Genomic DNA, 110513 nt, shown 5'->3' on the forward strand with positions numbered 1-110513 from the left:
GACGATCGGCGAGTTCGGACCGACGTCGTCCATCGCCGGCATCGAGGACGCGGCGCGGGAGGAGGGGTACTCCGTCTCCACGCTCAATCTCCCCGCGACCACGCCGGAGGCGATCGGCAACGCCGTGCGCCAGCTCGAGCGCGAGCAGGTCGACGGCATCGTGGTGCTCGCGCCGCAGGTGCGCGTCTTCCATGTCCTGCGCGGCATGAACGTCACGATGCCGTTCGTGACCCTGCAGACGGCCTCGGGATCGGACGGCGTGAGCCTCTCGGCTGACCAGGTGGCGGGGGCGAAGGCGGCCACGGAGCACCTGATCGCTCTGGGCCACAGCGACATCCTTCATCTCGCCGGCCCGCAGGACTGGATCGAGGCCGAGTCCCGGATGCGCGGGTACCTCGATGCGCTCCGCGACGCCGACCTTTCCACGTTCCCACCGATCCGCGGCGACTGGACGGCCGACTTCGGCTACTTCGCCGGCAAGGAGCTCTCGCTGCGGCGCGACTTCACGGCGGTGTTCGCGGCGAACGACCTCATGGCGATCGGGCTGCTCCACGGCTTCCGCGATGCGGGGCTGCGCGTGCCGCACGACGTGAGCGTGATCGGCTTCGACGACATCCCGGTCGCGGCGCACGTGGCGCCGACGCTCAGCACGGTGCATCAGGACTTCCCCGAGCTCGGCCGACGCGCCGTGCGCATCCTCCTCGCCGAGATCCGCGGTGAGAAGCCCCCCGCGTTCGGCCCTCTGCAGACCCTTCTGCGGGCGCGCGAATCCGCTGCATCACGGTAGCGACACGAAAACACGCCGCGGACTTGACACCGCTCCCGCGGAAGACGACGATATACCGATGTGAACGGTCACATCGAAGGTGACCGCACGTCGCGAGGAAGATCCGTGAGCACCACAGCAACGTTGCCGACCGTGTCAGGCCCGATCCTGGAGATGCGCCGCATCACCAAGGAGTTCCCGGGAGTCAAGGCGCTCGCCGACGTCTCGATCACCGTCCGCGCCGGTGAGATCCATGCGATCTGCGGCGAGAACGGCGCCGGGAAGTCGACGCTGATGAAGGTCCTCTCGGGGGTGTACCCCTACGGGACCTACGACGGCGAGATCCTCCTGTACGGCCAGGAGCAGCGCTTCAAGGACATCGCTGCCAGCGAGCAGGCCGGCATCGTCATCATCCACCAGGAGCTCGCGCTCATCCCGGAGCTCTCGGTCACCGAGAACATCTTCCTCGGCAACGAGATCCGCCGCTTCGGGCGCATCGACTGGCAGGCGCAGAAGGAGCGCACGATCGAGCTCCTCGCCCGCGTGGGGCTGGATGAGGACCCTGACGTCCCGGTCAAGACGCTCGGCGTCGGAAAGCAGCAGCTCATCGAGATCGCCAAGGCGCTGAACAAGGACGTCAAGCTGCTCATCCTCGACGAGCCGACCGCGGCGCTCAACGAGAACGACTCGCAGCACCTCCTCGACCTGATCCTCGGGCTCAAGGCCAAGGGCATCGCGTCGATCATGATCAGTCACAAGCTCAACGAGATCGAGCAGATCGCCGACGAGATCACGATCATCCGCGATGGCCGTACGGTGGAGACGCTCGACATCTCCCGCGGCGAGATCAACGAGGACCGCATCATCCGCGGCATGGTCGGCCGGTCGCTGGAGAGTCGCTACCCGGACCGCACGCCGGAGATCGGCGAGGTGTTCTTCGAGGTCAAGGACTGGTGGGTCCAGCATCCGACCGTGCCGGAGCGCATGGTCGTGAAGGGGTCGAGCATCAACGTCCGTCGTGGCGAGGTCGTCGGCATCGCCGGGCTCATGGGGGCCGGCCGCACCGAGCTGGCGATGAGCATCTTCGGCCGCTCCTACGGCACGTTCCTCTCCGGCACGCTCGTCAAGGACGGCCAGGAGATCGAGCTCCCCGACGTCGCCGCCGCGATCAAGCACGGCCTCGCGTACGTGAGCGAGGACCGCAAGGTGCTCGGGCTCAACCTGCTCGACACCATCAAGCGGTCCATCGTCGCGGCGAAGCTCTCCAAGATCGCGCACAACGGCGTCGTCGACTCCCGCGAGGAGTTCTCGGTGGCGGAGCGCTACCGCAAGACCCTTCGCATCAAGACCCCGTCGGTGGAGGAGGGCGTCGGCAAGCTCTCCGGAGGCAACCAGCAGAAGGTCGTCCTGGCGAAGTGGATGTTCACCGACCCTGACCTGCTGATCCTCGACGAGCCCACCCGCGGCATCGACGTCGGCGCCAAGTACGAGATCTACGCGATCATCAACGAGCTCGCCGCCCAGGGCAAGGGCGTGATCGTGATCTCCAGCGAGCTGCCCGAGCTGCTCGGCATCTCCGACCGCATCTACACCGTGTTCGAAGGCCGGGTCACCGACTGCATCCCGGCCGACCAGGCGACCCCCGAAGACCTCATGCGCAGCATGACCTCCGCGACCCAGAAAGCATCCGCATGACCACCGACTCGACCACCGCGAAGCGCGGCTTCCACTTCAAGGACATCACGAAGATGTTCGGGGGAGGGCAGTCGACCCTCCGTCAGTTCGGCATCCTCGGCAGCCTCGTCGTCATCCTCGTCGTCTTCCAGGTGCTGACGTGGATCTTCAAGGGCACCGGACTGACGCTGTCCTCCGGGAACCTCATCAACGTCGTCAACCAGTACTCGTACATCCTGATCCTGGCGATCGGCATGGTGATGGTCATCATCATGGGGCACATCGACCTCTCGGTCGGATCGGTCGCCGCGTTCACGGGCATCGTCGTGGCGAAGGCCATGCAGGACTGGAACCTCCCCTGGCCGCTGGGCATCCTCCTCGGTCTCGGTGTCGGCGTGCTCGTCGGTGCCTGGCAGGGGTTCTGGGTCGCCTACGTCGGGGTGCCGGCGTTCATCGTGACGCTGGCCGGCATGCTGTTCTTCCGCGGTGCGAACCAGGCGGTGGGTGACTCGCAGTCCGTGCCCGTGCCGGAGGGCTTCAAGATCATCGGTGCCGGCTACCTGCCGGAGATCGCCCTGCCCCTGCCGTTCAACATCCCGACCATGCTGCTGGCGCTCGCCGGTGTCGCATGGATCGTGTTCTGGGAGATCCGCACCCGGCGCATCCAGCGCAAGATGGGCTCCGACATGGCGCCCATCTGGGTGAGCGTGACGAAGGTCGTCCTCATCTCGGCCGTCATCCTCATCGCCGGCTGGCTGTTCGCCACGGGGCGCGAGGGCACGAGCTTCCCGATCTCGGGCGTCATCCTCCTCGCCCTCGTCATCCTCTACTCGTTCATCACGAACAACACCGTTTTCGGCCGCCACATCTACGCGGTCGGCGGCAACCGCCAGGCCGCGCGCCTCTCGGGCGTGAAGGACCGTTGGGTGGACTTCTTCGTGATGATGAACATGTCGGTCCTGGCCTCGCTCGCCGGCATGATCTACGTCGCGAGGGCGACCGCCTCGGGCCCGCAGGACGGCAACGGCTGGGAGCTCGACGCGATCGCCTCCGTCTTCATCGGCGGCGCGGCCGTCTCCGGCGGCATCGGCACGGTGATCGGGTCGATCATCGGTGGTCTGGTGATGGCGTTCCTGAACAACGGCCTCGCGCTGCTCGGCGCCGGTGCTGACGTGGTCTCGATGATCAAGGGCCTCGTGCTGCTGTTCGCCGTCGGCGTCGACGTGTGGAACAAGCAGCAGGGTCGTCCGTCGATCACCGGCTTCCTCACGCGCCGTCTCGGCCGCAAGCAGGACCCGGCCACCGACACGTTCGATCCCACGAAGACCAACTACCCCACCAGTCAGAAGTACGAAGCCCCCGCCGTCGAGGAGACGCGCGGATAGTAAGGGCCACGTCGCGCAACGCAGGCGCGGCGGGACCTGCACACACCAGAGAAAGAGATCACATGAAGAAGATCCTTCTGTCGGCGACAGCGCTTGTCGTCGCGGGCGCATTCGCCCTCACCGGCTGCTCCTCGGAGCGCGGCGGTGGGGACTCGGGTTCGGGGTCGGGCGAGGAGACCGCCTCGGGCTTCGACGCCGGCTCCACGATCGGTGTCGCTCTGCCCGACAAGACCTCGGAGAACTGGGTCCTGGCCGGTCAGCTGTTCACCGACGGCCTGGAGAAGGCCGGTTTCAAGGCGGACGTGCAGTACGCGCCCGCCAGCAACACGGTCGCCGAGCAGCAGAACCAGATCCAGGCGATGGTCACCGGTGGCGCCAAGGTCATCATCATCGGTGCCAAGGACGGCAAGCAGCTCACCACGCAGGTGGAGGCCGCCCGCGACGCGGGTGTCGCGGTCATCGCCTACGACCGTCTCATCGAGAACACCGACGCCGTGGACTACTACGTCGCCTTCGACAACTTCGAGGTCGGCAAGCTCCAGGGCCAGGCGCTGCTCGACGGCCTCGCCGAGCGCGCGGGTCACGAGGCGCCGTACAACATCGAGCTGTTCTCGGGCTCGCCGGACGACGCCAACTCGGCGGTGTTCTTCAACGGGGCGATGGATGTGCTGCAGCCGAAGATCGACGACGGCACGCTGAACGTCGTCTCCGGGCAGACCGAGATCTCCCAGACGGCGACCGAGGGCTGGAAGCCGGAGAACGCGCAGCGTCGCATGGACTCTATCCTCACGTCGAGCTACGGCTCGGAGACGCTCGACGGCGTCCTGTCCCCGAACGACACCCTCGCCCGCGCCATCATCACCTCGGCGCAGCAGGCAGGCAAGCCCGTCCCGGTGGTCACCGGTCAGGACTCCGAGGTCGAGTCGGTGAAGTCGATCATGGAGGGCGTGCAGTACTCCACGATCAACAAGGACACCACGCTGCTCGTGGAGCAGGCCATCAAGATGGTCGGTCAGCTCCAGAAGGGCGACGAGGTCGACGTCAACGACACCGACCAGTACGACAACGGCAAGAAGGTCGTCCCGGCCTACCTGCTCCCGCCGGTCATCGTGACCAAGGAGAACGCGGCCGAGGCGTACGCCAACGTTCCGAGCCTCCTCGAGATCGTGAAGTCGTACGAGTAAGCAGAAGCGAGACCGTCCTCGTTCCCCGCGAACGTCGGGCACGACGAGCCGTCCGGACCTTCGGGTCCGGGCGGCTCGTCGCCGTTGTCAGGGCTCAGCCTCGTGGCGTCAGCTGCCGGAGTGCCTTCTTCGCGTGATCAGGGCAAGAAGGAGGGCGCAGGCCGACAGGGTCACGGCGACCGCGACGGGGGAGAGCGGACCGGCTCCGCTGGCGAGCGCCCAGCCGCCCCAGGCCGGACCGATCACGGCACCGAGGTTCAGGGCGGCGGTCGCGTAGGACCCTCCCATCGTCGGGGCGGCGGAGGCGGCGTACAGGACGCGGGTGATCAAGGTGCTTCCCACGCCGAACGAGGCCATGCCCTGCACGAAGACGAGAACCAGCAGCACGACCGGCTGATCCGCGACCGCCGCCAGGACGATCCAGCCGCCCAGGAGCAGCGGTCCACCGACGGCGAGCGATGCGCCCGAGTGCCGATCAGCGTATCGACCGGCGATGGTCACGCCGAGGAACGAGCCGAGACCGAACAGGACGAGCGCGACGGAGACCGCAGCGTCGGGCAGACCGGCGATCTCGGAGACGATCGGCGCCAGGAACGTGAAGACCGCGAAGGTCCCCGCGTTCACCAGCGCCGCCAGGATCATCGCGAGGGCGAGAGGCGGTGTCACCAGGAGGGCGATTTCCGCGCGCAGGGACGGTGCCTTCCTGGCGGGCTGCGCCGGGGCCGGGGCTGCTCCGGATGTCGACCGAGGCTGCCCATGCGTCGCGCCCCGGATCGTCGTCGGCCCTCCACGGAGGATCCCGAGGAGCGCGGGGAGACAGAGCAGCGCGACGGCGGCGAAGGTGGCCCGCCAGCTCAGAGCGGTGCCGAGGATGGCGCCCGCAGGGACGCCGACGATGGTGGCGACGGTCGTCCCGGAGAGCAGCACCGCGAGCGCTCGTCCGGTGCGCTCGCGGGGGACGAGAAGAGTCGCCGTGCGCAGGGCGACGGCGAGGAACCCCGCGTTCGCGAGGGCGCTGAGCACGCGCATGACGAGGAGGAGCTCGAAGGCAGACGTCACCGCGCCGACGACATGGCACGCGGCGAAGAGCGCCAGGCAGGCGATGAGCGTGCGACGCGGCGGCCACTCGCGCGCGAACGCGGCCATGGCGGGCGCGCCCGCGACCATGCCGACGGCGAAGGCCGAGGTGAGGAGACCGGCCGTGCTGACCGGGACGTGGAGGTCGTCCGCGATCGCGGGGAGGAGTCCAGCGAGCATGAACTCCGAGGTGCCCATGACGAAGACCGCCAGGGCGAGGGCATAGAGGGGGAAAGGCATCGAGTGCTCCGAGGTGAGAGGGAAGAGGAGGGCTTCTCGTCACCACGGTCAGCGCCCGGGTCACCGGCGCGCGCCCGCCGACAGGGCGGACGAAGGGATCAGTGGTTCACGGGGCTGACGGTGTGACCGGCAGCCCCCGACCTGTCTGATTCGGGACTCGACATGCCCTCCACCCTACGGCTGATCGGCGTGCCTGCGTGATCGGTATGCAGGCGTGATCGGTGCGCTCGCCTGTTCAGCCGGAGCCGGGCCGCGCGTCGGCGGCGGACCGCGGGGGATCCTCGGCGAAGGTCACGGTGTGCGGGGGCGGCGGTCGGTCGATGTAGCTCCGGCCGGTGGGGCTCGTCCACTCCAGAACGCCGCCCGGCCCCTGCTCGACGTGCCATGGAGAGTGGTGTTTGAGCATGTGATGTCGTCGACAGAAGGTCGCGAGGTTGTCGTGCACGGTCTCTCCGCCGAGCGCCGCATCGTGATTGTGATCGAGGTCGCACTTCCGCGGCGCGAGGCCGCAGCCGGGGAAGCGGCAGCGTTGATCGCGGGCCCGCAGGTGCCGGCGGAGGTCTTCGCTCGGGCGATACCGGTCGACGGCCAGCAGCGCCCCGCTGATCGGGTGGGTGAGCACCCGGTCCCATCCGCTCGCTCGGCCGGCCAGTCGGCGGGCCGTGGCCGGATCGATCGGGATCACCCCGTCGAGCTCGGCGGCGAGGATCGGAGTGCCGCCCGTGGTCCCTTCCTGCTCGCCGTGCATCAGGGTCAGCACCGGCACGGTGACCTCGACGCGCGCTCGAAGTTCCGAGAGCAGTCCTTCTTCCGAGTCATGTCCCGCCGGAGCGCCCGTCAGGACGAGGTCGGCGAGCAGGTCCGCGCGCAGCTGATCCACGGTCCTGTCGCCGGGGATGCTCTCCTCTGTCTCCCGACACCGAGCCCGCGCGTTCTCCTCCCGCACGGCATGCGCCATCTGGGAGAGCCGGTCGAACATGCCGTGCACGAGGGCCGCAGGGCCGCGCGCACCGAGTTCGGCCATGCCATCCTCGAGGTCGGTCACCCAGACCCGGCGCAGCTCCCTGGCGTCGCGGTGTCGCTCGACGAGCGTCCGCTCCTGGAACCGGTCGGCCAGTCGGCGCACGAGCCGGCGTATCCGGTTCGGAGACTCCGCAGCGGCCACCTCGACCGCCTCCGTCGCGAAACGCGAGCGGTCGTCCGGGTCATCGAGATGAGCGCCCGCCTCCACGATCAGCCGCGCGTGCGCGGCGCTGATCCGCCCGGCGCCTTGGGCCTCCCAGACGGCGGGGAACCGCTCGACCAGCCAGGAGGCCTCGGACATCCGCCGTTCGATCGTGCGGTCGCTGACGCGCTGTGCGGCCCCGATCTCCGCGGCGACCGTGCGGATCGCCATGTCGCCGCCGTCCGGATGACGCGCCTGCCGAGCGATGTCGACCGCAAGCCGCCCCGCCATCGCGAGCAGTCCGTCGCGGGCCGCCTGCATGCTGTTCAGCGTCTTCTCCGCCGCTTCCAGCCCCTCCACCAGATCGGCGAGCATCGCCATCTGGGAGTCGGTCGCGTCGAGCAGTGCGGGCATGACGTCAGTCCATCACCGACCACTGACATTCGAACGAAGGTTCGAAGGAATCTGGCCGAAAGTCGTATCACGAAAGGATAACGACCGTGGTTGACTGGCTCCGTGCTCCTGAACGTCATCGAAGCCGGGGAGGGCGACCGCGTCGCAGTGCTGCTGCACGGCATGATGGGGTCCGCCGAGAGCTGGCACCGCGTGGTCCCGCTGCTCGTGGAACGCGGCTTCCGCGTGCTGGCGCTCGATCTGCCCGGCCACGGCCTCTCGCCGCGTGACCCGGAGCTCACGATCGAGTCGGCGGCCGATGCCGTCGTCGAGACTCTGGCGCAGGTCGCGGCCGGCTGCGATGCCGAGGGCACCCCGGGGGACCGCGCCTGCTCCACCCTCGCCGTCGCCGTGGGGCACTCCTTCGGAGCCACGGTGCTCGCCGCCGCCGCGCCCCGCCTCGACCCGGGCCTCGCGGTCTACGTCGACGCGCCGCTCGCCCTGCAGGGCGGCCAGGATCGTGCCGTCCTCGTGTCGCAGTACGAGCATGACCGCCGCGAGCGGATGTCGCCCGCCGACCTCCGCCGCCTCCGTCCTTTCTACTCCGTCGACGACGCCACGGTCGAGGCGCGGGCGGCCGAGCGGTTCGACCCGCCGACGGCGGCCTCCGTCTCCTGCGGCGAGGACGGCCATTGGACCGCCGCCCCCGGCTCCATCGTCGTGCGCGCGGAACCCAGCGCCTGGGTGACCGATGAGGACGCGCGACGGTTCGAGCACGGCGGGGTGACGGTGCGCAGCATCCCCGGCGCCGCCCACACCGTCTGGTACAGCCACTTCGAGGTCTTCACCGCCGCGCTGCCGGAGCTCTTCGCCCCCTCGCTCGTCTGACCGGGCGACCGCCCGACGCGGCGCGACTACCCTGGAGAGGACATGGCACATCTTCTCGGGGCCGAAGCCCTCCACCTCGAATACCCGACCCGCGTCGTCTTCGACGCCGTGACCCTCGGCATCGAGGAGGGCGACCGCATCGGCATCGTCGGCCGCAACGGCGACGGCAAATCGAGCCTTCTCGCCATGCTCGCCGGCCGGAAGGAACCCGACTCCGGGCGCGTGACCGTGCGCGGCGGCACCCGCATCGGCGTCCTCGACCAGGCCGACACGCTCCCCGACGACATCACGATCGGCGCCGCCGTGGTCGGCGACATGGCCGAGCACGAATGGGCCGGAGACGCCCGCGTCCGCGACGTGATCGAGGGGCTGCTGACGGATCTGCCGTGGGACGCGCAGATCGGCTCCCTCTCCGGCGGGCAGCGCCGCCGTGTGTCCCTCGCGAAACTGCTCACGGGCGACTGGGACGTCATCGCGCTCGATGAGCCGACGAACCACCTCGACGTCGAGGCGATCACGTGGCTCGCCGGGCACCTCAAGAAGCGCTGGCCCGCGAACGCCGGAGCCCTCCTCGTCGTGACCCACGACCGGTGGTTCCTCGACGAGATCTGCACCGAGACGTGGGAGGTGCACGACCGCATCGTCGAGCCCTTCGAGGGCGGCTACGCGGCCTACATCCTGCAGCGGGTCGAGCGCGACCGCATGGCGGCGGCGACAGAGGCGAAGCGGCAGAACCTCGCCCGCAAGGAGCTCGCCTGGCTGCGCCGCGGTGCTCCGGCCCGCACCAGCAAGCCGAAGTTCCGCATCGACGCCGCCAACGAGCTCATCGCCGACGTGCCCGAGATCCGCGACAAGGTCTCGCTGCAGTCGCTCGCCGTCTCGCGGCTGGGCAAGGACGTCGTCGACCTGCTCGATGTGGGGGTGACGTACCCTTCGACAAGCTCAGGGACCCAGGCGGGATCCGGGACCCAGGCGGGCTCAGGGACCCAGGCGGGCTCAGGGACCGGCGGGAAGACCGTGCTCAAGGACGTGGAGTGGCGGATCGCCCCGGGCGAGCGCACGGGCATCCTCGGCGTGAACGGTGCCGGGAAGTCCACCCTCCTCGGGCTCATCTCCGGCACGGTCGAGCCCACCGAGGGGCGGATCAAGCGAGGGAAGACCGTGCAGGTGCGCACGCTCACGCAGCGCCTCGACGAACTCCTGCCGCACTGGAACGACCCCGTGCGCGTGGTCATCTCGGGTCTGCGCACGTCGTACACGCTCGGCGCCGGGTCGAAGGCGCAGGACCTCACGCCCGGACAGCTCCTGGAGCGACTCGGGTTCTCCTCCGCCCAGCTCTCGACGCCGGTGAAGGATCTCTCCGGTGGCCAGCAGCGTCGGTTGCAGCTGCTGCTCGTGCTGCTCGACCAGCCGAACGTGCTCATCCTCGACGAGCCCACGAACGACATGGACACCGACATGCTCGCCGCGATCGAGGACCTCCTCGACTCCTGGTCGGGCACGCTCCTCGTCGTGAGCCACGACCGGTACTTCCTGGAGCGGGTGACGGACCAGCAGTACGCGATCCTCCCGGGGCCGGACGGCGCGGGGCGCCTGCGGCATCTCCCCGGCGGCGTCGACGAGTACCTGCGCCTGCGACAGCACCTCGAGACGGCCCCGGCGACCGCGGCAGCGGCCCCCGCAACCAGCGGTCTCGACGGCGCTGCTCTCCGGGCGGCGCAGAAGGAAGCCGCCGCCCTGGAGCGCCGCATCCAGAAGCTCACGCAGCAGGTCGACGCGGCCAAGCACGCCCTCGCCGACCACGACCAGTCCGACTACGAGGGCCTCGGCGAGCGGATGAAGGCGATCTCGGCGCAGGAGGCCGAGATCGAGGAGCTGGAGCTGCGCTGGTTCGAACTCACGGAGCAGATCGGCTGACGGAGGAATATCCTTCTCCCACGACTGTTGGGAGTAGCGATGGAAGGCCTCGAAGTAACCGTCCTGCTCGGACTCACGATCCTCGTCGGAACCCTGATCGCCCCGCGCGTGCGTCTCGCGCTGCCCCTCGTCCTCGTCATCCTCGGTCTGGCGCTGGGATTCATCCCGCCGCTGCGCGAGGTGCAGCTTCCGCCGGAGACCGTGCTGCTGCTGTTCCTGCCGGTGATGCTGTTCTGGGAGAGCCTGACCACGTCGCTGCGGTCGATCCGCCGCGACTTCCGCTACATCGTGCCGATGAGCACGCTCCTCGTCGTCGCCTCCGCGTTCGCGGTGGCCGGCATCGGGGTGCTGTTCGGCATGCCCTGGGAGATCGCGCTCATCCTGGGTGCTGCGGTCGCACCGCCCGACGCCACGGCCGTCGCGGCCCTCGGTCGGCTGCTGCCGCGTCGGATGTTCATGAAGCTCAAGGCCGAGAGCCTGACCAACGACGGCACCGCGCTCGTGCTCTACGCCATCGCGGTGTCCCTCGCGCTGGGCGGCCAGGTGACGCCGCTCTCGGTCACCTGGGACGTTCTGGTGTCGTATGTGGGCGGGATCGCCGCGGGGATCGTGGTCGCGGCCCTGGCCACGCTGCTGCTGCGCCGCATCTCCTCCACCATCGTCATCAACGTCACGCTGCTGCTCGTGCCGTTCTCCGCGTTCCTCATCGCCGAGCTCGTCCACGCGTCGGGCGTGCTCGCCGTGGTCGTCGCCGGACTGATCGTCGCCTGGGTGTCGCCGCGCGTGACGACGGCGGCCTCGCGCCGACAGGCCGACGCGGCCTGGCCGTTCGGCGTCTTCCTCCTGAACGGGGCGCTGTTCGTGCTCATCGGCCTCGAGGTGCAGTTCGTCGCGCACGAGATCTCCGCCGCCGCCATCGGCCGCCTGGTGCTCGTGACGCTCGCCGTGTGGGCGACGCTCTTCGCCGTCCGGTACGTGTTCCAGCTCCTCAACGTGCTGTTCCAGCGTCGCCCGGCCGAACGCCCGCCGCGCGGCGCCCGCTCCCGCGCCCGACTCGTGTCCACGGTCGCCGGCATGCGCGGAGCGGTGTCGCTGGCGATCGCACTATCGGTGCCGACCGGCGTCTCCGAGGGGAGCGTCGTGGGCGGCCGTGACGAGATCGTCTTCGTCACCGCCGGGGTGATCCTGCTCAGCCTCCTCGTGCAGGCGCCTCTCCTCCCCGCGCTCGTGCGCTGGGCGCGATTCCCGGTCGACCATGCCGAGGACGAGGAGTACGAGCTCGCCGAGCGGGCGATCTCCGGAGCGGCCCTCGCCGCGCTCGACGACCTCGCCGCCGAGCACGGCATCGGCCAGGAGGTGCGCGATCGGGTGCGCGCCGAGGGGTATCAGGCGCTGGAGTTCGCGAACGCCCGAACACTCGCGCGCGAGCAGGCGCTCATCGACGCCGAGGCCGACGCGCTGGACGAGATGCTCGGCGAGCCCGATCCCTACGGCACCGGGGGAGAGGCGCGCCGTCGCGAGGACGAGGACGCAGACGCGGGGGACGTCGCGGTGTCGGCCGGGACCGCCCCGGACCCCGAGGCGACGGACGGCACGACGCTGCAGATGATCGCGACCTCCGCCGACGTCGACCTCGCCCAGCGGTCGCCGCTCGTGCGGCACGAGGAGCACACCCGGCTCAAGCTCGCGCTGCTCGACCGCAAGCGCGAGGTCCTGCTCGGGCTCCGCGGCGCCGGCACCGTGGACGACATGGTCGTCCGCCGGATCTCCGCCCGTCTCGACCTGGAGCAGGTGCGCCTGCAGGGCATCGAAGAGCTCGACTGACCCGCCTCCCGCGCGGCTGTGACGCCGTGTGACATCCCGATTCCGCGACAACGCGGCCTCCTGCCTAACGTAGTCGAGTCCCGCCAGGAAGGAACCCCTCATCATGTCCCGCCGCACCACCTCCGCCCTCGCCGCGCTCGCCGTGGTCCCGCTGTTCGTCGCCCTCGCCGGGTGCGCCACCTCGTCCGACGCGGGCTCCGGCGACGGCGGCTCCGAGAACGAGACCGTCAAGATCGGTGTCGTCGGGAAGGGCGACGCGCAGTGGGCGCCCTTCGTCGAGGCCGCCGCCGACGAGGGCATCACGGTCGAGCTCGTCGACTTCGGGTCCTACGAGCAGCCGAACCCGGCGCTGACCGAGGGGGAGATCGACCTCAACCAGTTCCAGCACATCGTGTACCTCGCGGAGTACAACAACGCCTCGGGCTCCGACCTCACGCCCATCGGCTCGACCGCCATCTACCCGCTCGGCTTGTACTCGACGAAGTACGACGACGTCGACGACATCAAGAAGGGCGACACGGTCGCGGTTCCCGACGACGCCTCGAACCAGGCACGGGCGCTCAACGTCCTGCAGCAGGCGGGTCTGCTCGAGCTCAAGAGCGGCGGCACGCCGTACTCCGACCTCGCCGACATCGACGCGGACAAGTCGAAGGTGAAGGTGACGGCCCTCGAGGGTGCGCTCATCCCGACCTCGCTCCCGGATGTCGCCGCCGCGATCATCAACAACGACTTCGTCGAGGACGCCGGACTGACGTTCGACGACGCGATCGCGCAGGACGACCCGGAGGACCCGAACGCCCTCCCGTACGTCAACATCTTCGCCGCGCGTGCGGAGGACGCGGACAACGAGACGTACCAGAAGCTCGTGGAGATCTTCCAGACGAACGAGGATGTGCAGGCGGGGCTGCTCGAGTCCTCCGGCGACACCGCGGTGGCGCTGCGTACTCCGGTCGAGGACCTCGTGGCCTCGCTGGAGAAGGTTCAGAAGGACGCCGAAGAGAAGTAACCGGACGCCGGGGTGTGATCCGCCCCCTGTTCGATGAGGGAGAATCGGGTGGCGCTTCGTGCGCTGCCCGATTCTCCGTTTCCCGAGAACCAGACCGGAGCACCACATGCCGATCGTCACCCTGACGAACGTCTCCAAGACATACCCCTCCCGCAGCCAGGGCGATCGCGAGATCGTCGCCGTCGACGACGTCACCCTCTCCATCGACAAGGGCGACGTCTTCGGCATCATCGGATACTCCGGTGCGGGGAAGTCGACGCTCGTCCGTCTCATCAACGCGCTCGAGCCGGCCACCCGCGGCACCATCACGGTCGACGGCGTCGACATCACGGCGCTCAAGGAGAGCGAGCTGCGCGCCGTGCGCGGCGGCATCGGGATGATCTTCCAGCAGTTCAACCTGTTCTCGTCGCGCAGCGTCAAGGCCAACATCGCGTATCCGCTCAAGCTCGCCGGCTGGTCGAAGCCGGACATCGAGGCGCGCGTCGCCGAGCTGCTGTCGTTCGTGGGGCTCTCCGACAAGGCGAAGGCCTACCCCGAGCAGCTCTCCGGTGGACAGAAGCAGCGCGTCGGGATCGCCCGCGCGCTCGCCACCAAGCCCGCCATCCTCCTCGCTGACGAAGCGACGAGCGCGCTCGATCCGCAGACCACGCACGAGGTCCTCGACCTGCTCAAGCGCGTCAACGAGGAGCAGGGCGTCACGATCGTCGTCATCACCCACGAGATGGATGTGATCCAGACCATCGCCACCCGCGTCGCCGTCATGGAGAACGGACGGGTCATCGAGCAGGGCGACGTCTTCGATGTCTTCTCCGCCCCGCGGAATCCGGCGTCCCAGCGGTTCGTCGGCACGGTGGTGAAGGGGGTGCCCTCGCCGTCGGAACTCGCGGTGCTGCGGGACCGGCACACCGGACGCCTGGTGACCCTGTCGTTCCGCGACGGCGACTCGTCGCAGGCCCAGGTGTTCCTCGACCTCGCTTCTGCGGGTCTCGACTTCGAGCTCGTCTACGGCGGGATCAACGACATCCGGGGTCGTGCGTTCGGCCACCTCACGCTCGCCATCCGGGGTGACCGCGCGGCGATCGACACGGCACTGGCGCGTATCGCGGAGCGGGTCGAAGTCACCGTCATCGCCGGAGAGGAGGGTCGCTGATGGATCGTCTGAACGAACTGTGGCCGGAGTTCTGGCAGGCCGCACTCGAGACCCTGTACATGACGTCGTTCGCGCTCGTGCTCGGCGGGATCCTCGGCCTTGCCGTGGGCGTCCTGCTGTACGTGACGCGCCCCGGCGGACTGATGCCGAACCGCGTCGTCTCCGGGCTCATCAACTTCGTGGTGAACTTCTTCCGACCGATCCCGTTCGTCATCTTCATGGCGGTGGCGCAGCCGTTCGCGCGCCTGGTCGTCGGCAGCGGCATCGGCACCACCGCCGGAGCGTTCATCATCGGTCTCGCGGCGGCGTTCGCGATCGGCCGTATCGTCGAGCAGCATCTCGTCTCCGTATCGCCGGGCGTGATCGAGGCGGCGCGGGCGATGGGGGCCGGGCCGTGGCGGATCCTCTTCACCGTCGCGATCCCCGAGTCGCTCGGCCCGCTCATCCTCGGTTACACCTTCATCGTCGTCGCGCTCATCGACATGACCGCGATGGCCGGACTCATCGGCGGCGGCGGGCTCGGGGCCTTCGCGCAGATCTACGGCTTCCGGCAGTTCGAGCCGCTCGTGATGTGGGCGGCGATCATCCTCATCGTGGTGTTCGTGCACCTCGTGCAGCTTCTCGGCACCCGGCTCGCGCGGAAGGTCATGCGCCGCTGAGCTCGATCAGCGTGCCGGGGCCTCCTGCAGGCTCCGGCGCGTGGTGAACGTGCGCTCCTGCCCGCTCAGCGGATCGGTGAACCGGAGCTCGCGTGCGAGGAGCTGGAGCGGGCGGGTGAAGTCGTCCGGACGCTCCGGCTGCAGCACGGGGTAGAAGCCGTCGTGGAGGATGCCGAGGCCGAGCGCGGCGAGGTGCACGCGGAGCTGGTGCATCTTCCCGCTGTGCGGACGGAGAAGCGTGTGCACGACGCGGTCGTCGGTGGCGATGACCTCGATGAGCGTCTCGGAGTTCGGCTCGCCGTCCTCATCCACCTGCACGCACACCTGACCGCGGAGCTTCTCGATGCGGTTGCGGTAGACGAGCGGGAACCGCGACGGATCCCAGTCCGCCGGGCGCGCGGAGACGGCCTCGTAGACCTTCTCCACGCGGCGGTCCTCGAAGAGCAGTTGGTAGGCGCCGCGGGTGGCAGGGCGGGCGGAGAACATCAGCAGGCCCGCCGTGGCCCGGTCGAGGCGGTGGATGGGCGTGAGATCCGGGTTGCCGAGACGGTTGCGCAGCCGGACGAGGGCGGAGTTCTGCAGGTACTTGCCGCCCGGCGTGGTGGGGAGGAAGTGCGGCTTGTCCACCACCACCAGGTGCTCGTCCTGGTGCAGGATCTCCTCGGCGAACGGGATCTCCTTCTCGGCCGGAGGCTCCCGGTAGTACCAGACGAACTCCTCGGCGCCGAGAGGCGTGTCCCGGGAGAGCGGCCGGCCGTCGCGCGCGACGATCTCCCCGCGGTCGAAGCGCACGAGCAGCCGCTCCGGATCCAGGTGGAAGAACCGCTCGACCATGTAGGCGGCGACGGTGGGCCATGCACCCGTCATCGGCACGTGCAGCCGGGTCGCGCCGACCCCGTCGCGCACGGGAAGCGGGGAGGGCATGCCCATGTCTCGGCCTTCGGAGCAGGGGTCGCGGGGCCGCGACCGGGTGCTCCCAGCCTAGGCGACCGGCCGGGCAGAGTCCGTGGGCTGCGGCCGCCACTCATCCCGCCTCGGTTGCACGATCCGGTTGCGCCTGCACGACCGTTCCGGGGTTTTCGTCCCACGAGCGGACCCTGGTCGCGCATCCGGAGCGAGGGGACCGGACGGGAGGCCCCGGAACCGGTCGGGGTGTCAGCGGGTTTCGGTGGACAGCCAGTCGTCGAAGGTCGTCGGCGCCATGCGGGCGTCGTCACCGGGAAGCAGCACCTCACCCGCGAACTCGACGCCGAGCGCGGCACCCTTCCACGCGGCGCGCAGCGGAAGCTCACGCCCCCACGCGGCGAGGGTGCGGCGCGCCATGTCGACGGCGTCTTCCGTGCGGGGTCCGGCGATGTCGAACGAGCCGCCGAGGGCCGGCGACTCCGCCGCATCCACGAGCGCGACGGCCACGTCTGCGGGCGCGATGGGCTGCAGCAGCAGAGGGGGCACGATGCCTTCACCGTCCTCGATGCTCCACTCGGCGATCATCGCGGGGAAGTCGTGGAACTGCGTCGCCCGCACGATGGTGAAAGGCACCGCGCCGCGCGTGACCTCACGCTCCTGGGCGCGCTTACCCGCGTAATGCGGATTGCCGCGCACCCGATCGAGCGCCGCGATCGAGAGGGCCACGTGGTGGCCGACCCCCGCCTCGCCCTCGGCGGTGAGCAGCGTGCGGCTGAGCGTGGTGAACACCCGCTCGGCCTCGGCGACGTCGGATACCGGGGGATTCGTCGCATCGACGACCGCATCCACCCCGCGTAGCAAAGCGGCGAGGCCTTCGCCCGTGGTCAGATCGACGCCCTCGCTGCGGCTGAGCGACAGCGGATCGTGCCTCCGACGCCGGGCCTCCTCGACGACCAGCCGCCCGATCCGTCCCGTTCCTCCTGCGACCGCGATGCGCATGCCCGCTCCTTCAATCATGGATATCGTGTGTCCACAATAGGGCGGTCCCGATACGATGGGCAAGTGAAACTCCCCGAGACCTCCGAGTGGGTGCTGCACACCGTCGCGGTGATCGCCCAGCTCCCCGCGGGGTCGACGGTGTCCGGTGCGCAGCTCGCCGAGCACTTCGGTGTGCCGGGGCCGTATCTGTCGAAGCAGCTCGCCAAGCTCGTCCGCGCCGGAATCCTCACAGGCAGCACGGGACCCCGCGGTGGTTTCCGTCTGGCCAGGGAGCCCGAGAGCATCAGCATCCTCGATCTCGTCTCCGCGGTGGACGGCGCCGCCGACCCCTACATCTGCCGCGAACTCCGTCAGCAGGGGAGGGGCGCCGCCCGCCCGGAGGACTGCACCGCGCCGTGCGGACTCGCCGTCGTCATGCGCCGTGCCCACGAGGCGTGGCGGGCTTCGCTGAAGGCAGTGTCGATCGCCGAGGTCGTCGCCACGCTCCCGGACACCGTCCCGGCCAAGAACCGGCGCCTCCTCCTCGGCCCCTGACCTACCCGGTCGCACGATCCGTGCCGGGTCGTGTCCTGCGACGTCTGCACGATCCGGGTCCGGATGCACGACCCGTGTCGGATCGGTCCTGCGACGCCTGCACGACCCGGGTCCGGATGCACGACCAGGTGACCCCTTCTCCCGGGCAGCCGTGCACGGATCGTGCAGGCGAACAGACCGGACGGATCGGACGGAACGGACGGAACAGGCCGAACCGAACCACTCCAGGATCGGGTCAGGTGTCGAAGCTGAGGCTCAGTTTCCGCAGCAGGGCGGCCAGCCGGTCACGGTCGGCGCGGGAGAGGGCGCGCAGCAGGTCGGCTTCGGCGTCCACGAGCCGGGTGATCGCGGCGTCCACGCGGACCCGGCCGTCGTCAGTCAGGGTCACGAGCACGCTGCGGCCATCCGCCGGGTCGGCCTCGCGGCGCACGAAGCGGCGGCCGACGAGGCGGTCGATGCGGTTGGTCATGGTTCCGCTCGACACGAGGGTCTGCTGCAGCAGCTGCTTGGGCGAGAGCTGGAACGGCGAACCCGCCCGGCGCAGCGCCGACAGCACATCCCACTCCCACGGCTCGAGGTCGCTCCGACGGAACACCTCGCGGCGTGCACGGTCGAGGTGCCGCGAGAGGCGATCCATGCGGGACAGCACCTCGAGCGGGGAGAAGTCGAGGTCGGGTCGCTGCGTGTTCCACGCACCGACGATCCGATCGACCTCATCCGCCTCGCTCATCCGTTCATTATCGCGTGCGGCGACGTCGAGGCCGCGGATGACGCGGGGAGCAGCATCGTGAGGAACGCGCTGTGCGGATCGGGCAGGTACGAGCCGAACGGCGCGCCCTCCCGAAACCCGGCGGCGGTATACATGGCTAGGGCGGGAGCGAAGAAGGGGTCCTTGCCGGTCTCCAGCGAGAGGCGACCGATGCCTCGCGCGGCCGCGTCGTCGAGGAGGTGGCCGAGCATCGTGCGCCCGAACCCGCGCCCGCGGAACGCCGGGTCGGTGCGCATCGACTTCAGCTCCTCGTGTCCGTCGGCCACCACGGCCAGCGCACCGGTCGCGGCGATCCGTCCGTCGACGATCCCCGTGAAAAACCGGACGCGCGGAGTGAGGAGCCGGTCGAGCGGGAGTGCATGCTGGCTCTCCGGCGGAGCGGTGCCGTCCATCTCCGCATGGTGAGCGGCGATGAAGGCCGCGATCTCGGGGGTGGCGACGGTGACGCGCTCGATCACGATGGTCATCGCCCCAGCATCGCAGAGCGGTGTTTCGGGCGGATGACGGGCCGGTGCGACGCGGGTCGCACACACAGGAACGGACACCGGGACGTGGCAGACTTATCGGGCGGTGCCCCGGGGGTGCCGCGGTCCGCCGTGGTGTAATGGCAGCACGACAGCCTTTGGAGCTGTGAGGTCTAGGTTCGAGTCCTGGCGGCGGAGCATGACTGAGAACAACCTCGCCGTCGTCGTCCTCGCCGCAGGCCAAGGCACGCGCATGAAGTCGCGCCTGCCGAAGGTGCTGCACCGGATCGGCGGGCGTCCGCTCGTCGGACACGTGCTGACGACCGCGACCCGCCTGCACCCGGCGCACATCGAGGTGGTCGTGCGGCACGAGCGCGATCAGGTCGTCTCCGCGCTGCATGAGGACTACCCGGATGCGGTCTTCGTCGATCAGGACGAGGTTCCCGGCACGGGGCGCGCGGTCCAGGTGGCGGTGGATGCCCTTCCCGCCGACTTCGACGGCGACGTGCTCGTGCTCTCCGGCGACTGCCCGCTGGCCGATGCCGAGACGCTGTCGACGTTCCTCGACGAGCACCGCGCCTCCGGAGCGCCCGCGACCCTCATGACCGCCCTCGTCGATGACCCCACCGGCTACGGGCGGGTCATCCGCGACGCCGACGGCACGGTCGACCGCATCGTCGAGCAGAAGGACGCGACGGAGGAGGAGGCCGCCGTCAGCGAGATCAACGCAGGAATGTACGTCTTCCGTGCCGCCACGCTGCGCAGCTACCTGCCCCGGCTCGGTGTCGACAACGCGCAGGGCGAGATGTACCTCACGGATGTGCCCGGCCTCGTGCGCCGGGACGGCGACCGGGTCGCCGCCTCGATCGTCTCGGACGTCGAGGTCACGTTCGGGGTCAACGACCGCGCCCAGCTCGCCGAGGTCGGTCGGCGCCTGAACGCCCGCATCGTGCGCCGCTGGCAGCTCGAGGGCGTCACGATCGTCGACCCGGCCACGACCTGGATCGACGACGACGCCACGCTCGCCCCGGACGTCACCGTGCTCCCGAACACGCAGATCCTGCGCGCGACGACGATCGCCGCGGGAGCGACGATCGGCCCGGACACCACGCTCGTCGACTGCGAGGTGGGGGAGGACGCGGTCGTCCGCCGCACCGACGCGACCCTGGCCGTGATCGGTGCCGAGGCGACCGTCGGCCCGTTCTCGTACCTCCGCGCCGGTACCGTGCTCGGCCCGAAGGGCAAGATCGGCGCCTACGTCGAGACGAAGAACGCCGAGATCGGCGAGGGCAGCAAGGTCCCGCACCTGTCGTACGTCGGTGATGCGACCATCGGCCGCGGGGTGAACCTCGGGGCGAGCACCATCACCGCCAACTACGACGACGTCAACAAGCACCGCACGGAGATCGGCGACGAGGTGCACACGGGCTCGCACACGGTGCTGGTCGCGCCCGTTAGGCTTGGTCCTGGTGCGAAGACCGGCGCCGGCGCCGTCGTCCGCAAGGACGTCCCGGCCGGTGCTCTGGCCATGAGCGTGGCCCCCCAGCGCAACATCGAGGGGTGGGTCGAGAAGAACAGAGCAGGGACGGGCGCGGCGGATGCCGCGGCCCGGGAGAATTCGGCGGAATAGGCGGAGCATGGCCCGGAAGAAGAAGACGGTCGACCTGGATCGCGACAACGGCGTGGCCCCCGGCCTCGTCGCCAAGACGAAGAAGCGTCTGGTCATCGCGGGTGGTCGATCGCATCCCGAGCTGACCGCGGCCGTCGCCGCCTCGCTCGGCACCGAGATCGCTCCGGTCGAGCACCGCACCTTCGCCTCCGGCGAGATCTACGCCCGCTTCGAGGTCTCGATCCGCGGCTGCGACCTCTTCCTCGTGCAGACGTTCGGCGAGCCGGTCAACGAGTGGCTCATGGAGACGCTCATCATGATCGACGCCGCCAAGCGCGCCTCGGCCAAGCGGATCACCGTCGTCGCCCCCTACTATCCGTATTCGCGTCAGGACAAGAAGGGCCGCGGCCGCGAGCCCATCAGCGCCCGCCTCGTCGCCGATCTGCTCAAGACGGCCGGCGCCGACCGCGTCATGAGCGTCGACCTGCACGCCGCCCAGATCCAGGGCTTCTTCGACGGCCCCGTCGACCACCTCTTCGCCAAGCCGGTGCTCCTGGACCACTTCGAGCGCACACTCACCCCGGAGGACCGCGAGATCCTCACGGTCGTGTCCCCGGACATGGGACGCGTCCGTGTGGCCGACACCTGGTCGGACAGCCTCGGGGCGCCGCTCGCGATCATCCACAAGCGCCGCGACCCGAAGGTCGCCAACCAGGTCTCGGTGCACGAGATCGTCGGCACCGTCGAGGGGCGCACCTGCCTCCTCGTCGACGACATGATCGACACCGGCGGCACGATCGTCAAGGCGGCGCAGGCGCTCAAGGCGAACGGCGCGCACCGCGTGATCGTCGCCGCGACCCACGCGATCTTCAGCGACCCGGCGTCCGAGCGGCTGCAGGACGCGGCCATCGACGAGGTCGTCGTCACGGACACCATCCCGCTCTCGGAATCGCGCCGCTGGGAGACGCTGACCGTGCTGCCGATCGCGCCGCTGCTGGCCCGCGCGATCCACGAGGTCTTCGAGGACGGCTCCGTCACAAGCATGTTCGGCGGGGACGCGTAACGCATCGGGACGGCACAGCCCGTGCATAGCCGGGCTGCTTACGGTCGAGTCATCGACGGAAGAGTCGACCGACGCCGACCACGGAGGACCCCATGATCCGCACGACCGTTCCCACCTCTGTCCGCACCGGCACTGCCCTCCTCGGGGTCGCAGGGCTGTTCGTCCTCGCCGGATGCTCGTCGACCGGCGACGCCGCAGACACCTCGAACGGCACCGACGAGACCGCGGGGTCGAGCTCCTCGTCCTCGTCGAGCGGCGGCGACGCCTCCGGCACCTACACCGACGGCACGTACACGGCCGACGGCTCGTACCAGACCCCGGAGACGGTGGAGGAGATCACCGTCTCGCTCACCCTCGCCGACGGCGTCGTGACGGAGGTCGAGGTGACGGGCGACCCGAAGGCTCCGGAGACCGAGCGGTACCAGGGCGAGTTCATCGACGGGATCGCCGACGAGGTCGTGGGGAAGCCGATCGACGAGCTGAACGTCAGCCGCGTCGCCGGGTCGTCGCTCACGAGCGGCGGCTTCAACGACGCCGTGGCCTCCATCAAGGAGCAGGCCGCCGCCTAGGCGCGAGGCGTCCTCATGGGGGAGTGGCGATTCGAGGCGATCGGCACCGTGTGGGAGATCGAGACCGGCGCCCCGCTCACGGATGACGTCCGCGCGGCCGTGACAGTGGAGATCGAGCGGTTCGATCGCGCCTGGTCCCGGTTCCGCGACGACTCCGATGTGGCCCGGCTCGGACGGTCGGGCGGCTCGCTGTCCTCGCCGGACGCGGGGCCGATGCTCGACGCCTATCGCGATCTCGATGCCGCCACGGCCGGTGCCGTGAACCCCCTGGTCGCCGACAGCCTGGAGGCCCTGGGCTATGACGCCGCGTACTCGCTGCGGGCCGGGGAGCCCCGCCCCGCTCCCGCCTCCTGGACATCCCTGCTGACCTGGTCGGCGGACACGGTCGAGGCGCACGAGCCTGCCCTCCTCGACGTGGGCGCCCTCGGCAAGGGACGTCTCGTCGACCGCGTGATGGCGGTGCTGGCCGACATCCCCGGTGATGTTGTCGTGGATGCCGGTGGGGACATCCGCGTGCGGGGTGCCGGCGTGCGCATCGCGCTCGAGCACCCGTTCGATGCGCGGAAGGCGATCGGCGTCGTCGAGGTCGCTGACGGAGCGTTGTGCGCATCGGCCGTCAACCGAAGGGCCTGGGGCGAGGGCCTCCACCACGTGCTCGATGCGCGGACAGGACAGCCCGTCCGCACCTGGGCGGCGACGTGGGCACTGGCCCCGGAGGCGATGAGGGCAGATGCCGTGGCCACCGCGCTGTTCTTCGACGGCGGCCCGGAGCTGGCCACCCGCTGGGGCGTCGAATGGGTGCGCATGACCACCGACGGCCGTGTGCAGCGCTCGCCGGGCTGCCAGGCCGAGCTCTTCACCGCAGCTCCTGCGCGAGCCGCCGGAACCGTGGGAGACAGGACACCATGACCACTGCCTTCGCCGCCGCCCGCCAGCGCGTCCTCGCCGTCCTCGGCGCGCTGTCGATGTACCGCCTCGTGCTGTTCACGCTGACGGCACTCGCGCTCGTCGCCCTCGTGCTCTCCCTGTTCGGTGTGATCGTCTCCCCGACCCCGGTCGAGCTGCTGGCGTCCTTCGCGGTGCTGGCGGTTGCGATCTCCGCCGTGGACGCGATCGCCCAGCGCCTGCTTCGCCTTCCGTGGCGCGTCGAGTCGTCCCTCGTCACCGCCCTCATCCTCCTGTTCGTACTGCGTCCTGGCATCGAGCCCTCGGCCCTGCTCGGCCTCGCGATCGCCGGCGCGGTGGCGAGCGCGTCCAAGTACCTCATCGCCTGGCGGGGACGGCACATCTTCAATCCGGCCGCGTTCGGCGCCGCGGTGGTGTCGATCCTGGGAGCGTTCGGCGCGTTCAGCTGGCTCGGCACCTCGTCGTCGTGGTGGGTCGGCACACCGGTTCTCGTGATCCCTGTCGTCCTCCTCGGGCTGGCCGTGCTGTGGCGCACGGAGAAGGTCGGCGTCGTCCTCCTGTTCCTCGTCGTCGCCGTGGCCACCTCGATCGTGCGGCAGGCGATGCAGGCCGGGCAGTTCGACGTCTCCTTCGATCTCACGACGGCACTGTCGTTCGCGGTGCTCCAGTCGCCGTTCCTCTTCCTCGGAGCGTTCATGCTGTCGGAGCCGTTGACGCTGCCACCGCGGCGTCGTCAGCAGCTCGTCGTCGCCGTCGTGGTCGGGCTCCTCGCGGGGTGGCCGATCTCGGTGGCGGGCCTCTTCACGCTTGGGCAGGAGCGTGCCCTGCTCATCGGCAACCTCGTGGCCTTCGCGTTCGCGCTCCGGGGGTCCGTGCGCCTCGTCCTCGAGCGCCGCGCCCTCGTGACGCCCACCGCCCAGGAGCTCACGTTCCGGGCGAAGGGCCGCGTGCGGTTCCTTCCCGGGCAGTACCTCGAGCTCGATGTCCCGCATCGGCGCCCTGACGCGCGGGGGACGCGCCGCGAGTTCAGCATCGTGTCCGCCCCCGCCGACCTCCCGACACTCCGCATCGCCTACAAGAACGGCGACCAGCAGCATCCGTCGAGCTACAAGCGCGCTCTCGCGGCGGCCGCGCCCGGCGCGACCTTCGCGGTGACGGGCACCTGGGGCGATTTCATCCTGCCGCGTGGCGAGCAACCGGTACTCATGGTGGCGGCCGGCATCGGTGTGACACCGTTCGTCTCGCAGCTTCGGCAGCTCCAGGCGACGGGGCAGCGGCGTGACATCGTTCTCGTCTATGTGGCGTCCTCGGCGGAGGAGCTCGCCTTCCGGGACGAGCTGGCCGCGACGGGTGTGCGCACGGTCGTGTTCACCCGCGACGAGCCGGCCGACCTTCCTCCGCACTGGACGTGGGGGCAGGGGGCACGCCTGGACGCGGAGACCCTGGAGAGCGCGGTGGACGACCTCTCGGCGCGGCACGCGTTCATCTCCGGCCCGCCGCGACTCATCGCCGACCTCGCGCCGGCGCTGCAGAAGGCCCGTTCCCTCACCACGGACGCCTTCGCCGGCTACTGACCCGGATCGTCTTCCCTTCCCTTTTGCCGGGGATTTGCGACGCCTGCACGACCCCGCGACACCCGCACGACGGAATCCCCGGTCTCGTCGTGCATCCCGCCCCCGGATCGTGCAGGCGGCCCGGCCACGACAGAACCGGGATGGGCGGATCGGTCGAGCGGACGGGACAGGGTCGTGCGGGTGAGCACGGGCTCGGCTCGACCTCGGACACCGGCCGGGGGACGCCCGCAGGACCTGACCACGGGTGCACGACGGGACGGACGGATCGGTCGTGCGGGCGGGCTCCGGTCGTGCAGGTGTGCGCGACAGCCCGGACGATGACCCGGGTCAGTCGGGCGGGGTCTCGCCGGGGGGAGTCATCGGGATACGGACCGTGAAGGTCGTGTCCCCGGGCTCGCTCTCGACCGAGATCCGGCCGTGATGACCCTCCACGATGGCCTTCACGATCGCGAGACCGAGCCCGGTGCCGCCGGTCTGCCGGGCGCGGGAGCTGTCCCCGCGGGCGAACCGGGCGAAGAGCTCGTCGCGGAGGGCGGGATCGATCCCCGGGCCGTCGTCGTGCACGCGCAGCACGGCCTCGTCGCCCTCCCGAGCCACGCTCAACGTCACCGTGGTCCCCGCGGGGGTGTGCGTCCGGGCGTTGGCGAGCAGGTTCGCGACGACCTGATGCAGGCGCCCTGCATCACCGACGACGGTCACCGGCTCGTCCGGCACCTCGATGTTCCAGTGGTGGTCGGCCGCCGTCGGCCGCGCATCCGAGAGGCCTTCGAGGGCGAGCTGGGTGAGGTCGACCGTGCCGTACACGAGTTCGCGTCCCTCGTCGAGGCGGGCGAGGAGCAGGAGGTCCTCCACGAGTCGCGTCATCCGCAGCGACTGCGCCTGGATGCGCTCCAAGGAGGAGGTCGTGCCCTCGATGACCGCGTCTTCCTTCGTCGCCTCCGGTGCCTGACGCAGTGCCCGCAGCGAGAGCTCCGAGTAGCCGCGGATCGAGGCCAGAGGCGTACGCAGCTCGTGGCTCGCGTCGGCGACGAACCGGCGCATCTGCTCCTCGTTCTTCTGCCGCGCCGAGAGGGACGTGTCCACGTGGTCGAGCAGCTTGTTGAGCGCGGCGCCGACGAGCCCGGTCTCCGTCCGCGGATCGGCCTCGCTCGCCGGCACGCGCTCGGTGATGCTGACCTCGCCACGGTCGAGCTGCTGATTGGCGACCCTCGTCGCGGTCGCCGCGACCGCGCGCAGCGGCCGCAGCCCCACGCGGATCGTGACCGCCGTGGTGAGGGCGAGGAGGATCAGGCCGCCCGCCGTGGCGAGCAGGATCACGGTGAGGAGCTGCGTGAGCTGATTCTGGACGTCGTCGCGGGGGAGGCCCGTGACGACGACGACGCCGTTGCTCGCGGTGGTCGCGACGACCCGATACGAGCCGAGGCTGTCGAAGGAGACCGTGGCAGGGGTGCCGAGCGCGACCGTGCCGTAGAGCTGCTGCAGCTGATCGGGGGTGAGCGGCTGCGGCGCGCTGTTCAGCGCCCCGCGGCTGTCCTCGAAGGCGACGCCGCTCGGTCCCGCGATGGGGCTGCCGAGCGACAGCAGCAGCCCGGGCATGGGGTCCAGGCGATACAGGATGTTGTCGACAGTGGCCTCGGACGGCGCGATCCCCTCCACGATCCGATCCCTGATCGTCGCGGCGTAGCTCTTCACCTTGTTGTCGAGCTGGTCCTCCAGCGTGCTGCCGAGGGTGGCGCTGGTGATGACGGCGACGATGACGAGGATCAGCGACACGAACCCGATCACCGCGGTCATCAGCCGCGTCTGCAGGCTCATGGGCCGTCGCGTCACCGTCGCTCCGCTCACTGCGGGGCCTTGATCATGTAGCCGACGCCGCGCACGGTGTGCAGGAGGGGCGTGCGGCCGGCGTCGATCTTCTTCCGGAGGTAGGAGATGTAGAGCTCCACGACCGAGGACTTGCCGCCGAAGTCGTAGCTCCAGACGCGGTCCAGGATCTGCGCCTTGGACAGCACCCGGCGCTCGTTGCGCATGAGGTACCGCAGCAGCTCGAACTCGGTCGCGGTCAGCTCGATCTCCACGCCGTCCCGGACGACCTCGTGGCTGTCCTCGTTGAGCGTGAGATCGGCGACCCGGAGGATCGACTGCCCGTCGTCGGCGCTGGCGTGTCCGGTGCGCCGGATGATCGCGCGGAGGCGGGCGATCACCTCCTCCAGGCTGAACGGTTTGGTCACATAGTCGTCGCCCCCGGCGGTGAGCCCGGCGACGCGGTCGCCCACGGCGTCCTTCGCCGTCAGGAAGAGGACGGGGACAAGGTTGCCCGCTTCGCGGAGCCGCTTGAGCACGGCCATCCCGTCGAGGTCGGGCATCATGATGTCGAGCACGAGGGCGTCCGGCTCGAACTCCTTCGCGACCTGGAGCGCCTCGAGCCCGGAGGACGCGGTGCGCACCTCCCAGCCCTCCATGCGCAGGGCCATGGCGAGCAGATCGGTGAGCATCTGCTCGTCGTCCACGGCGAGGATGCGCAGAGGGGAGCCGTCGGGGCGGCGCAGTTCGGGCAGGTCGCTGGTCATGCCTCTATTCTGCGGAACTTCCTATGTGATTTCTATGGAACGGGCTATGGGTTCTCTGGGAGATGTCCGCCTCATAGAACCCTCATCATCCGTCCCTCGGATCCGCACAACGGTCGTCCCTAGCGTCGGTTCCGCGCCGCGATCGTCGCGGCGGGAGGAGAGACATGTACGGACGATATCTGCGGCGCGAACTCGCGGGCCGCAAGAAGCAGACGGCGATCGTGGCCATCGGGCTCGCGATCGCGATCGGACTGGTGATCGTGGTGAACGCCCTGACGACCGGTGTGCGCGACGCCCAGACCCAGTCGCTGGCAGCGGTCTACGGAGTAGGGACGGATCTCACCGTCACCGGCGCCGTCGCGGAACCGAGCGACGGGACGGGACCGCGGTTCGAGTTCGACGAGGACGCGGGGGAGAGCGACGGCGAGACCACGACCCTGGAGCAGTCGACCCTGCGCACGGACTTCGGCCGGACGACGCTCGAGGCCTCGGTGCTGGACACGGTGGCCGGTACCGACGGCGTCGCCGCCGCGACCGGTGCGCTGAGCCTGACGAACTCGACCTTCTCCGGTGAGCTGCCGAGCGGCGGCTTCGGCGGGCAGGACGGTGCGGAGGGCCAGGCTCCTCCGCAGGGTGGCGGCGGGGGTGGAGGCGGTGCTTTCGGCATCGACTCGTTCACCGTCCTCGGCATCGACCCGTCCGCGTCGGAGGTCGGCCCGCTGGCCTCCGCCGAGATCGGCGAGGGGCGTGGGCTGGACGCCGATGACAGCGGAGCGCTCGTCGCGCTGGTGGACAGCACCTACGCCGCGAGCGAGGACATCGCCGTCGGCGACACCCTGGACGTCGCGGGCTCCGACGTCGAGGTCGTCGGCCTCCTCACGTCGGCGTCGGATGCCGCAGACACCGCGGCGGACGTCTACCTCCCGCTCGACACCGCGCAGGAGCTGGCCGGGGTGGAGGACGTGATCTCCACGGTGTACGTGCAGGCGGATTCGGCGGCGTCCCTCGACGAGGTGCAGACGGCCCTGGCGGAGGAGCTTCCCGACGCCACCGTCTCCTCGCAGTCCGAGCTCGCCGCGACCGTGTCCGGCTCGCTCTCGAACGCGACGGCGCTCGTCACGAACCTCGGCACCTGGCTGTCGATCATCGTCCTCGCCGTCGCCGTGCTGCTCTCGGTGCTCCTCACCCTCTCCGGCGTCGGCCGCCGCACCCGCGAGTTCGGCACCCTGAAGGCGATGGGGTGGTCGAACGGCCGCGTCGTGCGCCAGGTCGCCGGGGAGTCGATGGTGCAGGGCCTCCTCGGAGGAGCAGCAGGTCTCGTGCTCGGCCTCGCCGGGATCCTGATCATCACCGTCGCGCAGCCGAGCGTAGCCGCCGGCTCCGCGGCCGTCGGCGGAGGCCCGGAGGGAGGAGGCGGCTTCGGTGGCCCCGGCGGCATGGCCCCGGGCGCGGAGACCGCCACCGACATCGTGCTGCAGGCACCGCTGACCCCCTGGGTGCTCGTCGCCGCCGTGGGCCTCGCGGTGCTGGGCGGGCTCGTCGCCGGCGCCTTCGGAGGCTGGCGGGCCGCGCGACTGAGCCCGGCAGAGGCCCTGCGGTCCGTCGCATGAGCGGCGTCGCGAACCACACAGGAGAGAAGGAGACCGAGATGACCACGATGACGGATTCCGAGGCCCGCGTTCCGGCCCCGTCGGCGGCGACCCCGCTGTACCGGGCGACGGGCGTCACCCGCACCTATACGCGGAGGGGACGGACGGTGACGGCACTCACCGGCGTCGACCTGGAGATCATGCCCGGCGCCTTCGTCACGATCCAGGGACCGACCGGAGGGGGCAAGTCAACGCTGCTGCAGCTGCTGGGGGCGCTCGACACACCGACCTCCGGGACGCTGCAGCTGGACGGCCGTGAACTGTCGTCGGCCTCGCCGTCGGAGCTGGGACGGATCCGCGCGCAGGAGATCGGATTCGTCTTCCAGGGGTTCAACCTGATCCCCACGCTGACGGCGGCGGAGAACGTCGACATGGCCCTGGAGCCGCTCGGTATCGACCCGGCGGAACGACGCACCCGGGTCGCCGCCGCTCTCGCGCACGTCGGCCTGGCGGACCGCGGAGACCATCGTCCGGCGGAGCTGTCCGGCGGGCAGCAGCAGCGTGTCGCGATCGCGCGGGCGATCGTCAAACGCCCCCGGGTGCTGCTCGCGGACGAGCCGACGGGCAACCTCGACGAGAGGATGCGCGACGAGATCCTCGACCTGCTGGAACGCCTCTGCGCGGAGGGCATCACGATGGTCGTCGTCACGCACGACTCCGCGGTGGCGCGGCGGGCGACGAAACGGCTGCGTCTGACGCAGGGGACGGTGAGGGACATCACCCGATAGCGGGCGGCGCAAGGGAGGGGCGGACGGTGGGCCGCCCCTCTTCCGCGATGTCCGACCCCGGGTCTACCGTGTGCTCATGGTCGACCACGTCGAATCCGCACAGCCCACCGTCCACCGTCCCTCCACCGTCTCCGAGGTCGCCGCGCTCGTCCGCGCCGCCGCGCAGGAGGCTGTCCCCCTGACCGTCGTCTCCGGCGGACACGGGCCCTGGTCCCACGCCTCCGCTCCCGGTCTGCGGCTCGAACTCGGGGAGCTCTCCTCGATCGAGGTTGACGGCACCGCCGTGCGCATCGGTGGCGGTGCGGTCTGGGGCGATGTCGCGGCAGCCCTCGCCGGCCACGGCCTCGCCCTGAGCTCCGGCGACACGGCCAGCGTCGGTGTCGGCGGCCTCACGCTCGGCGGCGGCATCGGCTGGATGGTGCGCGCCTGGGGCCTCGCCGTCGATCAGCTCGTCGGCGCCCAGGTCGTCACCGCGAGCGGAGACGTGGTGGAGGTCTCGGCCACGCAGCATCCCGACCTGTTCTGGGCGCTGCGCGGCGGTGGCGGCAACTTCGGCATCGTCACCCGTTTCGACTTCGAAGCGCATCGCCTGCCGGGGATCGCGCTGGCCGAGTCCGTCGTCGACGGCGACGCGACCGCCGTGCTCCGGGCCGCGCGCGAACTCCTCCGCGATGCCCCGCGCGAGCTCACCGTCACGTACATGGACGTGCCGCCCATGGACCCGAGTGCGCCGGCCGGTGCCCGGCTGACCGCCGTATGGGCGGGGCCCGACCCGGAAGCGCTGCGCGTGGAACTCGCGCCGATCACCGCGCTCGACGGTGTCACGACGGAGATCACCGAACCCGCCTACCGGGACATCCTGATGGAGATGCCGCAGCCCGAGGGCGGCGAGGCTCCCGCCCCTCCCGGGTTCCTCGGCGGGAACGGTCTCGTCGCCGACCTCGACGACGAGACGATCGATCGGCTGGTGGCCTATCGACGGGAGTACCCCGCCTCGGTCGTCTTCCTCCGGTCCCTCGGCGGGGCGTTCGGCGACGTGCCGCAGGAGGAGACGGCCTTCCCGGCGCGCACCGCGAGCTGGTTCGTCATGGCCGGTGCCTTCGACGTCCCCGGGCTGCTCGACGAGCAGGGGCGCGAGAAGGCCGCCGCCGACGCGCAGCGGATCGTCGGGGGCCGCCTCGCCGAGTACAGCAACTTCGTCGACCGCGAGCGCCCGGACGCGGTGTCCGGGATGTACGACGGCGACGCCTACGAGCGTCTGCGGGCGGTGAAGGCGCAGTGGGACCCGCAGAACGTGTTCCGCCGCAACCACAACATCCTCGTCTGACGCACGAAGGGCCGGGCACCCTGCGGTGCCCGGCCCTTCGTAGACCCGAGGTCAGTGCGTGTCTTCGGCCTCGATCTCGGAGCGGTCGCCCGACCACAGCGTGTGGAAGGTGCCCTCCTTGTCGATGCGCTTGTAGGTGTGCGCACCGAAGAAGTCGCGCTGACCCTGCACGAGAGCAGCCGGGAGGCGGTCGGCGCGGATGCCGTCGTAGTACGACAGCGACGAGGAGAACGCGGGCGCGGGGATGCCGGACTGCGCCGCCGTGACCACCACGCGGCGCCATGCCGCCTGGCCGCGGGTGAGCGCCTCGGCGAAGTACGGAGCCGTCATCAGCACCGGCAGGTCGGGGGTCTCGGCATAGGCGTCCGCGATCCGGTTCAGGAACTGCGCACGGATGATGCAGCCGCCGCGCCAGATCTTGGAGATCGCACCGAGGTCGATGTTCCAGCCGTACTCGGCGGCGCCGGCACGGATCTCGTCGAAGCCCTGCGAGTACGCGACGATCTTGGAGGCATAGAGCGCCAGGCGGACGTCCTCGACGAAGGCGTCGACCTCGTCGGCCGGGACCGTGAACTCCTCGTCCGGACCGGGAAGCGCCGCGGCGACCGCGCGCTGCTCGGGGTGGGAGGAGAGGGACCGGGCGAACGTCGCCTCGGCGATGCCCGAGACCGGGACGCCGAGCGAGAGCGCGGTCTGCACCGTCCAGGCGCCGGTGCCCTTCGCGCCGGCCTGGTCCAGGATGACGTCGACCAGCGGCTTACCGGTCGCCGCGTCGACCTGGCGCAGCACCTCGGCCGTGATCTCGATGAGGTACGACTCCAGCTCTCCGCGGTTCCACTCGGCGAAGATCTCGGCGATCTCTGCGGGGGTCTTGCCGGTGCCGCGACGGATGAGGTCGTAGGCCTCGGCGATGAGCTGCATGTCCGCGTACTCGATGCCGTTGTGCACCATCTTGACGAAGTGGCCGGCGCCGTCGTGGCCGACGTGCGTCACGCAGGGCTCGCCTTCGGCGACTGCGGCGATGGACTTCAGGATCGGCCCGAGCGTGATCCAGGACTCGTCCGAGCCGCCCGGCATGATCGAGGGGCCGGTGAGGGCGCCCTCCTCGCCGCCGGAGATACCCGCGCCGACGAAGTTGATGCCGGTCTCGCGGACCGCCTTCTCGCGGCGGATGGTGTCGGGGAAGTAGGCGTTGCCGCCGTCGACGATGATGTCGCCCGGCTCGAAGACCTCCACGAGGGAGTCGATCACGGCGTCGGTCGGCGCTCCGGCCTTGACCATGATGATCGCGGTGCGCGGCTTCTGCAGCGAGTCGGCGAACTCCTGGTACGTCTTCGCGGGGATGAAGCCCGCCTCGGGATGCTCGTCGAGGAGGGTCTGGGTCTTCTCGTAGCTGCGGTTGAAGATCGCCACGGTGTTGCCCTCGCGGCTCGCGAGGTTGCGGGCGAGGTTCGACCCCATGACGGCGAGTCCGACGACTCCGATGTTCGCTGATGCTTCGGGCACGGAAGGCTCCTCGATCGTGAAGAAGGGTTGTCTTCAGCGTATCGCTGTGCGCCGGATCGAGGCGCACCCGATGACGCATCACCGTCATCGTCCGCGACGTCGGGCGGCCCGGGGGCTCCGGACCTCTACGCTGAAGGGAGCACGGGAGCTGGAGGGAGTCGGTCGTGACGGAGTCCGAGAAGAAGGTCCGCGCCGTCGTCGCGGTGCCGTTGGCGGAGGAGCTGTGCGGGCTCATCGAGGAGCTCGAGCCGCGGCTCGAGGTCATCCACGACGCGGCACTGGTGCCTCCCATGCGCGGTCCGGCCGACTGGTCGGGCGCCCCTGACTTCACCCGCACGCCGGAGCAGCAGCGCGCGTTCGAGGCCCTCGTCGACTCCGCCGACGTGCTCTTCGGCATCCCCGACGTCGACCCCGACGCACTGGCTCGGACGGTCTCTGCGAACCCGCGGCTGCGGTGGGTCATGACCACGGCGGCGGGCGGCGGAAGCACGGTCAAGGCCGCGGAACTCGACCGCGCCGATCTCGACCGCATCGTCTTCACCACCAGCGCCGGCGTCCACGGTGGCACGCTCGCCGAGTTCGCCCTCTTCGCGGTGCTCGCCGGGGCGAAGGACCTTCCGCGCCTGCGGACCGATCAGGATCAGCGCATCTGGCCCGAGCGGTGGGAGATGCGCCAGGTCGACGAGATGACCGTGCTCGTGGTGGGACTCGGCGGCATCGGCGCGGAGTGCGCCCGCCGTTTCCACGCTCTCGGCGCCCGCGTGTGGGGGACCACTCGCTCCGGTCGTCCGGTCGAGGGCGTCGATCGCCTCATCGCGCTGGACGACCTCGTGGACGCGGTGGGGGAGGTCGACGCGATCGTCGTCACGCTTCCGGGCACGGAGCAGACCAGACACCTCATCGGCGAGGAGGTTCTGCGGGCAGTGAAGCCCGGGGTCATCCTCACCAACGTCGGGCGCGGGAGCGTGGTCGATGAGGCGGCGCTGCTCTCCGCCCTCGACGACGGCCGCGTCGGCTTCGCCGGGCTGGATGTCTTCGAGCAGGAGCCGCTGCCCGCCGAGTCCCCGCTGTGGGCGCACCCGCGCGTACTCGTCAGCCCGCACACCGCGGCGCTCAGCTCGAAGGAGGAGGAGCGCATCGCGCGGCGGTTCGCCGAGAACGCCACCCGCCTGCTCGACGGTCGGGAGCTGCGCGCAGTGGTCGACACGGTCGAGTTCTACTGAATCGGGATGCAGCAGGCATGAGCGTGCGCATCGTCGTGATGGGGCCGAGCGGATCCGGGAAATCGACGGTCGGTGCGGCGCTGGCGGAGAGCCTCGAGGCGCGCTTCGTGGACGGTGACGATCTGCATCCGCTGACCAACGTCGAGAAGATGGCAGCGGGGATCGCCCTCGATGACGAGGACCGGATGCCCTGGCTGCGGGTGGTCGGACGGACGCTCGCCGCCGAGACGCACATCGTCGTCGCCTGTTCCGCGCTGCGGCGGCGCTACCGGGATGCCATCAGGGCGGAGGCGCCGGACGCCTTCTTCGTCGAGCTCGGCGTGGCACGGGAGACGCTCGCCCGGCGACTGGGTGGACGGCCCGACCACTTCATGCCGGCCTCGCTGCTCGATTCCCAGCTCGACGCGTGGGAACCGCTGACGGGTGACGAGCCCGGCGTCCGGGTCGATGCCGCGCTCCCGCTGGTGCAGGAGGTGGCGGCGATCCGGAAGGCGCTCGCCGCGGAGACGGGAACGCCGGGGGAGCCTCAGTCCTTGCGGTAGCCCGAGCGGCCGAGCGAGAAGAGAGCCGCACCCGTGGCGACGGCCGCGCACACCGACATGGCGCCGATCAGCCAGAGGAGGACGTGGGAGAGGAAGGCGCCGTCGAGCATGGGGGTACTCCGAATTTCTGCAGTGGGGACCGGTGTCCTCAGCCTATCGGGTCATCCGGTACCATGGAGGCGTACCTCGGCGAGGGACGCTTCTGCGCGTGCGCGGGCGTCCGTGATCGACGCGGCGAAGCAAGCCCGGTGGCTTTCCTCACGCGTCCGCGTTCGAGTCCACAATTCCAAGACCACCGCGCGGCGCCTTCGCTGCGTGCCCCGAAGGAGAACCTCATGTCTGAAGACACCACGGTCCACGCCGAGCTGCGCAGCAGCTTCGGCAAGGGCTTCGCCCGCCGTCTGCGCGCCGCCGGCAAGATCCCCGCGGTCATCTACGGCCACGGCACCGAGCCCGTGCACGTCGCGCTGCCCGGCCACCAGGTCTCCCTGATCATCCGTCGCGCCAACGCGCTGCTCGACCTCGACATCGAGGGCACCTCGCAGCTCGCGCTCGTCAAGGACGTGCAGAAGGACCCGGTACACCAGATCATCGAGCACATCGACCTCCTGGTCGTGAAGAAGGGCGAGAAGGTCGCCATCGACGTCCCCGTCGTCGTCACCGGTGAGTCGGCCCCCGGCACCATCGTCAACCTCGATGCCACGACCATCCAGGTCGAGGCGGAGGCCACCCACATCCCCGAGAACATCGAGGTCTCGGTCGAGGGTCTCGAGGAGGGCGCGCACATCACCGCCGCCGACGTCACCCTCCCGAAGGGCTCGACGCTCCTCACCGACGCCGAGGTCCTCGTGGTCGCGATCTCCGTCCCGGCCGCTCCGGTCGAGGACGAGGAGACCGAGGGCGAGTCCGCCGAGGGTGCCGCCGAGGCGTCCGAGGAGGCCGCCGCGGAGTGATCTCCGCCTGCTTCATCACGGAGGGGACGCGATCGGATCGCGTCCCCTCCGTCGTATCCTGACCGGGGTGACGGCTCCGGCGAGAGAGGACGAGGAATGGCAGCCACCTGGCTCGTGGTCGGTCTCGGCAATCCGGGACCCCGCTATGAGGCGACCCGCCACAACATCGGCCAGATGGTCGTCGATGAGCTCTCGGCCCGCCGCGGAGAGAGCTTCCGGGAGCACAAGGGGGGCGCGCGCGTCGTCGAGACCTGGCTCCGGCCCGGTGCCGACAAGCTCGTGCTCGCCAAGCCGAACACGTTCATGAACGTCTCGGGAACCCCTGTCGCAGCGCTCGCCCGGTTCTACTCCGTCCCTCTCGACCACGTGGTCGTCGTGCACGACGAGCTCGACATCCCGTTCGACACGGTCAAGCTCAAGACCGGAGGAGGGCACGGCGGGCACAACGGCGTGCGTGACATCGCGCGGGCCCTCACGAGCCCGGACTTCCCGCGCGTGCGGGTCGGCATCGGCCGACCGGCGGGGCGCCAGGATCCTGCCGACTGGGTGCTCTCCCCGTTCGGCAAGGACGAGCGTGCGAACCTTCCCCTGCTCGTGGGTGACGCCGCGGACGCCGTCGAGCTCCTCGTCGGGGAAGGCCTGCTCGCCGCGCAGCAGAAGCATCACGCACCGCGCTGACCGGCGCCCCGCGGGGTCAGGTGGTGAAGGTGGCGTATCCCGCGGCGCCGCCGACGGCGAAGGCTGTGAACACGGCGACGAAGAAGATGACCGCCCCGAGGACGGCGACGATGAGCGCGGCGATGCCCGCTCCACGTCCCCGCTTTCGGCGGATCGCGATGATGCCCAGCACGATCGCGGCGATGCCGAGAACCGTGCCGGCCCAGAACGACAGCTCCGTCCACAGCACCTGATCACGCGCGGGGGACAGGAACCCGAGATCTCCCGAGGAGCCGCTGATGCCCTGCGGGATGCGGCGGCCCACCTCGAACGCGCTGACGCCGCCGATGATCGGCATGACGACGGCCGCGAGGATCGAGAGGCCGAGGGCGAGCAGGCCGAGGAACCCCGAGGGCTTCGGCGCGGCATCCGGCGCGGTGTACGTGCCGGACGGTGCTGCATAGCCGCCCACGGGCACCAGATACGCCCCCGGAGGCGCAGCCGGGGGTGCCGGCTGGCCGTATCCGCCGGCGGGCGGGTACGGTGCCGGAGCCCTCGGCGGTACGGACGCGTACGCGGGCGGCGGGATCGCACCGGAGACCGAGTCCTGCGGGACCGAGGCCGCCGGAGGGGCGGGCGGAACGGCGCCGGACGGAGGGGGCAGCTGCGGATCGGTCACGATGTCATCCTAGGGTGGCGCGCGGCTCAGACCCGGCGCAGCAGTCCGACGCGGTCGTACACGTCGGACAGCGTCCGATCGGCCACGGCATCGGCACGGGCGGCGTTCTCGGCGAGGATCCGGTCGAGCTCGGCCGGGTCGTCGAGGAGTTCGAGAGCACGGTCGCGCACCGGAGCGAACTCCTCCACGACGACCTCGGCGAGGCCCTTCTTGAAGTCGCCGTACCCGCGACCCGCGTACTCGTCCTCGATCGCGGGGATCTGGCGTCCGGTGAGCGCGGCGTAGATGGTCAGGAGGTTCGAGACGCCCGGCTTGGCCTCGCGATCGAACCGCACGGTGCCCTCGTTGTCGGTCACCGCGCGCATGATCTTCTTCGCCGACTTCGCCGGGTCGTCCAGCATCCACAGCACGCCGGCATCGCTCTCTGCCGACTTCGACATCTTGGCCGTCGGATTCTGCAGGTCGTAGATGCGCGCCGTCTCCTTCTGGATGACCGGGACCGGCACCGTGAAGGTCTCGCCGAACCGCGAGTTGAAGCGCTCCGCGAGGTCGCGGGTGAGCTCGACGTGCTGCTTCTGGTCGTCGCCGACCGGCACGACGTCCGTCTGGTAGAGCAGGATGTCGGCGGCCATGAGCACCGGGTAGGTGAAGAGGCCGACGCTGGTCGCATCGGCGCCGTAGCGGGCCGACTTGTCCTTGAACTGGGTCATCCGTCCGGCCTCACCGAAGCCGGTGATCGTGCTGAGGATCCAGGCGAGCTCGGCGTGCGCACGCACGTGCGACTGCACGTACAGCGTCGACTGCGAGGGCTCGATGCCCGCCGCGATGTACTGCGCGGCGGTACGGCGGGTCTTCTCGCGGAGCTCTGCCGGGTTCTGGGCGACGGTGAGGGCGTGCAGGTCGACGACGGAGAAGAACGCGTCGTACGAGGTCTGGAGCTCCCGCCACTGCAGGAGTGCGCCGATGTAGTTGCCGATCTGGAGGGAGTCGGCGGAGGGCTGCATTCCGGAATAGAGACGAGGCTTGTTCACCCGTCAATCCTATGCGTCCGCGCCGCGGACCCCTGCGCCGGCCGATCCCTTACGCTGACGTCATGACGAGCGGTGCGCCTCCGACGCGGGGACAGGTGTTCCTCGACGCGTTGGGCGCGGACGCTGAGCGTCTGCACCCGGAGATCCTCGCGCAGTATCGCGCTCCCGTCGCGGCGGGGCACGCGGAGGGGGTGTTCGCCGTCGCGGGGAGCCGCTTCGGTCGCGCAGCCGGTCTCGCGCGTCCGATCGTCGGGCCGGGTCTTCTGGTGCCGACATCGGGACGAGATGTCCCGTTCGTGCTCCGCACGGCCTCGGGGCGCACAGAGACCGGCCGCGCGACGCTCGACTCCATCCGCGAGTTCCGTTTCCCCGGACGGACCGCGCGGATCGTCGACCGGCTCACGGTGAGCGTGCGGCCGGGACTGGTCCGGAACCTGCTCGGTGCCCGAGGCCGCGTGGAGCTCATCGAGGAGTGCAGTGTGACGGCGGAGGGCTTCCTGCGGATGCGCACCGTCCGAGTCGCGCTGCGGCTGTGCGGTCGGCGGTTCGCGCTGCCCGGTCCGCTCGGCGTGCGCGTGGACCTGATCGACGGCTGGGACGCGGAGCACCGCCGGCGCACGATCGACATGCGTGCCGTGAACCCGCTGCTCGGCACCGTCCTGGAGTACCGCGGATGGTATCGGGAGTCGGAGCCGTCACCCTCCGAGCAGCCCGACCCGGGTCAGTAGGTGTAGTCGACGACGACCGGCGCGTGGTCGCTCCAGCGCTGGTCGTACGCGGCCGCACGCGCCACGTGGTACGCCTGGACGCGCTCGGCGAGAGCGGGCGTGGCCAGGTGGTAGTCGATGCGCCATCCCGAGTCGTTGTCGAAGGCCTTCCCGCGCATGGACCACCACGTGTACGGCCCGTCCACCTCGCCGTGGAAGCGGCGGCCGACGTCCACCCAGCCCAGGCCGGTGCCGACCGAGCCGTCGACGCCGGTGACCGGGGTCCCGGCCTCACCGAGGAAGCGATCGAAGTAGGCGCGCTCACGCGGCAGGAAGCCGGCCTTGGTGCGGTTGCCGCGCCAGTTCTTGATGTCGAGCTCGCGGTGCCCCACGTTGAGGTCGCCGGTGACGAGGGCGAGGGCGCCGTCGGTGTTCAGGCTCGCCAGTCGCGCTTCGAACGCGTCGAGGAACTTCCACTTCTCGTCCTGCTTCGGGGTGTCGGCCTCGCCGGAGTGCACGTAGGCGCTGACGACGGTGAGCGGACGGTCGCCGATCAGGAAGTCGGCCTCGATCCAGCGCCCCTTGGAGTCGAAGTCCTCCGGGCCGAAGTCCGCCCGGGAGGCGAGCGCGGGGAGGCGGCTGGCGATCGCGACGCCCGCGCGCCCCTTGGCCGTGGCCTCGTCGTGGACGAAGGTCCAGCCGGGGAGGGCGGCCTCGATGTGCTCGTCCTGCCCGCGCACCTCCTGAAGGGTGAGGATGTCGATGTCGGCGGCGTCCAGCCACGTGCTCATCCCGTTGCGGGCGGCCGCCCGGATCCCGTTGACATTGACCGAGGCGATACGCAGGTGAGGCATTCCTCCAGCCTAACGAGCACCGCCGACATCGCGGTTCTGACGGTGATCGAGCTCGGAGAGCAGGCGCTGCGCGAGAGGGGAGGTCGGGGGTGCGGGCGGGGGAGCAGAGGCCTCCAGTCGCGCGACCTCGTCCTCCGCCTCGCGGACGGCGTGCCCGGCCGCCCAGCTCCGATACCACGGGGCCTCGTCTTGCGCGGCTCGGGCGTCGCGCAATCGGATCCGTGCCGCCGCGAGCAGGGTGGCGTGCTCCGCCACCCGCCGCTCGGCCTCCGTCGGCAGCAGGAGCGGGAGGTCGCGGTCCTGGGCGGCGACGGCGATCCAGGAGGCGGCGACGAGCATGACCACCCCGTTGACCCGGAACCACAGCAGCAGCCCGACGAAGATCGCGAAGGTCGCCAGCAGGGGATTCGACGGCGTGTAGCTCAGGAGGAACCCGACCCCGAACTGCAGCACCGTCATGGCCGCGCCGCCGAGGAGGGCGCCCGGCCAGATGGTGCTCCAGTGCAGCGAGGTGCCGGTGAGGAAGCGCACCATCGCCGCCAGCGCCCCCGTCAGCAGGACGAACGACACGAGCACCGTGCCGATCCGGATGCCGAGGTTGAGTCCGTCCGATCCCGCGTCCCAGCCGAGGAGCGAGAGCACCCAGCTCAGCACGGCGGCACTGGCCGAGCTGAGGGCGGAGCCGAGGATCAGCGAGACACCGAAGATGAGGGCGGCGAGGAGGTCGCGCGCTTTGAGGAGGAGGTAGCTGCGGCGGTCGGGCTCGAGGCCGAAGATGTCCCGCACGGCTCGCCGGGAGAAGGTCACCCAGCCGATCGCCGTCCAGATGACCGTGCCGAGCGCGATGAGGCCGGTGATTCCGAGGAACCCGGTGGTGTTCGACGCGATCTCCTGCACCTGCGCGGGCGTGAAGACGCCGCCCTCGTCGAGGATGAGGTTCGGGATGTAGTTGTTGATGATGTCGATGAGCCCGTTCACGGCCTCCTCGCTGCCGCCGAGCCAGAGCCCTGTGATGGCGAACGCGAGGTACACCGCGGCGAAGATGGCGAACAGCGCCTGGTAGCTCACGCCGGCGGCGAGCAGGAAGCCGTTGTGCTGCAGGAAGTGGCGCCACACCCGCACCGGGAAGAGACCGAGGGTCCGCCGCGTCAGCGCGGTCGCGCGCTCGACCGCGGCATCGAGGCGACCATCGGTCGCCGAACCGGGCTCGGACACGCCCCCACCCTACCCAAGACCGGTCACGCCCTTCCGCGAGAACAGGCGCAGACACGAGAACAGGCGGCCCCGTCCGGGACCGCCTGTTCTCGCGTGAAGGCCTGTGTCGGTGCGTCAGGGACGGCCGCGGAGGACCGCCTGCTTGACCTCGGCGATGGCCTTGGTGACCTCGATGCCACGGGGGCACGCCTCGGAGCAGTTGAAGGTCGTGCGGCAGCGCCAGACGCCTTCCTTGTCGTTGAGGATGTCGAGGCGGACCGCAGCGTTGTCGTCACGCGAGTCGAAGATGAAGCGATGCGCGTTGACGATGGCCGCCGGGCCGAAGTACTGTCCGTCGGTCCAGAACACCGGGCACGACGAGGTGCACGCGGCGCAGAGGATGCACTTGGTGGTGTCGTCGAAGATCTCGCGGTCGGCGATGGACTGCGTGCGCTCCTTGCCCTTCTCCGGCACGGAGTTCGCGACGAGGAACGGCTGCACCTCGCGGTACGACGCGAAGAACGGCTCCATGTCGACGACGAGGTCCTTCTCCAGCGGCAGGCCCTTGATGGCCTCGACGTAGATCGGCTTCGAGATGTCGAGGTCCTTGATCAGCGTCTTGCACGCCAGGCGGTTGCGGCCGTTGATGCGCATGGCGTCGGAGCCGCAGATGCCGTGGGCGCAGGAGCGCCGGAAGGTGAGCGAGCCGTCGACCTCCCACTTGATCTTGTGCAGGGCGTCGAGGACGCGGTCGGTGGAGTAGAGCTCCACGTCGTAGTCGACCCAGTGCGGCTCGGCGTCGATCTCCGGGTCGAACCGACGGATGTTGAAGGTGACGATGAAGGACTGGATCCCGGTCTCTTCCGTCGTGTCTGCCGGGGCCTCGGCGAGGGCGTTGGACATGCTCAGTACTTCCTCTCCATCGGCGGGTAGTTGAACTCGCCCTTGTCGTTCTTGGTGAAGACGACGGGCTTCCAGTCGAGCTTGATGTGGTCGCTCGGGTCGGAGGAGTGCGGGTCGCCCGTGAGGTACGCCATGGTGTGCTTCATGTAGTTCTCGTCGTCGCGCTTCGGGAAGTCGTCGCGCATGTGGCCGCCGCGGCTCTCCTCGCGGTTCTGTGCGGCGTAGACGACGACCTCGGCGATGTCGAGCAGGAAGCCCAGCTCGACCGCCTCGAGCAGGTCGGTGTTGAACCGGTGGCCCTTGTCGTCGACGTGCACGTTCTTGTAGCGCTCACGGAGCTCGGCGATCACGCCGAGGACGTGCTGGAGGGATTCGTGCGTGCGGAACACCTGCGCGCCCTTGTCCATCTCGTCCTGCAGAGTCTTGCGCAGCACGGCGATCCGCTCGGTGCCCTGGTTGTTGCGCAGGCCCTCGAGCATGTCGGAGACGAACGCCGCGGGGTTCTCCGGAAGCGGGACGAAGTCCGCCGTCTTGACGTACTCCACCGCGTTGCGACCCGACCGCTTGCCGAACACGTTGATGTCGAGCAGCGAGTTCGTGCCGAGACGGTTGGCGCCGTGCACCGAGACGCAGGCGCACTCGCCGGCGGCGTAGAGACCGGGGACGACGGTGTCGTTGTCCGCGAGCACCTCGCCGTTGTTGTTCGTGGGGATGCCGCCCATGGCGTAGTGCGCGGTGGGCATGACGGGCACCGGCTCGACGACCGGGTCGACGCCCAGGTACGTGCGGGCGAACTCGGTGATGTCCGGGAGCTTGGTCTCGAGCACCTCGGCGCCCAGGTGCGTGCAGTCCAGCAGCACGTAGTCCTTGTGGGGACCGGCGCCGCGGCCCTCCGCGACCTCCTGGACCATGCAGCGCGCGACGATGTCACGAGGCGCCAGGTCCTTGATGGTGGGGGCGTAGCGCTCCATGAACCGCTCACCGGAGGCGTTGCGGAGGATCGCGCCCTCACCGCGCGCACCCTCGGTGAGGAGGATGCCGAGCCCGGCGAGACCGGTCGGGTGGAACTGGAAGAACTCGAGGTCCTCGAGGGGGAGGCCCTTGCGCCAGACGATGCCCACGCCGTCGCCGGTGAGAGTGTGTGCGTTGGAGGTCGTCTTGAAGATCTTGCCGAAGCCGCCGGTCGCGAAGATCACGGCCTTGGACTGGAAGACGTGCAGCTCGCCCGTGGCGAGGTCGTACGCGACGACGCCGGCGACCTGCGTCGCCCCCGCCGCGTCCTTCACGGTGATGAGGTCGAGCACGTAGAACTCGTTGAAGAAGTTGATGCCGAGCTTGACGCAGTTCTGGAACAGCGTCTGCAGGATCATGTGGCCGGTGCGGTCGGCGGCGTAGCACGCGCGGCGGACCGGGGTCTTGCCGTGCTCGGCCGTGTGGCCGCCGAAGCGGCGCTGGTCGATCTTGCCCTCAGGGGTGCGGTTGAAGGGGAGGCCCATGTTCTCGAGGTCGATGACCGCGTCGATGGCCTCCTTCGCGAGGATCTCCGCCGCGTCCTGGTCGACGAGGTAGTCGCCGCCCTTCACGGTGTCGAAGGTGTGCCACTCCCAGGAGTCCTCCTCGACGTTCGCGAGGGCCGCCGCCATGCCGCCCTGCGCGGCACCGGTGTGCGACCGCGTCGGGTACAGCTTGGAGATCACGGCCGTCTTCGCGCCGGGGCCGGCCTCGATGGCCGCCCGCATGCCGGCGCCGCCGGCGCCCACGATGACGATGTCGAACTGGTGGTAGTGCACGCCGTCACGGACGACGGAATCCTGCGTCTGGGTAGTCACTTCTCGTTTGCCTCTTCTTCTAGCCCTGCGCCTGGCAGGTCTCCCACAGCGTGCTCGACTCGGTCACACCCAGGCACGGGTCGAACGTGAAGACGACCAGGGTGCCGAGGAGGATGAGCAGGCCCGCGGCCAGGCCGAGGGCCCAGACGAGCGCCTTGCGCGCGGTGGGGTTGGTCACGTAGTCGTTCACGATCGTGCGCATGCCGTTGGCGCCGTGGATGAGGGCGAGCCAGAGCATCAGCACGTCCCACCACTGCCAGAACGGCGTGGCGAACTTGCCGGCGATGAAGGCGAAGTCGAGGGCGTGGATGCCCTCGCCGACCATGAGGTTGACGAAGAGGTGGCCGAAGATCAGCACGACGAGCACGACGCCCGAGACGCGCATGAAGACCCAGCCCCACTTCTCGAGGTTGATGCCGCGCTGACGGCGGGCGGGAGCGGCGACGGTCTGCGCGCTCATCAGTGTCCTCCTCCGAAGCCGGCGAACGCGAGCATCAGGTGACGCGGCACGAAGCCGGCCATGATGATGCCCCACACGAGCAGCACGCCCCAGAACAGCTGGCGCTGGTACTTGGCGCCCTTCGACCAGAAGTCGACGGCGATGATGCGCAGGCCGTTCATGGCGTGGAACACGATGCCCGCCACGAGCACGACCTCGCCGATCGCCATGACCGGGTTCTTGTACGTGCCGATGACCGCGTCGTACGCCTCCGGCGAGACCCTGATCAGCGCCGTGTCGAGCACGTGCACCAACAGGAAGAAGAAGATGGCGACTCCGGTGATGCGGTGAAGCACCCACGACCACATGCCTTCGCGACCCCGGTAGAGGGTGCCGCGGGGGGTCTTGGACGTGGTTTCCGAAATCGACGGTGTCAAGCGGGCGCTTGTGGACACGGTCGTCCTCCCTGGATCGATGTGTTTCGGTCGCGTGCGCTGCTTCGTCCACATCTGGCCTGGAGGAGGGTCAGGCACGCCCGATCGGAGTCCATCCTATTCCCGTGCGGACGCCGCGGGCGACGAAGGGGAGCCTAAGTCGAACCCGCCGGTACGCTGGCCTGCATGAGCGAGCCGATCGAAGACTTCTATGCGGTCATCCCCGCCGGTGGCATCGGCAGTCGGCTGTGGCCGCTGTCCCGCGCGGACGCCCCGAAGTTCCTGCACGACCTCACCGGCTCCGGCCATTCGCTGCTGCGCGATACGTGGGACCGGCTGGAGCCGCTCGCCGGACCGGACCGGATCGCTGTGGTCACCGGCCGCGCCCACCGAGCTGCGGTGGAGGCGGAGCTGCCCGGCATCGCCGACCTCAACGTCTTCCTGGAATCCGAGCCCCGCGAGTCCGCGGCGGCGATCGGGCTGGCCGCGGCCGTGCTGCATCGGCGCAACCCGGACGTGATCATCGGCTCGTTCAGCGCGGACCACGTCATCCGGGGCACGCGGGTCTTCGAGTTCGCCGTCCGCGACGCCGTCGAGGTCGCCAGGGAGGGGTACATCTGCACGATCGGCATCGCGCCGACCGAGCCGGCGGTCGGCTTCGGCTACATCAAGAAGGGGCCGGAGCTGGTCGTGGAGCGCGCCAGGGAGGCGGCCCTCGTCGAGAGCTTCGTCGAGAAGCCGGATCTGGAGACGGCCAGGGCCTACCTCGCCGAGCGCACCTACCTGTGGAACGCGGGCATGTTCATCGCGAAGGCGAGCGTCCTGCTGGACGAGCTCGCGGCCAACGAGCCCGCCCTGCACGCCGGTCTTCTCGAACTCGCCGAGGCCTGGGATGACCGGGAGCTCCGCGGGCCCGCCGTCGACCGCATCTGGCCACGGCTGAAGAAGATCGCGATCGACTACGCCGTCGCGGAGCCGGCGGCGCGGCGCGGGCGTCTCGCCGTGGTCCCCGGGCACTTCGACTGGGACGACGTGGGGGACTTCGCGTCGCTGACGAAGCTCATCACGAACGGCCGCAAGAACGACCTCGCCGTCCTCGGGCCCCGCGCCCGGGTGCTGACCGACGCGGCCAGCGGCATCCTCGTCAGCCAGACCACCCGCGTGATCAGCCTGGTGGGGGTGCAGGACATCGTCGTGGTCGACACCCCCGACGCGCTCCTGGTCACGACGGTCGAGAACGCGCAGCGGGTGAAGGGCGTGGTGGAGTCGCTCAAACTCAACGGCCAGGGCGACGTGCTCTGATGAGCAGCGCTCCGTGCTCATCGGCAGGGTTGATTTCAGCTTTGTAACCATTGGCCCGGCCGCCCGGGGCCGACGTGCACGAACGTCGAAACACTAGGTAACTTTGATCGATCCGCGATGGCCGCGGGTTCGTTGAGGGAGGCATCCGTGACCATCTCCACCACCAAGAAGCTGCTCGGCGCGACGGTCGCCGCCGGTGTCGTCTTCGCTCTTGCCGGCTGCGGTCAGGCGCCGACCGACGAGTCCGAGGGCGGATCCGCCCCCGTCGACTCCGACTTCAAGCCGTGCCTCATCTCCGACGCCGGCGGCTGGAACGACAAGTCGTTCAACCAGTCGGCCAAGGAGGGCATGGACAGCGCCGCCGACGAGCTCGGCATCAAGCCGCTGGAGTTCGAGTCCGCCAACGACAACGACTACGCGCCGAACCTCGAGACCGCCGTCTCCGAGGGCTGCTCGCTCATCGTCTCGGTCGGCTTCAAGCTGTCCGCAGCCACGGTCGAGTCCGCGCTCGCGAACCCCGAGATCGACTACGCGATCATCGACGACTGGGCTGACAACGACTTCGACGGCACCACCGACGCGCCGAACATCAAGCCCCTCGTCTTCGACACCGCTCAGGCTGCCTACCTCGGCGGCTACGCCGCGGCCGCCTGGTCCGCAGAGGCCGGCGTGAACAAGGTCGGCACCTTCGGCGGCATGCAGATCCCGTCGGTCGCCGTCTTCATGGACGGCTACCAGCTCGGTGTCGAGAAGTACAACGAGGACAAGTCGGCCGACGTCCAGGTCTTCGGCTGGGACGCCGCCACCCAGAAGGGCTCCTTCACGGGCGGCTTCGACGCCAACGACACGGCCAAGCAGACCGCCCAGGGCGTGCTCGACCAGGGTGTCGACGTCATCCTCCCCGTCGGCGGCCCGGTCTACCAGAGCGCCGCAGCGGCGATCAACGACAGCGGCAAGGACACGCTGATGCTCGGTGTCGACAGCGACCTCGCCGTCGCCGACCCCAGCGTCGCCGACATCACGCTCGTCTCCATCATGAAGGCCATCGACGTGGCCGTCCGCGACGCGACGCTCGCGGCCGCCGCCGGCGAGTTCGACCCGGAGCCCTACATCGGCACGCTCGAGAACGAGGGCGTGAAGCTCTCCGGCTTCGGCGACTTCGAGGCGGACCTGCCCGAGGGCCTCACGGACGAGCTGTCCGCTCTCCAGGAGCAGATCATCTCCGGCGACATCACGGTGGAGTCCGAGAACTCTCCCACCCGCTGAGTCGGAGCCGTACCCAGCACGGGGCGAGTGGCGCAGGCTGCCACTCGCCCCGCACTGTGGGCGGCGACGATTCTCCTCGGTGACTCTTCTGGATAAGGTGCAGATATGAAGCTCGAACTTCGCGGCATCACCAAGCGATTCGGCAGCCTCGTGGCGAACGACCACATCGATCTCGTGGTCGAACCCGGTCAGATCCACGCTCTCCTCGGCGAGAACGGTGCAGGCAAGTCGACGCTGATGAACGTGCTCTACGGCCTGTATCAGGCCGACGAGGGCGAGATCCTCCTCGACGACGTCGTGCAGCACTTCCGCGGCCCCGGAGACGCGATGGCCGCGGGCATCGGCATGGTGCACCAGCACTTCATGCTCGTGCCGGTGTTCACGGTGGCCGAGAACGTCATGCTCGGTCACGAGCAGACCAAGGGCCTCGGCACGCTCGACATCGCGAAGGCGCGCGAGCACGTGCGCGCGGTCGCGGCGCGGTTCGGGTTCGACATCGATCCGGACGCCGTCGTCGGCGACCTGCCCGTCGGTGTGCAGCAGCGCGTCGAGATCATCAAGGCGCTGTCCCGCGACGCCAAGGTCCTCGTCTTCGACGAGCCCACCGCGGTGCTGACGCCGCAGGAGACCGACGAGCTCATGGCCATCATGCGCCAGCTCCGGGACGAGGGCACCGCCATCGTCTTCATCACGCACAAGCTGCGCGAGGTGCGCGAGGTCGCCGACCGCATCACGATCGTCCGGCTCGGCCGGGTGGTGGGGGAGGCCTCGCCGACCGCCACCAACGCCGAGCTGGCCTCGCTCATGGTCGGCCGCGCGGTCGAGCTGACCGTGCACAAGGAGGCGCCCCGCCTCGGCGAAGGCGGCCTGGAGGTCCGCAACCTCCGGGTGCTCACCTCGACCGGAGCCATCGTCGTGGACGACGTCGACTTCACGGTCCGCCCCGGTGAGGTCCTCGCCATCGCCGGTGTGCAGGGCAACGGCCAGACCGAGCTCGTCGAGGCCATCGTCGGCCTCGCCGCACGCGTCGAGGGGAACATCATCCTCGACGGTACCGAGCTCGTGGGCAAGAGCGTCCGCGGCATCCTCGACGCCGGTGTCGGGTTCGTGCCGGAGGACCGTACCGAGGACGGCCTCGTCGCCGGATTCTCGGTCGCCGAGAACCTCATCCTCGACCGCTCCGACGATCCCGCCTTCAGCCGGGCCGGGACGCTGCGTCGCGGCGCCCTGGAGGACTTCGCCAAGGAGCGCATCGCGGAATACGACATCCGCACGCAGGGCCCGGACACCCCCGCGGGAACCCTCTCCGGAGGCAACCAGCAGAAGGTCGTGATCGCGCGCGAGATGAGCCGGGAACTGCGGCTCTTCGTCGCGGCCCAGCCGACGCGCGGAGTCGACGTGGGCTCGATCGAGTTCATCCACAAGCGCATCATCGAGACGCGGGACGCGGGCATCCCCGTGATCGTCGTCTCGACCGAGCTCGACGAGGTCGCCGCCCTCGCCGACCGGATCGCGGTCATGTACCGCGGCACCATCGTCGGCATCGTCCCCGGTGACACGCCCCGGGAGACACTCGGACTCATGATGGCCGGAGCGGCCGATGCGGAGGTGACCGCGTGAGCGGCGCGACACCCGGTGCAGGAGACGTCACGAAGGGGCTGCCCCCCGAGCAGCTCCCGCCCAGCACGGGCCTGGCGGACGAGGTGCCGCCGCCCCCGCGCGGCAACGCCGTCCTCAAGGAGATCCTCCGCGGGAGTGCGGTCACGACGATCCTGGCGATCGTCCTCGCGCTCATCGTCGGCGGCATCCTCATCGCCTTCACGAACGAAGACGTGCAGAAGGCCTCCGGGTACTTCTTCGCCAAGCCGAGCGACACGTTCGTCGCGGCATGGAACGCGGTCTACAACGGGTACGAGGCGCTGTTCCGCGGAGCGATCTTCAACGCCCGCGGCGCCGACTTCGCCGCGCAGATCCGACCGCTGACGAACACGCTGGGCTTCGCGGCTCCGCTGATCGCCGCCGGTCTGGGCGTCGCGCTCGCCTTCCGCGTCGGCCTGTTCAACATCGGTGCCCGCGGTCAGATGCTCGTCGGCGTCGCGGTCGCGGCCCTGCTGACGTTCAACCTCGACCTGCCGATCTGGTTCCACCTGCCCGTCACCCTGCTGGCCGGTATCGCCGGCGGTGCGCTCTGGGGCGGCATCGCCGGTCTCATCAAGGCACGCACGGGCGCGCACGAGGTGATCCTCACGATCATGCTCAACTACATCGCGTACTACCTGCTGCTGTGGATGATCCGCACGCCGGGGCTCCTGCAGAAGCCGGGGACCAATCAGGCGCTCGGCTCGGCGACGCCGGAGAGCGCGCAGTTCCCGACCCTGCTCGGCCCGCAGTTCCCGCTTCTGGACCTCGGCTTCGTCATCGTGGTCATCGCGACGGTGTTCGTGTGGTGGCTCATCGAGCGCTCCTCGCTGGGCATGCGCATGCGCGCGGTGGGGGAGAACCCGCACGCCGCTCGCGCCGCGGGCATCAGCGTCAAGCGCGTCTACGTCTACGCGATGCTCTTCGCGGGTGCCCTCGCCGGCCTCGCCGGCATGAACCAGCTCCAGGGCGCCGTCACCACCGGCGTCACCGAGACCATCGACGCCGGCATCGGCTTCGACGCCATCACGGTCGCCCTCCTCGGACGCAGCCGCGCGTGGGGGACCTTCGCGGCCGGGATCCTGTTCGGTGCCCTCAAGGCGGGCTCGTTCTCGATGCAGGCGCAGGACATCCCCGTCGACATCGTGCTCGTCGTGCAGTCGCTCGTCGTGCTGTTCATCGCCGCGCCGCCGCTGCTGCGCACGGTGTTCTTCCTCCCCAAGTCCGACGCAGAGAAGGCGGCCAAGGCGAGAGCCAAGGCCGCGAAGAAGGCGGTGACGGCATGATGTCGCTCGTGCAGACCGAAGCCGCCGACGGCACGGTGCAGCTCGCCACCGTCCGGGAGCGCCACCTCAAGGCGCCGATCAGCCTCGCGATCGTCACCGCGCTGCTGGCGGTGCTCTTCCTCGCCGTGCCGCGCAGCGGTATCAGCACCTTCCACCTCGGCGACCGCACGTCGGCCTTCGAGCTCCCCGACGTGGAGCTGCCCACCGCGCCGACCTTCTGGGTCGTCTTCGCCGTGCTCGTCGTCCTCACCGTCGGGGCCTTCCTCCGGGCATGGACGTACCGTGCGCCGTCGATCTGGCTCATCGTCGCCTACGGCCTGCTCGCGGTCTTCGCGTTCCTGGTCTGGGCCGCAGCCGGGGGCCTCGTCCCCGTCACGAGCCTGCTCTTCGGCGCCGTGTCGCTGTCGGTGCCGCTCGTGTTCGGCGCCCTCGGCGGCGTCATCGGCGAGCGGGCCGGTGTCGTCAACGTGGCGATCGAGGGACAGCTGCTCCTCGGTGCCTTCTCGGCGGCGCTGCTGTCCAGCATCACCGGCAGCGCTTTCGTCGGCCTGATCGGCGCCATGATCGGCGGCGTGCTCGTCGCGAGCGTGCTGGCGGCGTTCGCCATCAAGTACCTCGTCGAGCAGGTCATCGTCGGTGTCGTGCTCAACGTCCTCGTCACCGGGCTCACCGGATTCCTCTACGGAGCGCTCCTCGCCCCGAACGAGGCCGAGCTGAACACCCCGGTCCGCTTCTCCCGCATCGAGATCCCGGTGCTGAGCGACATCCCGATCATCGGTCCGGTGCTGTTCAACCAGACCTTCATCGTGTACCTCATGTTCATCACCGTGGCCGTCGTCGCGTGGGGCCTGTACCGCACCAAGTGGGGCCTGCGCCTCCGCGCGGTGGGCGAGCACCCGCAGGCGGCCGACACGGTCGGCATCCGGGTCAACCCGACCCGCTTCTGGAACGTGCTGCTCGCGGGCGCGATCGCCGGCATCGGCGGTGCGTACTTCACGCTCGTGTCGGTCCCGCAGTTCGGCAAGGAGATGACGGCAGGTCTCGGCTTCATCGCTCTCGCCGCCGTGATCTTCGGCCGCTGGGACCCGATCCGCGCGACGCTCGCCGCCCTGCTCTTCGGATTCGCGACGAACCTGCAGAACCTGCTCTCGATCCTGAAGACGCCGATCCCCGGCGAGTTCATGCTCATGCTGCCGTACGTCGTCACGCTGCTCGCGGTCGCCGGATTCGCCGGTCAGATCCGGGGCCCTGCCGCCAGCGGCAAGCCGTACATCAAGTCGTAGAACCCGCAGGGAAGAAGGAACCACCAACCATGACGGACATCGACTGGGATGAGCTGCGGCAGGTCGCCGCGGATGCCATGACCAAGGCGTACGCGCCGTACTCGCGCTACCGCGTGGGAGCGGCGGCTCTCGTCAGCGACGGGCGGATCGTCGCCGGCTGCAACGTCGAGAACGCCTCCTACGGCGTCACGCTGTGCGCCGAGTGCGCGCTCGTGGGCGATCTGTTCATGTCCGGCGGCGGGCAGCTCGTCGCCTTCGTGTGCGTCAACAACGACGGCGAGACGATCATGCCGTGCGGCCGGTGCCGCCAGCTGCTGTTCGAGCATGCGGTACCCGGCATGCTGCTGGAGACCGTCTCCGGCATCCGCACGATCGACGAGGTGCTGCCCGACGCGTTCGGGCCGCGCGACCTGGAGGACGCACGATGACCGCGGGACAGGCTCAGGGAGCCATCGAGCAGTTCGACGCGATCGACGTGATCCGGGCCAAGCGCGACGGAGGCGTGGTCCCGGAGCCGGCCCTGCGCTGGATGGTGGACGCCTACACGCGCGGCTACGTGTCCGACGCGCAGATGGCCTCCTTCGCGATGGCGATCTTCCAGCGCGGCATGGAGCGCGATGAGATCCGCGTGCTCACCGACGCGATGATCGCTTCCGGGGAGCGGATGAGCTTCGCGACTCTCGGCAAGAAGACCGTGGACAAGCACTCCACGGGTGGCGTGGGCGACAAGATCACCCTGCCGCTCGCGCCCCTCGTCGCTTCGTTCGGCGTGGCGGTGCCGCAGCTCAGCGGCCGCGGCCTCGGCCACACCGGCGGCACGCTCGACAAGCTGGAGTCCATCCCCGGCTGGCGCGCTGCGCTCAGCAACGAGGAGATGTTCGCGCAGATGCAGGGCGACGTCGGGGCCGTGATCTGCGCCGCGGGGTCGGGTCTCGCGCCCGCCGACAAGAAGCTCTACGCGCTCCGCGACGTCACCGGCACCGTGGAGGCCATCCCGCTGATCGCCTCCAGCATCATGTCGAAGAAGATCGCCGAGGGGACCGACGCTCTCGTCCTGGACGTGAAGTTCGGTTCCGGCGCCTTCATGCAGGACATCGACAGGGCTCGGGAGCTCGCGCGCACGATGGTGGCGCTCGGCACGGACTCCGGTGTCGCGACCACGGCACTTCTGACCGATATGAACGTTCCCCTGGGCCGCGCGATCGGCAACGCCAACGAGGTCCGCGAGTCGGTCGAGATCCTCGCCGGCGGGGGACCCGCCGACGTCCGGGAGCTGACCGTCGCGCTCGCGAGGGAGATGCTCACCCTCGCCGGTCAGCCTGACGCCGACGTGGAGGCAGCGCTCGACGACGGCCGCGCCATGGACACGTGGAAGGCGATGATCCGTGCGCAGGACGGCGACCCCGACGCGGCGCTCCCGGTGGCGCGGGAGACGCACGTCGTGACGGCGCCCGCGGACGGTGTCGTGACCCGCATGGACGCGCTTCCCTTCGGGATCGCCGCCTGGCGTCTCGGCGCCGGCCGCGCGCGGGCCGAGGACCCGGTGATCTTCGAGGCGGGGATCGATCTGCATGCGAAACCGGGCGACCGGGTGTCGGCGGGGCAGCCGCTGTTCACGCTCTCGGCAGCCGACGAGGCGCGCTTCCCCCGGGCGATCGAGGCGCTCGAGGGCGCCTGGGAGCTCGGCGACGAGGCTCCGACCGTGGGACCGATCGTCCGCGAGCGCATCACGGCGTGAGGCCCGGGCGCTAGCCTGGACGAACACCCCGCGACCGAGAGGATCCCCATGTCGATCGATGCGAGCGGCGACGTCGCCATCCAGGGCGTCTCCCTGCGGAGTCTGCCGAAGGTGTCGCTGCACGACCACCTGGACGGCGCGGTGCGCCCGGCCACGATCATCGAGCTCGCCGACGCGATCGGTCTCGAGGTCCCGGCATCCGACCCTGCCGCGCTCGGTTCGTGGTTCGCGAAGAAGAGCGACGCGGGATCGCTGGTGGAGTACCTGAAGACGTTCGAGCTCACCACCGCGGTCATGCAGACCCGTGAGGGGCTGACGCGCGTCGCGCGAGAGTTCGTCCAGGACCTCGCGGCGGACGGAATCATCTACGGTGAGATGCGCTGGGCGCCGGAGCAGCACCAGGCGCGCGGTCTCTCGCTGGAGGACGCCGTCGAGGCGGTGCAGCAGGGCATCGAGGAGGGTGAGGACGCTGTCGACCGCGACGGCCGCAGCATCCGCGTCGGCCAGCTCCTCACCGCGATGCGGCACACCGACCGGGCGCGGGAGATCGCCGAGCTCGCGGTGGACTTCCGCGGACGGGGTGCCGTGGGCTTCGACATCGCCGGCCCCGAGGACGGCTTCCCTCCGTCGGACCACCGCGCGGCCTTCGACTACCTCGCCGAGAACTTCTTCCCGGTGACCGTGCATGCGGGGGAGGCGGCCGGGCTCGCCTCGATCCGCTCCGCCCTCCTGGACGGGCGTGCGCTCCGACTCGGACACGGCGTGCGCATCGCGGAGGACCTCGAGGTCGTCACGCAGGAGGGCGACGAGGTGCAGGTGCGCTTCGGCGACCTCGCCCGCTGGGTGCGCGATCGGGAGATCCCGCTGGAGCTCTCCCCGTCGTCGAACCTGCAGACCGGAGCCGTCGCGGCGTGGGGGCAGACCCTCGCCGATCATCCGTTCGACCTGCTGTACCAGCTCGGGTTCGCGGTGACGGTGAACGTGGACAACCGCACCATGAGCGCGACCTCCCTCACGCGGGAGCTGGCGCTGCTCGTGCAGACGTTCGAGTACGACCTCGACGACCTCGAGGCCTTCCAGTTCAACGCCGCCGCTGCGGCGTTCCTCCCCGTCGAGGAGCGCGAGGAGCTCGTCGAGATGATCGCCGAGGGCTTCGGCGCCTGACCCGGCGGCCGACACGACCCGTCGCGGCCGACACGACCCGTCGGCACGGCCGGAACGGGAGGCGGGAAGCGAGGATGGGGGCATGCCCGCCTCCGTCTTCCTCGCCGGTCCCGCCTCGTGGAACCGGATGGTCCTGCTCGACCGGCTCCCCGAGCCCGTGCCCCACATGCAGTTCGCGCAGGCGAGCTGGGAGACGGTCGGCGGCACGAGCGCCGGCAAGGCGCTGAGCCTGACGACGCTGGGGCGGCCGGTCGTGCTGCATGGCATCGCCGGAGAGGACGAGGACGGGCTGCGCGTCCGCGAGGCGCTGCAGGCGGCCGGAGTGGTCGCGCACTGGACGGACGGGATCACCGAGCGGCACCTCAACCTGATGACGCCGCGCGGTGAGCGGGTGTCGCTGTACCTCTCGACCCCGGCGGAGACGACGGGGGAGGCGGACGCGGCGCACGCGGCGGAGATGGCTGGAGCCGACGCCGTCGTCCTCGACCTGGCCGCCGAGCCGCGACGGCTGCTCCCGCTCGCAGTGGCCAGCGGCACGCCGCTGTGGGTCGACGTGCACGACTACGACGGCGTCGGGGAGTACCACCGGCCGTTCCTCACGGCAGCCACGGCGGTCTTCTGCAACGCGGACCGGCTGGACGCGCCGGTGGAGTTCCTCCGCGCCGTCGTCGCGGAGGGAGCGGCGTTCGCGGTGTGCACGCTCGGCGCCGAGGGAGCGGTCGCGGTGGGGGCGGACGGGGCCGAGCTGCGGGTGCCTGCGCTGCCGACCGCCGTCATCGACACCAACGGCGCCGGCGACGCGTTCTTCGCGGGCGTCCTCGACGCGCGGCTGGGAGGCGCGGACCTGGCGTCGGCGCTCTCGGCGGGCGCACGCTCGGCCGCCGGAGTACTGACCACCCGGCATCTGCACCCGCTGCTCGACCCGATCCTCGGGGATCCGCGGGCGGCCTAGGGCGCGACCTGCTCCAGGAACCCGCCGACGACCTCGGTGACCTCGGCGTCCATCTCGTCGTCGTCGATCGTCGGGGTGCCGTCGCCGGACTGGGGTCCGTAGTCGCCGAAGGAGGCGTGGGAGGCGCCGTCGATCTCGACGAACTCGGCGTCCGCGGGGAGCTCGGAGCGGGCGTCCGCGATCTTCTCGGGTGTGGAGAGACCATCCTCGCTGCCGGAGACGCTCAGCACCGGGAGGTCGGTGCCTGCGAGGTCGGTCGCGCAGTAAGAGGCGAAGAGGACGAGGGCATCGGCGTCCGTCGCGAGCTGACAGGCGCGCACCCCGCCGAGGGAGTGGCCGCCCACGGCCCAGACGCCGACGTCGGGCGCGGCGCTCGTGAACGAGTCGAGTCCGCGGGGATCGAAGAAGGCGAGATGGAGCCAGGGCCGCGTGATCACGACCGTGGTGCCCTCCGCCGCGAGCCCCTGGAGGATCGACGCGTAGGCCCAGGGGTCGACCTTCGCGCCGGGGATGAAGACGAGTCCCCGGTCGGAGGAGCCGTCCGCGGGCTCCAGGACGATCCCCTCGTCGGCATCGGTCACCGTGATCGCCGGGTTCTCGCGGACGGCGGTCAGCGGTGCGGGCTCCGCGGCCATGACGCCGACCTGGCTCCAGACGAGGATCCCGCCGATGGCGAGGAGGATGACGATCGCCACGCTCCACAGGACTCGCTTCAGGACGCGGCGCCGGGGCTTCTTCTGCACAGCAGCAACGCTACCCCGGCCCCGACGCCGCGTCCCTCAACCGGCGAGCGCCGCCTGACGGAGGGCCACCGCGTCGCGGACGGCGGGGAAGAGCGGGTGCTCCGGATCGAGGCCGGTGGTGCGGACGGTGAAGCCGGCCGCGTTCTCCGTGCGCAGAAGGGTCTGCAGCTCGACCGACTGCTCGTCGGCGGCGTCGTCGAACTCCAGCGCGGCGGCGACGGCGGCCACCAGGGCATCCGTCGGCAGCCCGTGCTCGGCCGCCATCGCCGCGGGGCCGATGAACCGCTCGTGCCGGGAGATCTTCCGCAGGGGCTGACGGCCGACCCGCTGCACGGTGTCCACGAGCTCCGGGTTCCGGAACCGCTCCAGGATGGTCGCACGGTACTGCGCGAGGTCTGCGGGGTCGAGCCCGTGCTCGACGACCAGCACCGCCGAGGTCTCCTCGAGGGCGGCCGACACCTGCGCGGCGATCGCGTCGTCCGCGAGGGCGTCCGAGATCCGCTCGATGCCCGCCCGTGCACCGAAGTACGCGGTGGCGGCATGACCGGTGTTCACCGTGAAGAGCTTGCGCTCGATGTACGGCGCGAGGTCGTCGACGAAATGGGCGCCGGGGATGCGCGGCGGGGTGTCGCCGAACGGCCGGGCCTCGATCGCCCACTCGAAGTACGGCTCGACGGTGACGTCGATGCCCCCACCGTCCGGCTGCGCCGGGACGATGCGGTCGACGGCGGTGTTCGCGAACACCGCACGCGCGAGGAGGACGTCGGCATCCGGCCCCGCCGCCGCGACGATCTCCTGCCGCAGCTGATCGGTGGCGCCGATGGCGTTCTCGCAGGCCATCACCTGCAGCGGCGCGGCCTCGGGGGAGCGCAGCGCGAGCCCGGCGACGATCGACGGGGCGACGAACCGCAGCACGGTGGGGCCGACGGCGGTCGTGACGACGTCGGCCGTCGCCACCTCCTCCGCGACCACGGCGGGGTCCGTGCGGCTGTTCACCGCACGGAACCCGGAGACGACGTGGTCGGTCCCTCCGGGGCCGGCTTCGTGCACGGTGTACGAGTCCGCCCGGTCGATCGCCTCCACGAGCGCGTCCGCGACGTCGCTGAACACGACCTCGTACCCGCCCTCGTGCAGGAGCAGGCCGACGAAACCGCGCCCGATGTTGCCCGCCCCGAAGTGGACCGCCTTCATCCCTCGTTCACCTCCGAGAGGAGAGCGAACAGCTCGTCCGGCGTCGCCGCCGCTTCCAGCCGGGCGACGTCGTCCTCCTCCGAGAAGAGGATCGCGATGCGGGACAGGATGTCCAGGTGCTCATCGCCGACGCCGGCGATGCCGATCACGAACCTCGCCTGCTCGCCGTCCCAGTCGACGCCGCCGTCGTAGCGGACGACGGAGAGCGCGGACGCCAGGATCGTGTCCTTCGCCTCGTTCGTGCCGTGCGGGATGGCCAGGCCGTTGCCCATGTACGTCGACACGGTCTCCTCGCGCTGACGCATCGCATCGACGTACGCCGGGGTCACCGCACCGGCGGCGACGAGGATGTCCGTCGCCTCCTGGAGCGCGTCGTCCCGCGACGCGCCTCCCGGGTGGATGCGGACCTGCTCGGCTGTGAGAACGCTCATTCTTCGTCCTTTCGCTGTTCCTTGACCATCTCGACGACCTCGTCGTACTTCGGCGAGTTCATGAAGTTGTCCACCGAGACGTGCAGGGAGTCCGGCGACTTCGCCGCGGCCCGGTCGGTGAGCTGCTGCTGCGTGATGACCACGTCGGCGGCGCCGTCGAGGTTGGCGATGGCGGCGTTCGTGACGGTGATGCCCTCGATGCCGGCCTTCTTCAGCTTGTTCCGCAGCACGCTGGCGCCCATGGCGGACGAGCCCATACCGGCGTCGCACGCGAACACGATGGTCTCGATCGGGGCCGCCGCGACTGCAGTGGTGGCGGGAGCGGGCGTGGACTCCGGCGCCGTCGTCGCGGTCGAGGTGCGCAGGGCGTCCATCGCCGCGGACGACTTGCCCTTGTTCGCCTCGGTCTGCGCGATGGCCGCGCCGAACGTGTCGCCCTCGGCGGCGAGGTCGCGCTTGCGCGAGGCCCGCAGGATGACGCCGGTGATGAGGAAGGTCACCGTCGCGGCGATGATGACCGACAGGTACACCACGAGGAGGTTGGCGACGCCGGGGCCGATGGCCGCGGCGGTCACGGCGATGATGCTGCCCGGGGCGGCCGGGAAGGCCAGTCCGCCGCCGAGGACCATGTTCGTGGTGACGCCGGCCGCTCCACCCGCGATGAGCGCGAGGATCGTGGTCGGCTTGCTGAGAGCGTACGGGAAGTAGATCTCGTGGATGCCGCCGAAGAACTGGATGATGGCGGCACCGGGAGCCGAGGCCTTCGCGGCGCCGACCCCGAAGAAGGTGAAGGCGAGCAGCAGGCCGAGGCCGGGGCCGGGGTTCGCCTCGATGAGGAAGAGGATCGACTTGCCCGTCTCCGCAGCCTGCTCGATCCCCAGCGGGGTGAACACGCCGTGGTTGATGGCGTTGTTGAGGAACAGCACCTTGGCCGGCTCGACGATGATCGACACGAGCGGCAGCAGGTTGAGCGACACGAGCCAGTCGACGGCGGCGCCCAGCGCGGCGCTGATGCCCAGCATGACCGGACCGAAGGCGAAGAACCCGACGATGGCGAGGAGCATGCCCAGGATGCCGGCGGAGAAGTTGTTGACGAGCATCTCGAAGCCAGGGCGGATCTTGCCGTCCCACAGCCTGTCGACCTGCTTCATGATCCAAGCGGCGATCGGGCCCATGATCATCGCGCCGAGGAACATCGGGATGTTCGTGCCGACGATCACGCCGACGGTCGCGATCGTGGCGACCACGCCGCCCCGCTCGCCGTAGACCATGCGGCCGGCGGTGTTCGCGATCAGCAGCGGCAGCAGGTAGGTGACCATCGGGCCGACCAGGCCCACGTAGGCCAGGATGTTGCCATCTGCGCCTTCGGCGACCGCGGTCATCGCGCCCTGCCAGCCGAGGACGGCGGAGTCGCCGCCGCCGCCGATGATCTCGGCGACGCCGGCCCAGTGCCAGCCGAACGGGCTCTCGGCGCCGAAGAAGCCCTTCGGGATGAAGAGCATCGTGATGAAGCCCCAGGCGATGAAGGCCGCGATGTTCGGCATGATCATGCCGGAGAGGAACGTGCCGAAACGCTGCACGCCCACGCGGAGGCCACCGGGGGCGGTGGCGGCGGGTGACGTCGTCGTCATGATGTGGTCTCTTTCTGATGAGGGGGGAGTGCCGCGGCGAGGGTCGCCGCAGCGGTGCGGGCGGAGGGGGCGTCGTCCGCGGCGAGCGCGGCTTCCGCGAGGCGGAGGGCGTCGTCGCGAGTGCGGGCGGCGAGCGCCTGGCGGACGTCCGCGAGGGCCGACGGCGCCATGGAGAGGCTCGTCGCACCGAGCCCCACGAGGACGACCGCGAGCAGCGGGTCGGCCGCGGCCTCGCCGCAGATGCCGACCGGCTTGCCGAGGCGGGCACCGGCCGTGCCGACCTCGCGCACCAGCCGCAGCACCGCGGGGTGCCAGGGGTCCTGGAACGAGGCGACCGAGCCGAGCAGCCGATCCGCGGCCATCGTGTACTGCGTGAGGTCGTTGGTGCCGATGGACGCGAAGTCGGCGTGGGCGAGGACGCGGTCGGCGAGCAGGGCGCTGGAGGGCACCTCGACCATGACGCCGGCCGTCTTCAGCCCGTACTCGCGGGCGAGGCCTGTGAAGTACACGGTCTCCTCGACGGTGGCCACCATGGGCGCCATGACCCACAGATCGGCGTCGGTCGCGGCGTCGGCCTCGGCCAGAGCGGTCAACTGCTCGCGGAGGATGTCCTCGCTCGCGCGGAGAGCCCGCAGACCGCGCAACCCCAGGGCCGGATTCTCCTCGTGCGCGTCGTTGAGGAAGGCCAGGGGCTTGTCGGCCCCTGCGTCGAGCATCCGCACGACGACCTTCTTGCCGGGGAAGGCCTCCAGGAGCTCGCGATAGGACTCCCGCTGCTGGGCCACGGTCGGCGCCTGCGACGCGGAGAGGAACAGGAACTCGGTCCGGAACAGCCCGACGCCCTCGGCCCCGCGTGCGACCGCGTCAGCGGCGTCGGCGGGCTTCCCCAGGTTCGCGAGGAGGGCGACCGGTGTGCCGTCGGCGAGCGCACCGGGCGTGAGCGGCGCGTCGTCCGCGACCAGTCTGGCCGCGGCGCGCTCGGCGGCGCGGCTGCGCTCCTCGGCGGTCGGTTCGCGGGTGATGACGCCTGCGGCGGCATCGACGATCACGGTCTCCCCGGTCGTCAGCGCGTGCCCGTCGCCGACGCCGACCACAGCCACGATGCCCTTCTCCCTGGCGAGGATCGCCGTGTGGGAGGTGGGGCCGCCGTCGGTGGTGACGAGGGCGAGCACCTGGTCGAGGTTCAGCAGTGCCGTGTCAGCGGGCGCGAGGTCGCGTGCCACGAGGACGAACGGGTGCCCGGGATCGGGCACGCCGGGGGCGTCCACCCCGCGCAGCCGGGCCAGCACCCGCTGCGCGATGTCGTCGAGGTCGGCGGCGCGCTCGCCGAGGTAGCCGCCGACGGCCTCGAGCGTGGCCCGGAAGCCCGCGAAGGCGTCGTGAACGGCCCATTCCGCGGTGGCCCCGGCATCGATCCTCGCGTCGACCTCGTCCTGCAGCGTCGGGTCCTCGGCGATCATCGCCTGCGCCTCCAGCACCTCCTGCGCGGCGCCGCCGGCGGCCTCGCCACGCTGCGTCAGCTCCTGCGCGACGACGGCGACGGCCTCGCGGACCCGCGCGCGCTCGGCATCGGCCCCGGCGGTGCTCGGGACGTTCTCGGGCGCGGGCAGCGCCTCGGTCATGCGGACGACCGGTCCCTGCGCGACGCCGAGACCGATGCCCACTCCTCGCAACGCGCTCATCCGGCCGCGTCCTGGTCGTGGTCGGTCGTCAGCAGCTCGGTGAGCGTGTCCAGCACGCCCTCGGCGCCGTCGCCGTCGGCCGTGAGCGTCACGTAGTCGCCGTGCTCGATGGCCAGCGCGATCACCCCGAGGATGCTCGCGGCGTTGACCGGCGTGCCGGAGTCCTTGGCGATCGTGACCGCGAGCCCGGAGTCCTTCGCGGCCTGCGCGAAGATCTTTGCGGGCCGGGCGTGCAGTCCGTGCGAGGAGCCGATGCGGACGGTGCGGGTGGCGGTCATGGTGTTCCTTTCGGGGCCCCGCCGGCGGCGGCGAGGGTCGACTGGGCGAGAAGAAGGGTGCGGACGCCGTCGCGGTCCGCGAACACGTCGTCCGGCAGGACGGCGACGGGCGCGCGGGTCAGGTCGCGGATGGCGTCGAGGCGCTCACGCAGATGCGGGCCCACGAGGACGAGGTCGTGTCCGCCGAGGGGGACGGTGCTCTCGACCCCGGCATCCGCATCCCAGTCCAGGCCTGCTGCCGCTGCGGCAGTGCGCAGGCGCTGAGCGACGAACGTGCTCGACGCGCCGGCGCCGCAGACCACGAGAATCCTCATCGATGTCACCCTTCCTGAGAACAGTCTGGGAAATGTGACCACGGCGGCACCAACACGTTCTCTTCCGCCCCTGCGGAATGCTCCTCGCCGCGCCCGTGCCGCCGGAGGCTGTCATCATGGAGAGCAGTCGGACAGTGCCGTCAGCACGGGAACTCGGAGGGACCATGTCGCGCCAGCGTCAGGACCAGCTCCTCGCCGCGCTGCTGCGCGAGGAGGGCTGGGCGACCGCAGGCACGCTGGCCGATCTCCTGGGTGTGACCCCGCGGAGCATCCGCTCCTACGTCGCGGCACTGAACGCCCGCACGCCGGGCGCCGCGGTCGTCGAGTCCGGCCCCGCGGGCTATCGGGCGGGTCCCGGCGCCCGCGGTGCGCTGCGCGTCCGGCAGGGCGGCGACTCCGCCCCGCGCGAACGGCTGCACGCCCTCGTCCGGCTGCTCCTGGACGAGCCGGAGGGGATCGACGTCTTCGACACCGCGGATGCGCTGCACGTGAGCGAGGCGACGCTGGAGGCGGACCTGGTCCGCGTCCGCGGTCTCCTCGACGGGACCGACCTGACGCTCGAGCGGGCCCGTGAACGGGTGCGTCTCCGCGGAGACGAGGCCGCCCAGCGCCGCCTGCTCAGCCGCCTCGCCCACGACGAGATGGATGACGCGTCGTTCCACCCGGAGATCTTCCGGCGGGCCCTCTCCGGGACCGCGGTCGATGCGCAGGCGGTCGGACCCTTCAAGTCGGCCCTCGTGGGCGAGCTCGGCGAACTCGGCTACTACGTCAACGAACTCGCGATCGCCGACGTGCTCCTGCACATCGCGATCGCCGCCGAGCGGGTGGCCGCCGGCCGTGCCCTCGAGGCACCCCCCGTGGGAGCTCGACCGGAGATCCCGCGGGTGGGAGCGGTGATCGCCCGCCTCGCCGCCGAGCACTTCGCCGTGGTCCTGGGCGAGGGCGACAGCGGTCACCTCGCCTCCCTGGTCCTGACGCGGATCGTCGCGCCGGGTGGCGAGGCGGCGCAGGAGCTCGCCCGCAGCGGCGTCGCCCCGGACGTGGAGGCGGCGGTCAGAGCGGAGATCGCGCGGGCCGCGGAGGACTACCGCGTCGACCTCGTCGACGAGACGTTCGTGCTCCGCCTCGCGCTGCACGTGCAGAACCTCCTGCGCCGAGCCGAGGAGAGCGCCCTCACCCGGAACCCGCTGACCCGCTCGCTGAAGACGACCTATCCGATGATCTTCGAGGTGGCGGTGTCGATCGCGAGCGGTCTGCACGACCGGCTCGGCACGCCCATCCACGACGACGAGATCGCCTACATCGCCATGCACGTCGGGGGACGGCTGGAGCGGAGCCGCAAGGCGGAGTCCATCCTCACCGCGACCATCGTCTGCCCCGGCTACTACGAACTCCACGAACTCCTGCGTTCGAGCGTGGACCGCTCGCTGGGTTCCGCGATCGAGGTCACCAGCGTCGTCACGAACGTCGACCCGGACTGGGCGTCGTTCGACACCGACCTCGTGCTGAGCACGATCGAACCCGGGGCTTCCGGCGACCGGTTCGTGCGCATCCAGCCGTTCCTCACGGACGCCGACGTCGACCGCATCCAGGGGGCCGCAGGGCGGCTGCGCCGCGGTCGACGGCTCGCCCGGCTCCGGGAGGAGCTCGCGCGCTACTTCCACCCCGATGCCTTCGTGCACCCGCTCCCTGACGAGGGCGAAGAGGCCATCATCCGGCGGCTCGGCGCGCCGCTGGTCCGCGCGGGGCTGATCGGAGACGACTACGTGGAGAACACGATCGTCCGCGAGCGCATGTCGTCCACAGCCTTCACCGACGCGCTCGCCGTGCCGCACGCGCTGCAGATGACCGCGACCCGGACGGCGATCGCGCTCGGCGTCGCGGACGGGTCGGCGGCCTGGGGGGACGGACGCGTGCAGGTCGTCGCGCTCGCCGCCTTCAGCGAGAGCGACAGGGCGGCTTTCCAGACCGTGTTCGAGCAGCTCGTCGAGGTGTTCAGCGAGCGGGAGAGCGTGCAGCGGATCGTCCGCCGCGGGGCGACCTTCGAGGGCTTCCTCGATGAGCTCGTCGCCGTGATCGACGGCTGAGACTCAGGCGTCGGGCGCGAGCACCAGGGCGAGCTGCGCGAGGACGCGCTCGGACGACGGACCCGGCGGCGTCTCCAGGGTCACGGCGTCCCCGGGGGCGAGGGCGAGGTCCATCACCGCGAGGACGCTGCGCAGATCCACGGCCGTGCCGCCGGCGGTGCGCAGCGTGACCGGGAGCTCGTGCGCCTGCGCGAGGCGCACGAGCTCCGCGACCGGTCGTGCGTGCACCCCGTTGTGGGCGCTGACGACGACGTGGCGGACGGGCATGGTCAGGAGCGCTCGTCCAGGAGGACCCGGACACCGGCCTCCAGCTCGGCGACGGCGGCCGCCGCACCCTCCGCGGAGTCGGCTGCGGCGTCGATGTAGACCTTCAGCTTCGGCTCTGTTCCGCTCGGGCGCACGATGACCCGGGATCCGTCGGAGAGCCGGTACCGCAGCACGTCCCCGGAGGGCTGCCCCGGTGCGCTCTGCAGCAGGTCCTCGGTCGACGCGATCGAGCGTCCGCCGATCTGCGTGGGCGGAAGCGAGCGCAGCGACAGCATCACCGTGCCGATGAGCGACAGGTCAGCCACCCGCACCGACACCTGGGAGCTCGCGAAGTGACCGTACGTGTCGCCCACCTCGCGGACGAGGTCGGCGAGGGTCAGCCCGCGCTCCTGCGCCTCGGCGGCCAGCCCGAGCACGGCGACCGCGGCGGAGATGCCATCCTTGTCGCGCACGGTCTCGGGGTTGACGAGGTAGCCCAGGGCCTCCTCGAAGCCGAAGACGATGCCGGGCGCCCGCGAGATCCACTTGAACCCGGTGAGCGTCTCGTGGAAGTCCAACCCGTGGTGGGCGGCGATGGCGCCGAGCCCGGGGGAGGAGACGAGCGAGCACGCGAGCGAGGCCCCGGGAGTTCCGGCCGCGGCACGCGCGGCGCGGGCGCCGAGCAGCAGTCCGACCTCGTTGCCGGTCAGACGTCGCCAGCCGTCCGCGGCGGTGTCGTCGGGGACGGCCACGGCGAGCCGGTCGGCGTCCGGATCGTTGGCGAGGATGAAGTCCGCCTTCGCCCTCCGGGCCGTGGCGAACGCCAGGTCCATGGCGCCCGGCTCCTCCGGGTTGGGGAAGGACACCGTGCGGAACGTCGCGTCCGGGTGGAGCTGCTCGTCGACCACGATCGGCCGCGGGTAGCCGGCAGCGTCGAGGATGCGCGCGAACGTCTCCCAGCCGACGCCGTGCATCGCGGTGTAGACCCAGCGCAGGCGGCGGCCCGCCGCGGGTGCGGGGGCGACGGCCGCGGTTGCGGCGACGTAGGCCTGGACGAGATCCTCGCCCGCGGTCTCGTAGGCGGTGGACCGCGGCAGGGTCCGCACGTCTCCGCCGTCCGCGACGCGCTGGATGTGCGCAGCGATCTCGGCGTCGGCGGGAGCCACGATCTGCGAGCCGTGATCCGCGCCGCCGAGGTACACCTTGTAGCCGTTGTCGTCCGGCGGGTTGTGGCTCGCGGTCACCATCACGCCGGCGTCGGCGCCGAGGTGCCGCACCGCGAAGGCCAGCACGGGGGTGGGGAGCAGGCGGGGGAGCAGGATCGCGCGCAGGCCGGCACCGGCGAACAGCTCCGCGGAGTCCTGGGCGAACACCCGGGAGTTGCGGCGGCCGTCGTAGCCGATCACCACGGTCGGGGTCGCGCCCGCGGCCCGCTCGCGCAGATACGCCGCGAAGCCCGCCGCGGCCTGGGAGACGAGCACCCGGTTCATCCGGTTGCTTCCCGCCCCGAGCGCGCCGCGGAGCCCGGCCGTGCCGAACGCAAGACGACTGCCGAAGCGGTCGTCGAGCTCCGCCGTGGCGGCCTCATCCCCGGAGGCGGCGCGGGTGATGATGCCGGCCAGCTCGTCGCGGGTCTGCGGGTCGGGGTCCTGGCGCAGCCAGGCGCGGGCCTGGGCGAGCCGCTCCTCGCTCACAGGGCCTCGACCACCCGGGCCAGCAGGTCGGAGATCACCGGCTCCGCCTCGCGTCCGGCCTCGATGACCTCGGCGTGGCTGAGCGGGGTCTGCTGGATCCCGGCCGCGAGGTTCGTGATGAGCGAGAACCCGAGGATCTCCATGCCGGCCTCGCGCGCCGCGATCGCCTCGAGCGCGGTCGACATGCCGACGATGTGGCCGCCGATGTGCTTGGCCATCTGCACCTCGGCCGGGGTCTCGTAGTGCGGGCCGCGGAACTGCGTGTAGACGCCCTCGTCGAGGGCGGGGTCGACCGTACGGGCGATGTCGCGCAGGCGCTTCGCGTAGAGGTCGGTGAGGTCGATGAACGTCGCGCCCTCCAGCGGGGAGTCGGCGGTGAGGTTGATGTGGTCGCTGATCAGCACGGGCTGGCCGGGCTTCCAGGTCTCCCTGATGCCGCCGGCGCCGTTGGTGAGCACCATGATCTTCGCGCCGGTGGCTGCGGCGGTGCGGACGCTGTGCACGACCCGGCGGACGCCGTGGTCCTCGTAGTAGTGCGTGCGGGCACCGATGACGAGGACGTTCTTCCCGCCGGGCGTCCGGATGCTGCGCAGCGTGCCGACGTGGCCCTCCAGAGCGGGCTTCGAGAACCCGGTGACCTCGGTGGCGGGGATCGTCGCCACGGTCTCGCCGATGAGGTCGGCGGCCTTGCCCCAGCCGCTGCCGAGCGTGAGGGCGATGTCGTGCTTCTCGACGCCGGTCAGCCGCGCGATGTCGGCGGCGGCTTCGGCTGCGACCTCGAACGGGTTCGCAGAGGGGTCGTCGAGGGGGTTGCTGTGGGTTTCAGGCATGGATCCACTCTAGGAAGTGGCAGGCTCCGGTGCCAGGATTGCGGAAGAATGGAGAGCATGTCTTCCACCACTTTCGAGCGCACTCAGCGCGTCGCCGTCCTCGGCGGCGGACCCGGCGGTTACGAGGCGGCCCTGGCGGCCGCCCAGCTCGGAGCGGAGGTCACCCTCGTCGAGCGCGTCGGTGTCGGCGGATCCGCCGTGCTCACCGACGTGGTGCCCTCGAAGAGCCTCATCGCAACGGCGGACGCCGCGGTCGCCATCTCCGAGGCCAGCGACCTGGGCGTGAACTTCTACGCCAAGGGCGAGAACGGCAAGCCCCTCAAGCCGGAGATCGCCATCAACCTCGCGGCGGTGAACAAGCGCCTCGTGGCGCTGGCCGGTCAGCAGTCCGAGGACATGCGCACCACCCTCCTCGACGCAGGCGTGCGCATCCTCTCCGGTCACGGCCGTCTGGAGGGTCCGAACGCCATCGTCGTCTCCACGGGCGAGCGGGGCACGGACTTCGACCGCGTCGAGGCCGACACCATCGTCGTCGCGGTCGGCGCCTCGCCGCGCGAACTCGACTCCGCCAAGCCCGACGGCAAGCGCATCCTCACGTGGACCCAGCTCTACGACATGAAGGCGCTGCCCGAGCACCTCATCGTCGTCGGCTCCGGCGTGACCGGTGCCGAGTTCGCCTCCGCCTACATGAACCTCGGGGCGAAGGTCACGCTCGTCTCCAGCCGCGAGCAAGTCCTCCCCGGCGAGGACCAGGATGCGGCGCGCGTGCTCGAGAAGGTGTTCAAGCGCGGCGGCATGCAGGTGCTGTCCAAGTCGCGCGCCGAGAAGGTCGAGGTCACCGGAGACGGCGTCACGGTGACCCTGTCCGACGGTCGCACTGTCGAGGGCAGCCACTGCCTCATGGCCGTCGGCTCGATCCCGAACACGGCCGGCATCGGTCTGGAGGAGGCCGGTGTCGAGCTCGATGACTCCGGACACGTCCGGGTGAACCGCGTCGCGCGCACCTCGGTGCCGAACGTGTACGCGGTCGGGGACTGCACGAATTTCTTCCCCCTGGCCTCGGTGGCCTCGATGCAGGGTCGCACGGCGGTGTTCCACGCGCTGGGCGACATCGTCATCCCGCTCGAGCTCATCAAGATCACCTCCAACATCTTCACGGCGCCGGAGATCGCGACCGTCGGCTACGGCGTCAAGGACGTGGAGGACGGCCTCGCGGACGGCATGGTCTACAAGCTCCCGCTCGCCGCCAACCCGCGCGCGAAGATGATGGGCATCAAGGACGGCTTCGTCAAGCTCATCGCGCGCAAGGGCTCCGGCACCGTGATCGGCGGCGTGATCGTGGCACCGAAGGCCTCCGAGCTCATCTACCCCATCGCGATCGCGGTCGAGCGTCGCCTCACCGTCGACCAGGTCTCCCGGGTCTTCGCCGCGTACCCCTCGCTCTCGAGCAGCATCACCGACGCGAGCCGCGCGATGCACCTCGTGAACATCTCCTGACCCGAGACCCCGCGCAATCGCCGAGACCCCGGGCTGCAGACATCTGCAGCCCGGGGTCTCGGCGTGAAAGCGGGGTCTCGCGTGTCAGGAGATCGGGTCAGGAGATCGTGAGGAGCTGGTGGCCGGCGGACACCGTGGTGCCAGCGGCGGCGTCGATGCTGCCGACGACGCCGTCCTTGTGCGCCTGCAGCGGCTGCTCCATCTTCATCGCCTCGAGGACGACGACGAGGTCGCCCTTGACGACCTGCTGCCCTTCCTCGACGGCGACCTTGACGACCGTGGCCTGCATCGGCGACTTCACCGCGTCGCCGGAGGCCCCGGCGTTGGCGACCGTGGCGTGGCTGCGACGCGACGGCGGCACCGCCGCAGGGCGTCCCGCGGTGCCGGGGGCGACGGCGACGCGATCGGGCAGGCTGACCTCGAGCCGCTTGCCACCGACCTCGACGACCACCGTGTGCCGGGCGTTCGCGGGGGCCGGAGCCTCGAGCTCGCCGTCCCACGCGGGGATGTCGTTGTCGAACTCGGTCTCGATCCACCGCGTATAGACGCCGAACGTCCCGTCCTCGGCCGTGAAGGCGGGGTCGCGGACGACCTTGCGGTGGAAGGGGATGACGGTGGGAAGGCCTGCGACCTCGAACTCGTCCAGGGCCCGACGCGCGCGCTCCAGGGCCTCGGCGCGGTCCTTGCCGGTGACGATGATCTTGGCGAGCAGCGAGTCGAACGCGCCGGAGACCGCGTCCCCGGCGGTGACACCGGAGTCGAGGCGGATGCCGGGGCCGCCGAAGGTCTTGAAGACGTGGATGGGGCCGGGCTGGGGGAGGAATCCACGACCCGGGTCCTCGCCGTTGATGCGGAACTCGATGGAGTGGCCCTGCGGCTGGGGGTCGTCGTAGTCGATCGTGCCGCCGGCGGCGATGCGGAACTGCTCGCGGACGAGGTCGATGCCGGTGACCTCCTCGGACACGGGGTGCTCGACCTGGAGGCGGGTGTTCACCTCGAGGAAGGAGACCGTGCCGTCGGCGCCGATGAGGAACTCGCACGTGCCCGCACCGACGTAGCCGACCTCCTTGAGGATGGCCTTGGACGCCGAGTAGAGCTTCTCGTTCTGCTCGGGCGTGAGGAACGGGGCGGGTGCCTCTTCGACGAGCTTCTGGTGTCGACGCTGCAGCGAGCAGTCGCGGGTCGAGATGATGACGACGTTGCCCTCGGCATCGGCGAGGCACTGGGTCTCGACGTGCCGGGGCTTGTCGAGGTACTTCTCCACGAAGCACTCGCCGCGGCCGAACGCGGCGACCGCCTCGCGCGTGGCGGACTCGAACAGCTCCTCGACCTCGTCGAGCTCACGGGCGACCTTGAGGCCGCGACCGCCGCCGCCGTAGGCCGCCTTGATCGCGATCGGCAGACCGTACTCCTGCGCGAAGGCGACGACCTCGTCGGCACCGGAGACCGGGCCGGGGGTGCCGGGCGCGAGGGGCGCGCCGACCTTCTCGGCCACGTGGCGGGCGGTGACCTTGTCGCCGAGCGCTTCGATGGCCTCCGGGGAGGGGCCGATCCAGATCATCCCGGCGTCGATCACGGCGCGCGCGAATTCGGCGTTCTCCGCGAGGAACCCGTAGCCCGGGTGCACGGCGTCGGCGCCGGCGCGGCGGGCGACGGAGAGGATCTTCTCGATCTGGAGATAGGTCTCGGCGCTGGTCGCGCCACCGAGCGCATACGCCTCGTCAGCGAGGCGCACGTGCAGCGCGTCCCGATCCTGGTCGGCGTAGACGGCGACCGAGGCGATCCCGGAGTCACGAGCGGCACGGACGATGCGGACGGCGATCTCGCCGCGGTTGGCGACGAGCACCTTCGCGATTTCAGGCATGGTTGCCAGCCTAGCGAGTAGCATCCCGATACTTTTGACGACTCTCGACAAGAAAGAGGGAAAAACGTGGAGGGGAGTCTACGACCACAGATCCGTCCACCGCACTCCGAGATCGGCAGCGAGACGGCGCACGGTGGAGAGTGACATCCCCACGACGGTGGAGGGATCGCCCTCGACCCGGGTGATGAAGGCGCCGCCGAGGCTGTCCACGGTGAAGGCTCCGGCGACGTGCAGCGGTTCCCCCGATGCCACGTACGCGGCGATCTCCTCATCGCTGATGTCCTCGGCGAACGTCACGGCGGCCTCCGCGACAGCGGTCGCCTCGACGGGCTCGGCGCCGGGGGAGACGCGGAACACGGAGTGCCCGGAGTGCAGCACGCCGGTGGCGCCGCGCATCTCCTGCCACCGGCGCGTGGCCTCCTCCGGCGTGTAGGGCTTGCCGTAGACCCGGTCCCCGAGCGCGAACATGGAGTCCCCGCCGATCACGATGCCGTCGAACACGCCCTCGGCGGCCAGCCGCTCGGCGACGGCGGCGGCCTTGGCGCGGGCGAGCAGCAGCACGAGGTCGGCGGGTGCGACGGGGCCCATGCGCTCCTCCGCGGCGGCGGCCAGGGCGTCCTCGTCCACCTCCGGCGACAGCGTGAGGGGTTCGATGCCGGCCTGACGCAGCAGCATGAGCCGGGCAGGGGATGTCGAGGCGAGGCAGACGCGCATGGAGACCACCGTATCCTCGAAGGATGACTTCCTCCGCAGCCGACGTGCTCGATCTCGACATCACCGGCATCGCCCACGGAGGCACCTTCATCGCCCGTCACGACGGTCGCGTGGTCTTCGTCTCCGATGCGATCCCGGGGGAGCGCGTCCGAGCCCGCCTGCTGGATCCGTCCGCCGGCGCCGGGGAGCCCGACACCCGCAGCTTCTGGCGCGCCGAGACGATCGAGGTCCTCGAGGCCTCCCCGCATCGGCGGCCGCACATCTGGCCGGAGGCGGACGTCGCGCACGACCCCGCCCAGCGGCCCGGGGGTGCCGACCTCGGGCACATCGACCTCGGGCACCAGCGCGTGCTCAAGCGACAGGTTCTCTCGGAGGCGTTCGACCGCTTCGCCGGTCCCGGACTCGAGGCGCCGGAGATCGAAGCCGTGGAGTCCGGGGATGGGACGGGGTGGCGCACGCGGGTGACCCTGCACGTGGACGACGAGGGACGGATCGGCCCCTTCGCGGCCCGCAGCCACCGCGTCGTCCCGGTGTCGACGCACCCGCTCGCCCGCCCCGCGATCGCCGAGGCCGCCCTGGCCCTGCAGGGCGAGAAGGCCGGACGCATCGAGCTCGTGGAGCCCGCGGACGGCCGGGTGCGCATCCTCCGCCACCCCGAGGCCGAGCGGCGCTCACCGCGGGATCGTCGTCCTCGGCCGACACCCGAGGTCGTGCAGGAACGCGTCGGTGACCGCACGTTCGACGTCGACGCCGGCGGATTCTGGCAGGTGCATCCCCGCGCCGCGTCGGTGCTCGACGGCGCCGTGTACGGGCTGCTCGACGGGCATGTGGAGCCGGACGCGACGCACTACGACCTGTATGGCGGCGTCGGCCTCTTCGCGCGGACCCTCGCGGATCTCGGCGGCACCGATGTCGTCACGGTGGAGTCCAGCCGCCGGGCGACGCAGCACGCCGCCGCGAACCTCGCCCCGCTCGACGTGACGGCGGTCACGGCTCGCGTCGACCGCTTCCTGCAGCAGCCTCGACGCGGAGGCGCCACGGGAGCCGTCGTGCTCGATCCGCCGCGGTCGGGGGCCGGGCGGGCGGTCGTGGAGGGCGTGCATGCGCTGAGTCCGTCCGCGATCGCCTACGTCGCCTGCGACCCGGTGGCCCTCGCCCGCGACCTCGGCACCTTCCGCGGCCTGGGGTGGGAGGTCGGTGCCCTCCGCGGCTTCGACCTGTTCCCGCACTCGCATCACTTCGAGGTCGTCGCCCTGCTCACCCGGTGAGCGCATTCCCGGCCCCGGGTCCGCGACTCACTAGGCTGTGGGCATGAGCACCGTCGCCCTCATCGACGACCACGAGTCCGTCCGCCTCGGCCTCGAGGCCGCGTGCGCCAGGGACGGGCAGACCGTCGTGTTCACCGGGAGCACGGTCGGCTCCTACCTCGTGTGGCGCTCGTCCACGGGCGCTCCACCCGCAGACGTCGTCGTGCTCGACCTCACGCTGGGGGACGGGACGACGGTCACGGAGAACGTCGTGTCCCTCGTCGCCGACGGCGCCAGCGTGGTGATCCACAGCGTCGCCGACCGTCCGGCAGCCGTGCGCGAGGCGCTGGCGGCCGGCGCGGCCGGAGTCGTCAGCAAGTCCTCCGCCCTCGACGACGTGCTGGATGCGATCCGCACCGTGGCGCAGGGTGAGGCTCTGAACAACGTCGAATGGGCCAGCGCGGTCGACGGCGACCGCGCGTTCGCCGACGCCCAGCTGTCCACCCGGGAGCGCGAGGTGCTCCGCCTGTACGCGACCGGCCTGCCCCTGAAGGCCGTGGCCGAGCGCCTCGGCGTCGCGTACTCCACGGCGAAGGAGAACATCACCCGGATCCGGGTGAAGTACGTCGAGGTCGGTCGGCCGGCGCCCACCAAGGTCGATCTGCTGCGGCGCGCGATGGAGGACGGCATCGTGACGGCCGACGGGGCGCCGAGTGCCCGCTGAGCCGCTGAGCGTCCGCGACGCCTGGAGCAAGATCCCGTCTCCCGGCAGCGCGGAGAACGGCTTCGAGCGGTTCACCGGGAAGCGGATGGAGCGCATCCTCGCGATCGTCGTCGCCCTGGGCTCCGCCGTGCTCGGGGCGCAGGCGCTGATCGCGGCCGTGCACACGATGTCCCGCGCGGACGTGCCGCACATCGCGATGCTCATCGCCGTGTTCGTGCCGTTGGCGGCGATGCTCGTCGCCTGCCTGGTCGGACGCGGCGTGCGCCTGGCCGCGGGGGTCTTCGCCGTCGTGTACGTCCTCGCGCTCGCGGCATGGCCGGTCGTCGTCGATCCCACCGACAAGGTGGCGGGAGACCAGCCGTGGATCTTCTTCCTCGTGAACGTCGGCGTCGTGGCGGCGATGCTGGCCTTCCCCGTGCGGCTGCAGTTCGCGTGGGCGGTCGGGGTGCCGTTCGTCTACGGGTACGTGCGTCTGGTGCAGGGCGACTTCTCGCGCGAGTTCTGGGTGACGACCGCGTTCGACGTCTCCTTCACGCTCATCCTCGGCGTCGTGATCGTCTCGCTCGGCTGGATGTTCCGCTCGGTCGCCGCGGGCGTGGACGAGGCGCGGGGCACGGCGGTGGCGTCGTATGCGACGGCGGCGGCCGCCGCGGCGGCGGAGGAGGAGCGCGTGGCGATGTCGGCGCTCATGCACGACAGCGTGCTGGCCGCACTCATCGCCGCCGAACGCGCGGAGGGTGAGCGGGCGAGAGAGCTCGCCGTGGCGATGGCGCGGGAGGCGCTCACGCGGCTCGCGAACACGGAGGCGGCGGTCGCGGAGGAGGGTAGCGATGAGCCGGTGGGCGCCGCGCAGATCGTCGTGGAGCTGCGACGGGCCCTCTCCGAGCTCGGCGCGGACGCGATCGTGGAGGAGCGTGGCGGGAGCGGCCTCATCCCGGGGCGCGCAGCGAGGGCTCTCGTGCTCGCGGCGCGGCAGGCGATCGGCAACGCGGTCGCACACGCCCACGGTCGCGGCCTGCACATCCTCGTGGTCGGTCACGGCGACGAGGGCATCGCCGTGACGGTCTCCGACACCGGGAACGGGTTCGACGTCGACACGATCGGTCCGGATCGGCTCGGCATCCGCGCCTCCATCCTCGCCCGTATGGCCGGTGTCGCCGGCACCGCGCGGATCTCCTCCGACGAGGGCGGCACCGTCGTCACCTTGGGCTGGGAGCGCTCATGAACCGGACCGTGCGGAGTGTCGCGACCTCGCTCGCCGTCGGGTTCGCGCTGTACTTCGTCGCCCGCGGGATCTGGTGGATCGAGCAGCCGACGGCACCGCTGCTCATGGTCCTCGCGATCGCCGCATACCTCGTCGTGGTGAACATCGCGATCCTCGGCAGCCCGGCCACGGTCCGGATGCCGCTGTGGTCGGCTCTCCTCGCGCTGGCCGTGAGCGCGGTGATCCCGGCGCTCGTGACCCTCTCGCTGGAACCGGACGATCGCACGGCGCCGTTCGCCACCTGGTACATCGGCGCTCTCGGGCTGCTCGGCGTGGTGTGCGTGGTCCGGCGCCGGCCCTGGGTGGGCTGGACGACGCTCGCCGTGCTCGTCGTCTCCGCGTCGCTCGCGCTGGGCATGGGCGTGGCGATGAACCTCGGCGTGGTGGGCTCGATCATGTGGGTGGCGGTCGCCCAGCTGCTGGTGATGTTCTGGGATCGCGCCGTCAGCGACACGGAGCGCCTGTCCGAGATCCAGCAGGCCGTGTCGGCCTGGCATGCGACGCAGCGCGTCCGCCAGCGCGAGCGTCGGCTGCGGACGCAGTTCGCCCTCGCGGTCGCCGGCCCGATCCTCAGCAAGGTGGTGGCCTCACGCGGGCTGCTCGACGACGACGAGCGCCTGGAAGCCCGGCTCGCTGAGGGACGTCTGCGCGACGAGCTGCGCGGCGCGGACCTGTTGAACGACGACGTCCGCAATGCGATCGACGCCGCGCGCCGCCACGGTGCCTCGGTGACCGTGTTCGACGAGGGTGGGCTCGACGGCGTGGACGAGGGGCGGCGGATGGAGATCCGGGACGAACTCGCGGCGGTCCTGCGCAGCGCGGGTACCGGCCGGATCATCATCCGCTCCGCACGGGATCCGCTCGTGGCGGTGACCGTCGTCGGCCGCGCGGGCCTGCGGGCGTCGGACGACGACTCCGTGGACCTGTGGCACGAGATCGCCAGACAGCGGCGTGAGACCGCCTCCGACGCACGGAAGTGAGAGTGGGCGAGGGGCGGCGAATCCGCCTGCCCCTCGCCGTGCGGACAGTTACCCGAAAACCGTCCGCTGGTGGCCGATCAGCGTCTGTCTACCCTGGGACAGAGAGACCAGCCGAACGCGAAGCGTCCCCTTCAGTCTGCGGGGTCGTGCAACGGTTGTCTGTAGGTATTTTGGGGGACAAAACACGACGACCCGATTCAGCCGGCGAAGCGTCCCCAGGGGATGTCGCGACGCAGCGGTCGGCGCAGCGGGCGCTGCGTGCGCGTCCACGCCGACACCCGCGGCTCCTCGACCGTCGCCTCCGCCTGCTCGGTCTCGTAGGCGTCGCCGAGCACCGCGATGAGGGCCGCGAGTTCCTCCTCCGTGGCGGCGCCGCGCGTGATCTCCAGGAGGAGCGGCGCGGGGGCCGTCCCGTCGACGGCGGATTCCTGCGCGCTCACAGCGGGATGTTCCCGTGCTTCTTCGGCGGCAGCTCTGCGCGCTTGCCGCGGAGCGCGCGCAGCGCCTTCGCGATCGCGACGCGCGTGTTCGCCGGTTCGATGATGCCGTCGAGCTCGCCGCGCTCGGCCGCGAGGAAGGGCGAGGCGACGTTGTAGGTGTATTCGTTGGCCAGACGCGTGCGGACCGCCGCCACGTCCTCGCCGGCTTCCTCCGCCTTGCGGATCTCGCCGCGATAGAGGATGTTGACGGCGCCCTGGCCGCCCATCACGGCGATCTCCGCGGTGGGCCAGGCGAGGTTCACGTCGGCGCCGAGCTGCTTCGACCCCATGACGATGTACGCGCCGCCGTACGCCTTGCGCAGGATCACCGTCACGAGCGGCACGGTGGCCTCCGCGTACGCGTAGAGGAGCTTGGCGCCGCGGCGGATGACGCCTGTCCACTCCTGGTCGGTGCCTGGCAGGTATCCCGGCACGTCGACGAGAGTCACGATCGGCAGCGAGAACGCGTCGCAGAACCGCACGAACCGGCTCGCCTTCTCGCCGGCCTCGATGTTGAGCGTGCCCGCCATCTGGGACGGCTGGTTGGCGATGATGCCGACCGAGCGGCCCTCGATGCGGCCGAAGCCGATGACGATGTTGGGAGCGAACAGCGGCTGCACCTCGAGGAAGTCGCCGTCGTCGACGACATGCTCGATCACCGTGTGGATGTCGTACGGCTGGTTCGGGGAATCCGGGATGAGCGTGTTGAGCGTGCGGTCGGCGTCGGTCGTCTCGAACTCGAACGCGCTCTCGTAGGACGGCAGCTCCGCCATGTTGTTGTCCGGCAGGAATCCGAGGAGCGTGCGGGCATAGTCGATCGCGTCGTCCTCGTCCTCCGCGAGGTAGTGGGCGACACCGGAGCGCGTGTTGTGCGTGTAGGCGCCGCCGAGTTCCTCCATGCCGACGTCCTCGCCGGTGACCGTCTTGATCACGTCGGGCCCGGTGACGAACATCTGGCTGGTCTTGTCGACCATGATGACGAAGTCGGTGAGGGCGGGCGAGTAGACGGCGCCGCCGGCGGCCGGGCCCATGATGATCGAGATCTGCGGGATCACGCCGGAGGCGCGAGTGTTCAGACGGAAGATCTCGCCGTACTTGCCGAGCGCGACCACACCCTCCTGGATGCGCGCCCCGCCGGAGTCGAGGATGCCGATGCAGGGCATGCCGCCGGCCAGGGCGAACTCCATGACCTTGACGATCTTCTCGCCGGCGACCTCGCCGAGCGACCCGCCGAAGGTCGAGAAGTCCTGCGAGTACACCGCCACGGTGCGGCCGTGGATGGTGCCGACGCCGGTGACGACGGAGTCGCCGTAGGGGCGCGAGCGGTCCATCCCGAACGCGGTGGTGCGGTGGCGCACGTACTCGTCGAACTCGACGAAGCTGCCGGGGTCGACGAGGAGTTCGATGCGCTCGCGGGCGGTCATCTTGCCCTTCGCGTGCTGCTTCTCCTTCGCCTTCGCCTCGGCGTCGACGACGGCCTCGGTGTAGCGAGCGCGCAGGTCCGCGATCTTGCCGGCGGTGGTAAAGGGGTCGGGCTTGTCCGTCACGGATTCCACCCTAGCGTCGGGTCCGCGCCGTCCGTTGGATGATCGGCACAACGGGTCGACGGATCCTTTGGCGAGGTGCGCGACCCCTCACGTCCCGGTCGCGTCGGAACCCGGGCGCGGCGGCAGATCGTGGTCGCCGCCGCTCTCACCCGCCTCGATCTCGTCCGCCGCATGCTCACGCCGGCGTCCGGCGATCTCGCCCACCCGATGACCGACCCACCCCGCTCCGCGCGCCACGGTGCCGGCGGCTCCGGCGACGGCGGTGCCGGCGTAGCGCGCCCCCCGGAGCATCCGCAGCTCCATCTTCTCGGCGCCGGGCACGGGCTCCAGCTCGGCGGGGAGGGTGAGCGGCGCGGCGCCGAACGCGCGGTGGGACGTGGTGAGCACCCGGCGGCCGAGGATGTGGTTGCCCGCCCCGCCGATGGCCGCGCCGATCCCGAAGGGCATCGCCTTGCCGATGAACGAGGCACCGCCCCTGGCCGCGAACTGCTTCACGAACATCCCCTTGAGCTGGTCCACCAGGGGTCCCACCGCGGCGCGGGGCAACGACTTCGTCACCATCTCGCCCCAGTACGCCGAGCGGCTGCCCCCGCGCCCCGCCACCTGCCGGGCGAGCTGGCCGACGAGGTCGACGCCCTCCTTGCCGAGCATGAGCGTCATGACGAGAGCGCGTGCGCGGTCGGGGTTGCCGACCGCGATGCCGTGCACCTCGGCCACCGACTGCGCGAAGAGGGCCGTGGACTCCACGAATCCCACGGTCTCGACGCCGGAGAGCGCGAGCGTGATCCCGGTGCCGATGCCGGGCACGACGGCGGTCGCCCCCACCGCGGCCCCACCCGTCGTGACGGCCGCGAGGTAGCGCCGCTCCAGGATCCGGATGATCTCGTCGGGCGTCGCGTGGGGGTTGCGGAGCCGGATGCTGCGGATGTGGGCGAGCACCAGCGGCCGCTGGATCGACAGGACCCGATCGAGCCCGCGCACCATCATGGGGTGCTCGGGGGAGCCGACCGGGGGTACGCCCTTGTCCCACGGGGCGTCGTCCGGCAGGGAGTGGATCTTGTGCACCTTGGGGGCCATGCGCCGATCCTATGGAGCCCGTCCGCGAAAACACCGAGAGCCCCGGTCCGTGGCGGAACGGGGCTCTCGGAGGGGAGCGTCACACGAAGAGGTTCGCGCGCTCCAGGTCCTCTGCGAAGTCGACCTCGACCGCGTACAGGTCGGAGACGTCCATCGGCTCGAGCAGCAGGCCGTCCTCGGCGATCGCCAGCTCGAGGCCGCGCTCGAAGTAGTCCTGGTCCTCGACGCGCTGCAGCTGGCGCATGAACGCCTTCTTGAAGCCCGACGAGATGTAGTTGATGCCGACGGCCTCGCCCAGGCCGCCCTTGACCGACTTGGACAGCTCCTTGATGAAGCCCTCCGCGGTGACGGTGTACTTCACCTCTTCGTCGCTGACCTTGGCGGTGTTGACGGTGACGAACGACTGATCGCGCTCGATGTATGCGGCGGCGCGGCCGAGGATCATCGGGTCGAAGACGACATCGCCGTTCATCCACAGCACGCCGCTCTTGCCGGTGGCGCTCAGGGCGCGCAGAAGGCTCTTCGACGTGTTCGTCTCGTCGTAGCGGTCGTTGTGGACGTAGTTCACGGAGGGGAAGGCCTCGATGATGGTCTCGGCGCGGTAGCCCACCACCGTGGTGATGCGTGCGTCGGAGCCGAAAGCGGCGCGGATGTTGTCGTGCTGCTGGCCCATGATCGTGCGGCCGTCGTTGAGCTCGGTCAGCGGCTTGGGCAGCGCGCGGCCGAGGCGAGAGCCCATGCCGGCTGCGAGGATGACGGTCTGAAGAGTCACGAATACTCCTAAGGAAGTTGTGTTCACGGTCGGTTCACCGACCAGACACTTCGTCGTGCCGGGGATCATGCTAGCGATTCCCCCTGAGAACCCCGGGGCCAGGTAGGCCCCGTTGCCATTTCGTGATCGAGTACACACGCAACGCACAGGGACGACAACCCCCTTGCGGAAAGCGCCGAGGAGGGGATCCGGTTGCGGAATGTCGCGTGGGGCCTTGGCTCTCAGCCACCCGTTGATACCGTAGGACGGTGACTTCCTCCCCTGATGACCCCACCCCCCAGGCAGAGGGAGCCGAGACTCCGACCGAGGCCTCCGCGCCCGCTCGGAAACCGGCCGCCAAGAGACCTGCCGCGTCCACCGCCGCGAAGAAGTCGACCTCGGCCTCGGCCAAGGCGCAGACGGCCGCAGCGGACAAGCCGGCTGCGAAGAAGCCCGCGGCCGCGAAGAGCACCGCGGCGAAGTCTGCTGCTGCGAAGACCACGGCTGCGAAGACCCCCGCGGCGAAGTCTGCTGCGGCGAAGACCACGGCCGCGAAGACCGCGGCTCCGACGTCGGCAGCTGCGAAGACGACGGCCGCCACACCCTCCGCCGCGAAGACCACGGCCGCGAAGTCCACCGCGGCGAAGTCCTCCACTTCGACGAGGACTGCCGCGGCGAAGAAGCCGACCGCCGCGCGGACGGCGAGGCCCGCACCGACCAAGGCGGCAGCCGAGAAGGCCGCGCCCACGGCTGAGGTCGTGGTCGAGCCCACCCCCGCGGCGAGTGTCGATCCCGCGACCGCTCCAGCAGGCGCTCGCACGGCGTCGGCCGCCCGCGCGGCTGCGGCGAAGAACACGGCCGCACGCTCGACCGGCTCGAAGCGTCCGGCCGCGACGTCGACGAAGGCGGCGAGCACATCGGCGGCCAAGACGGCTGCGGCCAAGACGGCTGCGGCCAAGGTCGCCGCGGCGAAGACCGCTGCCGCGAAGGCCTCGGCGGCCAAGACGACGGCCAAGACCACCGCCGCCAAGACCGCTGCGGCGAAGGCAGCCGCGGCGAAGGCGGCCGCAGCGAAGGCCGCCGAAGACGAGGCAGCGAAGGCCGCCGAAGACGAGGCCGTGAAGGCCGAGGCCGCGGAGGCCCAGGCGGCTGGGGTCGGGACCGTCGAATCCGCAGCCGCAGAGGTGAGCACGGCCGAGACGCAGCCGGCGGAGTCCGGCGCGGTGCAGGCGCAGACCGTGGCCGCAGAGACCGTCGAGACGGACGAGGCCGGCACCTCGTCCGTCGAGACGGCGACACCGGCCCGAGACACCGCCGAGGAAGCGACGCCGGTCGAGGAGCCTGCTGCGGCGGAGTCCGTGGTGGAGGTGTCGGACACCGCGCTGCCGGTGACCAAGGAGCCCGCGCCCGATGACCGGCGCGTCGCGGAGGTGGAGACCGTCGAGGTCGTCGAAGCGGTGATCGCCGAGGAGCCCCCGACCGAGGCCGATGACTCGGCGGCAGCCGAGCCCGCCACCGAGGCGATCCGCATCCGCGGTCTCGTGAAGCAGTTCGGCGAGAACCGCGCGGTCGACGGCATCGACCTCACCGTGCCCGCGGCCTCCTTCTACGGCATCGTCGGCCCCAACGGCGCCGGCAAGACCACGACCCTCTCGATCGTCGCGGGTCTCCTGCGCGCGGACGAGGGCAGCGTCCTCATCTGCGGCATCGACCAGGCGGCCGAGCCCCTGGCGGCGAAGCGCGTCATGGGCGTCCTGCCGGACCGGCTGCGCACCTTCGACCGGCTCACCGGCCGACAGCTGCTGTATTACTACGGGCTGCTGCGTGGGCTCTCCGCCGACGTCATCGAGAAGCGCACCGGCGACCTCGCCAGAGCCTTCGACCTCGGCGACGCCCTGAACCGGGTCGTGTCGGACTATTCCGCGGGCATGACGAAGAAGATCATGCTCGCCGGCGCGATGATCCACTCTCCGCGCGTCCTCGTTCTCGACGAACCGTTCGAATCCGTCGATCCGGTCTCCTCCGCCGTGATCCTCGACATCCTCCGCGCCTACGTCTCGCACGGCGGCACGGTGATCCTGTCGAGCCATGGGATGGATCTCGTCGAGCGCGTGTGCTCCCGGGTGGCCATCATCGTCAACGGTGAGGTCCTGGCCGAGGGCACGATCGACGAGGTGCGCGCGGGACAGACGCTCGAATCGCGCTTCGTGGAGCTCGCAGGTTCCAGCGGAGAGGTGGAGGGGCTCGAGTGGCTGCACACGTTCTCCGACTGAGGTTCGCGCTTCTCCTGGGCGCCCTGCGCGGGGAACACCGGGCGCGCACCCTGCTCTCCTTCGGCGCGGTCGTCGCGGTCACCGTGGTGGTCTGCGTGGCGGTCTTCAGCCTCGGCGACGCGCCGGTGCCGGTCTCCCAGGCCGTGACGGTGCTCGGTGGCGCTGCCCTTCTGCTCGGCTTCCTCGTGGGGCCGCTGCTCGTGGGAGCCGTCGATCAGCTCGATCCGCGGCGCTTCGCGGTGTTCGGCGTCGACGAGCGGAAGATGCCAGGGGTACTGGCGCTCGCATCGCTGGTCAGCGTGCCCAGCCTCGCGCTCCTCGCGGTCTACATCAGCGTGACGGTCGTCGCGATCCGCGCCGGCGCGCCGTGGGTGCCGGCCGTCCTCCTAGCGGTGATCGGGCTGCTGTCGACCATCCTCCTCTCCCGGGTCGGGATGGCGCTCAATGCGCTCCTGCTCCCGGAGCGTCGTTCCCGGGAGCTCACCGCGCTGTTCGCCCTGGCCCTGATCGTCATCGCGTTCCCGGTCGCCGTGTTCCTCGGCTCGCTCCGCTGGGACGGTGAGGTGCCGGCGTCACTGGCGACCCTGACCTCGGTGATCGGCTTCACCCCGCTCGCCGCCTCGCCGGCGGCGATGTTCGCGGCGGCCGAAGGCGAGACGGCTGCGGCGTGGGGAAGCGGACTGGTGGCTGCCGTCACCCTCGCGCTGCTGTGGTTCGCCTGGACCTGGTTCGTACGGCGCCTGCTGACGACGACCGAGCGTCCGGTGGCGGCGCGCGAGCGCAGCGGACTCGGCTGGTTCGGCCTGCTGCCCTCCAACGCCTTCGGCGCCATCGCGTCGCGAAGCCTCGTGTACTGGCTGCGCGACCGCCGGTACATCATGAACATCATCGTCGTGCCCGTGGCGGGCGTGCTGACGGTGTTCCCGCTGATCGTCGCGGGCGTGCCGGTCGAGATCGCCGCCCTCGTCCCCGTGCCCGTCATGGCCCTCTTCTTCGGATGGCTGCCCCACAACGACGTCGCCTACGACTCGACGGCCCTCTGGACGCACGTCGCGAGCGGTGTCCGCGGGGTTCCGGACCGTCTCGGACGCCTGGTGCCGGTGCTCCTGGTCGCCGTGCCGGTGCTGGCGATCGCCGTACCGCTCTCGCTCCTGCTGGCCGGGCGCTGGAGTCTTCTCCTCCCGCTCGTCGGCCTCGGTGCGAGCCTGCTGTTCTCCGCCCTCGGCATCTCCAGCGTGGTGTCGGTGGTGGCGCCGTACGCGGTCTCCCGTCCCGGGGACAGCCCGTTCCAGCAGCCGCAGCGCCCGACCTCCCGAGGGATCTACGGCCCGGCGGCGGCGTTCCTCGGTGCGATCGTCCTGAGCGTGCCCACCATCTGGCTGTTCGGTGCGAGCATCGTCGCCGATCCGGGCTTCGCGCCGGCGGCTTTCTGGGTCGGCATCGCCACCGGCATCGTCGCCTTCATCGGAGGAGCTGTGATCGGCGGACGCATCTTCGAGCACAGCGGCGAGCGTCTGATGGAGTTCGTCGAGACCGCGTGAGACCGCCCCGCCGAGGCGGAGACGCGGCTAGAATCGCGGGATGAGTACTCCGCTGGACAGCCCCGATCAGGGCGGCGTGGCAACGCTTGATCGCGAACTGGAAGAGCTCCTCCGCGAGGAGAACATCGAACCGGGCGACCACGAGCGCTTCTCGCACTACGTCAAGAAGGACAAGATCCTCGAGTCGGCGATCACGGGCAAGCCCGTCCGCGCGCTCTGCGGCAAGAAGTGGACGCCGGGCCGCGATCCGGAGAAGTTCCCGATCTGCCCGACGTGCAAGGAGATCTACGAGTCGATGGTCGGCTGACCGCCGTCGCTCGGCCCCGCTTCAGTCCGCCTCGACGTAGACAGTCGGGATCGCCGGGTCCGACTTGCTGAGTGCCAACGCACGCACCGGCAGCTCTTCACGGACACGCAGGTGATGCGCACGGGCGGAAGCCGTCCCTGCGGCGCCCTCGAAGGCGGTCTCGATCTCTCCGCCCTCGACGAGGGTGACCTGGAGCGGTCGGCCGTCCGGGTGCTCGGCAGGCGTGTCCAGCGCCTCGAACCCGTCCGAGACGACGACCGTCTCCGCCGCGGCGACCCCGTCGCTGAGCGTACGGAACGCCGCCTTGCGGCCCCCGAACGACGCCTTGTCCGCGGACGCCTTGGCGACCCCGACCCACGAGCCGTCGGCGTCCTGCCGGGCGACGAGCTTGTAGACCATGCTCGCCGTGGGGTATCCGGAACCGGTCACGACGGAGGTGCCGACGCCGTACGCGTCCACGGGGGAGGCCGCCAGCGCGGCGATCGCGTACTCGTCCAGATCGCTGGTGACGGTGATGCGGGTCTCGGTGGCGCCGAGCTCGTCCAGCTGCGCTCGGACCTCGGCGGCGACGGTCGGCAGGTCCCCGGAGTCGATGCGGACGCCGCCGAGCCCGGTCCCGGCCACCCGGATCGCCGTCTCGACGCCGGTGCGGATGTCGTAGGTGTCGACGAGGAGCGTCGTGTCCACGCCCATGCTCTCGACTTGAGCACGGAAGGCGTCCTCCTCGCTGTCGTGCAGCAGCGTCCACGAGTGCGCAGCGGTGCCCATGGTCGGGATTCCCCAGGCGCGGCCGGCCTCGAGGTTGCTCGTGGCGCCGAACCCGGCGATGTACGCCGCCCGTGCTGCGGCGACAGCGGAGCGCTCGGCTGCCCGCCGGGAGCCCATTTCGGCGAGAGGACGCTCGCCGGCGGCGATGCTCATGCGGGCCGCGGCCGTGGCGACCGCGGAGTCGTGGTTGAGGACGCTCAGGGCGAGCGTCTCCAGGACGACGGCGTCCGCGAACGATCCCTCGACCGTGAGGATGGGCGACCCGGGGAAGTAGAGCTCGCCCTCGCGGTAGCCCCGGATCGTGCCGGTGAAGCGATAGCGCTCGAGGGAGGCGAGGGTGTCGGCGTCGACGACGCGCTCGTCGCGGAGGAAGCGCAGCTCGTCGTCGCCGAAACGGAAGTCGCGCAGCAGGCCGAGCAGTCGTCCGGTTCCGGCGACGACGCCGAAGCGGCGTCCGCCGGACAGGCGTCGGGAGAAGAGCTCGAAGACACTCGGGCGGGACGCGGTGCCGTCCCGGAGCGAGGCGGCGAGCATCGTGAGCTCGTAACGGTCGGTGAGCAGCGCCGTCGACGTGGTCATGCGCTCAGCTTAGTGAGGCCGTGATGCACGAGGCGGCGCGCACGCGGGTAGGCTGGGGAGTCATGAACGACGCGCCCATCGGGATCTTCGACTCCGGTGTCGGCGGGCTCACGGTGGCCAGGGCCATCCGCGCCCAGCTGCCCCGCGAATCGTTCGTCTACATCGGTGACACCGCCCACTCGCCGTACGGCCCCAAGCCCATCGCCGACGTCCGGCGCTATGCGCTCGAAGTGCTCGACACCCTGGTCGACCAGGGCGTGAAGATGCTGGTCATCGCCTGCAACACGGCGTCGGCGGCGATGCTGCGCGACGCACGCGAGCGCTACGACGTGCCGGTGGTCGAGGTGATCGGCCCCGCCGTGCGCCGCGCGGTGTCGACCACGAGGAACGGCCGTGTCGGTGTGATCGGCACGGTCGGCACGATCGGTTCGCGGGCCTACCAGGACATGCTCGAGGTGAACGAGCGCCTGCAGGTGTTCACCGCCGCGTGCCCCCGGTTCGTCGAGTTCGTCGAGGCCGGTGTCACCGGCACCCCCGAGGTGCTGGCCGTCGCCGAGGAGTACCTCGCGCCACTGCGCGAGGCCGACGTGGACACGCTCGTCCTCGGGTGCACGCACTATCCGTTCCTCCGCGGCGCCATCAGCTACGTCATGGGGGAGGGCGTGACGCTGGTCTCCAGCGACGACGAGACCGCGGGCGACGTCTACCGCCAGCTGGTCCGCGGCGATCTGCTGGCGCCGGCCGATGCCGCCGCCACCTACGTCTACGAGGCCACGGGCGACTCCGCCGACGACTTCACGGCGCTCGCCAACCGCCTCATGGGCCGCGAGGTGCGCGACGTGCAGCTCGTCCAGACCGGCGTCATCACGCTTCCCGATTCCGCCCTCGACGCGCGCTGAGCCCGTCGCTCCATCCCCGACCGAGAGAAGCTCATGACCGACATCGTCCGCGCCGACGGCCGTTCCACCTCGCAGCTGCGCGAGATCACCATCGAGCGCGGCTGGAGCGCGCAGGCCGAGGGGTCGGCCCTCATCAGCTTCGGCGGCACGAAGGTGCTGTGCACCGCCTCGTTCACGAACGGCGTGCCCCGGTGGCTCACCGGCAAGGGCAAGGGCTGGGTCACGGCCGAGTATGCGATGCTCCCGCGAGCGACGAACAGCCGCAACGACCGGGAGAGCGTGAAGGGTCGCATCGGCGGTCGGACGCACGAGATCTCCCGACTCATCGGCCGCGCGCTGCGCGCCGTCGTCGACACCAAGGCGCTCGGCGAGAACACCATCGTCATCGACTGCGACGTGCTCCAGGCCGACGGCGGCACCCGCACCGCGGCGATCACCGGCGCCTATGTCGCGCTGGCCGACGCGATCGAGTGGGGCCGGGAGAAGAAGTTCATCGGCAAGAACTCGACGCCGCTGCTCGACTCCGTCTCCGCGGTGTCCGTCGGCATCGTGGACGGGGAGCCGATGCTCGACCTCGCCTACGTCGAGGATGTCCGCGCCGAGACCGACATGAACGTCGTCGTGACCGGCCGTGGCCTGTTCGTCGAGGTGCAGGGCACGGCCGAAGGGGCGCCGTTCGACAAGCGTGAGCTCGACGCGCTCCTCGACCTCGGGGTCGCCGGCTGCGCGGACCTGAAGGACCGGCAGCTCGCCGCACTGGCGGGAGCCTGAGCATGCGCGTCGTCCTCGCGACCCACAACCCGCACAAGGTCGCGGAGTTCCAGCAGATCGTGCAGCAGACACGGCCCGACCTGGAGGTCGTCGGCTACGACGGTCCCGAGCCGGTCGAGGACGGGGTGACGTTCGCTGAGAACGCGCTCCTCAAGGCGCGAGCGGCCGCCGCGCACACCGGCCTCGCGGCGCTCGCCGACGACTCCGGCATCTGCGTGGACGTGCTCGGCGGGTCGCCCGGAGTGTTCTCGGCGTACTGGGCCGGTCAGAAGAAGGACGCCGCGGCGAACCTGGAGCTGCTGCTCGATCAGCTGCGCGACATCGCCGACCGTCATCGCTCCGCGCACTTCACCTCGACGATCGCCCTCGTCCTCCCGGACGGTCGCGAGCACGTCGTGGAGGGGATCTGGCCAGGACGGCTCGCCCGCGAGGCGTCGGGAGCCGGGGGTTTCGGGTACGACCCGGTCTTCATCCCGGACGGTCAGCCGGCCGGCGCGGAGCGCACCGTGGGGGAGTTCACGGCGGAGGAGAAGCAGGCGCAGTCGCATCGCGCCCGCGCCTTCGCCGCGCTCGTGCCGCTGCTCGCCGCGCTCTGAGGGACTCGCAGAAGAACCCCTGCTGACGGTGAGAATCGTTACTGTTCCCGACTAGCCGGGAACGGCCTCTCCGCACCCGCCGCCGGGCTAGCCTGGGGGCATGCACGATCATGCGCCCGCCCCTGGCGGTCTCCGTTCGGCGAGCAGCCGCCGCCTCCTCGCGATCTCCCTGACCCTCACGGCCACGGTGATGATCGTGCAGGTCGTCGGAGCTCTGCTCACGGGCTCGCTGGCGCTGCTCGCGGACGCCGCGCACATGTTCACGGACGCCTCGGCGCTCGTGATCGCACTGATCGCCGCGACCGTGGCGGCGCGCCCTGCGGACGACCGTCGGACGTTCGGCTATCAGCGGGCTGAGGTCTTCGGCGCGCTCATCAACGCGGTCATCCTCATCGCCCTCGCCACGGTCGTCGCCGTGCAGGGCGTGCAGCGGCTGCTGAACCCCTCCGAGGTCGAGGTCGCGGGAGGGCTGATGCTCGTCGTCGCCGTCGTCGGGCTCGTCGCGAACGCGGTGTCGATGTGGCTGCTCAGCCGGGCCCAGCGGACGAACCTCAACGTGCGCGGCGCCTACCTCGAGGTGATGGGCGACCTGCTCGGCTCGCTGATGGTCATCATCGCCGCCGGTGTGATCCTCGTGACGGGCTGGATGCCGGCAGACGCCCTCGCCTCGCTGTTCATCGCGGCGATGATCATCCCCCGGGCATTCGTCCTGCTCAAGGAGGTGTTCTCCGTCCTCGCCGAGTCGGCGCCGAAGGGCATGGCCGTCGGCGAGATCCGCACCCACCTGCTCGGCTACGACGGCGTCGTCGGAGTCCACGATGTGCACGTGTGGCAGCTCACCCGCGGAGCCCCCGTCTTCACCGCGCACGTCAGCGTGCGCCCGGACCTGCTGGCGGACGGCCGCTCGGCGGCGTTGCTGTCGAAGATGCAGGCGTGCCTCGCGGATCACTTCGACGTGGCGCACTCCACGTTCCAGATCGAACCGGCCGAGCAGAGCGACTGCGAACCGCACCACGCCTGAGGGCTGGGAGCGGTCACGCCTCGACGGTGATCTCGTCGACGGTCTTGTCCGGGCGCAGACCTCGCCAGCGGGCGTGCCGGAGGATACCGTCCGGCGTCCAGTTCGCGAACTCCACCTCGCCCACGAGTTCGGGGCGCACCCACAGGGCGTCGGAGGCGTCGGGGCGGGGGACGCCGTCGAGCGGTGCGCCTGGCACCCGCAGCGGCTCCAGGCGGGCCAGGAGGTCGCGGAGGATGCGGTCCGTGAAGCCGGTGCCCACCCGGCCGATGTAGCGGAGGTCGCCACCCTCCGGCACCGCGAGGAGGAGAGAGCCGAGAGTGCCCTCGCGCTCGCCCTTCCCCGGGCGGATGCCGACGATCACCGCCTCCTGCATGCGGGTGTTCTTGAGCTTGAGCCAGGAGGGTGAGCGCTGGCCGGCACGGTACCGGGAGGCGGGATCCTTGACGACGACGCCTTCCAGCCCGAACTCCTCGCTGGCGGCGAGCGCTGCGTCCACGTCGTCGAAGACGGGAGGGACCTGGATGGGCGCGTCGACCCCCGCCACGATGTCGCCGAGCAGAGTGCGGCGCTCGCGGAGCGGCATCCCGGTGAGATCGTGGCCGTCGAGACGGAGCAGGTCGAACAGCATGTACACGATCGGTGTGCGCACGACCTCGCGCTCAATCTCCCGGGGCCGGGTGAGGTGCATGCGGTTCTGCAGCAGGGAGAAGCTCGGCCGGGCGGCGCTGTCGAAGGCGACGATCTCCCCGTCGACGATCGCCTCGTCGACGGGGAGGAACGGGGCACCGTCGGCCGTCAGCTCGGGATAGCGCGCGGTGATGTCGGTGCCGCGTCGGGCGTGCAGCGACATGTGCCCGTCGCGCCAGGTGCCGATCGCACGGATGCCGTCCCACTTCACCTCCACCCATGACGGCGAGCTGAGGCTTCGGGCGATCGCCGGGGTGCCGTTCTCGGCGAGCATCGGCGCGAGCGACGGGAGAGTGGTCCCGGTGGGGGACGCCGTCTGCTCGGCGAGCGGCCGGCCGCGACGGGCGGGGGAGGGCGCCGCCGCCCGGATCGCGGGAGCTCGAGCCGCTGTCGCGGCGTGCGCGTTCGCCGGCAGTGCAGGAGTGTCGGGGTGGAGGGAGGAGAGCGGATCGAATCCGGCGGCGGCGCGCGCGAGCACCTCGTCCAGCTCGAGGTGAGCGAGGTCCGGGTCGTCGAGCTCCTCCCAGGTGCGCGGCGCCGCGACGCCGGGGCGGGCGCGCCCCCGCAGGGAGTACGGGGAGATCGTCGTCTTCTTGCCGTTGTTCTGGCTCCAGTCGAGGAACACCTTGCCCCCGCGCACGGCCTTGGACATGACGCTCGTGGCGAGGTCCGGGTGCTCGTTCTCGATGATGCGCGCCAGCTCTTTGACCACGGCGGAGACCTCGTCGCTGGTCTGCTCGCCGGGCAGGGCCGCGTAGAGGTGGATGCCCTTGCTGCCGCTGGTCACGGGCAGGGGGTCGAGCCCCATCCCGGTGAGGAGCGTCCGAGCGATCCGGGCGACCGTGGCGCACTGCGCGAGGTCGGCGCCGGGTCCGGGGTCGAGATCGAGCACGAGACGGTCGGGACGGCCGGGAAGCCCCTCCGGGGTGAACCGCCACTGCGGCACGTGCAACTCGATCGCCGCGACCTGCGCGAGCCAGACGAGCGTGGGCACGTCCTCCACCAGCGGGTACGCCTTGGGGCCGTCGGAGTGCTGGATGTCCTGTCGGGGGATCCAGTCCGGGGCGCCGGGCTCGAGCTGCTTCGTGAAGAAGGAGTCCTCGGGAGCGGCGGCGGTGCCGACCCCCTCGACCCAGCGCTTGCGGGTGACCGGGCGGCCGTCGAGGAGCGGGAGGAGGAGCGGGGCGATGGTGGTGTAGTAGGCGATGACCTCGCCCTTGGTCGTGCCCGTCTCCGGGTAGACGACCTTGTCGAGGTTGGTCACCCGCAGCCGTCGGCCATCGACCTGCACGACCTGCGCCTCTCCCACCATGGAGCCAGCGTAGTCAAGGGGTGGTCGTGACGGGTGTGGCTGGTGTCTACTGGTGTGATGAGGACGATCTGGAAGGGCGCCCTGACGTTCGGGCTGGTGAACGTGCCGGTCAAGGTGTACTCGGCGACCGAGGACCACGACGTGCCGCTGCATCAGGTGCATGAGAAGGACGGCGGTCGCATCCGCTACCAGCGCACATGCGAGGTGTGCGGCGAGACGGTGGCCTACTCCGACATCGATCGCGCCTACGTCGACGACGGGCAGACCGTCGTGCTCACCAAGGACGACCTCGCGGCGCTGCCGGCGGAGAAGAGCCGTGAGATCGACGTCGTGGAGTTCGTGCCCTCCGACCAGGTCGATCCGCTCACCCTCGACAAGCCGTACTACCTGGAGCCCGACTCGAAGTCTCCCAAGGCGTACGTGCTGCTGCGCAAGACCCTCGAGCAGACCGACCGCACCGCGATCGTGCGGTTCACGCTGCGTCAGAAGACACGGCTCGCCGCGCTGCGCGTGCGGGGCAAGGTCCTCGTGCTGCAGACACTGCTCTGGTCGGACGAGGTCCGAGGGGCGGAGTTCCCGTCGCTCGACGAGGACGTGCGGATCTCGAAGAAGGAGCTCGAGTTGTCCTCGTCGCTCGTGGACAGCTACTCGGCCGACTTCGATCCCGAGGAGTTCGTCGACGAGTACCAGAAGGAGCTCCGCACCCTCATCGACGCGAAGATCGAGGCCGGGGAGACGTTCGACGTGGCGGAGACCTTCGGCGGCGATGCCGAGAAGGCGGCCGACGGCGGCGAGGTCATCGACCTGATGGAGGCGCTGCGCGCCAGCGTCGCCCGCTCCAAGGAGAAGCGCTCCAAGAACGCGGGCTGATCCGCGGCCGGGTCAGTGCTTCCCGTCGCCGTCCAGGTCGGGGGCGCGATCGAACACGTCGGCGTCGAGGACGAGATCCTCGGCCTCCTCGTGATCGGTCACGACGTCCTCTCCTGCGGCCGCGGCCTTCTTGGCCTTGTGGCGCTCGGAGAAGTAATGCCACAGGGTGACGAGCGCGGTGCCGCCGACGGCGATGAGCAGGATGATGTCGATGTACTCGACGACGAGGTGGCGGATCCACGGGATGTAGGCGATGAGGTAGCCGACCATCGTGAGTCCGAAGCCCCAGATCATCGCCCCGATGAAGTTGTAGAGCGAGTAGCGCCGCCACGGCATGTGGCCCACGCCCGCCGCGACCGGGGCGAACGTGCGCACGATCGGCACGAAGCGCGCGAGGATCACGGTGAGGCCGCCGAAGCGCTCGAAGAACGCGTTGGTGCGCTCGACGTTCTTCCTGCTGAACAGGCCGGATTCCTTGCGTTCGAACACCGCGGGGCCGCCCTTGTGCCCGATGACGTAGCCGACCTCGCCGCCGATGAACGCGGAGAGCGCGATGAGGAGCGAGACGACCCAGATGTTCACGCCGAAGACGTTGCTCGTGTGGGTCAGCAGGCCCGCGATGATGAGCAGCGTGTCACCGGGGAGGAGGAAGCCGACCAGCAGACCCGTCTCGGCGAAGATGATGAAGCAGACCACGAGGAGCGCCCACGGACCCGCCGCCCCGATGATCGTCTGCGGATCGAGCCACGGGATGAGCGCGGTAGGGGCGTGCAGCATGCTTTCGAGCACTGGCGGGATTCCCGTCGGTCGTGAGGTGTCGGCGGTGGAGCGATGCGGGCGCCGAAGCACCCGTCGTGCGGAAGGTGGGACTTGAACCCACACGCCCTGGGGCACAGGAACCTAAATCCTGCGTGTCTGCCAATTCCACCACTCCCGCGCGGTGGCTTCAGTCTACTGACCCGCGCCCCGTTCGACCCTGGGGATCGTCCCGCAGTTCCGCGCCGTCACGCCGAGCGGCGACGCTCCAGCCGGACGACGGCGACGAGGACTCCAGCCGCAAGAGCCCCGAGTCCTCCCATGGCCATGTCGCCGATGGTGTCTTCGTAGGTGACGAAGATCTCGTCGGTGACGAAGGTGCGGCCCGCCCACTCGATCATCTCCCACACGGCGCTCGCCGCGAGCCCGATCACGGTGCAGAGCACGAGGGGGATGCGGGCGCGGAACGCCGCGGACTCCTGCGCCGTGACGATGCCGAGGCGGGAGAGCACGAGGTAGCCGGTGGCGGCGAGGGCTCCCGTGCAGACGAAGTGCACGACGAGGTCCCACCCGGTGAGCGTGCGGTACAGGTCGAACACGTTGCTCGCGGCGGCGACGAGCACGATCAGGCCGATGGCGAGATCGATGCCGCCGCGCATGCCGAGGACGCGGGGGAGCATGAGGGCGGGCAGGGCGAGTGCGAGTATGCCCGCATCCGTCGGGGTCGACCAGATCGCCGCGACGAGGACGCTGAGGACGCCGATCACACGAACGGCGTCGGCGCCGTACTCGGCGATGGAGTGCGGCGGGCGGAGGAAGTCCTCCTTCATGCGGTCTCCTCGGGTGGGATGGCGCCGGGGGCGAGGTCGATCAGGGCCTGCACGGCGAGATGATCCGACGGCCAGCCTCCTCCATACTGCCGGGCGTTGATGCCCGCCCGGCGCACGGGCAGCGCGGGGGAGGTGAGGATGCCGTCGATGCGGCGTCCTCGGCGGGGTGACCGGTAGCCGGCGAACGTGCTCCAGGCCGGTGTGCGGCGGGAGACGGCCGCTGTCCACGAGTCGCGGAGGACGTCGTCGGCTTCGAGGGCGCTCCACGGTGCCGTGCCGGCGGGGGCGTTGAAATCCCCGAGGAGGACGACGGTGCTCTCCGCTGCGGCGGCGACGTCGTGCACCGCCTGCGCTTGACGGAGCCGGGCCCACGGCGAGAACGCGTCGAGGTGGGTGTTGAGCACGGTGAGGGCGGCGCCGGTGCGGCGGTCACGGAAGGACGCCTCCACCACCACCCGCGGGGAGACGCTCAGCCAGGAGCGGGAACCGGGGCGGTCGGGGGTGCGGGAGAGCGCGACCTGTCGCCAGCCGCCCAGTTCCAGTCGGTCGGCGTCGTAGAAGAGCGGACAGCCCTCGCCGCGGGGTCCGGCGAGGCGGCCGTGGCCGACGCGGTGGAACGACGGGCCGAGCGCGGCGGAGACCTCGGCAGCCTGCGCGGGCAGGGCCTCCTGTACGCCGAGGACGTCCGGCCGCTCCGCGCGGAGGAGCGCGGTGAGCCGGGGACGTCGAACCGACCAGCGGTCGGCGGGCGGCCAGGCGAGCGCGCCGAGGTCGCGGCGGATGTTGAGGGTCATGACGTGCAGCTCGGTGGTGGACGGCGATCCGAGGAGCGGCGCGGTCATCGGCGGGTTCCCGGCGCGGGGACTCCGAGGCGGTGCAGCACCCGGCGCAGCGCGAGCCGCACCCAGCGCACGGGAGGGAAGTCCTCCGGCCAGTGCACGAGGACGGTGCGAGCGCCGATCCAGGAGCGGCGGGCGAAGGAGCGTCCGCTGCCGAACGGGCGCATGGAGATGCCCATATCGGTGTGCAGAAGCCAGCGGATGCGGTGGCGCTCGCCGACATGGAAGGCGAGGTCGAGGTCGTCGTGAAGCGCGGCATCGTCGCGGTGCACCCGGTCGCGGACAGCGAGCCAGGCCGAGCGGCGGAGGGCGAGGTTCGATCCGAACAACGGCGCGTGGCCCAGCGCGGAGCCGCACACGACGACGTAGGAAAGGAGGTAGGCCGCCGCGAGGGGCCTCCGCAGGAACCGGGGACCGTCGACGAAATGCGCTCCGCCCGTCCACGCTCCGACCCGCGGATCCCGCACGTACGCGGCCGTCATCGTCTCGACCCACCGCGGCCCCGGTACCCCGTCGGCGTCGAGCCGCAGGATCACGTCGCCCGTCGCCGTGTCGTACCCGGTCGCGCTCGCGGCCGGGATGCCCGGAGTCTCGCACCGCACGACCCGCGCGCCGTGCCGGGCGGCCACCGCGGCCGAATCGTCGGTCGAGGCGTTGTCCACGACGATGATCTCGTCGGGCGGGAGTGTCTGCCGGGCGAGGGCGCGGAGGCACCGCCGCAGTTCCGCCGCGTCGTCCTTGACCGGGATGACCACGCTCAGGGTCGGTTCGGGGGCGGCTGGTGTGGCGCGGTGCACGTCGTCTCCTCGCAGGTCTGCTCCTCAGCCTAGGGAGCGCGACGACGGGCGACGTACCGGTTGACACCGGGGCGGGCGGCTCGATACGGGATACATCCGGGTGTGGATAACTCCGCGGGCCGGGAGCGGATCGTTGCGAGGATGCAGGGATGGAGCAGACCGCGTCGATCATCGCCGACCTCGTTCGGCGTCGGCTGCGGACCGAGGGTGTGGATCACGACGCACGACGCCGGGGTCGCTCGCCGCGTGTGCTCGATACTCGGTGGCGCGGAGTCTCGCGCCGGGAATGATGGATCGCTCGAGGTGGTCACCGCCTCGAGCGCCGCGGAGATTGTCATAGCGAGCGGTGATGCCTTGCGCAGCCGAATCGTGCTCGACGGGCGTAACGCAACGCCGGAAACAGAGCTCTCGTCTCAGCTTGAGCGCGACCGATCGCTCGAGCTGTTCTCGCTCACAAGCGGCTCGTGGGGGTTCGCTCACGCGCTCGCCGCAGACGACACGGGGGCGCGGCTCGCTGGCAAGGGTGGCGCGACACGAGCGAGGCTCACACCTGAGCCCGTGAGCTACATATCGAGGACAGGGCCGACGGCAGGAACGCGAGTCAGTTTCGCCTCTCCTCGTCTCGAGCTCCTTGACTAGTTCCACGCGCCGCACGTCTCGCATCGGGCGTAGAGCTCGGCCTCGTGCGCGTCATCGCTGACGCATGGGCCGAAGGATGGGGGATCGGTGCGGGGTGCCATGCGCGCGGAGTCTAAGGTCGCGACGACGCGGAGGGTCGAGGTCGAGTGCGGCCCCGCCGATAGCATCGGGGCATGATCTGGGATAGCTGGACGGCGGGGATCTGGGCGAGCGTACTGGGGACGATGGTCGCGGCGCTAATCGGTATCGTCGGCCTCGTCGCGGTGCTGATTGTGGAGGCGAGTAGCCGTTACAAGGAGCGGCTCAACTCGGCGCTCGGCAGCGTCGTCGTGGCGCTCGCGGATCGCGCGAGGGAACTCGATGAGTGGTCGTCTCCGCCGCTGTCGCTCAACGATGGATTCCCTCAGCAGCAGATGGAGATTCAGCAGCGCGCGGGTCGCCGCGACGAGCCTGGCGGGCCATTGGATACGACCCTCCACGCCGCCGCCGAGGTAGCAAGTCTCGCAGCAACGCGCTGGTGGCACCGCAAGCCGGTATCCGCTCTTGCCGATGCGACGTTCGATCTTAAGTTGGCGGTCGTGGCCTGGCAGATCGCCTACGCCGGGAGGATGGCCGCTGACGTGCGCCGCTGGCGAACAGGGGTGCTCTCGCGTCGCAAGTTCATCGCGGCCATGCGGGACTACTAGAGCAAGGCTCAGGCGTCCGGAGACGCCTTCACGGCTCGGGAGCCGGAGGAGTAACGCCGAAAGGCCCCGTTCCGACGGGGTCGGTGCGGGGGCCGAGTTAGCGAGGCGTCTCAGACGGACGCGACGGCTAGACGTCAAGCGGTGGCTGAGTGAGGTGGCGAATGAACTTGTATCTCGCGTGTCCCTGGCTGACGCCGACAGAGTCGACTTCTTGAAGGCGCTTGGTGAGCATGAAGACTCGCGCCCCGAGTACGAACTCCGAATCAGACATGCGTTCGGGACCGACGTCCACTTTGTGCTTATGGTTCGCAGACCCCGTGACTGTAACGATGCCGCTGATGTCGAGCCCAGTGACCATGCCCTGCACTTGCGATAGCTCGTCCTTTTCCTCGGCGTTGAACAGCCGTAGGCCGTGAGCCTGGCCGCGGCGCGTCAGTACGGACTTGCGACGGGTGGCGTTTGAGCCCCACCACCGAGTTGATAGGTTCACGGCGTTCTCGTCGAGCGCCTCGACGAGTTTTCGTGTCTGACGTAGAAGCGCGTGATCTTCCTTGAACGCGCTCGCAATGGTTGCCGCGCTGGCTTCCTGTTCCAGAAGGTCATGCAACTCGGAAATCCTCAACACTGCGGAGTCGGCGGGATGCACATCGTAGGCCAGCTGCTCTGGCTCGGCGGAGCGGATCGGCACGCGAGGGCGGTAGTGCAGAAGCACGCTCCCGGTGCTGACGCCCACAAGCCCGAGTCGCACATCGTCTCGCACTGCCGAGGGGGCGGCGTACTCGACCTCCTGCATGAGGGGGCTCACGATCGCATCCTGCATGCCCTGATCGATCCAGCCGTCGCGGATGCTGTTGCCAGACAATCGCACGACCAGTAGGGATGACGCGGCCTCCGATGGAGCGATCCGTTGCGCTGCGTCGAACTGGGCGTCAAGCGCCGCGTCTCCGAGGTCGTCCTCGATTTCGGGGATGCCTTCGAAGAAGCGGGCGGCTCGTGTCTGACGCTCGGGCTCACGTCGGAGGTAGGCGCGGATGTCTTCCCTCATCGCACGATCACCTCCAGATAACCTCGGTCAGCCAACGTGGTTGGCGGGATCGGAGCCACGCGTTCGCCCGGCGGACGCACTCGACCCCACCAACTATCCAACCCCCCTCTGACAGCGAGCGCATCGCGCTCCGCGAGCGGCAGCCGGTCAGGGAGCAACGTCGACGCGATCGGAAGCCAGGGGATCGCGAACGGCTCGACATGGTAGGTAGCGACGATACTCTCGCGGTGGGCGATCAGCGCCTTGATTTTTCCTGAGCCAGGCTTCCCGCTCAAGGCGACGAGCGCGTCCTTGTCATAGATGGGAGACACATCGATGTCAGACGGCTCGAGGTAGCTCGTGGTGAAACTGCCGCCAATCCATAGCCCGCGAAGAATCTCAGTCTCGGCGAGATCCTCGGCGTCATCCCATGCGGTGAGGTAGCTCAGGAACCCTTCCCAGATAGCGGGTCGAGAAGTCGACGTGGGGAAGGCATCCACGAACTGCGCGTGAATCTCCGGCAGCGTCGCCGGGTGGCGACCTGGGGGGAGGTGTCCGTCTGCAAGCAAAAGGGGCAACGCATCTGCCTTTCGTTGGACTAATCCTGGCAGAGCGATGACTGGCGGCGCGTTTTATCCGCTTCCTTCGCCTCCAAGAGCCCTGATCTAGCCCGTTCGCTGCAATGCTTCGTGACCTTCGATGAGCCACTCAAGATTGTCGGCGGCATGCTCAATCGCAACGGTCATTAGGGTCAGGCGGGCGAGAGCATCCGCCACGCTTGCGCGGAGGCGGAGGCGAGTCGTGTCTGACGCCGTCTCGCCGGTCGGGTCGTCCACCTCGGAGGGGGTGCGGACGGACGAGCCGGCGCGACGCTCCCACTGTGCGCCGCGAGCGACGCGGAGGAGGTCGACAAGCCGCACGGTCGCCGCCGCGTGCGCAGTCGCGGCATCGCGGAGGCGGTGGTCGGGGTAGCTCATGCGTTGCTCACCCCGGAGGGCTGCGTGGCGATGCCGTCCTCGACGATGTAACCGAGCTCACGCCCGAAACGGTCGCGGGCGACGTGCAAAGTGCGTGCCGCGATGACGACGGGCTCGCCGAGAGGAACCTTGACCGGTGCGGGAAGAGAGTACTTGCTGCTCGGAATGAACGTCATAGGGGGCTCCTAGGATTGGGATATGGACACGGAGTTTGTGGCGGCGTTCAACGGCGGCCTGTGGTCAGGCATCGCCGTGTGGGCCGTGAGCGCCGCGGTGGTCGGGCTGATCGCCGTGGTGCGCAAGCGCCGAGCGCGTCGGCGCGAGGTGATTTCGCTGATGAATCGCGCGTACGCGGTGGCGTTCAGCGCGATCGACGAGCGGCTCTATGAGGACGCTTGGGTGGAAGACTCGGCGCTCCCGCTGCGCGACGCGAAGGCGCGATATGACGAGCTCACCGCGCAGGCACTCAACCTGTTCGAGCCTGCGGAAGCCGACGTCGCCTTCTGGTGCGCCGTTGAGCTCTACGCCGGGTGGCGCTCACCGCTCTACGGCCTGGCCGAAGCTGGGCTCCCTCGAGAGCGGAATGCCGACGGCACTGTCCTGCTCGACAACGGGTCGATGTGGCAGCCGTATGAGCTCCCGCGCGTGAAGATGCTTGCGGACTGGGCGAATGTCGTGTGGCCTTGGGATACGGGGAGCGCGAGGGGCCCGGCCTACGCGACCTTGGCGACGCCGGGCGACCGAGGACGCCACAACATCGTGCCTCCGAACTCTGACGTCAACGGCGACATGCTCCTGGCCTATGCGAATCTGATCCGTCCGCCCGAGTTCGACGCGACAGGACGGCGCGCACGCGAGCTACGGAAGATGTTTCCGCATGAGCTCGAGGGAGCGGAAGGTTAGAAGGGCGCGGGGACGGCGGCGGGCGCGGGATCGAGTCGCCACCAAGCGCGGTGCTCGGAGCGTCGCTCGAGGATCGACTCGTGGTGGAGGCCATAGTTATTCGCGCCATGCATGAGCTCATGAAGCGCGGCGCGTGCGACTCGATCAGCGTCGAGCCCCGGGCGATCAGCGATGGCCTCCTCGGCGTACCTCCCAGCGGCGAGGCGCGCTGCTGAGAGCGTCCAGCCGCCGCGAGGCGTCTGAACAGTCCACGACCGGAGCCGCGCGTGCCCGAGACGTGGGTAGAGTTTCTGTGGGGCGTCCTGGCCTGGCGCGACGATGTCGAGCGGGAGTCTCACTTGCGTCCGCCCCATCGGGCACCAGCGAGCGCCGCCCCCGCAGTCGAGGCGTCAGTTGCCGCCTGGCGGATGCGCGCGTCAGAGAGCGCCGGGAGCGCGACACGGCGCTGCGCGCGGGCCTCAGAGACTCCGGGATGGAGGGCCTGCGCGCCGCGGGCATTGATGAGCATCAGACCATCCGCGGAAACCCTGTGCGTCGAGGGCCTCCGCGGTCGCGAGCATATTGCACGCCTCGGAGAGAGTCGTCGATTGCTCGGGAGTCAGGTCGCCCTCGTGGGCATGCTCTATAGCGAGATGAGTCTCCTTGACGGAGTCGGGCCACGTCTTCGGGAGGCCCGCATAGCGGTCGTTCGGGGTGGTCATGTGGGCCTTTCGGGAGGAGGGGAGACGCAGGAGGGGAGTGGCGGCGCGGGCTATGCACCAAATCGTCTGCGCATGGGCAGGCGGACGCTATGCCTCCCCGGGCTGGGAGACATGGGGAGGGGAGAGTGACCCCCAGGGGTAGCGCTGGCGCCGCACTGAGCTCGAGCGGCGAGGAGCCGCTACTGTCGGGGCAGGAGATTGTCTGGGTGGAGCCAATCGCTGACGGCTCGGGGCATTGGGTGAAGGTCAGGGACTCGGAGACGTTCCCGAACGGGAAGGCCGCGAAGCTTCCGACGTGGCGATCGATGACAGATGCGGAGTCGCTCGAGGCGCTCGACCTCACGCTCGGTAGCTGGGGACTGCACCGCACGGGCTCGTTGCATAAGGGCGATGATGGGCGGCTCTACGTCACCATCGTCGAGCACGGCTAAGAAGCGCCGCGGACTGCCGCCGCGTCACGTCTACGAAGACCTCGCGGACGTGGCTCAGAGGGCGGATGTGTACGCCGCTGCGCCGGAAGCGGAGCGGGTCGCTGCGATCGCTGAGCTCACTCGCCGACGGACAGCGTTCTCGGCGACATTCGCCTCGACTGTCGCGGCGCTGGTCATTGCCGCGATCGTCGGGCTAGGGCTACGCCGTCAGGCGCATCTTCGGCGATATGTGCCTCGACGCGGGCGACGAGCGTGGCGCGGGTCAGCGTCTCGCCCGGAGCAAGCGGCTCGACCTCGAGCTCGAAGCCGAGCGCGGTGTCGACGGCGTCGAGCTCAGCGCCCCTCCTGCGCTCGAACCTCAGCGGACAGAGCCTCCAGCGCTCGTGCCCCCTCCCAGAAGTGCGCGTCGAGCCACTCACGAGCGTCCGTCGAACCGCGGTGCTTGAATCGCGCTCTCGTCGTCTTCATCGACAGGAGGGTATCGCGATGGTCGCTGCGAACCCGACTGGTGTGGCGCGATGCACGTCGTCTCCTCGCAGGTCTGCTCCACAGCCTAGGGAGCGCGACGACGCGGGACGTACCGGTTGACACCGGGGCGGGCGGCTCGATACGGAGGCGTCAGGACGAGCCCTCGATGCAGACAGCCTGGCCCTCGACGAACGTGTCGATCGCGGTCCGGCGGAGTGCCTGCTCGCGGTCGGGGTCCGCGGCGTCGCCGTTCTGGACGCCGACGCGGTAGTCGTAGAGCGCGCGCAGGTCGTCGCTCACGGCCGTCGCCGACTCCTGTACCTCGCCGTCGACGTCGAGATCGGCGTACTCGTCCGCGAGCTCCTTCAGGCGCTCGGTCTGCTCCGGGCTCGGCGTGCCGCCGACCGTGTCCTGCGCGAAGAAGGCCTCGAGTTCGGTGTCGACGGCGGCCACGCTCTGGCACTCCAGGAGATCGGGACCCCCGGTGCAGCCGGACAGGAGCAGAACGCCGAGGAGCCCGCACGAGACAGTGAACCGCTTCATGCCTGCACCGTATCGGGTGCCGGACCGCCTCCGTTCGGAGGCCGCGCACGGGGGTGTGGATAACTCCGCGGGGCCGGAGCTGATCGTTGCGAGGATGCAGGGATGGAGCAGCCCGCGTCGATCATCGCCGACCTCGTTCGGCGTCGGCTGCGGACCGAGGGTGTGGATCCGGCGATCGACCCGGAGCGGGCGCGGGAGGTCACCCGGGCGGAGGTGCGGCGCCACGACGATCGGGCTCTCGCACGGGGCGGCGTGCTCGTGGAGGACGAGGCGGCGTGCGTGCGGGACGTTCTCGCGGCGGTGAGTGGGTTCGGCGCTCTGCAGCCCCTGCTCGACGACCCCGGCATCGAGGAGGTGTGGATCAACGGAGACGGGGTCGTGCATACCGCGCGGGGTGGTGTGGCGGAGCGGACAGCGCTGCGGCTGGACGAGGCGACGGTGCGGGATCTGGTGGAGCGCATGCTGCAGGCGACGGGGCGGCGCGTGGACATAGGGCAGCCGTTCGTCGATGCCTCGCTGCCGGACGGTTCGCGGCTGCACGTGGCGATCGCCGATGTCGTCCGCGGGTCCTGGGTGGTCAACATCCGCAAGTTCCTTCCCGGGCACCGCTCGCTCGACGCGCTGACGGCGCAGGGCGCGCTGACTCCCGAGGCCGCGCATGCCCTGGGTGAGGCGATGCGGGCAGGTGCGTCCGTGATCGTGTCCGGGGCGACCCACGCGGGAAAGACGACCATGCTCGGGGCGTTGCTCGCCGCCTGCGCGGCGGACCAGCGCATCATCACGGTCGAGGAGACATTCGAGCTCGCGGTGGACGGTCCTGATGTGGTCGCGCTGCAGGGGCGCCAGCCCAGCCTCGAAGGCACGGGTGAGATCACGCTGCGACGATTGGTGAAGGAAGCCTTGCGGATGCGACCGGATCGCCTCGTGGTGGGGGAGGTGCGCGATGCGGAGGCCCTCGACCTCATGCTGGCACTCAACACCGGCGTCCCCGGCGCCTGCACTGTCCACGCCAACTCCGCTGCGGAGGCGCTCGACAAGCTGTGCCTGCTGCCGCTCCTCGCCGGGCGGAACATCGACCGCGGCTTCGTCGCTCCGGCGATCGCGTCGTCGGTCGATCTCGTCGTCCACTGCGCGCGGGATGCGGCAGGCCGACGATACGTCGAGGAGATCGTCGCCCCGACGGGTGAAGTGGTCCAGGGACGGGTGCTCAGCACTCCGGTCTTCGGCGCCGCCGCACACCGGCCGCTACGGTCGACCTCGGTCGGTTCGGGGGTCCTCGCATGACGATCCTCCTCGGCGCGACGCTTGCGGCCGGCGTGCTCCTGACCCTGTCGCCATGGCTGTGGCCGACGGCAGAGCGCTCCACCTCCACGGCGCACCGCGGACGCCTGGTCCGTCTGGCGGGTGAGGCGGGGTTCCCGTCCCTGCAGACCCGCTCCCTCGTGATCGGCATCGCCGGCGCCGCCCTCGGTGCGGCGTCCCTCGTCTGGCTCGTCACGGGGAGTGCCGCGCTCGCGGTCCTCGCCGGGATCGCCGGCGGGACTGCGCCGATCGCCTACCTGCGCGGCCGACGACTCCGGCTGCGGCGTCTGCGCCGGCAACTCTGGCCCGATGTCTGTGACCTGCTGATCGCCGCTATCCGCGTCGGCCTGTCGCTTCCGGATGCGGTGGCCACCCTCGCCGAGTCGGCGCCCCCGGCGCTCCGCCCCGCATTCGGCGTGTTCGCCCGAGACCTGCGGAGCAGCGGACGGTTCGACGCGAGTCTCGACCGGTTGAAGGTCGTCCTCGCCGATCCGCTCGGGGATCGGATCATCGAGACGCTGCGGATGGCGCGGCAAGTCGGCGGCACCGAGCTCATCGGCGTGCTGCGGGCGTTGTCCTCATCCGTCCGTGCTGACGCGGCGCTCCGCGGCGAGGTCGAGGCGCGGCAGTCGTGGATCCGGGGAGCCGCCGTCCTCGGCGCCGTGGCGCCGTGGATCATCCTCACCCTCCTGATCCTCCGTCCGGAGGGGGCGAAGGCGTACAGCACACCGGAGGGCATCGTCGTGATCGTCGTGGGCGCGGTCGTCTCGGTCGTCGCGTTCCGCCTCATGATCCGCATCGGTCGGCTGCCCGAGCCCCGTCGGTGGTTCGGGTGAGTGGGCTCTCCGCGCTGGCCGTGGCCGTGCTGCTCGGCGGTGGCTTCGCGGCGGGGTTCCTGGCGCTTCTCTCCGGCCTGCCGCGGTGGCGCGCTGCGTCCCTCGCTTCACGGATCGCGCCGTACATCCGCGACGTCGTCGACGATGACGTGCTGCCGCGGGAGGCTCTTCCCCGGGCCGGCGCGTTGCCTGCCGGTGGATTCCGCCTGGGAACCCTCGGTGGGGAGATGATCGACCGCGTCCTCGGCGGGAGCGAGGGACTCCGACGACGACTCGCGCAGGCGGGCTCGCCCCTCGATCCCGTCGCCTTCCGTGGACGCCAGCTCGCCTCAGGTGTGGTCGCGCTCGTCTGCGGAGCGCTCGCCGTCATCGTCCTCGTGCTGATCGGTCGGTGGTCCGTTCCCGTCGGTGCCATCCCGCTCCTGGCGGGAGCGGCGGGCGCCGTCGGCTACGACATGCGACTCTCGGCGCGGGTGCGGGCACGGAAGGTGCGCCTCACCGAGGAGTTGCCGACGACCCTGGAGTTCCTGGCCCTCTGCCTCTCTGCGGGCGAGGGCTTCCTCGACGCCGTGAAGCGCGTGGCCGGCGTGGGGTCGGGGGAGCTCACGGTCGAGCTGCGTCGCGTGATCGTGGAGGTCGGGACGGGGTCGTCCCTCGCCGACGCGCTGGCCGCCATGGCGGGTCGGCTGGAGCTTCCGGGGCTGACCCGAGCCGCGGACCAGATCGTCGCCGCGCTCGAGCACGGAGCACCCCTCGCCGCGGTGCTGCGCGCGCAGGCCGATGACACCAGGGAGGAGGCCAAGCGCACGCTCATCGAGCAGGCCGGACGGAAGGAGATCTTCATGCTCCTGCCGTTGGTCTTCCTCATCCTGCCGTTGTCCGTCGTGTTCGCGATCTACCCTGGCCTGTTCATCCTGCGGCTCGGCATCGGATGAGTGGTCGTCGGGGGAGGCCGTGGGGGCTTACCTTTTGTCTATGGGAAGTCTCGAGTACAACAGCTCTCGTCCGCCGATCGAGGTCGACGACACCGTGCTGGCGCATCTGAAGATCGTGATCTCCACGAAGCTCCGTCGCCAGGAGAGCTTCATGATGACGTGGCCGTCGGGGAAGAAGAGCCCTGGCCGACTGTCCGCGTGGATGCACCCGGCGATCCCGCTGGTGCTCGAGTTCGACGCCGAGCCGCCGCCGGCGATCGATCCGGCCCGGGTCAGTCACATGATGGAGCGGCTGAACGCCCGCGGTGAGCTCGTCATCGACGAGTTCACCTCCTGATCCCACGGCGGCTCTCCGCGGCGCTCAGACGTCCCAATCCGGCAGTCCGCCGAGGTCTGAGGCGAGGCTCCCCTCGTCGGAGGCCTTGACCTGGAAGAGGAAAACCCGCGAGGTCGGGTGGACGAGCACGCTCGCCAGGCCGTCCGACGTGGCGAACGAGACGAAGGTGGGTTCAGCGCGCGCGGCGGCCTCGATCCTCTCTCGGAGGGCGGCGACATCGGTGCCGCGAGGCAGGGGATAGGTGAGCCCGTCGATCTCGACTCTGGCCCGCATCTCATCGTCAGGTCCAGGGCGCATGCGTGACAGGCTATCCCTCGTCGGGATGACCGGACCCGGGGTTGTGCGATTCGCGTGACGGGAGTACAGGGCCTCGCCGCTTCGCCCTCCGCGCGCCGATGACGATGACGATGACGGCGACGAGGATCACCACGCCGACGACGATCGCGATCAGCACCGGAATCGACGGCAGCAGGGGGTTGGGCTCCATAGGCGGGAGCCTATTGCGTTCTCGGAGCTTCCGGTAAGAGGCCATGAAGTCCGACCCTGTGGATAGCGTCCGCGCCGCGGCAGGTCCCCGATGCACACAAGACCCCCACCTGGCCTCCTGGCTTCGACCCGGCGCCCCGCCTCGGTCGTGCGGCGTTCCATGCGTCGACTGTCGGCGAACTCGGTGCGTGCCAGGTACCGCTCCATCATTCCTCTATCGAGCAGCGAGCACCCGTCTTGAACCAGCCATCTGTGTTCCAGCGCCACTCACCGACCGTGAAGTCGTCGGACCGGATCCGGACCTCCGAGGAGTAAGACGCACCGACGATGATCGAGTGCCACTCGTGACCAGGCGACGCGAAGTTGACCACGGAGCCCGCGAGGGAGGAGCCGAGGTCTTCGGTCGATCGCAATTCGATCGCCTCCTCCTGGTCTTCGGACTCGTATGAGACGGCGTACCAGTCGTCGGCGTCCGAGAAACAGGTGACATAGTCCACCGAGCCGTCGGAGTTGATTCGGAGCGCCGAGGGGTGAGTTGCGGTGCAACCCGTGAGCACGACCACGGCGCCGACCACGGCGAGCGACAGCGCTCTCTTCCTCTGCGTGCGCATGGAAAGACGCTATAAGGCACGATCGAGTGCGTGATCTGTCGATGCCCGATCGTTACCTCGATTGGAGTGGCGAGCGACGTTGCGCTCGGGATCAGGACGCATTCATGCTGATGACCGCGGGGCTGGCTTCGGCGCGCGCCAGGCGCTCGCACCGGCCGCGTCGTCCGCGGCGCGACGACGCGGGATCGACATCGCTGGAGCCGTTGAGGGGTCCGTGCATCCGGGCCTGTGGATAACGTTCGCGCCGCGGCGGGTCTCCGATGCACACTGGCCCCATGATCTCTCGTGCGCGCTCGATGCTCCGTGTCTTCTACGACGACGAACGGGGAGACGTCCCGGGCTGGGTGCTCGTCACCCTGATGACCGCGGGCCTCGTCGTGCTCATCTGGGCGGTTGCCGGGCCCGCGCTCACCTCCCTCTTCGAGCAGGCCATCCAGCGGGTCTCGGGGCTCTGACATGCGTGCGCCTGCGGGGATGACGGATGACCGCGGATCGAACCCGGTGGAGTTCGTGCTCGTCGGCACCCTTCTCACCGCGCTGACCCTCGCTGTGCTGCAGCTGGCGTTCGCGATCTACGTGCGCAACGTCGTCCACGATGCGGCCGTCGAAGGCGCGTACTACGCGGCGCTCGCCGACACGACCGCCAAGGAGGGGGAGGAGCGGGCGCGCGAGGTCATCCGTCGCGCGATCGGCCCCTCCTACGCCGACGACATCACGGTCACCTCGGCGCGGCGGGAGGGACAGGAGACCGTGGAGGTCCGGGTCCGGACGACCCTCCCGGTATTCGGCCTCGTCGGTGTCCCGGCAGCCCTGCAGGTCGAAGCCTCCGCACCGGCGGAGTCGTTCGATGCGCGATGACGCGGGATCGAGCTCGCTGGAGTTCATCACGGTCGGGGTGATCCTGCTCGTGCCGCTGCTGTACCTCGTGATCGCCGTGGGTTCGGTGCAGGAGCAGTCGCTCGGCGTCGAGGCCGCGGCGCGGCAGGCCGCACGTGCCATCGCCTCGGCACCTGACGTCGCAGGGGCCGCAGCCCGCGGGGAGCAGGTGCTGGACGGGATCGTCGCGGAGTACGGCATCGATCGCGGAGCGGTCGACGTCGCGGTGTCGTGTCGCCCCCGGGCATCGGCCTGTCCGGCGGCGGGAGCGACGGTGGTCGTCACGGTCTCGACCCGGGTACCGCTGCCTCTGGTACCCGGGGTCCTCGGACTCGACCAGGCGACGTCCGTCCCCGTGGAAGCCGTGTCGGTGCAGAAGGTGTCGCGGCGATGGGGTGGGGGATGAGGGGGCGCGGCCTCGCCCTGAACCGGCGCGGAACGGGCGACGACGAGGGGAGCGTGCTGCTCCTCGTCCTCGGCTACCTGATCCTCGCGCTCGCCGTGCTGTTCGTGTGTGTCTGCGCCACCGACCTCTACATCTCTCAGAAGCGCCTGGACGGGCTCGCGGATGCGGCAGCGCTCGCCGGGGCGGACGGCTTCACGCTGCAGGTAGAGGGGGAGGTGCCCCGTGCGACGCTCACCGACGCGGGGGTGGCCGAGCAGGCGATGCCGCTCGTCCGTTACGCGGGGGTCGAGGCGACCATCGTCGACGCGGGCACCCCGGACGGCGTGAGCGCGCGTGTCACCGTCGCAGCGCTCTGGCATCCGCCGCTGCTCTCGCCGTTCGTGCCCGACGGGGTGCCGCTGCAGGCGTCCGCGACGAGCCGCACGGCGCTGCGCTAGCGACCGGGCGCTCAGTCCTCGGACGGGTCCGGCGTGCTCGGCGGCGTGCGAGGGACGAACCGGGGGATCCAGCGGAGGAACCCGGCGGCGCCGGCGAGGAGGCGGCGCATCGCTGGCAAGACTCCCAGGGCTTCACGTGCGTGGACGGATCCCACTGCCGTAGATCGCGCCGTCAGCGGACACCCACTCGCCGAGGACCTGGCGCCGGTGCCAGAAGCCGATGTACTGGGAGCGAGTCGCGTCTTCACCGTGTCCGAGAGGGACGGGTTGTCGTCCGACTGTCCGCCAGTCGAGAGACACGTCGAAGGTCGAGCCCGACCTCGGTGTCCGCGTGCGAGACCACAAGGAGCGCCCGTTCCCCTGAGGGCCAGGACCGAGTAGACCCCTACCCAGCCTCTGGGCCGGATAGGGGTCTTTCGCCGTTGGGCCGACAGCCTAATTGCAATTCGGCGCGAGTTCGTATGCCGTGGTTCCTTCTGCTGTGCTCTTGAGGCCCCCGGGCGTCTCGTAAGTCACTCGCATCCGGTGGGCTGTGCCGGTCTGTCCCTCGAGCTCCACCACTACGACAACCGAGTAGTGCTGTCCTGCTTCTAGTCGAGCAGATTCGGCGGGGATCCTCTCGTCCCACAGGCCCCCTACCTCATCGCTGAGGACCGCGACCGGCTGAGCCCCAATCGCTGTTGTTCCGTCCCTGAGCGCTATCACCGATGCGGAACCTACGGTCTTCAAGCCCGCTGAGTCGAGCAGCTCCACGGACGAGACGGTGACGTCTGACTCGGCCTTCACGGTCTCTCCTAGAGCAATTTCCTCGTTGTTGGCAGCGGGTATGCAGAGCGTTCCCACGTCGCCCCCTATCGCAAGGTACGCGGGTTCTGAGGGGGTGCACGCGGTGAGCACCAGTGTGGCCGCCGCCGCCATCGCAGCGGCAGCCACACGGTTCGGGTTCCGTGAAGTCATGTCTACTTCACTACTAGAGTCCCGGGCGTCGCTCCTGGGTATCCCTGGGATCCGCACAGTGACTTGGCCGCTGTGAACTTGATCGTCACCTTGCTCGTGGTGGAGTACCCCGTCTTAGCGCTCAGATCGAATCCGACGTAGGCCGAAACGTCGGCGCCGCCCGAGATGGTCTGTGCCGTGGAACTCGAACGAGTGAATGTGGATCCGGACACATAGCTCGTGCAATATGAAGCGCTTACTGACGCGGTGCTCGTGGAGGTTCCTCCCACGTGAGCAACGGGGCGCAGAGAACGTGACTGTTCCCCGGTGCCCGTGCAAACGGTCTTGAAGACCTTGTACTGGAACTGAGTCTTAAAGGCGCGACCGCCCGTTCCCGTGAGCGACGGCCACGTCGTCGACGTGGAGCTTGCCCTGCTCACGCTGACGCTCCCGCTCGCGCCCCAGGATCCGCTCGGCGTCTTCACTGCAACGCCAAGTGTCGAACTCTGCGACGACGAATATGAGAATGAGGCGGAGAATCCACTAGTCGCCGAGGAGCCAACTCTGCCCACCTGCACCCAGTAGTTGCCTGCAACGCCCCCCGTCTATCTGTCCGCAGGCCAGCGCCGCAGCTGCGATCGAGGACGAGGACGATCGCTTCGCCGCTGTCGCCTGCGCATTGAACTCCTGCGAAGACACAGACGCTTCGATATCGAGGGACCGGACTCCCGCCTGCAGGTTCTCCTCTTGGGTGAACGAATAGTCCGAGATCAGGGACCCGTCTGGGCCGTAAACCAACGCCTGATAGTTGACCGCCTCGTCCGCCTTGACCTTTCGTGCGGCCAATGCCGTATCGACGGGGACGAAGAAGCGGCCGTCCCTCCCCGTCGTACCGACGCCGACTGGGGTCATAGGTACGGGATCGCAGCTGCAGCGGATCTCTTGAACACCGTTTTCTCCGATCGATCGCCTTCCCCAATGGAGGCGTAAACAAGGGCAGGATAATTGCGGACACGCTTACTGTCTGTAGGCCGTATGGGGGACAACTCAGAACCTGATCGACTGTGTCGATCGTCATCCCGTCGGTGTCGTGTCATCGAAGGGAAACTCTGCGATGTCGCCAAACTGGGCGCGGTGAGCGCACAAGTCGTCGATCACGGGGCCGGGGTCGCCGGTACCGTTGCAGCGACCTGGCATCCGCCCCTGCTCTCCCCATTCGTGCCCGACGGGGTGCCGCTGCAGGCGACGGCGACGAGCCGGACGGCGCTGCGCTAGCGACCGGGCGCTCAGTCCTCGGACGGGCCCGGCGTGCTCGGGGGCGTGCGGGGGACGAACCGGGGGATCCAGCGGAGGAACCCGGCGGCACCGACGAGTCCGATCAGGCCCATGGCTCCCGCCGCGAACGACAGGGACGCGACCGCGGTGATGCCCGAGACGAGGAGCGGGGCGACCGCGCCGCCGGCATCGGTCAGCGTGCGCCACGACCCGAGGAACGCGGCGGGGTCGTGCTTCGGGGCGACATCCGCGCCGAGGGTCAGGAGGATGCCGCTCGACAGCCCGTTGCCGACACCGAGGACCGCGGCGAACATCCCGAACCAGAGCACTGCGGAGTCGACGTCGTGCGTGACCGATAGGGCGAGGAACCCGGCACCCATCAGCACCATCGCGGGCATCGCCGCCCAGAGCCGGCCGAAGCGGTCCATCACCTGGCCGCTGGCGTAGAAGAGGGCGAAGTCGATGGCTCCGGAAACGCCGACGACAAGGGCGATGGTCGAGGCGTCGAGGCCCAGCGAGAGTCCCCACAGCGGGAGGACGACCTGTCGCGCCGACCGCACCGCCGAGAGCGAGGCCGCGGCGAGCCCGAGCCGACCGAGCACTCCGCGCTGGCGCCACATCGTCTGGAAGATCCCGACCCGCTCGATGGTCGGGATCGACCCGCTCACGGCCTCGCCGCTGTCCTCCGCGAACCGGACGGCGGTCCGCAGTGGGGCGACGGTCTTCTCCGGATCCGGTCCGAAGAGCACGAGCACGACCATCACCACGAGGCAGGCGAGGAAGAACCAGATCGCGGCAGCCTCGGTGCCGAAGAGCTGCAGGAGGCCGGCGGAGACGAACGGGCCGATGAAGATGCCCAGGCGGAAGCTGCCGCCCAGCAGGGAGAGCGAGCGGGCGCGGAACGCCAGCGGCACCCGCGTGGTCATGAACGCGTGCCGGGCCAGCCCGAAGGCGGCTGCGCACAGGCCGAGGAGGAACACCGACGCCGCGAGGACCCCGAGTGACGGCGCGAAGACCATGCCGACGGCGGCGAGGATGGCGATGACGCCCGCGATCACCATCGTGAACCGCTCGCCGATGCGCCCCACGGCCCACCCGGCCGGGAGGTTGCCGCAGAGCTGGCCGACCACGAGCGCCGAGGCGACGAGGGCCGCGAAGGCGACGTCGGCACCCATCGACGCGGCGATGACCGGGATGAGCGGGATGACCGCACCTTCACCGAGGGAGAAGAGGACGGTCGGCAGGTACACCATCGGCCCGAACTGGCGGAGGACCGTGGATGCGCTGCTCACGTCCCTCACGCTACTCCGGTCGGCGCGAAGGGCCGGACACGCCCGTCCCCGCGCGCGCGGGCGGCACGTTAGGCTGAGGTGTCATGCTCGAACTAGATCTCTCCGCCGAAATCCAGGCGCTCAGGCACACCTTCGGCGACATCAGCGAGGTCGTCGATGTCAACCGTCTCCGCGAGGACATCGCGCGTCTCAGCGAGGAGGCCGGCGCGCCCGACCTCTGGGACGACACCGAGAACGCCCAGAAGGTCACCAGCGCCCTGAGCCACCGCCAGTCGGAGCTCGCCCGCATCACCGGCATCGCTCAGCGCCTCGACGACCTCGAGGTGCTCGTCGACCTGGCGAACGAGATGGGCGACGAGGAGTCGGCGATCGAGGCGCGCAAGGAGCTCCAGACGCTCACCGACCTCATCAACCAGCTCGAGGTGCAGACGCTGCTCGACGGCGAGTACGACGAGCGCAGCGCGATCGTCACCATCCGCTCCGGCGCCGGCGGCGACGACGCCACCGACTTCGCCGAGATGCTCATGCGCATGTACCTGCGCTGGGCGGAGCGTCACAAGTACCCCGTCAAGGTGATGGACACCTCGTACGCGGAGGGCGCCGGCATCAAGTCGGCGACCTTCGAGATCGACGCGCCCTACGCCTTCGGCACGATCTCGGTCGAGGCCGGCACGCACCGCCTCGCGCGCATCAGCCCGTTCGGATCCGCGGACAAGCGCCAGACGTCTTTCGCCGCCGTCGAGGTCATCCCGCTCATGGAGGAGGCGACCGAGGTCGACATCCCCGAGAACGACATCCGGGTCGACGTCTTCCGCTCCTCCGGCCCCGGTGGACAGTCCGTCAACACGACCGACTCCGCCGTGCGCATCACCCACCTCCCGACCGGCATCGTCGTGTCGATGCAGAACGAGAAGTCGCAGATCCAGAACCGCGCCGCGGCCATGCGGGTGCTGCAGAACCGTCTCCTGCTGCTGCAGAAGGAGCAGGAGGCCGCCAAGAAGAAGGAGCTCGCCGGCAACATCACCGCGAGCTGGGGCGACCAGATGCGCTCCTACTTCCTCTACGGCCAGCAGCTCGTCAAGGACCTCCGCACGGGCCAGGAGTCCGGTAACCCGGCCGCCGTGTTCGACGGCGACCTTGATGACTTCATCTCCGCGGGCATCCGCTGGCGCAAGCGCAAAGACGAGGACTGACCCACACGACGAAGGCCCCGGGAGCTCCCGGGGCCTTCGTCGTGTGGTGCGGAAGGATCAGCGTGCCGACGCCTCGACGGTCACGCGGGCGACCTCCTGCAGCATCTCGTCGGTGATGACGATCACGTAGGACGGGCTCTCGGCGACGTCGAACGAGACGGTGCCCTCCGCCGTCGTCCCGGCGTTCTGCTCCGTGGACTCGAGCGTCGCGTCGCCGAAGATGTCGTAGTCGCCCTCGACGCCGTCGGCCGTCTCGACGGAGAAGTAGAGCGGGTTGACGTAGGTCGTCCCGTCGAGCGTCTCCCAGGCCACGTCGATCAACAGATAGCCGCCGTTGGCGGCCTCGAAGTCCGTGCCGTTGGTCGGTCCGAACGTGGCGGAACGGATGGTGACCTCGGCCGTGCCCTCGAGCTGCGGCACGGCGACCGGCTCGCCCAGCGTGCCCTCGGCGACCTCACCCGTACCCGCGTCGCCGGTGTCGTCGGTCTCCGGCGCCGGGCTCTGGCTCGTGCCGTCGTCGTAGTCGG

Annotated in this window: 112 protein-coding genes and 2 tRNA genes (2 of these 114 running past the window's edge); 62 read left to right on the top strand and 52 right to left on the bottom strand. The window is 70.2% G+C overall.

The features are described from left to right. The 4 genes from AB0P08_RS12450 to AB0P08_RS12465 all read left to right on the top strand — a co-directional run. A protein-coding gene (locus tag AB0P08_RS12450; protein WP_187661980.1) for a LacI family DNA-binding transcriptional regulator crosses the window boundary here: on the top strand, positions 1-787 show its 3' portion. The gene continues 227 nt to the left of window position 1, outside the view; the window shows 787 of its 1014 coding nt (coding positions 228-1014); its start codon lies off the left edge, out of view; the stop codon is at positions 785-787. 132 nt (positions 788-919) lie between these two features. Next, complete coding sequence (gene mmsA / locus AB0P08_RS12455; protein ID WP_522727314.1) at positions 920-2461, top strand: multiple monosaccharide ABC transporter ATP-binding protein; 1542 nt, start codon at positions 920-922, stop codon at positions 2459-2461. Beyond that, positions 2458-3825, top strand: a complete 1368-nt coding sequence (gene mmsB / locus AB0P08_RS12460; protein WP_187661979.1) for a multiple monosaccharide ABC transporter permease — start codon at positions 2458-2460, stop codon at positions 3823-3825. The genes mmsA and mmsB overlap by 4 nt, the downstream gene beginning before the upstream one ends. A 62-nt stretch (positions 3826-3887) precedes the next feature. Beyond that, complete coding sequence (locus AB0P08_RS12465; RefSeq protein ID WP_363590060.1) at positions 3888-5009, top strand: substrate-binding domain-containing protein; 1122 nt, start codon at positions 3888-3890, stop codon at positions 5007-5009. Between the two features lie 108 nt (positions 5010-5117). On the opposite strand, the gene AB0P08_RS12470 is transcribed toward AB0P08_RS12465, so the two are convergent. Together AB0P08_RS12470 and AB0P08_RS12475 are read right to left on the bottom strand one after the other, a co-directional pair. Next, positions 5118-6326, bottom strand: coding sequence for a Cmx/CmrA family chloramphenicol efflux MFS transporter (locus AB0P08_RS12470; protein ID WP_363590061.1), 1209 nt, complete (start codon positions 6324-6326; stop codon positions 5118-5120). Positions 6327-6561: 235 nt separating this feature from the next. Further along, positions 6562-7905 carry an HNH endonuclease signature motif containing protein gene (locus AB0P08_RS12475; RefSeq protein WP_363590062.1) on the bottom strand — a complete coding sequence of 448 codons (1344 nt, stop codon included), beginning with the start codon at positions 7903-7905 and terminating at the stop codon, positions 6562-6564. Positions 7906-8007: 102 nt separating this feature from the next. Between AB0P08_RS12475 and AB0P08_RS12480 the strand changes: the two genes are divergently transcribed. From AB0P08_RS12480 to AB0P08_RS12505, 6 genes are all read left to right on the top strand, one after another. Beyond that, positions 8008-8772 carry an alpha/beta fold hydrolase gene (locus AB0P08_RS12480; protein ID WP_268776812.1) on the top strand — a complete coding sequence of 255 codons (765 nt, stop codon included), beginning with the start codon at positions 8008-8010 and terminating at the stop codon, positions 8770-8772. A gap of 42 nt (positions 8773-8814) precedes the next feature. After that, on the top strand, positions 8815-10689 hold the full coding sequence (locus tag AB0P08_RS12485; protein ID WP_363590063.1) for an ABC-F family ATP-binding cassette domain-containing protein: 1875 nt from the start codon (positions 8815-8817) through the stop codon (positions 10687-10689). 39 nt (positions 10690-10728) lie between these two features. Next, positions 10729-12513, top strand: a complete 1785-nt coding sequence (locus AB0P08_RS12490; RefSeq protein WP_363590064.1) for a Na+/H+ antiporter — start codon at positions 10729-10731, stop codon at positions 12511-12513. 103 nt (positions 12514-12616) lie between these two features. Further along, positions 12617-13519, top strand: a complete 903-nt coding sequence (locus AB0P08_RS12495; protein WP_060921471.1) for a MetQ/NlpA family ABC transporter substrate-binding protein — start codon at positions 12617-12619, stop codon at positions 13517-13519. A 106-nt stretch (positions 13520-13625) separates the two neighbouring features. Beyond that, on the top strand, positions 13626-14669 hold the full coding sequence (locus AB0P08_RS12500; RefSeq protein ID WP_363590065.1) for a methionine ABC transporter ATP-binding protein: 1044 nt from the start codon (positions 13626-13628) through the stop codon (positions 14667-14669). Then, the gene (locus tag AB0P08_RS12505; RefSeq protein ID WP_025105629.1) at positions 14669-15328 is read left to right on the top strand and encodes a methionine ABC transporter permease; all 660 of its coding nucleotides are present in this window, start codon (positions 14669-14671) and stop codon (positions 15326-15328) included. Before AB0P08_RS12500 ends, AB0P08_RS12505 begins: the two co-directional genes overlap by 1 nt. Before the next feature lie 6 nt (positions 15329-15334). Here AB0P08_RS12505 and AB0P08_RS12510 read toward each other — a convergent pair whose 3' ends face one another. Together AB0P08_RS12510 and AB0P08_RS12515 are read right to left on the bottom strand one after the other, a co-directional pair. Then, a complete protein-coding gene (locus AB0P08_RS12510) occupies positions 15335-16258 on the bottom strand; it encodes a pseudouridine synthase (protein WP_187661968.1) in 924 nt (307 codons plus the stop codon). 225 nt (positions 16259-16483) lie between these two features. Continuing rightward, a complete protein-coding gene (locus AB0P08_RS12515) occupies positions 16484-17233 on the bottom strand; it encodes an SDR family oxidoreductase (protein ID WP_363590066.1) in 750 nt (249 codons plus the stop codon). A 63-nt stretch (positions 17234-17296) separates the two neighbouring features. Between AB0P08_RS12515 and AB0P08_RS12520 the strand changes: the two genes are divergently transcribed. After that, a complete protein-coding gene (locus tag AB0P08_RS12520) occupies positions 17297-17767 on the top strand; it encodes an RrF2 family transcriptional regulator (protein ID WP_363590067.1) in 471 nt (156 codons plus the stop codon). 235 nt (positions 17768-18002) lie between these two features. On the opposite strand, the gene AB0P08_RS12525 is transcribed toward AB0P08_RS12520, so the two are convergent. Beyond that, positions 18003-18497 carry a MarR family winged helix-turn-helix transcriptional regulator gene (locus tag AB0P08_RS12525; protein WP_025105633.1) on the bottom strand — a complete coding sequence of 165 codons (495 nt, stop codon included), beginning with the start codon at positions 18495-18497 and terminating at the stop codon, positions 18003-18005. Then, a complete protein-coding gene (locus AB0P08_RS12530) occupies positions 18494-19003 on the bottom strand; it encodes a GNAT family N-acetyltransferase (RefSeq protein ID WP_363590068.1) in 510 nt (169 codons plus the stop codon). Before AB0P08_RS12530 ends, AB0P08_RS12525 begins: the two co-directional genes overlap by 4 nt. Positions 19004-19126: 123 nt before the next feature. Between AB0P08_RS12530 and AB0P08_RS12535 the strand changes: the two genes are divergently transcribed. From AB0P08_RS12535 to AB0P08_RS12560, 6 genes are all read left to right on the top strand, one after another. Further along, a tRNA-Gln gene (locus AB0P08_RS12535) sits at positions 19127-19198 on the top strand. 1 nt (position 19199) lies between these two features. After that, entirely contained in the window at positions 19200-20630 is a 1431-nt protein-coding gene (gene glmU, locus AB0P08_RS12540) for a bifunctional UDP-N-acetylglucosamine diphosphorylase/glucosamine-1-phosphate N-acetyltransferase GlmU (protein ID WP_259954593.1), read from the top strand. A 7-nt stretch (positions 20631-20637) separates the two neighbouring features. Beyond that, the gene (locus AB0P08_RS12545) at positions 20638-21672 is read left to right on the top strand and encodes a ribose-phosphate diphosphokinase (protein ID WP_187661963.1); all 1035 of its coding nucleotides are present in this window, start codon (positions 20638-20640) and stop codon (positions 21670-21672) included. Positions 21673-21764: 92 nt separating this feature from the next. Then, a complete protein-coding gene (locus AB0P08_RS12550) occupies positions 21765-22241 on the top strand; it encodes an FMN-binding protein (RefSeq protein ID WP_363590069.1) in 477 nt (158 codons plus the stop codon). 15 nt (positions 22242-22256) lie between these two features. Beyond that, positions 22257-23150: an FAD:protein FMN transferase gene (locus AB0P08_RS12555; protein ID WP_363590070.1), complete on the top strand. Its 894-nt coding sequence runs from the start codon at positions 22257-22259 to the stop codon at positions 23148-23150. After that, entirely contained in the window at positions 23147-24721 is a 1575-nt protein-coding gene (locus tag AB0P08_RS12560) for an FAD-dependent oxidoreductase (RefSeq protein WP_363590071.1), read from the top strand. The genes AB0P08_RS12555 and AB0P08_RS12560 overlap by 4 nt, the downstream gene beginning before the upstream one ends. Positions 24722-25048: 327 nt before the next feature. Here AB0P08_RS12560 and AB0P08_RS12565 read toward each other — a convergent pair whose 3' ends face one another. Together AB0P08_RS12565 and AB0P08_RS12570 are read right to left on the bottom strand one after the other, a co-directional pair. After that, on the bottom strand, positions 25049-26536 hold the full coding sequence (locus AB0P08_RS12565; protein WP_363590072.1) for a sensor histidine kinase: 1488 nt from the start codon (positions 26534-26536) through the stop codon (positions 25049-25051). A gap of 26 nt (positions 26537-26562) precedes the next feature. After that, the gene (locus AB0P08_RS12570) at positions 26563-27291 is read right to left on the bottom strand and encodes a response regulator transcription factor (RefSeq protein ID WP_136051691.1); all 729 of its coding nucleotides are present in this window, start codon (positions 27289-27291) and stop codon (positions 26563-26565) included. A gap of 164 nt (positions 27292-27455) precedes the next feature. Between AB0P08_RS12570 and AB0P08_RS12575 the strand changes: the two genes are divergently transcribed. The 3 genes from AB0P08_RS12575 to AB0P08_RS12585 all read left to right on the top strand — a co-directional run bounded on the left by AB0P08_RS12575 (position 27456) and on the right by AB0P08_RS12585 (position 30995). Continuing rightward, positions 27456-28901 carry an ABC transporter permease gene (locus AB0P08_RS12575; protein WP_363590073.1) on the top strand — a complete coding sequence of 482 codons (1446 nt, stop codon included), beginning with the start codon at positions 27456-27458 and terminating at the stop codon, positions 28899-28901. Positions 28902-28948: 47 nt separating this feature from the next. After that, positions 28949-29668, top strand: a complete 720-nt coding sequence (locus tag AB0P08_RS12580; RefSeq protein ID WP_374459441.1) for an ABC transporter ATP-binding protein — start codon at positions 28949-28951, stop codon at positions 29666-29668. 76 nt (positions 29669-29744) lie between these two features. After that, entirely contained in the window at positions 29745-30995 is a 1251-nt protein-coding gene (locus AB0P08_RS12585) for an FAD-binding oxidoreductase (RefSeq protein WP_363590075.1), read from the top strand. Positions 30996-31046: 51 nt separating this feature from the next. Here AB0P08_RS12585 and gnd read toward each other — a convergent pair whose 3' ends face one another. Next, entirely contained in the window at positions 31047-32501 is a 1455-nt protein-coding gene (gene gnd / locus AB0P08_RS12590; RefSeq protein ID WP_187661956.1) for an NADP-dependent phosphogluconate dehydrogenase, read from the bottom strand. Positions 32502-32665: 164 nt separating this feature from the next. On the opposite strand from gnd, the gene AB0P08_RS12595 reads away from it, so the two are divergent. Both AB0P08_RS12595 and AB0P08_RS12600 read left to right on the top strand, forming a co-directional pair. After that, a complete protein-coding gene (locus AB0P08_RS12595; RefSeq protein WP_363590076.1) occupies positions 32666-33724 on the top strand; it encodes a D-2-hydroxyacid dehydrogenase in 1059 nt (352 codons plus the stop codon). 17 nt (positions 33725-33741) lie between these two features. Next, on the top strand, positions 33742-34266 hold the full coding sequence (locus tag AB0P08_RS12600; protein WP_268776824.1) for a gluconokinase: 525 nt from the start codon (positions 33742-33744) through the stop codon (positions 34264-34266). On the opposite strand, the gene AB0P08_RS12605 is transcribed toward AB0P08_RS12600, so the two are convergent. Next, positions 34251-34376, bottom strand: a complete 126-nt coding sequence (locus AB0P08_RS12605; RefSeq protein WP_259954603.1) for a hypothetical protein — start codon at positions 34374-34376, stop codon at positions 34251-34253. The genes AB0P08_RS12600 and AB0P08_RS12605 overlap by 16 nt on opposite strands. A 225-nt stretch (positions 34377-34601) precedes the next feature. On the opposite strand from AB0P08_RS12605, the gene AB0P08_RS12610 reads away from it, so the two are divergent. Next, positions 34602-35219, top strand: coding sequence for a 50S ribosomal protein L25/general stress protein Ctc (locus AB0P08_RS12610; RefSeq protein WP_187661953.1), 618 nt, complete (start codon positions 34602-34604; stop codon positions 35217-35219). A gap of 96 nt (positions 35220-35315) precedes the next feature. Next, on the top strand, positions 35316-35897 hold the full coding sequence (pth, locus tag AB0P08_RS12615; RefSeq protein WP_363590077.1) for an aminoacyl-tRNA hydrolase: 582 nt from the start codon (positions 35316-35318) through the stop codon (positions 35895-35897). Between the two features lie 16 nt (positions 35898-35913). Here the strand turns inward: pth and AB0P08_RS12620 are convergent, their stop codons facing one another. Both AB0P08_RS12620 and trpS read right to left on the bottom strand, forming a co-directional pair. After that, a complete protein-coding gene (locus AB0P08_RS12620) occupies positions 35914-36555 on the bottom strand; it encodes a hypothetical protein (protein WP_363590078.1) in 642 nt (213 codons plus the stop codon). Between the two features lie 26 nt (positions 36556-36581). Then, positions 36582-37586 carry a tryptophan--tRNA ligase gene (gene trpS, locus AB0P08_RS12625; protein WP_082749972.1) on the bottom strand — a complete coding sequence of 335 codons (1005 nt, stop codon included), beginning with the start codon at positions 37584-37586 and terminating at the stop codon, positions 36582-36584. A gap of 62 nt (positions 37587-37648) precedes the next feature. On the opposite strand from trpS, the gene AB0P08_RS12630 reads away from it, so the two are divergent. Then, complete coding sequence (locus tag AB0P08_RS12630; RefSeq protein WP_363590079.1) at positions 37649-38314, top strand: DUF4166 domain-containing protein; 666 nt, start codon at positions 37649-37651, stop codon at positions 38312-38314. On the opposite strand, the gene AB0P08_RS12635 is transcribed toward AB0P08_RS12630, so the two are convergent. From AB0P08_RS12635 to sdhC, 6 genes are all read right to left on the bottom strand, one after another. Continuing rightward, positions 38308-39147, bottom strand: a complete 840-nt coding sequence (locus AB0P08_RS12635) for an exodeoxyribonuclease III (RefSeq protein ID WP_259954609.1) — start codon at positions 39145-39147, stop codon at positions 38308-38310. The genes AB0P08_RS12630 and AB0P08_RS12635 overlap by 7 nt on opposite strands. 9 nt (positions 39148-39156) lie before the next feature. After that, complete coding sequence (locus AB0P08_RS12640) at positions 39157-40362, bottom strand: YhjD/YihY/BrkB family envelope integrity protein (RefSeq protein WP_259954610.1); 1206 nt, start codon at positions 40360-40362, stop codon at positions 39157-39159. Positions 40363-40476: 114 nt separating this feature from the next. Continuing rightward, the gene (locus AB0P08_RS12645; protein ID WP_187661947.1) at positions 40477-41244 is read right to left on the bottom strand and encodes a succinate dehydrogenase iron-sulfur subunit; all 768 of its coding nucleotides are present in this window, start codon (positions 41242-41244) and stop codon (positions 40477-40479) included. A gap of 2 nt (positions 41245-41246) precedes the next feature. Further along, entirely contained in the window at positions 41247-43073 is a 1827-nt protein-coding gene (sdhA, locus tag AB0P08_RS12650) for a succinate dehydrogenase flavoprotein subunit (RefSeq protein WP_259954611.1), read from the bottom strand. A gap of 19 nt (positions 43074-43092) precedes the next feature. Beyond that, entirely contained in the window at positions 43093-43533 is a 441-nt protein-coding gene (locus AB0P08_RS12655) for a succinate dehydrogenase hydrophobic membrane anchor subunit (protein WP_149085820.1), read from the bottom strand. Beyond that, the gene (gene sdhC, locus AB0P08_RS12660; protein WP_082758508.1) at positions 43533-43967 is read right to left on the bottom strand and encodes a succinate dehydrogenase, cytochrome b556 subunit; all 435 of its coding nucleotides are present in this window, start codon (positions 43965-43967) and stop codon (positions 43533-43535) included. Before sdhC ends, AB0P08_RS12655 begins: the two co-directional genes overlap by 1 nt. A 165-nt stretch (positions 43968-44132) precedes the next feature. Here sdhC and AB0P08_RS12665 point away from each other — a divergent pair, with 165 nt between their 5' ends. From AB0P08_RS12665 to AB0P08_RS12705, 9 genes are all read left to right on the top strand, one after another. Then, a complete protein-coding gene (locus AB0P08_RS12665) occupies positions 44133-45248 on the top strand; it encodes a mannose-1-phosphate guanylyltransferase (RefSeq protein ID WP_071329657.1) in 1116 nt (371 codons plus the stop codon). A gap of 147 nt (positions 45249-45395) precedes the next feature. Beyond that, entirely contained in the window at positions 45396-46514 is a 1119-nt protein-coding gene (locus AB0P08_RS12670; protein ID WP_187661944.1) for a BMP family lipoprotein, read from the top strand. Between the two features lie 105 nt (positions 46515-46619). After that, the gene (locus AB0P08_RS12675) at positions 46620-48134 is read left to right on the top strand and encodes an ABC transporter ATP-binding protein (protein ID WP_363447015.1); all 1515 of its coding nucleotides are present in this window, start codon (positions 46620-46622) and stop codon (positions 48132-48134) included. After that, the gene (locus tag AB0P08_RS12680; protein ID WP_187661942.1) at positions 48131-49438 is read left to right on the top strand and encodes an ABC transporter permease; all 1308 of its coding nucleotides are present in this window, start codon (positions 48131-48133) and stop codon (positions 49436-49438) included. The genes AB0P08_RS12675 and AB0P08_RS12680 overlap by 4 nt, the downstream gene beginning before the upstream one ends. After that, complete coding sequence (locus AB0P08_RS12685) at positions 49438-50721, top strand: ABC transporter permease (RefSeq protein ID WP_522727315.1); 1284 nt, start codon at positions 49438-49440, stop codon at positions 50719-50721. The genes AB0P08_RS12680 and AB0P08_RS12685 overlap by 1 nt, the downstream gene beginning before the upstream one ends. A 29-nt stretch (positions 50722-50750) precedes the next feature. Beyond that, positions 50751-51149: a cytidine deaminase gene (locus tag AB0P08_RS12690; protein ID WP_187661940.1), complete on the top strand. Its 399-nt coding sequence runs from the start codon at positions 50751-50753 to the stop codon at positions 51147-51149. Beyond that, positions 51146-52459: a thymidine phosphorylase gene (locus AB0P08_RS12695; protein ID WP_363590081.1), complete on the top strand. Its 1314-nt coding sequence runs from the start codon at positions 51146-51148 to the stop codon at positions 52457-52459. Before AB0P08_RS12690 ends, AB0P08_RS12695 begins: the two co-directional genes overlap by 4 nt. 48 nt (positions 52460-52507) lie before the next feature. Then, entirely contained in the window at positions 52508-53623 is a 1116-nt protein-coding gene (locus tag AB0P08_RS12700) for an adenosine deaminase (protein WP_363590082.1), read from the top strand. An 82-nt stretch (positions 53624-53705) separates the two neighbouring features. Further along, positions 53706-54575 carry a carbohydrate kinase family protein gene (locus tag AB0P08_RS12705; protein WP_363590083.1) on the top strand — a complete coding sequence of 290 codons (870 nt, stop codon included), beginning with the start codon at positions 53706-53708 and terminating at the stop codon, positions 54573-54575. On the opposite strand, the gene AB0P08_RS12710 is transcribed toward AB0P08_RS12705, so the two are convergent. From AB0P08_RS12710 to AB0P08_RS12740, 7 genes are read right to left on the bottom strand one after another with little or no spacing between them, the layout of a single operon-like run. Further along, complete coding sequence (locus AB0P08_RS12710) at positions 54572-55318, bottom strand: alpha/beta hydrolase (protein WP_363590084.1); 747 nt, start codon at positions 55316-55318, stop codon at positions 54572-54574. The genes AB0P08_RS12705 and AB0P08_RS12710 overlap by 4 nt on opposite strands. A 36-nt stretch (positions 55319-55354) precedes the next feature. Then, the gene (locus AB0P08_RS12715) at positions 55355-56509 is read right to left on the bottom strand and encodes a mannitol-1-phosphate 5-dehydrogenase (protein WP_259954620.1); all 1155 of its coding nucleotides are present in this window, start codon (positions 56507-56509) and stop codon (positions 55355-55357) included. Further along, positions 56506-56940, bottom strand: a complete 435-nt coding sequence (locus tag AB0P08_RS12720) for a PTS mannitol transporter subunit IIA (RefSeq protein ID WP_187661934.1) — start codon at positions 56938-56940, stop codon at positions 56506-56508. The genes AB0P08_RS12715 and AB0P08_RS12720 overlap by 4 nt, the downstream gene beginning before the upstream one ends. Beyond that, on the bottom strand, positions 56937-58571 hold the full coding sequence (locus AB0P08_RS12725) for a PTS mannitol transporter subunit IIBC (protein WP_363590085.1): 1635 nt from the start codon (positions 58569-58571) through the stop codon (positions 56937-56939). The genes AB0P08_RS12720 and AB0P08_RS12725 overlap by 4 nt, the downstream gene beginning before the upstream one ends. Beyond that, positions 58568-60253, bottom strand: coding sequence for a phosphoenolpyruvate--protein phosphotransferase (gene ptsP / locus AB0P08_RS12730; RefSeq protein ID WP_363447002.1), 1686 nt, complete (start codon positions 60251-60253; stop codon positions 58568-58570). Before ptsP ends, AB0P08_RS12725 begins: the two co-directional genes overlap by 4 nt. Next, on the bottom strand, positions 60250-60531 hold the full coding sequence (locus AB0P08_RS12735; protein WP_187661931.1) for an HPr family phosphocarrier protein: 282 nt from the start codon (positions 60529-60531) through the stop codon (positions 60250-60252). The genes ptsP and AB0P08_RS12735 overlap by 4 nt, the downstream gene beginning before the upstream one ends. Continuing rightward, positions 60528-60845 (bottom strand): PTS sugar transporter subunit IIB, encoded by a 318-nt coding sequence (locus AB0P08_RS12740; RefSeq protein WP_363590086.1) that lies wholly within the window; start codon positions 60843-60845, stop codon positions 60528-60530. Before AB0P08_RS12740 ends, AB0P08_RS12735 begins: the two co-directional genes overlap by 4 nt. 164 nt (positions 60846-61009) lie before the next feature. Between AB0P08_RS12740 and AB0P08_RS12745 the strand changes: the two genes are divergently transcribed. After that, positions 61010-62932, top strand: a complete 1923-nt coding sequence (locus AB0P08_RS12745; RefSeq protein ID WP_363590087.1) for a BglG family transcription antiterminator — start codon at positions 61010-61012, stop codon at positions 62930-62932. 3 nt (positions 62933-62935) lie between these two features. On the opposite strand, the gene AB0P08_RS12750 is transcribed toward AB0P08_RS12745, so the two are convergent. Genes AB0P08_RS12750 through AB0P08_RS12760 form a run of 3 tightly spaced genes read right to left on the bottom strand, consistent with a single transcriptional unit; the run spans position 62936 to position 65702 of the window. After that, positions 62936-63199, bottom strand: coding sequence for an HPr family phosphocarrier protein (locus AB0P08_RS12750; RefSeq protein WP_187661928.1), 264 nt, complete (start codon positions 63197-63199; stop codon positions 62936-62938). A gap of 2 nt (positions 63200-63201) precedes the next feature. Continuing rightward, on the bottom strand, positions 63202-64872 hold the full coding sequence (locus AB0P08_RS12755; RefSeq protein ID WP_259954623.1) for a phospho-sugar mutase: 1671 nt from the start codon (positions 64870-64872) through the stop codon (positions 63202-63204). Next, entirely contained in the window at positions 64869-65702 is an 834-nt protein-coding gene (locus AB0P08_RS12760) for a purine-nucleoside phosphorylase (protein WP_187661926.1), read from the bottom strand. The genes AB0P08_RS12755 and AB0P08_RS12760 overlap by 4 nt, the downstream gene beginning before the upstream one ends. A 48-nt stretch (positions 65703-65750) precedes the next feature. On the opposite strand from AB0P08_RS12760, the gene AB0P08_RS12765 reads away from it, so the two are divergent. After that, a complete protein-coding gene (locus AB0P08_RS12765) occupies positions 65751-67199 on the top strand; it encodes an NAD(P)H-quinone dehydrogenase (protein ID WP_025105680.1) in 1449 nt (482 codons plus the stop codon). A gap of 97 nt (positions 67200-67296) precedes the next feature. Here the strand turns inward: AB0P08_RS12765 and AB0P08_RS12770 are convergent, their stop codons facing one another. Together AB0P08_RS12770 and AB0P08_RS12775 are read right to left on the bottom strand one after the other, a co-directional pair. Next, positions 67297-69063 carry an ATP-binding protein gene (locus tag AB0P08_RS12770; protein ID WP_363590088.1) on the bottom strand — a complete coding sequence of 589 codons (1767 nt, stop codon included), beginning with the start codon at positions 69061-69063 and terminating at the stop codon, positions 67297-67299. A 78-nt stretch (positions 69064-69141) separates the two neighbouring features. Then, complete coding sequence (locus AB0P08_RS12775) at positions 69142-69777, bottom strand: Maf family protein (protein ID WP_268776835.1); 636 nt, start codon at positions 69775-69777, stop codon at positions 69142-69144. 23 nt (positions 69778-69800) lie between these two features. On the opposite strand from AB0P08_RS12775, the gene AB0P08_RS12780 reads away from it, so the two are divergent. Genes AB0P08_RS12780 through AB0P08_RS12795 form a run of 4 tightly spaced genes read left to right on the top strand, consistent with a single transcriptional unit; the run spans position 69801 to position 73992 of the window. Continuing rightward, positions 69801-71045, top strand: a complete 1245-nt coding sequence (locus AB0P08_RS12780; protein WP_363446991.1) for a class I SAM-dependent RNA methyltransferase — start codon at positions 69801-69803, stop codon at positions 71043-71045. Positions 71046-71088: 43 nt separating this feature from the next. Further along, positions 71089-71748 carry a response regulator transcription factor gene (locus tag AB0P08_RS12785; protein ID WP_071329676.1) on the top strand — a complete coding sequence of 220 codons (660 nt, stop codon included), beginning with the start codon at positions 71089-71091 and terminating at the stop codon, positions 71746-71748. Further along, positions 71738-72973, top strand: coding sequence for a sensor histidine kinase (locus AB0P08_RS12790; RefSeq protein WP_187661923.1), 1236 nt, complete (start codon positions 71738-71740; stop codon positions 72971-72973). The genes AB0P08_RS12785 and AB0P08_RS12790 overlap by 11 nt, the downstream gene beginning before the upstream one ends. Beyond that, positions 72970-73992: a hypothetical protein gene (locus AB0P08_RS12795; RefSeq protein WP_363590089.1), complete on the top strand. Its 1023-nt coding sequence runs from the start codon at positions 72970-72972 to the stop codon at positions 73990-73992. The genes AB0P08_RS12790 and AB0P08_RS12795 overlap by 4 nt, the downstream gene beginning before the upstream one ends. Positions 73993-74189: 197 nt before the next feature. Here AB0P08_RS12795 and AB0P08_RS12800 read toward each other — a convergent pair whose 3' ends face one another. The 4 genes from AB0P08_RS12800 to AB0P08_RS12815 all read right to left on the bottom strand — a co-directional run bounded on the left by AB0P08_RS12800 (position 74190) and on the right by AB0P08_RS12815 (position 77867). Further along, a complete protein-coding gene (locus AB0P08_RS12800) occupies positions 74190-74432 on the bottom strand; it encodes an acyl-CoA carboxylase subunit epsilon (RefSeq protein WP_187661921.1) in 243 nt (80 codons plus the stop codon). Further along, a complete protein-coding gene (locus AB0P08_RS12805; RefSeq protein WP_370428473.1) occupies positions 74429-76018 on the bottom strand; it encodes an acyl-CoA carboxylase subunit beta in 1590 nt (529 codons plus the stop codon). Before AB0P08_RS12805 ends, AB0P08_RS12800 begins: the two co-directional genes overlap by 4 nt. Positions 76019-76105: 87 nt before the next feature. Next, positions 76106-77095 (bottom strand): hypothetical protein, encoded by a 990-nt coding sequence (locus tag AB0P08_RS12810; RefSeq protein ID WP_363590090.1) that lies wholly within the window; start codon positions 77093-77095, stop codon positions 76106-76108. Positions 77096-77174: 79 nt separating this feature from the next. Next, positions 77175-77867 (bottom strand): phosphocholine cytidylyltransferase family protein, encoded by a 693-nt coding sequence (locus AB0P08_RS12815; RefSeq protein ID WP_060923420.1) that lies wholly within the window; start codon positions 77865-77867, stop codon positions 77175-77177. Between the two features lie 248 nt (positions 77868-78115). Between AB0P08_RS12815 and AB0P08_RS12820 the strand changes: the two genes are divergently transcribed. Genes AB0P08_RS12820 through AB0P08_RS12830 form a run of 3 tightly spaced genes read left to right on the top strand, consistent with a single transcriptional unit; the run spans position 78116 to position 81967 of the window. Next, entirely contained in the window at positions 78116-80119 is a 2004-nt protein-coding gene (locus AB0P08_RS12820; protein WP_363590091.1) for an ABC transporter ATP-binding protein, read from the top strand. Next, positions 80095-81660 (top strand): phosphatidylglycerol lysyltransferase domain-containing protein, encoded by a 1566-nt coding sequence (locus AB0P08_RS12825; RefSeq protein WP_187661918.1) that lies wholly within the window; start codon positions 80095-80097, stop codon positions 81658-81660. The genes AB0P08_RS12820 and AB0P08_RS12825 overlap by 25 nt, the downstream gene beginning before the upstream one ends. A gap of 40 nt (positions 81661-81700) precedes the next feature. Then, positions 81701-81967 (top strand): DUF3039 domain-containing protein, encoded by a 267-nt coding sequence (locus AB0P08_RS12830; RefSeq protein ID WP_060923586.1) that lies wholly within the window; start codon positions 81701-81703, stop codon positions 81965-81967. A 21-nt stretch (positions 81968-81988) separates the two neighbouring features. Here the strand turns inward: AB0P08_RS12830 and AB0P08_RS12835 are convergent, their stop codons facing one another. Then, entirely contained in the window at positions 81989-83314 is a 1326-nt protein-coding gene (locus AB0P08_RS12835) for a nicotinate phosphoribosyltransferase (RefSeq protein WP_363590092.1), read from the bottom strand. A gap of 62 nt (positions 83315-83376) precedes the next feature. Here AB0P08_RS12835 and murI point away from each other — a divergent pair, with 62 nt between their 5' ends. From murI to AB0P08_RS12855, 4 genes are all read left to right on the top strand, one after another. Next, positions 83377-84213 (top strand): glutamate racemase, encoded by an 837-nt coding sequence (gene murI / locus AB0P08_RS12840; protein WP_363590093.1) that lies wholly within the window; start codon positions 83377-83379, stop codon positions 84211-84213. 33 nt (positions 84214-84246) lie between these two features. Continuing rightward, positions 84247-84984 carry a ribonuclease PH gene (gene rph, locus AB0P08_RS12845; RefSeq protein WP_259954222.1) on the top strand — a complete coding sequence of 246 codons (738 nt, stop codon included), beginning with the start codon at positions 84247-84249 and terminating at the stop codon, positions 84982-84984. Positions 84985-84986: 2 nt separating this feature from the next. Next, positions 84987-85580 carry an RdgB/HAM1 family non-canonical purine NTP pyrophosphatase gene (gene rdgB / locus AB0P08_RS12850; RefSeq protein ID WP_363590094.1) on the top strand — a complete coding sequence of 198 codons (594 nt, stop codon included), beginning with the start codon at positions 84987-84989 and terminating at the stop codon, positions 85578-85580. A gap of 100 nt (positions 85581-85680) precedes the next feature. Beyond that, entirely contained in the window at positions 85681-86601 is a 921-nt protein-coding gene (locus AB0P08_RS12855; protein ID WP_363590095.1) for a cation diffusion facilitator family transporter, read from the top strand. A 13-nt stretch (positions 86602-86614) separates the two neighbouring features. Here the strand turns inward: AB0P08_RS12855 and ligD are convergent, their stop codons facing one another. Beyond that, entirely contained in the window at positions 86615-88600 is a 1986-nt protein-coding gene (gene ligD / locus AB0P08_RS12860; RefSeq protein WP_363590096.1) for a non-homologous end-joining DNA ligase, read from the bottom strand. 57 nt (positions 88601-88657) lie between these two features. Between ligD and ku the strand changes: the two genes are divergently transcribed. Then, positions 88658-89470 carry a non-homologous end joining protein Ku gene (ku, locus tag AB0P08_RS12865; RefSeq protein ID WP_363590097.1) on the top strand — a complete coding sequence of 271 codons (813 nt, stop codon included), beginning with the start codon at positions 88658-88660 and terminating at the stop codon, positions 89468-89470. Positions 89471-89482: 12 nt separating this feature from the next. Here the strand turns inward: ku and AB0P08_RS12870 are convergent, their stop codons facing one another. The 5 genes from AB0P08_RS12870 to AB0P08_RS12890 all read right to left on the bottom strand — a co-directional run bounded on the left by AB0P08_RS12870 (position 89483) and on the right by AB0P08_RS12890 (position 92692). After that, entirely contained in the window at positions 89483-90247 is a 765-nt protein-coding gene (locus AB0P08_RS12870; protein ID WP_363590098.1) for a DedA family protein, read from the bottom strand. A 78-nt stretch (positions 90248-90325) separates the two neighbouring features. Then, positions 90326-90407: transfer RNA gene (locus tag AB0P08_RS12875), tRNA-Leu, on the bottom strand. A 67-nt stretch (positions 90408-90474) separates the two neighbouring features. Further along, a complete protein-coding gene (locus AB0P08_RS12880) occupies positions 90475-91056 on the bottom strand; it encodes a DUF2238 domain-containing protein (protein ID WP_187661910.1) in 582 nt (193 codons plus the stop codon). Next, positions 91053-91898: an endonuclease/exonuclease/phosphatase family protein gene (locus tag AB0P08_RS12885; protein WP_363590099.1), complete on the bottom strand. Its 846-nt coding sequence runs from the start codon at positions 91896-91898 to the stop codon at positions 91053-91055. The genes AB0P08_RS12880 and AB0P08_RS12885 overlap by 4 nt, the downstream gene beginning before the upstream one ends. Continuing rightward, on the bottom strand, positions 91895-92692 hold the full coding sequence (locus tag AB0P08_RS12890; protein ID WP_363590100.1) for a glycosyltransferase family 2 protein: 798 nt from the start codon (positions 92690-92692) through the stop codon (positions 91895-91897). Before AB0P08_RS12890 ends, AB0P08_RS12885 begins: the two co-directional genes overlap by 4 nt. A gap of 812 nt (positions 92693-93504) precedes the next feature. On the opposite strand from AB0P08_RS12890, the gene AB0P08_RS12895 reads away from it, so the two are divergent. Beyond that, positions 93505-94017: a hypothetical protein gene (locus AB0P08_RS12895; RefSeq protein WP_363590101.1), complete on the top strand. Its 513-nt coding sequence runs from the start codon at positions 93505-93507 to the stop codon at positions 94015-94017. 127 nt (positions 94018-94144) lie between these two features. Here the strand turns inward: AB0P08_RS12895 and AB0P08_RS12900 are convergent, their stop codons facing one another. The 4 genes from AB0P08_RS12900 to AB0P08_RS12915 all read right to left on the bottom strand — a co-directional run bounded on the left by AB0P08_RS12900 (position 94145) and on the right by AB0P08_RS12915 (position 96194). Then, positions 94145-95062 carry a hypothetical protein gene (locus AB0P08_RS12900; RefSeq protein WP_363590102.1) on the bottom strand — a complete coding sequence of 306 codons (918 nt, stop codon included), beginning with the start codon at positions 95060-95062 and terminating at the stop codon, positions 94145-94147. Then, positions 95059-95619, bottom strand: coding sequence for a DUF6932 family protein (locus AB0P08_RS12905; RefSeq protein WP_522727310.1), 561 nt, complete (start codon positions 95617-95619; stop codon positions 95059-95061). Before AB0P08_RS12905 ends, AB0P08_RS12900 begins: the two co-directional genes overlap by 4 nt. An 87-nt stretch (positions 95620-95706) precedes the next feature. Next, positions 95707-96018, bottom strand: a complete 312-nt coding sequence (locus tag AB0P08_RS12910; protein WP_363590104.1) for a DUF7169 domain-containing protein — start codon at positions 96016-96018, stop codon at positions 95707-95709. Beyond that, the gene (locus AB0P08_RS12915) at positions 96015-96194 is read right to left on the bottom strand and encodes a hypothetical protein (RefSeq protein WP_363590105.1); all 180 of its coding nucleotides are present in this window, start codon (positions 96192-96194) and stop codon (positions 96015-96017) included. Before AB0P08_RS12915 ends, AB0P08_RS12910 begins: the two co-directional genes overlap by 4 nt. A gap of 22 nt (positions 96195-96216) precedes the next feature. Between AB0P08_RS12915 and AB0P08_RS12920 the strand changes: the two genes are divergently transcribed. Continuing rightward, positions 96217-96921, top strand: a complete 705-nt coding sequence (locus tag AB0P08_RS12920) for a hypothetical protein (protein WP_363590106.1) — start codon at positions 96217-96219, stop codon at positions 96919-96921. Positions 96922-97828: 907 nt separating this feature from the next. Further along, positions 97829-98053 carry a hypothetical protein gene (locus AB0P08_RS12925; protein ID WP_363590107.1) on the top strand — a complete coding sequence of 75 codons (225 nt, stop codon included), beginning with the start codon at positions 97829-97831 and terminating at the stop codon, positions 98051-98053. 618 nt (positions 98054-98671) lie between these two features. Here the strand turns inward: AB0P08_RS12925 and AB0P08_RS12930 are convergent. Beyond that, on the bottom strand, positions 98672-99064 hold the full coding sequence (locus AB0P08_RS12930) for a hypothetical protein (RefSeq protein WP_363590108.1): 393 nt from the start codon (positions 99062-99064) through the stop codon (positions 98672-98674). Positions 99065-99166: 102 nt separating this feature from the next. Between AB0P08_RS12930 and AB0P08_RS12935 the strand changes: the two genes are divergently transcribed. From AB0P08_RS12935 to AB0P08_RS12950, 4 genes are read left to right on the top strand one after another with little or no spacing between them, the layout of a single operon-like run. Further along, entirely contained in the window at positions 99167-100348 is a 1182-nt protein-coding gene (locus tag AB0P08_RS12935) for a TadA family conjugal transfer-associated ATPase (RefSeq protein WP_363590109.1), read from the top strand. Continuing rightward, positions 100345-101202, top strand: coding sequence for a type II secretion system F family protein (locus AB0P08_RS12940; RefSeq protein ID WP_363590110.1), 858 nt, complete (start codon positions 100345-100347; stop codon positions 101200-101202). Before AB0P08_RS12935 ends, AB0P08_RS12940 begins: the two co-directional genes overlap by 4 nt. Next, positions 101199-102137: a type II secretion system F family protein gene (locus AB0P08_RS12945; protein ID WP_363590111.1), complete on the top strand. Its 939-nt coding sequence runs from the start codon at positions 101199-101201 to the stop codon at positions 102135-102137. Before AB0P08_RS12940 ends, AB0P08_RS12945 begins: the two co-directional genes overlap by 4 nt. A 40-nt stretch (positions 102138-102177) precedes the next feature. Continuing rightward, on the top strand, positions 102178-102474 hold the full coding sequence (locus AB0P08_RS12950) for a DUF7882 family protein (protein ID WP_187661902.1): 297 nt from the start codon (positions 102178-102180) through the stop codon (positions 102472-102474). Positions 102475-102498: 24 nt separating this feature from the next. Here the strand turns inward: AB0P08_RS12950 and AB0P08_RS12955 are convergent, their stop codons facing one another. From AB0P08_RS12955 to AB0P08_RS12965, 3 genes are all read right to left on the bottom strand, one after another. Next, positions 102499-102771 carry a hypothetical protein gene (locus AB0P08_RS12955; protein WP_187661901.1) on the bottom strand — a complete coding sequence of 91 codons (273 nt, stop codon included), beginning with the start codon at positions 102769-102771 and terminating at the stop codon, positions 102499-102501. 10 nt (positions 102772-102781) lie between these two features. Next, entirely contained in the window at positions 102782-102961 is a 180-nt protein-coding gene (locus tag AB0P08_RS12960; protein ID WP_187661900.1) for a hypothetical protein, read from the bottom strand. A gap of 205 nt (positions 102962-103166) precedes the next feature. After that, positions 103167-103571: a hypothetical protein gene (locus tag AB0P08_RS12965; RefSeq protein WP_363590112.1), complete on the bottom strand. Its 405-nt coding sequence runs from the start codon at positions 103569-103571 to the stop codon at positions 103167-103169. A 275-nt stretch (positions 103572-103846) separates the two neighbouring features. On the opposite strand from AB0P08_RS12965, the gene AB0P08_RS12970 reads away from it, so the two are divergent. The 4 genes from AB0P08_RS12970 to AB0P08_RS12985 are packed head-to-tail and all read left to right on the top strand — an operon-like array spanning position 103847 to position 105290. Beyond that, complete coding sequence (locus tag AB0P08_RS12970) at positions 103847-104026, top strand: hypothetical protein (protein ID WP_363590113.1); 180 nt, start codon at positions 103847-103849, stop codon at positions 104024-104026. A 19-nt stretch (positions 104027-104045) separates the two neighbouring features. After that, complete coding sequence (locus AB0P08_RS12975) at positions 104046-104429, top strand: TadE/TadG family type IV pilus assembly protein (RefSeq protein ID WP_268776852.1); 384 nt, start codon at positions 104046-104048, stop codon at positions 104427-104429. Further along, the gene (locus tag AB0P08_RS12980) at positions 104419-104853 is read left to right on the top strand and encodes a TadE family protein (RefSeq protein ID WP_363590114.1); all 435 of its coding nucleotides are present in this window, start codon (positions 104419-104421) and stop codon (positions 104851-104853) included. The genes AB0P08_RS12975 and AB0P08_RS12980 overlap by 11 nt, the downstream gene beginning before the upstream one ends. Further along, positions 104850-105290, top strand: a complete 441-nt coding sequence (locus AB0P08_RS12985; protein ID WP_363590115.1) for a pilus assembly protein TadG-related protein — start codon at positions 104850-104852, stop codon at positions 105288-105290. Before AB0P08_RS12980 ends, AB0P08_RS12985 begins: the two co-directional genes overlap by 4 nt. 435 nt (positions 105291-105725) lie before the next feature. Here AB0P08_RS12985 and AB0P08_RS12990 read toward each other — a convergent pair whose 3' ends face one another. Continuing rightward, entirely contained in the window at positions 105726-106247 is a 522-nt protein-coding gene (locus tag AB0P08_RS12990) for a hypothetical protein (RefSeq protein ID WP_363590116.1), read from the bottom strand. Positions 106248-106622: 375 nt separating this feature from the next. Between AB0P08_RS12990 and AB0P08_RS12995 the strand changes: the two genes are divergently transcribed. After that, the gene (locus tag AB0P08_RS12995) at positions 106623-106811 is read left to right on the top strand and encodes a hypothetical protein (protein WP_363590117.1); all 189 of its coding nucleotides are present in this window, start codon (positions 106623-106625) and stop codon (positions 106809-106811) included. Positions 106812-107360: 549 nt separating this feature from the next. Next, on the top strand, positions 107361-107501 hold the full coding sequence (locus tag AB0P08_RS13000; RefSeq protein WP_363590118.1) for a hypothetical protein: 141 nt from the start codon (positions 107361-107363) through the stop codon (positions 107499-107501). A gap of 11 nt (positions 107502-107512) precedes the next feature. On the opposite strand, the gene AB0P08_RS13005 is transcribed toward AB0P08_RS13000, so the two are convergent. Continuing rightward, the gene (locus tag AB0P08_RS13005) at positions 107513-108754 is read right to left on the bottom strand and encodes an MFS transporter (protein ID WP_363590153.1); all 1242 of its coding nucleotides are present in this window, start codon (positions 108752-108754) and stop codon (positions 107513-107515) included. 122 nt (positions 108755-108876) lie between these two features. Between AB0P08_RS13005 and prfB the strand changes: the two genes are divergently transcribed. Further along, the gene (gene prfB, locus AB0P08_RS13010) at positions 108877-109986 is read left to right on the top strand and encodes a peptide chain release factor 2 (protein ID WP_187661893.1); all 1110 of its coding nucleotides are present in this window, start codon (positions 108877-108879) and stop codon (positions 109984-109986) included. 57 nt (positions 109987-110043) lie between these two features. Here the strand turns inward: prfB and AB0P08_RS13015 are convergent, their stop codons facing one another. Further along, positions 110044-110513, bottom strand: partial view of a DUF2510 domain-containing protein gene (locus AB0P08_RS13015; protein ID WP_363590119.1) — the 3' portion only. Its footprint extends 874 nt past the window's final position; only the last 470 of its 1344 coding nucleotides appear in the window; the start codon falls outside the window, past its right edge; its stop codon occupies positions 110044-110046.

Source organism: Microbacterium meiriae, assembly GCF_040686935.1.
Taxonomy (GTDB): Bacteria; Actinomycetota; Actinomycetes; order Actinomycetales; family Microbacteriaceae; genus Microbacterium; species Microbacterium meiriae.

Bases quoted from the DNA above. Each gene is read 5' to 3' on its own strand.
- mmsB (WP_187661979.1), top strand. From the start codon at position 2,458: ATGACCACCGACTCGACCACCGCGAAGCGCGGCTTCCACTTCAAGGAC.
- AB0P08_RS12465 (WP_363590060.1), top strand. From the start codon at position 3,888: ATGAAGAAGATCCTTCTGTCGGCGACAGCGCTTGTCGTCGCGGGCGCA.
- AB0P08_RS12470 (WP_363590061.1), bottom strand. From the start codon at position 6,326: ATGCCTTTCCCCCTCTATGCCCTCGCCCTGGCGGTCTTCGTCATGGGC.
- AB0P08_RS12475 (WP_363590062.1), bottom strand. From the start codon at position 7,905: ATGCCCGCACTGCTCGACGCGACCGACTCCCAGATGGCGATGCTCGCC.
- AB0P08_RS12485 (WP_363590063.1), top strand. From the start codon at position 8,815: ATGGCACATCTTCTCGGGGCCGAAGCCCTCCACCTCGAATACCCGACC.
- AB0P08_RS12490 (WP_363590064.1), top strand. From the start codon at position 10,729: ATGGAAGGCCTCGAAGTAACCGTCCTGCTCGGACTCACGATCCTCGTC.
- AB0P08_RS12495 (WP_060921471.1), top strand. From the start codon at position 12,617: ATGTCCCGCCGCACCACCTCCGCCCTCGCCGCGCTCGCCGTGGTCCCG.
- AB0P08_RS12500 (WP_363590065.1), top strand. From the start codon at position 13,626: ATGCCGATCGTCACCCTGACGAACGTCTCCAAGACATACCCCTCCCGC.
- AB0P08_RS12505 (WP_025105629.1), top strand. From the start codon at position 14,669: ATGGATCGTCTGAACGAACTGTGGCCGGAGTTCTGGCAGGCCGCACTC.
- AB0P08_RS12510 (WP_187661968.1), bottom strand. From the start codon at position 16,258: ATGGGCATGCCCTCCCCGCTTCCCGTGCGCGACGGGGTCGGCGCGACC.
- AB0P08_RS12515 (WP_363590066.1), bottom strand. From the start codon at position 17,233: ATGCGCATCGCGGTCGCAGGAGGAACGGGACGGATCGGGCGGCTGGTC.
- AB0P08_RS12525 (WP_025105633.1), bottom strand. From the start codon at position 18,497: ATGAGCGAGGCGGATGAGGTCGATCGGATCGTCGGTGCGTGGAACACG.
- AB0P08_RS12530 (WP_363590068.1), bottom strand. From the start codon at position 19,003: ATGACCATCGTGATCGAGCGCGTCACCGTCGCCACCCCCGAGATCGCG.
- glmU (WP_259954593.1), top strand. From the start codon at position 19,200: ATGACTGAGAACAACCTCGCCGTCGTCGTCCTCGCCGCAGGCCAAGGC.
- AB0P08_RS12545 (WP_187661963.1), top strand. From the start codon at position 20,638: ATGGCCCGGAAGAAGAAGACGGTCGACCTGGATCGCGACAACGGCGTG.
- AB0P08_RS12550 (WP_363590069.1), top strand. From the start codon at position 21,765: ATGATCCGCACGACCGTTCCCACCTCTGTCCGCACCGGCACTGCCCTC.
- AB0P08_RS12555 (WP_363590070.1), top strand. From the start codon at position 22,257: ATGGGGGAGTGGCGATTCGAGGCGATCGGCACCGTGTGGGAGATCGAG.
- AB0P08_RS12560 (WP_363590071.1), top strand. From the start codon at position 23,147: ATGACCACTGCCTTCGCCGCCGCCCGCCAGCGCGTCCTCGCCGTCCTC.
- AB0P08_RS12565 (WP_363590072.1), bottom strand. From the start codon at position 26,536: ATGAGCCTGCAGACGCGGCTGATGACCGCGGTGATCGGGTTCGTGTCG.
- AB0P08_RS12570 (WP_136051691.1), bottom strand. From the start codon at position 27,291: ATGACCAGCGACCTGCCCGAACTGCGCCGCCCCGACGGCTCCCCTCTG.
- AB0P08_RS12575 (WP_363590073.1), top strand. From the start codon at position 27,456: ATGTACGGACGATATCTGCGGCGCGAACTCGCGGGCCGCAAGAAGCAG.
- AB0P08_RS12580 (WP_374459441.1), top strand. From the start codon at position 28,949: ATGACGGATTCCGAGGCCCGCGTTCCGGCCCCGTCGGCGGCGACCCCG.
- AB0P08_RS12585 (WP_363590075.1), top strand. From the start codon at position 29,745: ATGGTCGACCACGTCGAATCCGCACAGCCCACCGTCCACCGTCCCTCC.
- AB0P08_RS12600 (WP_268776824.1), top strand. From the start codon at position 33,742: ATGAGCGTGCGCATCGTCGTGATGGGGCCGAGCGGATCCGGGAAATCG.
- AB0P08_RS12605 (WP_259954603.1), bottom strand. From the start codon at position 34,376: ATGCTCGACGGCGCCTTCCTCTCCCACGTCCTCCTCTGGCTGATCGGC.
- AB0P08_RS12610 (WP_187661953.1), top strand. From the start codon at position 34,602: ATGTCTGAAGACACCACGGTCCACGCCGAGCTGCGCAGCAGCTTCGGC.
- pth (WP_363590077.1), top strand. From the start codon at position 35,316: ATGGCAGCCACCTGGCTCGTGGTCGGTCTCGGCAATCCGGGACCCCGC.
- AB0P08_RS12630 (WP_363590079.1), top strand. From the start codon at position 37,649: ATGACGAGCGGTGCGCCTCCGACGCGGGGACAGGTGTTCCTCGACGCG.
- AB0P08_RS12635 (WP_259954609.1), bottom strand. From the start codon at position 39,147: ATGCCTCACCTGCGTATCGCCTCGGTCAATGTCAACGGGATCCGGGCG.
- AB0P08_RS12645 (WP_187661947.1), bottom strand. From the start codon at position 41,244: ATGTCCAACGCCCTCGCCGAGGCCCCGGCAGACACGACGGAAGAGACC.
- AB0P08_RS12655 (WP_149085820.1), bottom strand. From the start codon at position 43,533: ATGAGCGCGCAGACCGTCGCCGCTCCCGCCCGCCGTCAGCGCGGCATC.
- AB0P08_RS12665 (WP_071329657.1), top strand. From the start codon at position 44,133: ATGAGCGAGCCGATCGAAGACTTCTATGCGGTCATCCCCGCCGGTGGC.
- AB0P08_RS12675 (WP_363447015.1), top strand. From the start codon at position 46,620: ATGAAGCTCGAACTTCGCGGCATCACCAAGCGATTCGGCAGCCTCGTG.
- AB0P08_RS12685 (WP_522727315.1), top strand. From the start codon at position 49,438: ATGTCGCTCGTGCAGACCGAAGCCGCCGACGGCACGGTGCAGCTCGCC.
- AB0P08_RS12690 (WP_187661940.1), top strand. From the start codon at position 50,751: ATGACGGACATCGACTGGGATGAGCTGCGGCAGGTCGCCGCGGATGCC.
- AB0P08_RS12695 (WP_363590081.1), top strand. From the start codon at position 51,146: ATGACCGCGGGACAGGCTCAGGGAGCCATCGAGCAGTTCGACGCGATC.
- AB0P08_RS12700 (WP_363590082.1), top strand. From the start codon at position 52,508: ATGTCGATCGATGCGAGCGGCGACGTCGCCATCCAGGGCGTCTCCCTG.
- AB0P08_RS12705 (WP_363590083.1), top strand. From the start codon at position 53,706: ATGCCCGCCTCCGTCTTCCTCGCCGGTCCCGCCTCGTGGAACCGGATG.
- AB0P08_RS12715 (WP_259954620.1), bottom strand. From the start codon at position 56,509: ATGAAGGCGGTCCACTTCGGGGCGGGCAACATCGGGCGCGGTTTCGTC.
- AB0P08_RS12720 (WP_187661934.1), bottom strand. From the start codon at position 56,940: ATGAGCGTTCTCACAGCCGAGCAGGTCCGCATCCACCCGGGAGGCGCG.
- AB0P08_RS12725 (WP_363590085.1), bottom strand. From the start codon at position 58,571: ATGACGACGACGTCACCCGCCGCCACCGCCCCCGGTGGCCTCCGCGTG.
- ptsP (WP_363447002.1), bottom strand. From the start codon at position 60,253: ATGAGCGCGTTGCGAGGAGTGGGCATCGGTCTCGGCGTCGCGCAGGGA.
- AB0P08_RS12735 (WP_187661931.1), bottom strand. From the start codon at position 60,531: ATGACCGCCACCCGCACCGTCCGCATCGGCTCCTCGCACGGACTGCAC.
- AB0P08_RS12740 (WP_363590086.1), bottom strand. From the start codon at position 60,845: ATGAGGATTCTCGTGGTCTGCGGCGCCGGCGCGTCGAGCACGTTCGTC.
- AB0P08_RS12745 (WP_363590087.1), top strand. From the start codon at position 61,010: ATGTCGCGCCAGCGTCAGGACCAGCTCCTCGCCGCGCTGCTGCGCGAG.
- AB0P08_RS12750 (WP_187661928.1), bottom strand. From the start codon at position 63,199: ATGCCCGTCCGCCACGTCGTCGTCAGCGCCCACAACGGGGTGCACGCA.
- AB0P08_RS12760 (WP_187661926.1), bottom strand. From the start codon at position 65,702: ATGCCTGAAACCCACAGCAACCCCCTCGACGACCCCTCTGCGAACCCG.
- AB0P08_RS12765 (WP_025105680.1), top strand. From the start codon at position 65,751: ATGGAGAGCATGTCTTCCACCACTTTCGAGCGCACTCAGCGCGTCGCC.
- AB0P08_RS12770 (WP_363590088.1), bottom strand. From the start codon at position 69,063: ATGCCTGAAATCGCGAAGGTGCTCGTCGCCAACCGCGGCGAGATCGCC.
- AB0P08_RS12775 (WP_268776835.1), bottom strand. From the start codon at position 69,777: ATGCGCGTCTGCCTCGCCTCGACATCCCCTGCCCGGCTCATGCTGCTG.
- AB0P08_RS12780 (WP_363446991.1), top strand. From the start codon at position 69,801: ATGACTTCCTCCGCAGCCGACGTGCTCGATCTCGACATCACCGGCATC.
- AB0P08_RS12785 (WP_071329676.1), top strand. From the start codon at position 71,089: ATGAGCACCGTCGCCCTCATCGACGACCACGAGTCCGTCCGCCTCGGC.
- AB0P08_RS12795 (WP_363590089.1), top strand. From the start codon at position 72,970: ATGAACCGGACCGTGCGGAGTGTCGCGACCTCGCTCGCCGTCGGGTTC.
- AB0P08_RS12810 (WP_363590090.1), bottom strand. From the start codon at position 77,095: ATGGCCCCCAAGGTGCACAAGATCCACTCCCTGCCGGACGACGCCCCG.
- AB0P08_RS12830 (WP_060923586.1), top strand. From the start codon at position 81,701: ATGAGTACTCCGCTGGACAGCCCCGATCAGGGCGGCGTGGCAACGCTT.
- AB0P08_RS12835 (WP_363590092.1), bottom strand. From the start codon at position 83,314: ATGACCACGTCGACGGCGCTGCTCACCGACCGTTACGAGCTCACGATG.
- murI (WP_363590093.1), top strand. From the start codon at position 83,377: ATGAACGACGCGCCCATCGGGATCTTCGACTCCGGTGTCGGCGGGCTC.
- rph (WP_259954222.1), top strand. From the start codon at position 84,247: ATGACCGACATCGTCCGCGCCGACGGCCGTTCCACCTCGCAGCTGCGC.
- rdgB (WP_363590094.1), top strand. From the start codon at position 84,987: ATGCGCGTCGTCCTCGCGACCCACAACCCGCACAAGGTCGCGGAGTTC.
- AB0P08_RS12855 (WP_363590095.1), top strand. From the start codon at position 85,681: ATGCACGATCATGCGCCCGCCCCTGGCGGTCTCCGTTCGGCGAGCAGC.
- ligD (WP_363590096.1), bottom strand. From the start codon at position 88,600: ATGGTGGGAGAGGCGCAGGTCGTGCAGGTCGATGGCCGACGGCTGCGG.
- ku (WP_363590097.1), top strand. From the start codon at position 88,658: ATGAGGACGATCTGGAAGGGCGCCCTGACGTTCGGGCTGGTGAACGTG.
- AB0P08_RS12870 (WP_363590098.1), bottom strand. From the start codon at position 90,247: ATGCTGCACGCCCCTACCGCGCTCATCCCGTGGCTCGATCCGCAGACG.
- AB0P08_RS12880 (WP_187661910.1), bottom strand. From the start codon at position 91,056: ATGAAGGAGGACTTCCTCCGCCCGCCGCACTCCATCGCCGAGTACGGC.
- AB0P08_RS12885 (WP_363590099.1), bottom strand. From the start codon at position 91,898: ATGACCGCGCCGCTCCTCGGATCGCCGTCCACCACCGAGCTGCACGTC.
- AB0P08_RS12895 (WP_363590101.1), top strand. From the start codon at position 93,505: ATGATCTGGGATAGCTGGACGGCGGGGATCTGGGCGAGCGTACTGGGG.
- AB0P08_RS12900 (WP_363590102.1), bottom strand. From the start codon at position 95,062: ATGAGGGAAGACATCCGCGCCTACCTCCGACGTGAGCCCGAGCGTCAG.
- AB0P08_RS12910 (WP_363590104.1), bottom strand. From the start codon at position 96,018: ATGAGCTACCCCGACCACCGCCTCCGCGATGCCGCGACTGCGCACGCG.
- AB0P08_RS12915 (WP_363590105.1), bottom strand. From the start codon at position 96,194: ATGACGTTCATTCCGAGCAGCAAGTACTCTCTTCCCGCACCGGTCAAG.
- AB0P08_RS12920 (WP_363590106.1), top strand. From the start codon at position 96,217: ATGGACACGGAGTTTGTGGCGGCGTTCAACGGCGGCCTGTGGTCAGGC.
- AB0P08_RS12930 (WP_363590108.1), bottom strand. From the start codon at position 99,064: ATGAAGCGGTTCACTGTCTCGTGCGGGCTCCTCGGCGTTCTGCTCCTG.
- AB0P08_RS12935 (WP_363590109.1), top strand. From the start codon at position 99,167: ATGGAGCAGCCCGCGTCGATCATCGCCGACCTCGTTCGGCGTCGGCTG.
- AB0P08_RS12940 (WP_363590110.1), top strand. From the start codon at position 100,345: ATGACGATCCTCCTCGGCGCGACGCTTGCGGCCGGCGTGCTCCTGACC.
- AB0P08_RS12950 (WP_187661902.1), top strand. From the start codon at position 102,178: ATGGGAAGTCTCGAGTACAACAGCTCTCGTCCGCCGATCGAGGTCGAC.
- AB0P08_RS12955 (WP_187661901.1), bottom strand. From the start codon at position 102,771: ATGCGCCCTGGACCTGACGATGAGATGCGGGCCAGAGTCGAGATCGAC.
- AB0P08_RS12960 (WP_187661900.1), bottom strand. From the start codon at position 102,961: ATGGAGCCCAACCCCCTGCTGCCGTCGATTCCGGTGCTGATCGCGATC.
- AB0P08_RS12965 (WP_363590112.1), bottom strand. From the start codon at position 103,571: ATGCGCACGCAGAGGAAGAGAGCGCTGTCGCTCGCCGTGGTCGGCGCC.
- AB0P08_RS12970 (WP_363590113.1), top strand. From the start codon at position 103,847: ATGATCTCTCGTGCGCGCTCGATGCTCCGTGTCTTCTACGACGACGAA.
- AB0P08_RS12975 (WP_268776852.1), top strand. From the start codon at position 104,046: ATGACGGATGACCGCGGATCGAACCCGGTGGAGTTCGTGCTCGTCGGC.
- AB0P08_RS12980 (WP_363590114.1), top strand. From the start codon at position 104,419: ATGCGCGATGACGCGGGATCGAGCTCGCTGGAGTTCATCACGGTCGGG.
- AB0P08_RS12985 (WP_363590115.1), top strand. From the start codon at position 104,850: ATGAGGGGGCGCGGCCTCGCCCTGAACCGGCGCGGAACGGGCGACGAC.
- AB0P08_RS12990 (WP_363590116.1), bottom strand. From the start codon at position 106,247: ATGACTTCACGGAACCCGAACCGTGTGGCTGCCGCTGCGATGGCGGCG.
- AB0P08_RS13005 (WP_363590153.1), bottom strand. From the start codon at position 108,754: ATGGTGTACCTGCCGACCGTCCTCTTCTCCCTCGGTGAAGGTGCGGTC.
- prfB (WP_187661893.1), top strand. From the start codon at position 108,877: ATGCTCGAACTAGATCTCTCCGCCGAAATCCAGGCGCTCAGGCACACC.